The 89,239-nt window shown below is 31.2% G+C and carries 96 protein-coding genes, 1 pseudogene and 1 riboswitch (1 of these 98 only partly in view); of the genes and pseudogenes, 4 read left to right on the top strand and 93 right to left on the bottom strand.

Features of this window, described 5'->3' with window-relative positions:
* A pseudogene (locus BLV37_RS15140) lies at window positions 1-214 on the top strand (IS110 family transposase); the annotation flags it as partial.
* Window positions 215-388: 174 nt separating this feature from the next.
* Here the strand turns inward: BLV37_RS15140 and BLV37_RS00995 are convergent.
* From BLV37_RS00995 to BLV37_RS00920, 16 genes are all read right to left on the bottom strand, one after another.
* Window positions 389-1,096 (bottom strand): pseudouridine synthase, encoded by a 708-nt coding sequence (locus BLV37_RS00995; protein ID WP_091725994.1) that lies wholly within the window; start codon window positions 1,094-1,096, stop codon window positions 389-391.
* Between the two features lie 62 nt (window positions 1,097-1,158).
* Window positions 1,159-2,439 (bottom strand): FAD-dependent oxidoreductase, encoded by a 1,281-nt coding sequence (locus tag BLV37_RS00990; protein ID WP_091725991.1) that lies wholly within the window; start codon window positions 2,437-2,439, stop codon window positions 1,159-1,161.
* Complete coding sequence (locus BLV37_RS00985; RefSeq protein WP_091725989.1) at window positions 2,432-3,400, bottom strand: sulfide/dihydroorotate dehydrogenase-like FAD/NAD-binding protein; 969 nt, start codon at window positions 3,398-3,400, stop codon at window positions 2,432-2,434. Before BLV37_RS00985 ends, BLV37_RS00990 begins: the two co-directional genes overlap by 8 nt.
* 225 nt (window positions 3,401-3,625) lie before the next feature.
* Window positions 3,626-4,741 carry a D-alanyl-D-alanine carboxypeptidase family protein gene (locus BLV37_RS00980; RefSeq protein WP_208975163.1) on the bottom strand — a complete coding sequence of 372 codons (1,116 nt, stop codon included), beginning with the start codon at window positions 4,739-4,741 and terminating at the stop codon, window positions 3,626-3,628.
* A 63-nt stretch (window positions 4,742-4,804) separates the two neighbouring features.
* Window positions 4,805-5,245 (bottom strand): GerW family sporulation protein, encoded by a 441-nt coding sequence (gene ytfJ, locus BLV37_RS00975; protein WP_091725986.1) that lies wholly within the window; start codon window positions 5,243-5,245, stop codon window positions 4,805-4,807.
* Window positions 5,193-5,747 (bottom strand): DUF2953 domain-containing protein, encoded by a 555-nt coding sequence (locus BLV37_RS00970; RefSeq protein WP_143031463.1) that lies wholly within the window; start codon window positions 5,745-5,747, stop codon window positions 5,193-5,195. The genes ytfJ and BLV37_RS00970 overlap by 53 nt, the downstream gene beginning before the upstream one ends.
* A gap of 172 nt (window positions 5,748-5,919) precedes the next feature.
* The gene (gene scpB / locus BLV37_RS00965; protein WP_091725980.1) at window positions 5,920-6,468 is read right to left on the bottom strand and encodes an SMC-Scp complex subunit ScpB; all 549 of its coding nucleotides are present in this window, start codon (window positions 6,466-6,468) and stop codon (window positions 5,920-5,922) included.
* Between the two features lie 11 nt (window positions 6,469-6,479).
* Entirely contained in the window at window positions 6,480-7,229 is a 750-nt protein-coding gene (locus tag BLV37_RS00960) for a segregation and condensation protein A (RefSeq protein ID WP_091725978.1), read from the bottom strand.
* A gap of 176 nt (window positions 7,230-7,405) precedes the next feature.
* Window positions 7,406-8,584: a D-alanyl-D-alanine carboxypeptidase family protein gene (locus BLV37_RS00955; RefSeq protein WP_091725975.1), complete on the bottom strand. Its 1,179-nt coding sequence runs from the start codon at window positions 8,582-8,584 to the stop codon at window positions 7,406-7,408.
* 148 nt (window positions 8,585-8,732) lie between these two features.
* Window positions 8,733-10,058: a pyrimidine-nucleoside phosphorylase gene (locus BLV37_RS00950; protein WP_091725972.1), complete on the bottom strand. Its 1,326-nt coding sequence runs from the start codon at window positions 10,056-10,058 to the stop codon at window positions 8,733-8,735.
* Window positions 10,058-10,885: a purine-nucleoside phosphorylase gene (locus BLV37_RS00945; RefSeq protein WP_091725970.1), complete on the bottom strand. Its 828-nt coding sequence runs from the start codon at window positions 10,883-10,885 to the stop codon at window positions 10,058-10,060. Before BLV37_RS00945 ends, BLV37_RS00950 begins: the two co-directional genes overlap by 1 nt.
* Window positions 10,886-10,898: 13 nt before the next feature.
* Window positions 10,899-11,717 carry a purine-nucleoside phosphorylase gene (locus tag BLV37_RS00940; protein ID WP_091725967.1) on the bottom strand — a complete coding sequence of 273 codons (819 nt, stop codon included), beginning with the start codon at window positions 11,715-11,717 and terminating at the stop codon, window positions 10,899-10,901.
* Between the two features lie 12 nt (window positions 11,718-11,729).
* Window positions 11,730-12,902 (bottom strand): phosphopentomutase, encoded by a 1,173-nt coding sequence (locus tag BLV37_RS00935; protein ID WP_425287114.1) that lies wholly within the window; start codon window positions 12,900-12,902, stop codon window positions 11,730-11,732.
* Window positions 12,903-12,989: 87 nt separating this feature from the next.
* Window positions 12,990-13,877, bottom strand: coding sequence for a site-specific tyrosine recombinase XerD (gene xerD, locus BLV37_RS00930; RefSeq protein WP_091725962.1), 888 nt, complete (start codon window positions 13,875-13,877; stop codon window positions 12,990-12,992).
* Window positions 13,878-14,039: 162 nt separating this feature from the next.
* Window positions 14,040-14,669, bottom strand: coding sequence for a stage II sporulation protein M (spoIIM, locus tag BLV37_RS00925; RefSeq protein ID WP_176967812.1), 630 nt, complete (start codon window positions 14,667-14,669; stop codon window positions 14,040-14,042).
* 105 nt (window positions 14,670-14,774) lie between these two features.
* A complete protein-coding gene (locus BLV37_RS00920) occupies window positions 14,775-15,323 on the bottom strand; it encodes an NUDIX hydrolase (protein WP_091725956.1) in 549 nt (182 codons plus the stop codon).
* A gap of 76 nt (window positions 15,324-15,399) precedes the next feature.
* Between BLV37_RS00920 and BLV37_RS14910 the strand changes: the two genes are divergently transcribed.
* Window positions 15,400-15,540, top strand: a complete 141-nt coding sequence (locus BLV37_RS14910) for a hypothetical protein (RefSeq protein WP_176967811.1) — start codon at window positions 15,400-15,402, stop codon at window positions 15,538-15,540.
* Here BLV37_RS14910 and BLV37_RS00915 read toward each other — a convergent pair.
* The 49 genes from BLV37_RS00915 to BLV37_RS00680 all read right to left on the bottom strand — a co-directional run bounded on the left by BLV37_RS00915 (window position 15,515) and on the right by BLV37_RS00680 (window position 60,874).
* Window positions 15,515-16,513 (bottom strand): DUF3866 family protein, encoded by a 999-nt coding sequence (locus BLV37_RS00915; RefSeq protein WP_280140099.1) that lies wholly within the window; start codon window positions 16,511-16,513, stop codon window positions 15,515-15,517. The genes BLV37_RS14910 and BLV37_RS00915 overlap by 26 nt on opposite strands.
* A 99-nt stretch (window positions 16,514-16,612) precedes the next feature.
* On the bottom strand, window positions 16,613-17,425 hold the full coding sequence (locus BLV37_RS00910; RefSeq protein WP_208975162.1) for an MraY family glycosyltransferase: 813 nt from the start codon (window positions 17,423-17,425) through the stop codon (window positions 16,613-16,615).
* Between the two features lie 7 nt (window positions 17,426-17,432).
* The gene (locus BLV37_RS00905) at window positions 17,433-18,116 is read right to left on the bottom strand and encodes a glycosyltransferase family 2 protein (RefSeq protein ID WP_091725951.1); all 684 of its coding nucleotides are present in this window, start codon (window positions 18,114-18,116) and stop codon (window positions 17,433-17,435) included.
* A gap of 15 nt (window positions 18,117-18,131) precedes the next feature.
* Window positions 18,132-19,019 carry a copper transporter gene (locus BLV37_RS00900; protein ID WP_091725948.1) on the bottom strand — a complete coding sequence of 296 codons (888 nt, stop codon included), beginning with the start codon at window positions 19,017-19,019 and terminating at the stop codon, window positions 18,132-18,134.
* Between the two features lie 4 nt (window positions 19,020-19,023).
* Window positions 19,024-20,151: a putative cytokinetic ring protein SteA gene (steA, locus tag BLV37_RS00895; RefSeq protein WP_091725946.1), complete on the bottom strand. Its 1,128-nt coding sequence runs from the start codon at window positions 20,149-20,151 to the stop codon at window positions 19,024-19,026.
* A 209-nt stretch (window positions 20,152-20,360) separates the two neighbouring features.
* Entirely contained in the window at window positions 20,361-21,167 is an 807-nt protein-coding gene (spo0A, locus tag BLV37_RS00890; protein WP_091725942.1) for a sporulation transcription factor Spo0A, read from the bottom strand.
* Between the two features lie 181 nt (window positions 21,168-21,348).
* Complete coding sequence (gene spoIVB, locus BLV37_RS00885) at window positions 21,349-22,653, bottom strand: SpoIVB peptidase (RefSeq protein ID WP_208975167.1); 1,305 nt, start codon at window positions 22,651-22,653, stop codon at window positions 21,349-21,351.
* Window positions 22,654-22,879: 226 nt separating this feature from the next.
* Window positions 22,880-24,580, bottom strand: coding sequence for a DNA repair protein RecN (gene recN / locus BLV37_RS00880; protein ID WP_091725937.1), 1,701 nt, complete (start codon window positions 24,578-24,580; stop codon window positions 22,880-22,882).
* 14 nt (window positions 24,581-24,594) lie between these two features.
* A complete protein-coding gene (locus tag BLV37_RS00875; RefSeq protein ID WP_091725935.1) occupies window positions 24,595-25,047 on the bottom strand; it encodes an arginine repressor in 453 nt (150 codons plus the stop codon).
* Window positions 25,048-25,198: 151 nt separating this feature from the next.
* A complete protein-coding gene (locus BLV37_RS00870; protein ID WP_091725933.1) occupies window positions 25,199-26,005 on the bottom strand; it encodes a TlyA family RNA methyltransferase in 807 nt (268 codons plus the stop codon).
* A 16-nt stretch (window positions 26,006-26,021) separates the two neighbouring features.
* On the bottom strand, window positions 26,022-27,890 hold the full coding sequence (dxs, locus tag BLV37_RS00865; protein WP_208975161.1) for a 1-deoxy-D-xylulose-5-phosphate synthase: 1,869 nt from the start codon (window positions 27,888-27,890) through the stop codon (window positions 26,022-26,024).
* A 16-nt stretch (window positions 27,891-27,906) separates the two neighbouring features.
* Window positions 27,907-28,533, bottom strand: coding sequence for a CNNM domain-containing protein (locus BLV37_RS00860; RefSeq protein WP_244270428.1), 627 nt, complete (start codon window positions 28,531-28,533; stop codon window positions 27,907-27,909).
* Window positions 28,534-28,641: 108 nt separating this feature from the next.
* Window positions 28,642-28,776: a hypothetical protein gene (locus BLV37_RS15385; protein WP_280140097.1), complete on the bottom strand. Its 135-nt coding sequence runs from the start codon at window positions 28,774-28,776 to the stop codon at window positions 28,642-28,644.
* Between the two features lie 522 nt (window positions 28,777-29,298).
* Complete coding sequence (locus BLV37_RS00855; RefSeq protein WP_091725927.1) at window positions 29,299-30,192, bottom strand: polyprenyl synthetase family protein; 894 nt, start codon at window positions 30,190-30,192, stop codon at window positions 29,299-29,301.
* 9 nt (window positions 30,193-30,201) lie between these two features.
* Complete coding sequence (gene xseB, locus BLV37_RS00850) at window positions 30,202-30,441, bottom strand: exodeoxyribonuclease VII small subunit (protein WP_091725924.1); 240 nt, start codon at window positions 30,439-30,441, stop codon at window positions 30,202-30,204.
* A 20-nt stretch (window positions 30,442-30,461) separates the two neighbouring features.
* Entirely contained in the window at window positions 30,462-31,658 is a 1,197-nt protein-coding gene (gene xseA / locus BLV37_RS00845; protein ID WP_091725922.1) for an exodeoxyribonuclease VII large subunit, read from the bottom strand.
* An 84-nt stretch (window positions 31,659-31,742) separates the two neighbouring features.
* On the bottom strand, window positions 31,743-32,159 hold the full coding sequence (gene nusB / locus BLV37_RS00840) for a transcription antitermination factor NusB (protein ID WP_091725919.1): 417 nt from the start codon (window positions 32,157-32,159) through the stop codon (window positions 31,743-31,745).
* A 98-nt stretch (window positions 32,160-32,257) separates the two neighbouring features.
* A complete protein-coding gene (locus BLV37_RS00835) occupies window positions 32,258-32,641 on the bottom strand; it encodes an Asp23/Gls24 family envelope stress response protein (protein ID WP_091725916.1) in 384 nt (127 codons plus the stop codon).
* A gap of 74 nt (window positions 32,642-32,715) precedes the next feature.
* Window positions 32,716-33,378, bottom strand: coding sequence for a SpoIIIAH-like family protein (locus BLV37_RS00830; protein ID WP_091725914.1), 663 nt, complete (start codon window positions 33,376-33,378; stop codon window positions 32,716-32,718).
* Between the two features lie 10 nt (window positions 33,379-33,388).
* Window positions 33,389-33,976, bottom strand: a complete 588-nt coding sequence (locus BLV37_RS00825) for a stage III sporulation protein AG (RefSeq protein ID WP_208975160.1) — start codon at window positions 33,974-33,976, stop codon at window positions 33,389-33,391.
* Between the two features lie 25 nt (window positions 33,977-34,001).
* Window positions 34,002-34,622, bottom strand: coding sequence for a stage III sporulation protein AF (gene spoIIIAF, locus BLV37_RS00820; protein ID WP_091725910.1), 621 nt, complete (start codon window positions 34,620-34,622; stop codon window positions 34,002-34,004).
* An 8-nt stretch (window positions 34,623-34,630) separates the two neighbouring features.
* Window positions 34,631-35,815, bottom strand: a complete 1,185-nt coding sequence (gene spoIIIAE, locus BLV37_RS00815; RefSeq protein ID WP_091725907.1) for a stage III sporulation protein AE — start codon at window positions 35,813-35,815, stop codon at window positions 34,631-34,633.
* Between the two features lie 10 nt (window positions 35,816-35,825).
* Entirely contained in the window at window positions 35,826-36,212 is a 387-nt protein-coding gene (gene spoIIIAD / locus BLV37_RS00810) for a stage III sporulation protein AD (RefSeq protein ID WP_091725905.1), read from the bottom strand.
* A 13-nt stretch (window positions 36,213-36,225) separates the two neighbouring features.
* Complete coding sequence (spoIIIAC, locus tag BLV37_RS00805; protein WP_091725902.1) at window positions 36,226-36,423, bottom strand: stage III sporulation protein AC; 198 nt, start codon at window positions 36,421-36,423, stop codon at window positions 36,226-36,228.
* A 13-nt stretch (window positions 36,424-36,436) separates the two neighbouring features.
* The gene (gene spoIIIAB / locus BLV37_RS00800) at window positions 36,437-36,961 is read right to left on the bottom strand and encodes a stage III sporulation protein SpoIIIAB (protein ID WP_091725899.1); all 525 of its coding nucleotides are present in this window, start codon (window positions 36,959-36,961) and stop codon (window positions 36,437-36,439) included.
* Window positions 36,962-36,981: 20 nt separating this feature from the next.
* Window positions 36,982-37,995 carry a stage III sporulation protein AA gene (gene spoIIIAA, locus BLV37_RS00795; protein WP_244270427.1) on the bottom strand — a complete coding sequence of 338 codons (1,014 nt, stop codon included), beginning with the start codon at window positions 37,993-37,995 and terminating at the stop codon, window positions 36,982-36,984.
* Between the two features lie 100 nt (window positions 37,996-38,095).
* Window positions 38,096-38,515, bottom strand: a complete 420-nt coding sequence (locus BLV37_RS00790; protein WP_091725897.1) for a CD1247 N-terminal domain-containing protein — start codon at window positions 38,513-38,515, stop codon at window positions 38,096-38,098.
* Window positions 38,516-38,562: 47 nt separating this feature from the next.
* Window positions 38,563-39,120 carry an elongation factor P gene (gene efp / locus BLV37_RS00785; protein ID WP_091725894.1) on the bottom strand — a complete coding sequence of 186 codons (558 nt, stop codon included), beginning with the start codon at window positions 39,118-39,120 and terminating at the stop codon, window positions 38,563-38,565.
* A 237-nt stretch (window positions 39,121-39,357) separates the two neighbouring features.
* Window positions 39,358-39,630: a late competence development ComFB family protein gene (locus BLV37_RS00780; RefSeq protein WP_091725891.1), complete on the bottom strand. Its 273-nt coding sequence runs from the start codon at window positions 39,628-39,630 to the stop codon at window positions 39,358-39,360.
* 50 nt (window positions 39,631-39,680) lie between these two features.
* A complete protein-coding gene (locus tag BLV37_RS00775) occupies window positions 39,681-40,133 on the bottom strand; it encodes a pilus assembly FimT family protein (protein ID WP_176967810.1) in 453 nt (150 codons plus the stop codon).
* A 2-nt stretch (window positions 40,134-40,135) separates the two neighbouring features.
* Window positions 40,136-40,732 (bottom strand): PilW family protein, encoded by a 597-nt coding sequence (locus BLV37_RS00770; RefSeq protein WP_176967809.1) that lies wholly within the window; start codon window positions 40,730-40,732, stop codon window positions 40,136-40,138.
* On the bottom strand, window positions 40,714-41,304 hold the full coding sequence (locus BLV37_RS00765; RefSeq protein ID WP_091725883.1) for a hypothetical protein: 591 nt from the start codon (window positions 41,302-41,304) through the stop codon (window positions 40,714-40,716). Before BLV37_RS00765 ends, BLV37_RS00770 begins: the two co-directional genes overlap by 19 nt.
* A gap of 10 nt (window positions 41,305-41,314) precedes the next feature.
* Complete coding sequence (locus tag BLV37_RS00760; protein ID WP_091725880.1) at window positions 41,315-41,677, bottom strand: type IV pilus modification PilV family protein; 363 nt, start codon at window positions 41,675-41,677, stop codon at window positions 41,315-41,317.
* A gap of 212 nt (window positions 41,678-41,889) precedes the next feature.
* Entirely contained in the window at window positions 41,890-43,899 is a 2,010-nt protein-coding gene (locus BLV37_RS00755) for an S-layer homology domain-containing protein (RefSeq protein ID WP_176967808.1), read from the bottom strand.
* A 19-nt stretch (window positions 43,900-43,918) separates the two neighbouring features.
* A complete protein-coding gene (locus BLV37_RS00750; RefSeq protein WP_091725873.1) occupies window positions 43,919-45,307 on the bottom strand; it encodes a LysM peptidoglycan-binding domain-containing protein in 1,389 nt (462 codons plus the stop codon).
* Window positions 45,297-45,857: a PilN domain-containing protein gene (locus tag BLV37_RS00745; RefSeq protein WP_176967807.1), complete on the bottom strand. Its 561-nt coding sequence runs from the start codon at window positions 45,855-45,857 to the stop codon at window positions 45,297-45,299. Before BLV37_RS00745 ends, BLV37_RS00750 begins: the two co-directional genes overlap by 11 nt.
* Before the next feature lie 4 nt (window positions 45,858-45,861).
* Window positions 45,862-46,926: a pilus assembly protein PilM gene (pilM, locus tag BLV37_RS00740; RefSeq protein WP_176967806.1), complete on the bottom strand. Its 1,065-nt coding sequence runs from the start codon at window positions 46,924-46,926 to the stop codon at window positions 45,862-45,864.
* Between the two features lie 71 nt (window positions 46,927-46,997).
* Window positions 46,998-48,407 (bottom strand): prepilin-type N-terminal cleavage/methylation domain-containing protein, encoded by a 1,410-nt coding sequence (locus BLV37_RS00735; RefSeq protein ID WP_091725865.1) that lies wholly within the window; start codon window positions 48,405-48,407, stop codon window positions 46,998-47,000.
* A gap of 20 nt (window positions 48,408-48,427) precedes the next feature.
* Window positions 48,428-49,798, bottom strand: a complete 1,371-nt coding sequence (locus BLV37_RS00730; protein ID WP_176967805.1) for a vWA domain-containing protein — start codon at window positions 49,796-49,798, stop codon at window positions 48,428-48,430.
* Window positions 49,799-49,820: 22 nt separating this feature from the next.
* Window positions 49,821-50,276 (bottom strand): hypothetical protein, encoded by a 456-nt coding sequence (locus BLV37_RS00725; RefSeq protein ID WP_091725861.1) that lies wholly within the window; start codon window positions 50,274-50,276, stop codon window positions 49,821-49,823.
* A 42-nt stretch (window positions 50,277-50,318) separates the two neighbouring features.
* Window positions 50,319-51,080, bottom strand: coding sequence for a prepilin peptidase (locus BLV37_RS00720; protein WP_091725859.1), 762 nt, complete (start codon window positions 51,078-51,080; stop codon window positions 50,319-50,321).
* 150 nt (window positions 51,081-51,230) lie between these two features.
* On the bottom strand, window positions 51,231-51,638 hold the full coding sequence (locus tag BLV37_RS00715) for a type II secretion system protein (RefSeq protein WP_091725855.1): 408 nt from the start codon (window positions 51,636-51,638) through the stop codon (window positions 51,231-51,233).
* Window positions 51,639-51,778: 140 nt separating this feature from the next.
* A riboswitch (cyclic di-GMP riboswitch) is annotated at window positions 51,779-51,872 on the bottom strand.
* Window positions 51,873-51,950: 78 nt separating this feature from the next.
* Window positions 51,951-53,156, bottom strand: a complete 1,206-nt coding sequence (locus BLV37_RS00710; RefSeq protein ID WP_091725852.1) for a type II secretion system F family protein — start codon at window positions 53,154-53,156, stop codon at window positions 51,951-51,953.
* Window positions 53,157-53,171: 15 nt separating this feature from the next.
* Complete coding sequence (locus BLV37_RS00705) at window positions 53,172-54,224, bottom strand: type IV pilus twitching motility protein PilT (RefSeq protein WP_091725849.1); 1,053 nt, start codon at window positions 54,222-54,224, stop codon at window positions 53,172-53,174.
* 13 nt (window positions 54,225-54,237) lie between these two features.
* Window positions 54,238-55,929 (bottom strand): GspE/PulE family protein, encoded by a 1,692-nt coding sequence (locus tag BLV37_RS00700; protein ID WP_425287110.1) that lies wholly within the window; start codon window positions 55,927-55,929, stop codon window positions 54,238-54,240.
* 116 nt (window positions 55,930-56,045) lie between these two features.
* Window positions 56,046-56,912: a shikimate dehydrogenase gene (gene aroE / locus BLV37_RS00695; protein WP_091725843.1), complete on the bottom strand. Its 867-nt coding sequence runs from the start codon at window positions 56,910-56,912 to the stop codon at window positions 56,046-56,048.
* A 142-nt stretch (window positions 56,913-57,054) separates the two neighbouring features.
* Window positions 57,055-58,392 carry an ABC transporter permease gene (locus tag BLV37_RS00690; protein WP_091725840.1) on the bottom strand — a complete coding sequence of 446 codons (1,338 nt, stop codon included), beginning with the start codon at window positions 58,390-58,392 and terminating at the stop codon, window positions 57,055-57,057.
* Between the two features lie 14 nt (window positions 58,393-58,406).
* Window positions 58,407-60,104: an efflux RND transporter periplasmic adaptor subunit gene (locus BLV37_RS00685; RefSeq protein ID WP_091725837.1), complete on the bottom strand. Its 1,698-nt coding sequence runs from the start codon at window positions 60,102-60,104 to the stop codon at window positions 58,407-58,409.
* Window positions 60,105-60,136: 32 nt separating this feature from the next.
* Window positions 60,137-60,874 (bottom strand): ABC transporter ATP-binding protein, encoded by a 738-nt coding sequence (locus BLV37_RS00680; RefSeq protein WP_091725834.1) that lies wholly within the window; start codon window positions 60,872-60,874, stop codon window positions 60,137-60,139.
* A 449-nt stretch (window positions 60,875-61,323) separates the two neighbouring features.
* On the opposite strand from BLV37_RS00680, the gene BLV37_RS00675 reads away from it, so the two are divergent.
* The gene (locus BLV37_RS00675; protein ID WP_091725831.1) at window positions 61,324-61,899 is read left to right on the top strand and encodes a YhcN/YlaJ family sporulation lipoprotein; all 576 of its coding nucleotides are present in this window, start codon (window positions 61,324-61,326) and stop codon (window positions 61,897-61,899) included.
* A gap of 29 nt (window positions 61,900-61,928) precedes the next feature.
* Here BLV37_RS00675 and BLV37_RS00670 read toward each other — a convergent pair whose 3' ends face one another.
* Window positions 61,929-63,065 carry an aldo/keto reductase gene (locus tag BLV37_RS00670; protein ID WP_091725829.1) on the bottom strand — a complete coding sequence of 379 codons (1,137 nt, stop codon included), beginning with the start codon at window positions 63,063-63,065 and terminating at the stop codon, window positions 61,929-61,931.
* A 237-nt stretch (window positions 63,066-63,302) separates the two neighbouring features.
* Between BLV37_RS00670 and BLV37_RS00665 the strand changes: the two genes are divergently transcribed.
* Window positions 63,303-64,328, top strand: coding sequence for a branched-chain amino acid aminotransferase (locus BLV37_RS00665; RefSeq protein ID WP_091725827.1), 1,026 nt, complete (start codon window positions 63,303-63,305; stop codon window positions 64,326-64,328).
* A 44-nt stretch (window positions 64,329-64,372) separates the two neighbouring features.
* On the opposite strand, the gene BLV37_RS00660 is transcribed toward BLV37_RS00665, so the two are convergent.
* From BLV37_RS00660 to BLV37_RS00530, 27 genes are all read right to left on the bottom strand, one after another.
* Window positions 64,373-65,818 carry a TrkH family potassium uptake protein gene (locus BLV37_RS00660; RefSeq protein WP_091725825.1) on the bottom strand — a complete coding sequence of 482 codons (1,446 nt, stop codon included), beginning with the start codon at window positions 65,816-65,818 and terminating at the stop codon, window positions 64,373-64,375.
* Window positions 65,769-67,175, bottom strand: coding sequence for a Trk system potassium transporter TrkA (gene trkA / locus BLV37_RS00655; RefSeq protein WP_091725822.1), 1,407 nt, complete (start codon window positions 67,173-67,175; stop codon window positions 65,769-65,771). The genes BLV37_RS00660 and trkA overlap by 50 nt, the downstream gene beginning before the upstream one ends.
* 43 nt (window positions 67,176-67,218) lie before the next feature.
* On the bottom strand, window positions 67,219-68,280 hold the full coding sequence (locus tag BLV37_RS00650; RefSeq protein ID WP_091725819.1) for a 3'-5' exoribonuclease YhaM family protein: 1,062 nt from the start codon (window positions 68,278-68,280) through the stop codon (window positions 67,219-67,221).
* Between the two features lie 19 nt (window positions 68,281-68,299).
* A complete protein-coding gene (locus tag BLV37_RS00645; RefSeq protein WP_091725816.1) occupies window positions 68,300-68,668 on the bottom strand; it encodes a zinc ribbon domain-containing protein in 369 nt (122 codons plus the stop codon).
* A 123-nt stretch (window positions 68,669-68,791) separates the two neighbouring features.
* Window positions 68,792-69,433, bottom strand: a complete 642-nt coding sequence (gene uppS / locus BLV37_RS00640) for a polyprenyl diphosphate synthase (RefSeq protein ID WP_091725813.1) — start codon at window positions 69,431-69,433, stop codon at window positions 68,792-68,794.
* A 338-nt stretch (window positions 69,434-69,771) separates the two neighbouring features.
* On the bottom strand, window positions 69,772-71,187 hold the full coding sequence (locus tag BLV37_RS00635; protein WP_091725810.1) for an NAD(P)(+) transhydrogenase (Re/Si-specific) subunit beta: 1,416 nt from the start codon (window positions 71,185-71,187) through the stop codon (window positions 69,772-69,774).
* A 16-nt stretch (window positions 71,188-71,203) separates the two neighbouring features.
* Window positions 71,204-71,479, bottom strand: a complete 276-nt coding sequence (locus BLV37_RS00630; protein WP_091725808.1) for an NAD(P) transhydrogenase subunit alpha part 2 — start codon at window positions 71,477-71,479, stop codon at window positions 71,204-71,206.
* A gap of 17 nt (window positions 71,480-71,496) precedes the next feature.
* Window positions 71,497-72,678 carry an NAD(P) transhydrogenase subunit alpha gene (locus BLV37_RS00625; protein ID WP_091725805.1) on the bottom strand — a complete coding sequence of 394 codons (1,182 nt, stop codon included), beginning with the start codon at window positions 72,676-72,678 and terminating at the stop codon, window positions 71,497-71,499.
* A gap of 299 nt (window positions 72,679-72,977) precedes the next feature.
* A complete protein-coding gene (locus tag BLV37_RS00620) occupies window positions 72,978-74,084 on the bottom strand; it encodes a hypothetical protein (RefSeq protein ID WP_091725802.1) in 1,107 nt (368 codons plus the stop codon).
* 80 nt (window positions 74,085-74,164) lie between these two features.
* Complete coding sequence (locus BLV37_RS00615; protein WP_208975159.1) at window positions 74,165-74,365, bottom strand: hypothetical protein; 201 nt, start codon at window positions 74,363-74,365, stop codon at window positions 74,165-74,167.
* Window positions 74,366-74,391: 26 nt separating this feature from the next.
* Window positions 74,392-74,892: a DUF4431 domain-containing protein gene (locus BLV37_RS00610; protein WP_091725797.1), complete on the bottom strand. Its 501-nt coding sequence runs from the start codon at window positions 74,890-74,892 to the stop codon at window positions 74,392-74,394.
* A gap of 255 nt (window positions 74,893-75,147) precedes the next feature.
* Window positions 75,148-75,945, bottom strand: a complete 798-nt coding sequence (locus tag BLV37_RS00605; RefSeq protein WP_091725794.1) for an alpha/beta fold hydrolase — start codon at window positions 75,943-75,945, stop codon at window positions 75,148-75,150.
* Window positions 75,946-76,244: 299 nt separating this feature from the next.
* Window positions 76,245-76,826, bottom strand: coding sequence for a class I SAM-dependent methyltransferase (locus BLV37_RS00600; RefSeq protein ID WP_091725791.1), 582 nt, complete (start codon window positions 76,824-76,826; stop codon window positions 76,245-76,247).
* Window positions 76,827-77,218: 392 nt separating this feature from the next.
* Window positions 77,219-77,659 (bottom strand): GNAT family N-acetyltransferase, encoded by a 441-nt coding sequence (locus BLV37_RS00595; RefSeq protein ID WP_091725788.1) that lies wholly within the window; start codon window positions 77,657-77,659, stop codon window positions 77,219-77,221.
* Window positions 77,660-78,053: 394 nt separating this feature from the next.
* Complete coding sequence (gene sigK, locus BLV37_RS00590; RefSeq protein WP_091725785.1) at window positions 78,054-78,749, bottom strand: RNA polymerase sporulation sigma factor SigK; 696 nt, start codon at window positions 78,747-78,749, stop codon at window positions 78,054-78,056.
* 75 nt (window positions 78,750-78,824) lie between these two features.
* Window positions 78,825-80,465, bottom strand: coding sequence for a peptidoglycan D,D-transpeptidase FtsI family protein (locus BLV37_RS00585; RefSeq protein ID WP_091725783.1), 1,641 nt, complete (start codon window positions 80,463-80,465; stop codon window positions 78,825-78,827).
* Between the two features lie 62 nt (window positions 80,466-80,527).
* Window positions 80,528-81,148 (bottom strand): uridine kinase, encoded by a 621-nt coding sequence (gene udk, locus BLV37_RS00580; protein WP_176967814.1) that lies wholly within the window; start codon window positions 81,146-81,148, stop codon window positions 80,528-80,530.
* A 5-nt stretch (window positions 81,149-81,153) separates the two neighbouring features.
* Window positions 81,154-82,383, bottom strand: a complete 1,230-nt coding sequence (locus BLV37_RS00575; protein WP_091725778.1) for a peptidase U32 family protein — start codon at window positions 82,381-82,383, stop codon at window positions 81,154-81,156.
* Window positions 82,383-83,039, bottom strand: a complete 657-nt coding sequence (locus BLV37_RS00570; RefSeq protein ID WP_091725775.1) for an O-methyltransferase — start codon at window positions 83,037-83,039, stop codon at window positions 82,383-82,385. Before BLV37_RS00570 ends, BLV37_RS00575 begins: the two co-directional genes overlap by 1 nt.
* A 159-nt stretch (window positions 83,040-83,198) precedes the next feature.
* Window positions 83,199-84,272: an endolytic transglycosylase MltG gene (mltG, locus tag BLV37_RS00565; RefSeq protein ID WP_091725773.1), complete on the bottom strand. Its 1,074-nt coding sequence runs from the start codon at window positions 84,270-84,272 to the stop codon at window positions 83,199-83,201.
* A 190-nt stretch (window positions 84,273-84,462) separates the two neighbouring features.
* Complete coding sequence (locus BLV37_RS00560; protein WP_091725770.1) at window positions 84,463-84,948, bottom strand: QueT transporter family protein; 486 nt, start codon at window positions 84,946-84,948, stop codon at window positions 84,463-84,465.
* A 62-nt stretch (window positions 84,949-85,010) separates the two neighbouring features.
* Window positions 85,011-86,672, bottom strand: a complete 1,662-nt coding sequence (locus tag BLV37_RS00555; protein ID WP_091725767.1) for a ribonuclease J — start codon at window positions 86,670-86,672, stop codon at window positions 85,011-85,013.
* Window positions 86,673-86,879: 207 nt separating this feature from the next.
* Entirely contained in the window at window positions 86,880-87,314 is a 435-nt protein-coding gene (locus BLV37_RS00550) for a Fur family transcriptional regulator (protein ID WP_091725765.1), read from the bottom strand.
* Window positions 87,315-87,435: 121 nt separating this feature from the next.
* Entirely contained in the window at window positions 87,436-87,699 is a 264-nt protein-coding gene (locus BLV37_RS00545) for a DUF1292 domain-containing protein (RefSeq protein ID WP_091725761.1), read from the bottom strand.
* A gap of 4 nt (window positions 87,700-87,703) precedes the next feature.
* Window positions 87,704-88,123, bottom strand: a complete 420-nt coding sequence (gene ruvX / locus BLV37_RS00540) for a Holliday junction resolvase RuvX (protein ID WP_208975166.1) — start codon at window positions 88,121-88,123, stop codon at window positions 87,704-87,706.
* A gap of 16 nt (window positions 88,124-88,139) precedes the next feature.
* On the bottom strand, window positions 88,140-89,090 hold the full coding sequence (locus BLV37_RS00535) for an aldo/keto reductase (protein ID WP_091725755.1): 951 nt from the start codon (window positions 89,088-89,090) through the stop codon (window positions 88,140-88,142).
* Between the two features lie 12 nt (window positions 89,091-89,102).
* Window positions 89,103-89,239: the end of a hypothetical protein gene (locus BLV37_RS00530; protein ID WP_091725753.1), read on the bottom strand. Its footprint extends 2,014 nt past the window's final position; the window shows 137 of its 2,151 coding nt (coding positions 2,015-2,151); its start codon lies off the right edge, out of view — the gene reads right to left on this strand; the stop codon is at window positions 89,103-89,105.

Below are 89,239 nucleotides of genomic sequence, written 5' to 3'. Positions count from 1 at the left end.
TAGAATGTCAAAGAGAGGTTCAAAATTACTTCGTTATGCCTTAATTAACGCTGCTTGGAATGTTTCACTTAACAACAAAACATTCAATGATTACTTTATGCTTAAAAAGTCTCAAGGTAACAACCATTATGCAGCTCTTGGTCATGTTGCTCATAAGTTGGTACGTGTTATCTTCAAAATTCTTAAAGATAATGTCGCTTTTAATTTAGACTAAATCAAATTTATTTTAAAGCCTATATCTAATAGGTTTATTTAAGCGTGCCCTTTTTTGGATAATTATTTATTTACATATTTTCAAACATTTTTACTTGACATTTCATAGTTGGTCTCCTGTAAAAATCGTTAAAAAATAAGCTAAAAATCTAATCATTACAAATTAATGCAATGATTAGATTTTTTTCAGATATTCTATTTCCTCGTCACTCAAAAATCTCCAGCAACCTTTTTTTAATGTTCCAAGCTCTAATTCACCTATTGCTATTCTCTTTAGAGAAATGACAGGATGACCTATTGCTTCACACATTCTCCTTATCTGTCTGTTTCTTCCTTCATGAATTTGAATTCTCATCAAGCTCTTATCATTCACATAATTTAACGTTTCAATCTGAGCTTCAGAGGTGGTATAGCCATCAATTTTTATTCCATTTCTAAATTTATCAAGCTTCTCATCATCAGGCTTGCCTTTAATAGTTGCTATATAGGTTTTAACAACCTGATTCTTTGGATGAGTTAATCCATAAGCTAATTCTCCATCATTTGTAAGAATTAATAGACCTGATGAATCATAATCAAGTCTACCTACAGGATAAACTCTTTCCTTAACATTTTTCAACAAGTCTAATACAGTTTTTCTATCGTACTCATCTGAAACTGTAGTTACATATCCTTTAGGCTTATTCATAATTATATATACTTTTTTTTCTTTGTGCTTTATTCTTTTTCCATCTACAATAATAACATCTTTTAAAGGGTTTATCTTAAAACCTAGCTCTGTTACCGTTACTCCATTAACTTTTACTCTTCTGTTCAAAATAATTTCTTCTGATTTTCTTCTCGAAGCTATCCCACACTGTGCCATAAACTTTTGTAGTCTCATTTTTTCCCTTCTTTCGTATAATAGTTGTTAATTTAAAATAATTATATTGTATATTAGTAGTATTATACAAGTCTCTCATCATAAATATTCAGCAAATCCATCCTCTGTACTTTTCTTTTTATTTCTTCGCTGTTAGTCAAATATATACCCATTTTTTTCATTCTATCAAAAAATTCAGCTCCTGCAAATGTATATCTTTTCTTTAAACCTTCTTTAGTATTTATTTCTTCATTTGCATAAGCAATTATGTCACCAATTGCTAAATTTCTTGGTATTTCAAGCAGAGGAATTCCAAGAATTGACCTTACACTATTATGCCCAGCTAGACTACCTGTTGAAATGGCTTCTGTATGCCCAACAAACAAACCTGATTTTTCTCCTGCACAAAATAAATTTTCTACATCGTTAACTTTGAGGGTATTATTTCTTGGTGCAATAGATAGGTATCTAACTGAGTTGCCCTTTCCACCTGAATACGGATCTTCATATCTGGCATATTCAAGTCCTTTTATTTTTCTTAATAAGGCTAAAGGATAAAAAGGCGTCATGAGCTTTGCATGACCAGTATCTAACAAAATAATATTTTCTGCAAATTCCTTTAATGAATATTGCTGACAAACCTTTAAATCAAGTTTTTCTAATTTTATATCCTCTTTGGGAATTGGTAAAACAACTACTCCAGCTTTATTTAGAGTATCTCTTATTTCATCACTCAATGAATCCTTATTAAGCTTACACGATCCACTGAAAGCCCCATAAGATTCATCTCCTCTCATTCCCATTATATCCTCCACTCCAGCCCTCATGCTAATACTAATTCTAGGGCCAAAGGAAGGACATCTTAAGATGCACATAGCACAGCCATTACCATACTTCAAGCAATTACCCATAGGTCCTGTAGAGCCTGTTGTTTCTATAAAAACATCACCTTCCACCACACTATCATCTGCCATTAGTATTGCTTTTATCCTTTTACCTTCCATAATTACATCAACAGCTCTACTTTCAAGCATTATATTAATTCCTTTTTCAATTAATAGCTTTCTTACTTCAGGCTCAACCTTTGTAACATCATAAAGCCATGCATGTTTATGCCCAGGGAAGTCAATACCTTTATGTCTAGAAGCTTTGTCAGTTATCTCAAATAGTTCTCCTGCTCCCAAGTATATATTTTCCTCTGCAGCAGTATATCTTCCATTGTTTCTCATTATTCCTCCAACATTACCCAGCCCAATTAACATATCTGTTTTTTCAATCAGAACTACATCTGCCCCAGCTTTTCTTGCTGTTAAAGATGCAGCACATCCTGCCCATCCTCCACCAATTACTACTACCTTAGTCAATTAGTACCCTCCTTTCAATAATTTTTCTTGCATCTATTTGAGTTTTACAAGGTTTAACCCTGCCTTCATTCTTTAATCTTGTTGTACAACCACCACAAATCCCTTCTCCACAACATATCTCGGTGTTATTTGTAACTGCTAAATATGGTTTTATATCTAATTCATCTATTAATTTTATGATCTTCATATGAAGCAAATCAGAACCTGCGCTAAAAATCAGACTAATATTCTTGTTTGTTAATATGTGCTTTACCAAAACACTCCCCTTTTCACTCATCAAATCTTCTTCAAATATTTCTATGCTCATGCTTTTTATATAATCATTAATAAATATTTCCCCTACACTTCCTTTGTCAAGTATTAAGGTTACATGATTATTATTCTTTACTAATTTCTCTAATGAAAGTAAAGAAGGTGCTTGAGATATACCTCGAGCTAGAACTAAGCAATTTTCGCCTTTAACTTTTTTAATGTAGCTTAGTCCGAGTACGCCATTCCAATAAGGACCTTTTATTAAGACATTGTCCTTGATATTCTTTAATTGGTTAGTCTTAGTACCCACAGCCTTAAATACTATGGTTATTGTTCCATTTAATTCATCGGATTTCATTACTGACATTGGTGTATCAAAGTATTGTGGCAAATTATTATCTCTTATAAACACATATGAACCTGGCTCTTTAAGCTGTCTAGCAAGTGTTTTGGTTACTTTCAATTTTAGTAAAAAGCTATCCTGCCCAATTTTATCAAACTCTTCAATACCTCCATTATAATAATCCCTTTGTTTTTTTACTTTGTTTCTATTCATAGTAAGCTCTTGTAATATGCATGTTCCGGTCCAATTGCAATCACAAAATTCTTTACCTTGAAGTTGAGAACAAGTTATACAATTTTTTGTTTCAGCAAGATAGCAAGGGCAATACTCACTACCTGCGTCAATGCATTCTAGTCTTCTATGCATTATTCTTTACTCCCTCCCATTACGTTGGACTATAATAATAGCTTATTGAAATATCCATATTTGGTTACAAAAAAATAGCAGGGCTTTTGCCATGCTATTTTTTATAACGAATAGGAAAGTCCTATTTTTATACTTTTAATTTAAAGAACTTTCCGTAATGAATTTAAAGAAAAGCTTCCATAATTTAATTACGCCTCGATGGAAGCTTTTCTTATATAATTTCTGCTATTTAAAAATTTTATATAAAAAGTCTATTATACTTAGATTAACATTTTTATTTTTTATATCTACACTCGATTCAATTTCCTTAGTGTACAATAGTTTTCCTTCAAGAAATACTAGAATGTTACCTAGCTTTTTACATTTTTCTACGGGTGCTGGTATTGTATCGGGTAGATTAACTAGAATCTTTATTTTATCCTTTTCACCTTCTTTAAGTGGAATTATCAAATCACTATCGTATAAAGCATTATACTTTTCTTTATCTCCATTTATTATCTGTATTTCTTTTAAAAATTGTCCTTTGCTTAATAATAATGCTGGTTTAAAATTCTCAAATCCATAATTGAGCATCTCATAGCAGTCATTAAACCAGTTTCCATCATTTATTACTACAGAAATTAGCTGCATCTCATCTCTAGTTGCACTAGCAACTAAGCATCTACCTGAAGCTTTTGTGTACCCAATCTTTACTCCATCTCCTCCTTTGTATTCCCATAGGACATCATTTTTATTATAAAAGTATTGATTAATATCCCTATCTGCAACCCAAAGTTTTGTCTTTGATACTTCACGAAAAAAATCTTGTTTCATCCCTTCTCTAGTAATTATTGCTAAGTCATATGCTGTTGAATAATGGTCTTGATGATGCAAGCCATGAGGATTAACAAAGTTAGTATTATTAGCTCCAATCTCTTTAGCTCTTTTATTCATCAGCTTTACAAATTCATCTACTGAGCCAGAGATGTGTTCTGCAATGGCTACTGCTGCATCATTACCTGATCTAAGCATTAATCCATAAATCATATCTTTTAATAATACTTCTTCATTTTCCATAAGATAAATACTTGAACCTTCAATTCCTACTGAACTTTTTTTAACCTTTACCTTTGAATTTAAATCTCCATGCTCAATTGCTAATAGTGCAGTCATAATCTTAGTTGTACTTGCCATTGGTTTTTTAAGATTTGGATTCAAGGAATACATTACTCTTCCTGTTACAGAGTCAATTAGTATAGCACTATCTGCACTTGGAGATGGATATGTAAATCCAGTTGTTAGGATAAGCGCTACCATTATAAATAGTATCGAAGCTATTTTAAATCTTGAATATTTATCCAAAAATATCACTCCATAAATTGATAATTGTGTCTTTAACACAATAAAGAGCAGTCTTTTCTGCTCCTAATTGTTATCACAGCTATTTTCATTTTTCACATTAGATTCTTTACTCTTCAATTTGTTTTGAATCCCAGTTGCAATCTTAGGTATAGTATCTATAATGCTATTTAGCATATTAGCATTTTGATCAACTGGTAAAAGTTTCATACTACCATTTCCAACTACTATAAAAGCAACCGGCATTATTGATACTCCAGCACCAGTTCCACCACCAAAAGGTAAACTATTATCTGAAGCTGTCATACCTTCACCTTTATTCCCTTTGCTTTTTCCATTAAATTCTGTTCCACCAGATGCAAATCCAAAAGATACTTTTGAAATTGGAATTATTACTTGTCCGTCAGAGGATTCAACTGGTTCTCCAACTATTGTATTTACATCTACCATTTCTTTAATGCTTTCCATAGTTGTTTTCATTAATCCTTGAATTGGATGTTCTGTCATTAAATACACCACCTTTAATACATTCTTTTAAGCATTTAAAGCCTGCAATAATAATATGAGCAATTTTAAACTTAATTATACAAAAAATATCTATTTCTAATATGCTTTCATTAAATATAGGATTAATGTTTATGCTTATTTCATCTATATTATTATTTCTTATAAAAGGGATTAATAATATACTTACTAAAGTCCATGCTACTCCACAGGAAAATCCAGTTAATGCTACTTCGCCTAAGCCTATATTATACCACCACCTAAATGTAGTTATATGTGCTTTTTTAAGAATATATTTAGAAGTCTCAATAATAGCAGTGTCATATCTAACAATTTTGCCTAGTATTCCTTCAGAGTCTTGAATGTTAAAAATGTCTGTAATTTTACTCTTGCTTACTTCAGCCTTATTAGAGTTTTTTCCATATTTCAAAAGCAAATCCATGTATGGAATCTCATAGTTAAACTTTACTAATCCCATCAATAATTTAAATTGAATTCTAAACATATGATTTCCTTTTTTCTCTTTAAAGATTATATCTATACATAGATGGGAAAAAAGAATGGTCACTAAGAATAAGAGTAATATTAAAAGTATTTTATTCAACTATATCAACTCCAAATTTATAATGCTAATCAACATTTAATATGTTTTCCCCAAAAAAGAAAAATAACACAAATTATTTTGTGTTATCTAAATCTTCTATTTGTATAATATAATCCTCATCTAATGAAGGTAAATGTTCAAGTGATGATAATCCAAAGAATCTTAGAAATTCATCTGTAGTACCATAAATAATTGGTTTACCAGGCTTTTCTAATCTGCCTACTTCAACAACTAATTTTTTTTCCATTAAAGTGCTTAAGGCTCTATCGCATTTGACTCCCCTTATTATCTCTATTTCCGCCTTTGTTATTGGTTGTTTGTATGCAATAATAGATAAAGTTTCAAGAGCAGCATTCGATAATGTTTTGTTGATTCTAGGGGCACATAATTTTTTTATCCATTCAAAATGTTCAGCTCTTGTGCTTAACTGATAAGTGTTGTTAGTATTAATTATTTGAATACCCCTTCTATTAAAGTTAAAATCATCTATCATTTCATTTAGTATAATTTTTAGAGATTTTTTGTCCAACCCTAAAACTTCAGAAATATCCTCAATAGAAAGAGGATCTCCCCAAGTAAAAAGCAATGCTTCAATAATAGATTTGATTTCTTTCATATCCATAGAAGTCACCTCTAATTTTTTTCTTTAGATTCTTTAATCTTAATTAATATATCACTAAAATTATTCTCTTGAAAAACCTTTATAGCTTTAATTTTCATTAATTCTAGAATAGACAAAAACATTACAACTATTCTTGTCCTAGTCATGTTCTCAGAAAAAAGTTCGTTAAATTTAACCTCTTTCTTACTTTTAATAATAAGGATTAAGTCATTCATACATTCGTCTATAGTCAATTCTTCTCTTTCAATTTCGGTTAATTCGTTTTCACTTGAATCTTCTAAATATCTATTTATTATATTTGAATATGCTAATAATAGCTCCCTAAAATCAATTTCTTCTAATTCAAAGGAATCCTGTACCATAAATTCATCTAGCTCTTCTTTTTGTTTAAAAAATATTTTACTTTGAATATCGCCCTTTAACTTTAAATTTTCTGCTGCTAATTTATACTTTTTGTATTCCAAAAGCCTCATTACTAGTTCTTCTCTCGGATCTCCTTCTTCTATTTCTTCTTTTTCATTTTCAGCATTAGATACAGGTAAAAGCATTTTTGACTTTATCTCTAGTAATGTAGCAGCCATAACTAAAAACTCACTAGCCATATCTAAATCAACACTTTGAATATCTTTTATATATTCTATATATTGGTCAGCTATTTTAGCTATTGGAATGTCATATATATCCACTTTTTCTTTTTCTATTAAGTGCATAAGTAAATCTAAAGGTCCTTCAAAAGCTTCTAATACAACTTTGTACTCCATTGTTATCTCCTTTTTATTTAGCTATCATTTGCTTTAGCAATGATGAAATGTGGACAAACACTGCTAATAATCAATATATATAACAATATCAATATGTTGTCAATAGGTGTTCATTAGTGTTTTCAATTAGTTATATTAGCCTAAACCATAAAAGCAGGATATTATTAATCCTGCTTTTATGGTTTTCTATAGCCTAAAAAACTAGTAGTAACTTTTTTAAACATATCTAACAATGAAGCTTTTTCTATTTCTTTTTCAGATACTAATCCAACTCTTCCTATTTCCTGACCTTTATTCTTTAGAATAATTTCCCCAATCTTTTCTCCTTTTTTAATTGGTGCACTTATAGAATCTGGTAATATTATTTCTTTTTCAATATCTTTAGTCATGCCTTTTTTTAAAAGAACACTATATTCATTCTCTGCTACTATATTTAAAGTATGATTTTTACCTTTCAGTACGCTTATGTTTTTAATTATATCATTTTTTTTGCATATGGCAATCGAATCATAGTTAGCAAAGCCATAGTCTAATAATTGCTTCGACTCTGCAAACCTGCTATTTGATGTTGGTCCTCCTAATATTACACTAATTAATGTAAGGTTTCCTCTTCTAGCAGATGCGGAAAGACAGTGACCAGCGTCACTTATATGACCTGTTTTGATTCCAGTTATTCCTTGATAATCACGTATAAGCTTATTAGTGTTTACAAGAGTTTGAACTTTGTCTTTCTTTTTTCCAACATAAATATCAGTCATGTATACAGTCAGCCAATCATGGATTTTAGGATGTTTTAATAACTCCTTTGACATTATTCCAACATCATATGCAGTAGTAACATGCTCTCCATCAGGAAGTCCTGTAGTATTTTTAAATAATGTATTGTTCATTCCTAATTCCTTAGCTCTTTCATTCATTCTTTGAACAAAAACTTCTATACTACCAGAGATATGCTCAGCTAAAGCTACTGCAGCATCATTTGCTGATCTTATACATATAGCCTTCAATAAATCATCAACTTTTTGAGTCTCCCCCTCCTCCAAATATACTTGAGTTCCTCCCATCCTAGATGAGTTTGCACTTATATATACTTCATCCTCAAGACTAATCTTACCACTATCTAATTCCTCCATTGCAATTAAGAGAAGCATAATTTTAGTTATACTTGCAGGGGGTGTTTTTTCATGTATATTTTTCTCATAAATTATTTCTCCAGAGGAAGCATCCATAAGTAAAGCTGATTTTGCTTCTAATTTAAATGGTTCTTCACCAAACGAATTCGATGAAAACCCAAAAACAAATACTAACAAAAATATAGCACTAACTAATATTCTATTATTTATTAATTTGTACATTTTACCCCTCCCTTTGCAAAATATTTATTTTTATGTTATCCATCTAATAAATAACTTATTCAAATATAAAATTACAAAAAAAGGAGACTATTGGGTTACAGTCTCCTTGTTTACATAATATTTTGTTTGTAATCTTGCAGTACAATTTTTAAAATTTAATCGTTTCTTTATTGTCTACAATACCATAAATTAGTTTTTTATGTATAGGGTTTTTGTCTCCTATTTTAATAGCATTTCTAAGCATTATAGCCACATTTTCAGCTTTGCTTTTATCATTACAATGCAAATATGCTACTACATCTCCCTTTTCTACTCTATCATCAACTTTTTTATTTAAAATAATTCCAGCAGCTAAATCAATATCACTCTCTTTTGTTTCTCTGCCAGCTCCAAGGGCTAATGCACATTTTCCTACTTCTTCTGCATCAATTGATTTAATATATCCATCATTATGGCTTACTAACTCTATTATATGAGAAGCTTTAGGTAATAATTCAGTATTTTTAATATAATCAGTATCTCCACCCTGTGCCTCTACAAATTCTAAAAGCTTATTATATGCTTCTCCGTTGTTAATTACTTCAACCAACATTTTTCTGCCTTCTTCTATACTTGAAGCTTTTTTACCTAATAGCAATAGTCTAGCACCTAATGTTAAACATAGCTCTACAAAGTCTTCAGGACCATTCCCTTTTAATGTTTCTATAGCTTCTATCACTTCTAAGGAGTTACCTATTGCATATCCTAAAGGTTCATCCATATCAGATATTATTGCCACAGTATCCCTACCCACGCTATTGCCTATATCTACCATTTCCTTTGCTAAAACAAATGCACTTTCTAAATCCTTCATAAATGCTCCACTACCTACTTTAACATCTAAAACTATAGAGTTTGAGCCTGATGCTATTTTTTTGCTCATTACGCTACTTGCAATAAGAGAAATATTATCTACAGTAGCTGTCACGTCCCTTAAGGCATAAAGTTTTTTATCTGCAGGAGTAATATTAGCAGTTTGACTGCAAATACACAGCTTTACTCTATTTACTATTGAAATAAATTCTTCCTTAGAAAGCTCTGTTCTAAGTCCTTTTATAGCTTCAAGTTTATCTAATGTTCCGCCTGTATGTCCTAAACCTCTTCCTGACATTTTTGCAAAAGGTAATCCGCAGGCTGCAACCATTGGGCCTAAAGCCAATGTAGTCTTATCTCCTACTCCGCCAGTACTATGCTTGTCAACTTTTATTCCTTTAATAAGTGAAAGATCAACAGTTTCACCAGAATTTACTACTGCACTTGTTAAATCTACAGTTTCTCTTTTATTCATTTTTTTAAGATAAATTGCCATAAGTAATGCACTTGCTTGATAATCAGGGATTCTACCTTCTGTATATCCATTAATAAAAAAGTTTATCTCTTCTGTAGTTAGCTCTTTTCCATCTCTTTTTTTCTGGATAATATCGTACATTCTCATTACAACTTCACCTCATCAATTATACCTTTTATTAGTTTAATAAATTTAGGTCTAGTTTCGTTTGCCACCTTTACAACCTCTTCATGGCTTATGGAAACAATTTCATCTGCAATGGCCATATCAGTAACACATGATATCCCTAATACTCTTAAACCAGTATGTCTTGCAACTATTACTTCTGGAACAGTTGACATACCTATTGTATCTCCACCAATTCTTCTAAGCATTCTAAGCTCCGCTCTTGAAAAATAATATGGACCACTGATAGCAACATAAACTCCCTTTTTAGTCTCAATATTAAGCTTGTGTCCTACCTCTTCTGCTAGCTTAATTAAAACCTTATCATATGCAGATGACATATCTGGAAATCTAGGCCCTAATTCTTCATAATTATGTCCAATAAGTGGATTATCACCAGTAAAATTAATGTGATCTTCTATTATCATCAATGCTCCAGGATATAATTCTTTGTTCATTCCCCCACAAGCATTTGTTACTAGTAGTATTTCAACCCCAAGCGCTTTCATAACTCTCACAGGAAAAGTAACCTCTTGCATAGAATATCCCTCATAATAATGAAATCTTCCTTGCATTGCAATTACTTTTTTCCCTTGAAGTTCTCCTAATACTAATCTTCCTTCGTGCCCTTCCACAGTAGAAACTGGGAAATTAGGTATATCTTTATAGTCAAGTATTATAGGGCTTTCAATTTCGTTTGCTAACGTTCCTAAGCCTGATCCTAAAATAAGCCCTATTTGTGGAATAAAATCAATTTTATCTTTTATATAGGAACTAGTTTCATTTATAGTTTCTAATAAATTCTTCATAATATCTCCCCCACTATAATTCTTTTAATATTTCTTTAATTAAGAAAATAAAATCGTTTTTTACTCTTTCAGAGGTTTCTATCACCTCATTATGATTTAAAGGCTGATCCAATATTCCAGACGCCATATTAGTTATACATGATATTCCTAGAACATTCATATTACCATGAATCGCTGTGATTACCTCAGGAACTGTAGACATTCCGACTGCATCAGCACCTATAAATGATGCTAGCCTAACTTCAGCTGGGGTTTCATAGCATGGTCCCGGATTCCACATATATACTCCTTCTCTTATATGTAGCTTTAGGTTGCTTGCAGCTTTATTAGCTACTTCTATCATATGCTTGTTGTATGCATGAGACATGTCTGGAAATCTAGGTCCTAATTCATCATGATTCTCACCAATTAAAGGATTGTCAAAGGCAAAATTAATATGGTCAGTAATAATCATTAAATCACCAGGAGAAAATTCTTTATTTACTCCACCAGCAGCGTTAGTAACTATCATAGACTCAACTCCTAAAGCTTTCATAACTCTTACAGGAAAAGTTACCTGCTCTAATGAGTATCCTTCATAATAGTGAAATCTTCCTTGCATCGCAACTACAACCTTATTCTCTAGCTTTCCAATAACAAGTTGTCCTTTATGCCCTTGTACAGTTGACGATGGAAAATTTGGAATTTCATTATATTTAATAATTACTGCATCAGTTATTTCATCTGCTAAAGGTCCGAGACCAGATCCCAAAATAATTCCAATTTCAGGCTTTTCATTAAGCTTGCTTTTTATAAAATCAACAGTCTGGTTCAATTTATAGATTAAATTCACCACATCTCCCCCCTAGTTTTTTAATATTAAACTTGCAAAACTTTCCCCATTATTTAATCCTTCTAAGCCTAATAAATTCATAATTGTAGCTCCAATATCTGCAAAGGTTTTTCTTGTCCCTAGATTAACTCCATTTTTAATCATTTTACCATAAATAAGAATAGGCACATACTCTCTTGAGTGATCAGTGCTTGCTGTAGTAGGGTCACATCCATGATCAGCAGTAATCATTAAAACTTCATCATCGCTCAAATTTTCTATTATTTCAGGAAGTCTATTATCAAACTCTTCTAGTGCCCTAGCATATCCTTCCGCATCATTTCTATGGCCATATTTCATATCAAAATCCACTAAATTAGTAAATATTAGTCCTTTTTTATGCTCCTTCATGAACTCTATAGTTTTATCTATTCCATCCATATTATCAGATGTATGAATACTCCTAGTTATTCCTTGTCCACTGTAGATATCTTCTATTTTCCCAACAGCCATTACTTCCATACCAGCTTCCTTTATGAAATCAAGCATGGTTTTATCAACTGGTTTTAATGAGAAATCTTTTCTATTCGAAGTTCTACTAAATGCACCTGGTCTTCCTATAAAAGGCCTAGCAATTACTCTTCCTACAGCATATTTATCTTTTAAAATTCCCCTAGCTATTTCACATATTTCATATAGCCTATTTATTGGTATTATATCTTCATGAGCAGCTATTTGAAAAACGCTATCAGCTGAAGTATAGATTATAGGATAACCTGTTTTCATATGCTCTTCACCTAATTCATCTATAATAACAGTACCTGAAGCCACCTTATTTCCTAATGTTTTAGTTCCTATAAGCATTTCATATTTTAATATTAATTCTTCTGGGAATCCATCTGGAAATGTAGGGAAAGGCTCTTTTAGTATAATACCTCCTATCTCCCAATGGCCTGTAGTGGTATCTTTACCTGCTGAACTCTCGGCTAGTCTTCCGTAGCTACCTATTATATTGTTTATAGAATCTAAGCCTTCAACACCCTCTATGGCTCCAAGACCAAGATTATTTAAATTATTTAGCTTTACGCCCTTTGTTTTTTTTATTATATTGCCTAAAGTATTGCTTCCCTCATCACCATATTTATTAGCATCTGGCAGTTCACCTATTCCAACGCTATCTAGTACAATTAAAGTTACATTATTTATCATAATATTTTCCTCCTCTCTTTCTTTTATTATACCCAAAGTTTAAATTTTTTTATATAAAAAATCAAACCCACCAACAAGGTGGGACTATGCTCTAGGATGTGCTTTTTTATATACTTCCTTAATCTTATTCTTAGTAATTAGGGTGTAAATTTGTGTAGTAGATATATCAGCATGTCCTAACATCTCCTGTACAGATTTTAAATCTGCTCCATTTTGTAGTAGATGTGCAGCAAATGAGTGCCTTAATGTATGTGGTGTAATATTTTTGTTTATTTTTGCTTGCTTTGTATATCCCCTCACAATTTTCCAAAATCCTTGTCTTGTAAGTCTTTTACCATGATAATTCACAAATAAAGATTTTTCTTCATTATCTTTTACAAGCTTACCTCTATGCTCCTTAATATATAAAGTCAAAATATCTACAGCCATTTTACCGATAGGAATAACCCTTTCATTTGATGTATCTTTGGAACTTAATATGTAATCCATGCTCAAATTTACATCATCTAGGTCTAATGATATTAACTCTGAGGCTCTAATTCCTGAAGCATATAATAGTTCAAGCATGGCCTTATCCCTAACTCCCTTTGTACATTTAATATCAGGTTGTTCAAGTAATATTTCAACTTCATCAGATGTTAATATACTTGGTAGCTTCTTTTCTTGTTTAGGAGATTGAAGGTTTATAGTAGGATCTTTTTTTATTATGCCTTCGTTTAAAACAAACTGATAGAAAGACCTTAAAGATGCAATATTTCGAGATACAGTAGAAACAGACTTACCTGTTTTTTGTAAATATATAAGGTATGTAAGTATTAAAGTTTTGTTTGCATCTGTAATACTCGATAATCCATTTTCCTTTGAGTACTTGTCAAACTGCTTTAAATCCCTAATATAAGATTCAATCGTATTATTTGATAGTTCTCTTTCTCTCTCAAGATAGCTATTAAACTTCATTATGTATAAGTCCATAGTATTTCCCCTTTATAATCTTAAGTATAGATATAATTCAACATATGTTTGTAAAATCCTTCATAATATTATTTTTTTTGCATCATCATAAATATATTTACTATTTTAATGAAATAATTATTCTACACAAGAAATCTCTTTTTATTTCATAACTTAATTTATTTATAGAACATAACCTAGTAATAGCTGCATAAAGGTTGGAGTTATATAAGCCTCAACCAAGCTCCCTATAAAGAGAAATAAAGAAAGAATAGAAGCATGAATTGAATACCTAGTTAGTTCAGAAAGAAAACTTGAATTTTTACCTATTCTCCGTTTACTAGTAATAATCTTTATAGCAAAATTAATAGACAATACAGATAATGCTATCATTCCAGGTATTACAAAAATATTTTGTGGTAGTATTGTTAATAAAGAAAATACAAAGCCTTTAAAGCCCAGTTCATTTATTAAAAAACCTACTGTGAATCCCACAATAAATCCTCTTAAAGCTATAATAACAAAAACTATAGGCGCCCCTATTACTGTTAGCCCTAATATCCAAACTAATATTATAGTTTGAATATTATTTAAAATTGATTGCTTTAATAAAATTAAACTATCTATTTTTTCTTGATTTAACACTTTGAAAAAAGAGTCTAAAAAACTGATAAGGCTTTGACTTTGATCCTTGCTTAAAACACTTATTGTTATAGCCCCTGCTGAAATACCAATCATTAGGGCTAGTACCAATAAAAAATATAGTATGAAGTTTTCTTTTACATCTTTGTAGATTATACCTTTTATTTTCAAAATACATATCCCCCTCATACAAGCTTATACAGATTAATATGCCTTTAGGGGAGATAATATTACATAACTATTTTTTTACATACTAGTAACATGTTTTATATAGTATTATTCTTTTTCATTAAATTTCAGCTTCTCATATGCCATTAAAATACCTATTATTGTTTTACCATCTTTTATTTCACCATTTTTTATCATCTCTAAAGCTTCATTTATGTTTATTCTTACAACATCTATGTATTCATCGTCTTCTGGAGTTGCTTCCCCATATATAATTCCTGTTGCAAGAAACAAATGCATTACTTCATTTGTAAAACCTGGTGATGTATAGTATTTAAATAAATACTCCATGTTTTCTGCACTATAGCCTGTCTCTTCTTTGAGTTCTCTGAGTGCACAATCTAAAGGCTCTTCATTAATCTCTAGTTTCCCTGCAGGTATTTCTAAGATTACTGATTCTGTAGCTTTACGGAATTGTTTTACAAAAATAATATCTCCATTATCAGTGATAGGTACTATTGCAACCGCCCCAGAAAGCTCTACGATTTCTCTTTTTGAATATTTCTTGTCGGGTAGTTCTACTGTATCTACCTTGACAGTTAGGATTTTACCTTCATATATTTTTTCGCTTTTCATTGTTTTTTCTTCATAAATCATATTGAGACCCTCCTTTATGGAATAAAAGTTTATAATATTCATATATTAAACTATATCAGATAAGGAGATGATATAGTTGATTAAAATAACCTTAAAAGATAAACTATTCTTTATCGGTAAGGCAGAAGAAGTTATTGAAGCCATTGATGATTTGCTAGTTTATTACGGAGAAAATGCAACATTAAAAGAAATCATTGATCATTCTCTAAAAACTTAATGCCTGCTTTAGCTACTGCACCCATAGTTAAAAAAAACGCTTCATCATCATGATAGCTTCTCCCCATTGTTTTTACATTAAGAGAGAAATAATTTAATGCATTTAAAACTTCACTGCCATTTTCATATATTATATTATGTTTTTTGTTAATATTGCTTTTTTCTAGCTGCAAACTAATTAATTTTTCATATTCCTTTTTTAAGATAGGAAATACTACATTAGTTCTAGTGCAAGCTATATTTTCTAAAATTGTAAGGGTATGATGGCTTATTCCCTTATGCCTATCTCTTGTATCGCTAAAGCTTATTCTAGGTATAGCAATGGATATACCTCCTAATTTATTTACAGCATCTATTATGCTGGCTTGCTCTATCCCACTAAAACCATATTGCGTGCCAGTTCCCACAATTCCTGGTCCCATAGTAATTATTGTAATATCGCTTTTAGCTACTAATTTTGCCGCTATTATGCCCGTATATATATTGACACATTCAATATCCCCGCCAAAGGCATGGCCTACAGTAATGGTAGTATCTAATAATTTTAGCTCCTTTAATTTTTTTACAGTTTGGCTGAAAGATAAAGGTAATGCGCCGGCATCTGTCATTATGTAAGTAATTTTTAAATTAGGTTCAATATACTTTAAAGACGCTATTATAGGAGCTAGCATGCTATGTAATGTTCCAACTATATATAGTGAGCTTTCTAAACTTTTAAAGCTTTTAAACGCCTCATGATATGGGCTCTCTTGTTCTTCAGCAGATAAAACCTTTAATTGGAAAGGCGTGTACCTAAGCTTCATAATATGGCCTGGATCATTTGGCATATTTTTTATTATATTGCTGCTATTATATATTACAAAGTGATATCCCCCAGTGCCAAGTTTTAGTTCTAAGGCTGTAGTATTTAATACTACTTTATCTCCAATATTAGCAGAGCCTGTAATATTATTATAGTTAACAGCTTTAGAAATCTCATCTTCTAATTTTACTCTAATCCAAGTAATATCTTCATATGATTGAAGTATTTCTGTTATAATTCCTTCTTTATATGATAACAGCTTAGTTACCCCCTATTTTCTTCCTAATTTATCAATATAACATAATACTTTATTATTATCAATAATATCTGTAAAGGAATAAAATTCTGAAATTATATGTATCATGATTAGGAAGGTTAAATATAATATTCTTGCTTCTAGAACCTGTGTTATTGTGCAAAATATTCCAAGGGTTATGCCAAGTATATTGGAGCCAACATCTCCCATCATAACTTTGGCTTTTAAGTCTTTAGGCAAGTATACTAAAATAATTCCAAGCAAAGATATTATTATATAATTATATCCTCCTGCTCTTGATGTAAATAAAAGAATTAAGGAAAGCAATACAAATACCTTACCTGCTCTTCCAGGCCTTAAATCAAAAATGTTAATTAAATTAGTAAATAACCCTATTATCGCAGTGTTAATAATTATTTGAACTAATCCTGTAGATATAAGAATAGAAATTAAAACACCAGATATGCCTCCTGCAATTAGCTTCAATCCTCCTGTAGTAAGCTTACGTTTCAAAAGTGATGATAAATGTCCCTTAAAGCCTTTTATTTTTTTTTCACCAATAATATCGTCTAATAAACCTACTATTCCAATGGAGAGTATTGAAATAATATATGCTAATGTAAAAACATCCATTGATTCCATATAAAATGAAACTATATAAATAGTAAATGTTTGAATAAATACAAAAACTAGACCCATCCCTATAGGAATTTGTTCTTTATTATAATTTAATTCGGTACAATTGTTATTTAGAAGCATATCATAGAACATAGGCATAACGATATAGGTCAAAACAGAACTGGATACAAATGATAATATACTTAACAACTACTTTTCACCTTCTAAATAATAATATTATTAAAGTAATTAATACATCTAAAAATTGTCTTCCTCTATGAATAAATCCTTTTAAGTTTCTTCCAGTTTCTCTATGTGTCATATCTACATCGACTTCCTTAATGGTAAAGCCTTTTCTTAATGCTTCAATTGTCATAGCTACTTCAATACCAAACCTACTAGGTATATAATCAATACTATCTATTACATTGCTTTTATAAACCCTTTGTCCTGACAATGTAGAAGTTATTTTTTTTCCAGTATAATAATAGACTCCTTTATTAGCTAGATTTTTTACTAGACCAAATCCGCCTTTTATTTTTGGGCTTTTAAATCTTGCGATTATGACATCAGCTTCACCATTTAAAGCTGGTATTAAAAGCTTAATTATCTCATGGCTAGTATTTCCTAAATCTCCATCTATCAATACTAAATAATCAAATCTTACCTTTTCAATTGCAGTATTAATTGCGTAACCTTTACCTCTATTTTTTTCTAATTCGATAGAAGTGACATCAAGCTTACTTATTTTTTCTCGTGTTTTATCTGTGGAACCATCATTTACAACTACGATCTCATCTATTAGCTTTATGTCTTTTATTTTTTTTACAGTATCTATAATAGAATTTTCTTCATTATAGACGGGTATTACTGCTACAATCCTAGGTTTAAAATTATGCATATACATCGCTCCTAGTTAATAAAAATTGTCTTTTGATAATTCTGGAACTAAGCTTTCTGCACTAGGTTTTACTCCATAATTGCCTGGTCTTCCATCAATGGCAAAAACAAATGCTACTTTCCCCAAAATACTATCTATATTATCTACTGATGAAATCCTATTATCTTTGTATTTCTCAATATATGAGATTTCAACTTCCTCTTTTTCTATCCCAATAATAGGCACTTCATTTTTTTTACAAATATCTATAATCCTCTTATCTATAGTTTCAAATCTTGAATAGTCCTTTCCTTTTCTTCCTCCAGCTATTACCATGTAATCTACTGGTGCAGCATAATTTGAAGTATAATCCACCAGGCCTTCTGCTGCAAGTATTTCTATTAAACCATTGTCTTCTCCCTTTATAATACCTTCAGTAATAAAGTCAATAACTTGCTTTACAATATCCTTTTCTGTCTTTTCAACACCTTTTGATTCTTTAAATATTCTATCTAGTACATCTAAATCAAGGCTAAAATTGTCCTTAATAGTAGTTATAGAAACTACTTCTGCTCCCGCTAACTCTATTGTCTGAACAATATTATTGTATATATAATCATCGCTTGTTTCAATAACAGCTATCTTTATGCCACTAAGCCTATCCTTGATTAGCTCCCCGTAAACAGCTCTATTAAATTCCACTAATTGTTCCTTTTCTTTTGTCACTCTTATTATTTCCTTCTTTACTGTTTCTGTTTCTTCTCTTAAATAATTAAAACTGTTTTCTAATTGTGAAACTATATCTTCTTTTTGTGACATCATTATATCTTGAGCATCAAACATAAAGCCTATATAAATACCTATGGCAAGTGCTAAGAATATGGAAACTACAGTTACTACATAGTATTTAATGTTACCCAACATTTATTTACCTCCTAAAGCCAAATAGTATGCGAAGTCTAATCTGAATAAGCTTAATTAACTCTTTCATTGGTGGAAACATAAGGGTTAAAACTATTATAGGAATAAGTGCTGCTATTCCTAATCCTACAACATATTTTGGTTTAAGACTACTTCTATAAAGCATATTAACCCCTTTTGCATCTACTAGCTTAGAGCCTACTTTGAGTCGAACTAAAAATGTGCTAGACATGCCACTTCTACCTTTTTCTAAAAAATCTATCATATTACTATGAGTTCCAACAGCTACTATTAAATCCACATTATTGTAGTAGGCTAATAAAAAAGCAATATCTTCACTTGTTCCTGCTGATGGAAAAATCTTCGCATCTAAGCCTAGAGCATTTACTCTTTGGAGTCCTGGTGCTCTCCCATCTGTATATGCGTGAACAATTATCTCTTTAGATAATCTTAAACACTTATCACTAACACTATCCATATCTCCAATTAATATGTCTGGAGTAAGACCAAATTCTAATAGTGCATCTCCACCCCCATCAACTCCTATCAGGACAGGTTTAACTTCACTTATATAGTTTTGAATAGCTAATAAATCTTTTTTATAATCTTTACCTCTTACAACAACTAAAACATGCCTTCCATTAATCTTTGTTTTAACTTTAGGGATATTACCCTTTTCAAGAACTAATTCTTTCTCTTTTTTTGCATACTCCAAAGTGTTTTCAATGAACTTATCTAATTCTTTTTCTATGTTGCTATATCCAATACTTAATAGCTCTTTTATTTTATTACTGTCTAATTCTTCAAAATTTCCAATAACCTTATCCTTATAAAGAATAAGGTTATTATTTATTTCAAGCTCTTCTCCTTCACATACGACATCAAATATCTCTTTGTTTTTGCTCTCCAATAATATTATTCCTGCATCTACTAATATTGAAGGTCCTTTATTAGGATATTTCCCACTAATTGATTTGTTTAAATTTAATACGCATTTTACCTTAGATTCAACTAGTGAGATGGCAGCTATTTCATCAATATCTTTATGATCAATAATTGCTATGTCTCCCGCTCTTAATCTTTTTACTAAGTTTTTAGTTTTTCTATCTTTTTTTAAATTTCCTTTAATATACATTGATATCCTCCAAGATATGAAGAAATCATTTTAAAATGCCTTATATTTATTTTATCCAACTTTACTATATGAATACTACTTGATAATATTTTATATTTAATGTTATCATTTATGATAACATCTGTTATGATATCTTAGGAATATAAAAATCTCTTTCTGTTTTATTACAAAAAGAGATTTTTTATTTCTTTTATTGGAAGAATTCTACTTTATGATATCTTTTGCTCAAGTCTTAATTTATCAGCTACCATTGCAATAAACTCCGAATTAGTAGGTTTTCCTTTGTCTGTGTTCACTGTATATCCAAATAGATTATTTATCGTATCTACTTTCCCTCTGCTCCATGCAACTTCTATTGCGTGTCTGATAGCTCTTTCAACTCTGCTTGGTGTTGTGTTGAACTGCTTAGCTATATTAGGATATAATTCCTTGGTAACTGCACTTAATAGTTCAATATTATCCACCACCATACTTATTGCTTCTCTTAAATATAAATATCCTTTTATATGTGCAGGAACTCCTATTTCGTGTATTATATTAGTTATTTTAGCTTCAAGACTTTTATTTGTGTTTGGTGTGTTAATAAGCCCGGTAGGAATTTCAATCTGCTTTCTTCTTTCAATAATAGCTGGCGTATTACCCGTAACTTGCCTTATTCTCTTCATAAAAATTTCAAAATTAAAAGGCTTTACAACATAATAATCAGCACCTAAATTAATAGCTCTTTGTGTAATTTTATCTTGTCCAACGGCTGATAGTATAATTACCTTAGGAAACTTTTCTAATTCTGTGGAGTGTAGCTTTTCTAGTACCCCCAATCCATCTAGATGAGGCATGATTATATCTAACACTAATACATCTGGCTTTTTTTGGTTTATTAATTCTAAAGCCTCTACTCCATCCTTTGCAATTCCAACTACCTCTACATCATCCTGTGTTGAAAAATATTCTTCTAAAATGCTACAAAAATCCTTGTTGTCATCAGCAATTAAAATACTAATCTTTTCATTTTTCATTTCGTTATACCCCCCGTAAACGATTTATCTATCTATAAAATTATAGATAATAAATTATTCGACAAAAGTAATAATTTTCCTTCTCACTTTTCATTTTTTTATTTTTTTTTCAAATATATGTTTTTTTTATCATAAATAAAAGAGATATGGAATAATTCCTTATCTCTTGTTATTTAATCTATTATTTAGTTTTTGCAAAATCAGCATTATTGTTTGTAATTATTCCTGCTTCTTTTAACATCCATTCAATATAGATTCCATAGCCTTTTGTTGGATCATTAACAAAAACATGTGTAACTGCTCCAACAATCTTTCCGTTTTGTAATATAGGACTTCCACTCATTCCTTGAACAATTCCACCAGTTTTTTCGATTAATCTATCGTCTGTTATTTTAATGATCATACTCTTTGATTGTGGAACATTCTGTCTCTCTAATTTAATTATTTCAACCTCGTATTTATCTACCCTATCTCCTTCAACATTTGCAAGTATATGAGCTTTGCCAATCCTTACTTCGCTTTGAGTTCCTATGGGTAACGGGGTTTTTTGATTCGTTAAATTTTCATCATGAATTGTGCCATATATTCCAAAGTTGGTATTATTTTCGATTTTTCCTAAAACATCTTTTGTTTCAAAAAATATACCTCTTAGCTCACCTGGACTACCTTTTTTGCCATGTTCTATTGAAGATACTTTAGCCCTCATTATTTCTCCGTTTTCTACCTTCATTAAGGTTCCTGTGTCAATATCTGTTATAGCATGACCGAGAGCACCAAATTTCATAGAATTTGGCTCGAGAAAAGTTAATGTTCCTATTCCAGCAGTCTTATCTCTAACCCATATTCCTAATCTATAGCTATTGTCTTGCTTACTTTTTACTGGAATAACTTCTGTATGATATACTATATTGTTTCTTTCAATTTGAATACTAATTTTTTTGTCTTTGATACTATTTAAAATATGGATTACATGATCAGCATTTTCAACTTTAATTCCATCTATCATAGTAATAGAATCGCCAACTCTGATGCCAGCATTTTTGGCAGGATTATATATTTTGCCATCTATGCCTGATATCTCAGATGTAGCTACTACTAATACTCCTTTAGTGTTTAGTTTAACTCCTATAGCTTCTCCGCCAGGTATTATATGAACATTTTCAACTACATTTACCCTTACATGTTTTATAGGAAAAATACCTAATAATTTTAGTTTTATGTCTGCTATTCCATTATTAGTTGATTCTAGCTTATAGGAGTTTCTCAATGCAATATTTGATTTTTCTTTATTATTATCAATTTTTACTATATTGATAGAGTCTTCCATTAATTCTAAAGAAAATGGGAAGAAAAAACTTAAATCTTTACTATCACCTTTCATTATATCTATTTGAGAAGGAAACCTAACAATATTTAATATTTGAATTGAATATACTATTAAGGTTAGGAGCAAAGCAAAAAATATAAACTTTCTATATCTAGACATATTACGCAAAAAATCACTCTCCTATTAACCTATGTCTTTAGCTTCACCTCCAAAAAACACTAGTCTTCATTAATTTTGAAGACTAAAATGAAATTATAGATTCTTTAAGATTAATGTAGCCTTTTTACGTAATATTTATGCGGTACAATTATTTATTAAACTGTTAAGTAAAATCACAATTTCCGTATTATAGATTACTGAACAAAAAAGCACCTAATTAATAAAATTAGATGCTTCCTTTTATTTTTTTTGACATTTCGATCATCTCTTTAGCATGTTTTTTGGTAGTTTCTGTAAGGTTGACTCCTCCTAACAATCTAGAAAGCTCTTCAATTCTTTCATTATAGTCAAGCTTGTTAATATGTGTGATAGCTTTATTTTTTTCAATTTTTTTGTCAATTAGATAATGACTGTCCGCAAGAGCAGCAATCTGCGGTAAATGAGTTATACATATAATTTGATGTGTATTTGAAATTTTAGCTATTTTTTCTCCTACTATTTGGGCTGTTCTACCACTTATTCCAGAATCAATTTCATCAAATATTAATGTGGGGATTTCATCTCTCTCAGCTAAAATACTCTTAAAGCCAAGCATAATCCTTGACATTTCACCACCAGAAACTATTTTAGATAAAGGCTTTAATGGTTCATTTGGATTTGTAGATATCATAAACTCAATTCTATCAATACCATTTGGTGTAAATTGCTCAAGCTTTTCGAGCTTAACCTTAAATTTAACTTTAGGCATATTTAATTCGCTAAGCTCTTTTATTATTGCTGATTCAAACTTACTAGATATGCTTGTCCTTTCTAAGGTTAGCTCTTCGCATAAAGTATTTAAATAATTTTCATGTTTCTGTATCTTATTTGTTATTTCTCTTATTTCTTCTTCACAGTTCAATAATTCTTCTAATTCATTACTGATTTCATCACGATATTTCAAAACCTTATCTATTGTATTACCGTACTTTCGTTTAATTTTATTTATTAAGTCTAGTCTATCTTCAATGATTTTAATTTTTTCTGGATTGTACTCTACTGTTTCGTTATAATGCCTTATATCTCTAGTTACATCTTGAAGTTGATAAATAACCGATTCAATTGTATTAGAAAAATTAGAAATATCAGTACTAATTTTAGATAATCTATTTAAGCTTACATAAATATTGTTTAGCTGATCTAAAATAGGTTTGTTCCCATGATAATCCGAATCTAATATTGTAATAGATTCAGTTAAGGACTTTACAATGTTTTCAGCATTTGATAAGATGTTATATTCTGATAATAATAGTTCATCCTCTCCATCTTTAAGACTAGCATCATCAATTTCTTCTATTTGAAATTTTAATAAATCTATTTTTCTTTCTTTCTCCATTTCGTTTTGGCATAAAGACTTTAGTTTGCTTTTTAAGGAACGTATTATTTCATATTCACTTTTAACTTTTCCTTTAATATTAATAATTTTTTCATCACCTAATGAATCAATGAAATCACAATGCTTATCACTTTTTAAAAGAGATTGATGATCATGTTGTCCGTGTATGTCTATTAACTTACTAGTTATGTTGTTTAACATGCTTAAGGTGACAGTCCTTCCATTTACCCTAGAGGTGCTTCTTCCAGTATCAAATATTTCTCTTGTAAGAAGTAAAGTGTTATCAGCTTCTTTTTGTATACCGTATACATCTAGTATCTCATATATATAGTGTGGAGTTTCTAAACAAAACAAGGCTTCAATTGATGCTTTTTCACATCCAGTAGGCACAAAATCTTTGTCCGCTCTTCCACCTAATACTAAAGATATAGCATCTATAACTATAGATTTTCCTGCACCCGTCTCTCCAGTTAATACATTTAAACCTTTTGTGAAATCAACTCTCAAGTTATCAATAATTGCAAAATTTTCAATATTGATTTCGAGGAGCATATTCTAACCTCCTATTAATTAAGCAATTTTTGAAATGTTTCTCGTATATCATTAATTTTATTAATATCACTTACTGCAATGAATATAGTATCATCACCAGCAATAGTTCCTGCTATTTCGTCTAAACCTAAAGAATCTACAGCAGAACCACATATTTGAGCAGCTCCTGGTAAAGTTTTTATAACTAGTAAATGTCCTGCAATATTTATAGATACTATAGAATTCTTAAATATTTTAATTAATCTGTCTGTTGTACTCTCTACATTTTGTCCCATTGCTGCATATTTGTATTTACCACTTTTAGCAAGCACCTTAATAAGTCTTAATTCTCTAATGTCTCTTGATACAGTAGCTTGAGTAACATCAATGCCTAGTTTTTTTAAATAATCAGCTAATTCTTCTTGAGTTTCTATTTCATTGTTTTCAATTAATTCCAGTATCTTAGATTGCCTAGCATATTTTTTCAAATAATCTGCCCCCTTTTTCTATGGTGTTGAAAAACCTAATATAAAAGGTGTTATAGCTATTATATCAAATGAAAAATCAAAAAAATAGACAAAAATACTCTTAAATCCAATAAATGGGTTGTCATAAAAATCAAATATATTGTATATGTATTTATAGTTCCTCATGAGATTCATTTACTACGATTTCAGTATGCTTATCAATATCAAAAATATCCCTGTTATCTTTAACAAGGTGTGCTAAATACTCCCTATTGCCTTCTGCCCCCTTAACAGGAGAATATGTTAAAGCAGTAAAATTCAGATCTATTGAGCGACAAAAATTATATATGTCTTTAATAACCTCTTTATGTATATTAATATCCTTCACTACTCCCCTTTTACCAACCTTTTCTCTACCAGCTTCGAATTGTGGTTTAATTAAGGCTATAATATCTACATTATCTGTAGTAAGCTCCTTAATCTTTGGCAAAACAAGCTTCAAGGATATAAATGATACATCTATACTTACAAAGTCAGCTAATTCTCCAATGTCCTCATTTATTACATGTCTAATATTTGTTCTATCCATTACAATTACCCGTTCATCCTTTTGAAGCTCCCATGCTAATTGTCCATATCCAACATCAATAGCATATACTCTCTTTGCACCATTTTTGAGCATACAATCTGTAAATCCTCCAGTTGAAGCACCTATATCTAGTGCAATTCTACCATTAATATCTAAGGAAAACTTGTCTATAGCTTTTTCAAGCTTCAAGCCTCCTCTACTAACATAAGGAATAGGATTTCCTTTCACAATAATATTACTATTTACGGGTACCTTAGTTCCAGATTTATCTACTCTTTCATCATCAATATATACTAAGCCAGCTAAAATATATTTCTTTGCTTTTTCTCTACTATCTACCATATTATTATTAACAAGTAAAATATCTATTCTTTCTTTTTCAATTTTCATTTAATCGCTCCTGAACCTATTTGATTTTCTCTGATATTCTATTTAATATTCCCTCTACATCCATATTGTATTGTTTAAATAATAAATTAACTTTTCCATGCTCAATAAATATGTCTGGTAAAGCAATATTCAATATTTCTCCCCTATAGTTGCTTTGTACTAATATATCATTTATTAAACTTCCAAAGCCTCCAGTTTTTACATTGTCCTCTAGGGTAACAATTAGAGAGTGTTCATTAGAAACCTTTTTAATCAAATCTTCATCTAAAGGTTTTACAAATCTACCATTAATTAATGTAACACTTCTTCCTTGTCTTTTTAGCTCTTCTGTAACCTTGTAAGCTTTTTCAACCATTCCACCAATGGCAATTATAGCTATATCTTTGCCTTTTACTAGCACTTCTGATTTCCCAAGTTCTATATCTGTTCTATTATTTTCTTCAATATAATCATAGCAGTTTCCTCTTGGATACCTTATAGCTAATGGTCCATTATAGTCTTTACTAAACTCTAACATTTGTATAAACTCCGATTTATCTCTTGGAGCCATTATTGTAATATTCGGTATGTGAGATAAATAAGATAAATCAAATACTCCATGGTGAGTTTCTCCATCATCTCCTACTAATCCAGCTCTATCTATGGCAAAAACAACAGGAAGATTTTGGATGCATACATCATGAAGAACTTGATCGTATCCCCTTTGTAAAAATGTTGAATATACTACAAAATAGGGTTTTAGATTATTAGATGCCAATCCAGCTGCTAAAGTTACACCATGTTGTTCTGCAATCCCAACATCAAAAAATCTATCTTTGTGTATTTCTTTATACTTACTCAAGCCAGTACCTTCAGGCATTGCAGCAGTAATAGCTACTATTCTATTATCCTTATTTGCCATGTTAATTAATGTGTCTCCTAGTATATCGGAATAAGAAGGTTCAATAGATATGTTAATAGGCTTACCTGTGTCAATATTGAAAGGAGACGAACCATGAAATTTATCAGGATGCTCCTCTGCTGGTTTATATCCCTTTCCTTTCTTAGTAATAACATGAACTAAAACTGGACCTTTAACTTTTTTTGCCCTTTCTAATTCGCGAATCATATCATTAATGTTATGTCCATCTATAGGTCCTAAATACTTAAATCCAAGTTCTTCAAAAAACATACCGGGAACAAGAAAATATTTAATGCTATCCTTTGCCCTTTCTGCAGTTTTAAAAACTTGTTTCCCAATACCAGGTATGCTGTTAAGTATCGCTTCAACATCTTCTTTTACTTTAAAATATGTGGGAGCAGTTCTTATTCTATTTAAGTATTGAGATAGACCACCAACATTCTGAGAAATAGACATTTCATTGTCATTTAATACTACTATTAAATCAGTCCCTGTATCTCCAGCATGATTTAAAGCTTCAAAAGCCATACCTGCAGTCATAGCACCATCGCCTATTACACTGATTACATTATGCTTTTCGCCTATAATATCTCTTGACAAAGCATATCCTAAAGCAGCAGAAATTGATGTAGAGCTATGCCCTGTTTCAAATATATCATATTTGCTTTCCTTTCTCTTAGGAAAGCCACTAATCCCCTTATGCGTTCTTATAGTATGAAAGCTCTCTTTTCTTCCAGTCAATATCTTGTGTACATAAGACTGATGCCCAACATCCCAAATTATTTTATCCAAATCACCATTAAAAACCTTATGCAGAGCAATTGTTAATTCAACTACACCAAGATTTGAAGCTAAATGTCCTCCATTTTTAGATACTACTTCTATAATCAATTCTCTAATATTTTCAGCAAGAGTATTTAGTTCTTCCATATTCATAGCCTTCAAGTCTTTAAGATCGCTATATCTCGAAAGAATATTCTCCAATGTATTCAACCTACTTTCATTTGTTTTTATTGTTTTTTTGCTCAGGTAATATATTTATTCTAAGTTTTATATCTAATATCATTACAAATTTTGCAGTAAAAAATATAATATTATCGGATTTTTTAAGTGCTATTTCCTTACCAATAGCTTTACCTCCAACTGTAAGAGACGCTATAAGTCCACTCATTATTACACTTAATATAGCCCCCTTAGTAAGTCCATATTCACTCACTAATTTCATAACAATTATTGTTCCTGCAGCACCACTAACTATTCCACTTATATCTCCAATTACGTCATTACAAAAGTTAGAAACTCGTCCTGCGTTTTTTACAAGTTTTACAGCATATTTAGCCTCTTTGATTTTGTTAGCTGCCATAGAATGAAAGGTTTTTTCATCAGAAGCTGTTACTGCAATTCCAATTATATCAAAAAATACTCCAAATATGATAACAAATATTAGGCAAATGAATGCAAAAAAAATATTAAAGTTTCTCAATATTACCTCAGATATTAAGCTTACACCTATTGCTAAGACGAAAGTCCATAGTGTAATAATAAGTACCCATTTTCTATTGCTTTTTTTCACTTTATTATTATTTGTTCTTTTATTCTTATTTAATTTCATATTTTTGTGAGACAAAGCCTAACCTCCAATTTCTACAATAAATATGTATAGAAATAATGCTGATAGCCATAAGCTATCAGCATTTGAGTGGTAGTATATTAAGTAAATTTTACGGCTTAAGGTCTAGCAGGATTTCCCAGATGAAAACTGTCCGTCGCCAGTCCAGCGGTTTCCCTTTAATCTCATCTCTATATCGTCGCCAAAAATAGGGCTAGATTGCCACTTAGTCCGCACTGTAATCCTAAATATACTTCTCATCCATGAGAACAGTCTAGGAGATTTCCTCTACAGCCATACTAATTTCTAGCCTCTTTTGCAAAATAGGTTTCGATGACAAAGCCTTTCTTCCATGGGCCCATGGATTCTAAAGCCACAACCATGTTCCGCCTATTTCACTCAAGGCAGGCTACGCTGCAAGTAGCTTGCACCACAATGCAGGTTTATCCCGTTAATAGTTTGTACGAGTCTCCACGAGAGTAGGGTCAACGCCTGCATGCCATTGCAGATCGCCCCATCCCCCTTACTCCCAGAAACGACTCCCAACTGGGCGTCAGCAGCCGAAACCAGGAACTTCATCGATGTGCCCTTTGACGGATTTTTAGCCCCGCCTTCAAAATTAGTTGTACTGACTAGAATACTGCACCACTCTCAGACTTAAATTATTATAACATAGCCCATATTTTATTTCAAATAATTTGAAAATCGAGTTTTTATCATATTTCACAGAAATACAACAATATTGTTTGCATATTAACTCTATATATTGTTTGCTTAACTTATCTAGCTTTCTCTATGGACTAGATAGCTAGCAAGCTCCTTGAAGAATCTTACTCTTTCTTTGTCAAAAATGGATAATGATTCTATAGCTTCATTATATAGGCTTTGAATTTTAATAATTGCATTATCCATTCCAAATAAACTTAAGTAGGTTAGCTTGTGGTTAATCTCATCGCTTCCAGTGTTTTTCCCTAAAAGACTTTTATCTCCTACTTTATCTAAAATATCATCTCTGATTTGATAGCACAAGCCTATTGACCGTCCATATTCTCTAAGATGCTCTATCTGTTCTTCATTAGCTCCAGCAACCATAGCACCTGAAACTATGGAAGCCTCTATCAATGCAGATGTTTTATTATTGTGTATAAACATTAGCCTTTCTTCATTAAAGGATTTTTCATTAGTTTTGATATCTACTGTCTGTCCTCCTATCATGCCAAATACACCTGCAGCTTTACCTACCTCTTTTATTGCTAGTATATATTTCACATAATCACGAGAGTTCAAAGGAATAGTGTTTAGCATGGTTTCATATGCAAGATTCAACAGTCCATCTCCAGCTAATATAGCAATGTCCTCACCAAAAACCTTGTGGTTTGTTGGCTTCCCTCTCCTAAAGTCGTCATTATCCATTGCTGGCAAGTCATCGTGTATTAATGAATATGTATGTATCATTTCAATTCCTAGTGCTATTTGCATAGCATCCTCATAGCTGCCAGAAATTAATTCACTTGTTTTTAATGTTAGAACAGGTCTTAGTCTTTTGCCTCCAGCAAATATGCTATAGCACATGGCTTCAAAAATATGTTTCTGCGGAAAATCTTCCTTAGGCATAACCTTCTCAAGCTCTAGGTCAACTATTCTTTTGTACTTACTTAATTCATCTAAAATATTCATAAGTTCCTCCTATGAATTCACATTGAAATCCATTTCTTCAATATTATCATTGCCATTATCTAAAATAATTTTAACTTCTCCCTCTATATTATTTAAAATATCATAGCAATGCTTATATAATTCCACACCTTTTTTAAACTCAGTTAATGATTCCTCTAAGCTCAGTTCTCCATTTTCAAGCAAGGATACAATGCTTTCTAATTCTAATATAGCTTCTTCATAGGAAAGTTTTTGTTTTTTCTTAGCCATGCTAACACCAACCCTCTTATTTATTTTCTTATAACCTTTATTTCAACTTCACCGTCATGAAAAATTAAGCTTAATATATCTCCAGTTGAGATTTCTTCAACTGATTTTATTATTTTTCCAGTTACATCAGTTGCTAGAGAATATCCCCTGCTTAAAATTGCCAAAGGACTAAGTGCATCTAGCTTAGTACTTAGAAAATCAATTTTTTTTCTCTCTCTATCTTTTCTTCCATCAAATATTCTTATAAGGTCTTTTAATGTATTATCTAATCCTTGCTTGCTATCATTTAATATCTTAATTGGATTATTCATCATGAATTTACCATTTACATTTTTAAGTTTGCTTTTATTTGTATCTATGTAGATACCATATTGCTTAATCAAGCTATTAAGAATAGAGCTTAACCTAAAATTCAATTCCTCAATTTGAGGTACTGCAATTTCTCCAGCAACAGAAGGTGTTGGAGCTCTCATATCTGCAACGAAATCTGCAATTGTAAAATCAGTTTCATGTCCAACAGCTGAAATTATTGGAATGTTTGATTTATATATTTCTCTAGCAACACTCTCATGGTTAAAAGCCCATAGTTCCTCAATACTGCCTCCACCTCTACCTACTATTATTGTGTCTATATCCTCTCTAGTATTAAAATATTTTATTGCTTCACAAATATCCTTAGGAGCTTTCTCACCTTGAACTAATACTGGATATATAATTATACTAACTGAAGGCATTCTTCTATTGATTACTGATATTATATCTCTAATTGCAGCTCCCTTAGGTGAAGTAACAACACCAACTTTATTGGGCAAAAATGATAGAGGTTTTTTATTTTCACTTTGAAACAATCCTTCTATTTGAAGCTTTTTCTTAAGCTTTTCAAAAGCTTCAAATAATTCTCCTACACCTTTTTTCTCTATATTCCTTACATATATTTGATATACACCATCTCTTTCATATACAGATATATATCCACGAATAGTAACATGCATACCATCTTCTATAATTAAGGGCAGTTTATTATTCATATCATTAAAATAAACACACTTTATTTTGCTCTTATCATCTTTAAGAGTAAAATAAGTATTCCCATTATTGTACTCCTTGAAGTTAGATATTTCTCCTTCTACAGCTATATTATATAATATAGGGTCGCTAGATAGTATTCTCTTAATATATTGATTTATTTCACTCACCTTAAAAGGCTTTAGTTCCATTTTAAATCCTCCAGATTTCATATATAACAAAAGCCTGTCCTTGTGATGCTTTTACAACAGGCAATGTAGGATATATTACTAGATTTATAACTTATTTATATGCTCCATATCTCTTACAAATGAACCTAATAAGCCATTAATAAATTTACTCGATTCATTTGTGCTATACTTTTTGCTTATATTAATGGCCTCATTTATGGAAACCTCAACTGGTATATCTTTTCTATGGAGTATTTCATTTATTGCTATTCGCAATATGGATAAATCCACCTTTGGTATTCTATTTAATTTCCAGCCCTGAGCATATTTTTCAATATTTTCATCTATAATCTTAATATTTTCATTCAACTGATTTACGGTTTGCAATATGTACTCCTTCTCGTCATCTTCAAAGCTATTGTTTTCAAAAAAAATATTTAAAGCATCAGAAGAAAAATCATTATTTAACTCCATCTGAAACAATATCTTCATTGCAGATTCTCTTGCCAGACTTCTTCCCATAGTTGACCTCCTAGTTACTTTTGTATTTAATTATTACTTTTAGTCAAATTAACCCTCTGATTGTTCAGAGGGTTTTTCTTAATTATTAACTATAAAGATTATTCTTCCTTCTGTTCCTTTTCAATATTCACGCCTTGGATATTAATGTTTACCTCAACTACATTTAATCCAGTCATAGTTTCAATAGCACTCTTAACGCTCTCTTGTATATTCCAAGCTACCTCAGGTATTTTTGCTCCATACTCTACTATTATATATAAACTAACGATAGCTTCTTTATTTTCTACTTCAACTTTAACTCCTTTAGAGAAGTTCTTTCTTCCTAATATTTCAGATAGCCCACCAGCTATTCCACCACTCATGCCTGCTACTCCTTTAACTTCTGTAGCTGCTAAGCTAGCTATGATGCCTACTACTTCATCGGATATCTTTATTTGTCCATAGTCAGCTATTTCATCAATATTTCCTTTGTTGTTTGACAAGCATTTCACCCCCTGCTATACTTTAGACTTCACATAGTTATTATACCAAAACATAATAAGATTTACAAACACTACTAAAACTTTTTCATAATTTTAATATTGGAGGCATCTATACTAGTTTCATTTCTCACTATCTCAAATATTTTAGCTACATCTTGTTCAGTTAATTCATTAATTGAAACAACTACTCTTACACTATCATCGCTTAAAAACACAAGCACATCTTCATATCCCTTTGCCTTTATTAGCCCTTCTAGACTAAGTTCTAGTTCTGCAACTTGTCCTATTGATATTATTTCATTTTGTGCTTTAGTCCTTACTTCATCATTAGTGTTCTCATTATTTATTATTTCATACAATCTATCAATTAAAGTAGCTCTTAACTTATCCCTTGAAAGTCGATATTCAGTAAAGTAATTACGATTTTTTGTGCTTACTTCCTCAGCTATTACATCTTCAATATCGTGGTCTGTTTGCTTCTTTAAGTTGTCTATTGTATTATCTCTACTATCTACAATATCAATCGAGTCACTGTTGTCAGTATTTTCATTAGATGTTTCTTTTAAATCTTCATTTACAGTTTTACTAAGCTCCATAATTTCCTCTTCTTCATACTGCCTATAATCATTTGAAGATGGTAACAATGATTTTTTGGTCAGCTCATGATTTAAATATCCAACTACTAATAATAGACATATAAGAGAAATAATCGTAATTGTTTTTTTCTTAATATACATATAACCCCTCCTAATTGCTAGAATATATCTCTACTCTATTTCCCGAAACACCTAGTACTGTCTTTACTGCTGAATATAACTTTTCTTTTATCTCTAAATCCTCAGCGCCTTCAGCAACAACGATAACACCCCTAATTTTAGGCTTTGTTTCTTTTATTACCATTAATGAGCTATTGCTATTTCCTAATATAATTTGCTTTGTAGAATCTTCCCTTGTTATCTCTCTAATACCTCCCTGTGCATCTTTTTCATCTGTTTTTTCAACTATTTGAGTAGTGTTAAATGCTGGCACTTTTTCAGAGGTTTCCTCAAAGGTTATCATAACGTCAACCTGTCCTACGCCCTTTATCTTTTCCAAAATTTGCTCAAGTTTTGCTTCTAAAATACTAGCCTCATCTTCTATTTGATTAAATTCGTTTTGAACTTTTGATTCATATCCCCTTTCATTTAAAAGTAATTTATCTGGTTCCTGTTTATCTGATAATATAAAATTAGATAATAACAAAATAACCGCTCCTGCAAGAATCAAAATTATCAAATTCCATGTAGTCTTTTTTTGATTTTTAACACTAAATAGTTCTTTTAATTTTTCCAGCATTTTTTTCATCTCCCTTATTTGGACATTAAGTTTTTAATATCACAACTACTTTTTCTTTAGGTAATTTATAATGGGATGAAATAGAATTAATCATTTTTTCAAATCCTGGCGAACTAGTTTTATTGATAACTATTGAATTTTTTCTATCCTTATTTACTACTATCTCTTCTATTTCATTGATTTTTATAGACATATTTTTAGGCTCTTCACCTGTAATCTGCTCTAGATATACTTCTATTCCAGTAATTTCTCCAAAGTTATCGAGTTTAGAATTCTCCTCAATCGAAATATTTACTTCAACAATTTTATAACCTTCATCTAACTCTATAAAATCTGTAATTTCTCTTTTTAGCTTATTTTTATACATTTCAACAATATTCTGATTCTGTGCTTCAACATACTTTAAATCCTTATCACTATACATATTATTTTGTTTGCTAATATTTAAGAAAACTTCCCTTTCTATATCTATATCATTAGCCATAAATTTTATGATTGGATTTATCAAAACTATTATTATTAATAGACCAAGAACCATATTAACATATCTTTTCATACTACTTTTAGGAAGCATAATTTCTATAAAAGCAACAAAAAAAATGATTACCACTATGTTTATAACCCAGTTTTTTAAGATTTCAATCATATTTCCTCCTACCTTAGCATTGCAGTTGCATTTCCAGCTCCAATAATAATAGTCACTGCAATGAAAAACATAACTCCTACTGATGTAACAATCGCAAGTAACATTACTAAGGATTTACTTATTTCGCTTAAGCAATCAACTATTCTACTATTTGTCATAGGCTCTATTAATGCCCCTGCAATTTTATATATCAATATTAACGAAAGTATTTTTATAATAGGTATAATACAAATTAGAAATAAAGAGATCATGCCAATAGCACCAACTGCATTCTTTAGCACTACAGAACAACCTACTACAGTTTCCATAATATCCGAAAGGAATTTACCAACTATTGGTACAAACTTATCTACCGCAAATTTAGCTGTTCTTATAGTTACTCCATCTACTTTTGAAGCTGTTGCTCCTTGTATTGAAATAATACCTATAAAAATGGTTAAGGATATTCCCATTATTCCTACAGAGATTTGTCTAATAAGGCTTGATATCTTAGTTATCTGAATTCTCGAAGAAATTTTGCATATAATTCCAATAATAGTAGAATATAAAACAAGGGGCAGTATACCATCTCTTATTAGCGTACTTATAATGCTTAATGTTCCTAATATTATAGGTTTAAATAAAGAAGAGGATGTAATCCCACCTACTGCTACAAGCAATACTAATAGTATTGGTAAAAGAGTCTGCATTAAAATAACCATATTGTTAATTGCATTCCAAGTTATCTGCATTGCTATTACAAAGCTTTTAATTGATAATGATATAAGAATTATGTAGCAAACATAAAATGCAATCTCTCCAACTGTATCTTTCTCAAAGGCACTTTGTAGATTAGTTAGTACAGAGCATATAATGCTAAGAATCAATAGCTTGGCCAGTAGTTCAGAATTGGCAACAACTTCTCTAAATATTAGCTTGAAGATACCAGTAATAATTTTCTCTTCATCAAAGACCTTTTCTCCCTTTATAAGAGAAGTTATCACTTTACTAAAATCTATTTTAAAAAACATCTCCTCTGTATTGCTGCTAATATCATTTACTAGGTTTTCAAGCTGATCCACATTTAAGCTTTCTAATTGTTTTTGAATTAATCCTTCTAAACTTAAACTATTATCATCTTCTGTAATTGCCTTATTTGGTAAAAGTAATACCATTAATATTAACAAGACTAAGCTTACTATTTTTTTTTTCATAATGTTCACCTTAAGGTATTATTTTAATTATTAAATCTAATAAAGAAGTTAATATTGGTACTGCTAATACCATTATCAATATTTTGCCAGCAAGTTCAATCTTTGAGGCAATTGCATTTTCACCTGCATCTCTTGAAATTTGAGCTCCGAATTCAGCTATATATGCAATACCAATTACTTTTAATACGGTTGAAAAATATAATAAATCCATGTCTATTCTTTTTGCAAGGTTGTTTAACACATCTATTACATAGGTCAGCTTACTCATTAGGAAAATAAATATCATTAGTCCTGTTGCTATACTTATCTGAAGAGAAAATTCAGGCTTTTGCTGTTTTAATATTACGGACAAAATTGTAGCTATTATGCCTATACCTACAATTTGAATTATTTCCATAAAATCACCTTCATCAATATAGTTGGAAAATAGTCTTAACGCTATCAAAAAGCTTGCTTATAAGATTTATAACCATTGTAAATACTATTACTACTCCAGCTAATGTAACTATATATGCATACTCTTCTTTTCCTGCTTTCTCAAGAACAGTATGAAGTATGCCTACTACTATTCCAATTCCTGCAATTTTAAATATTAAATCTACATTCATAAAAATCTCCTTTCTAATATAGAGCTAATACTATGCCAAAGCCTACTAAAACTCCTAAGCTCTTGTACATTTTACTGTTCTTCTTTTTCTCTTCTTCTGCTTCTTTTTGTTGATTCTGAAGCTGTAATAATGCTATCTTAAAATACTTTTCTTGGTCCAATCTATTAGATATACCTAAGCTTCGACCAAAGGAAAGAATTATTTCAATATCTTCATCTTTAAAGCATAGCTTATTTTTTAATTCTGTACTTATGGCTACAAAGCCCTCATACACACTTGCATTTTTATTGTAGATTAAATATTTTCCTATTTCATTAAATACATAAGAAACTTTTTTGTTTCCTTTATTGAATACCTCTTTCAATGCCTCCGGCAAAGGATTAGCAGCATACATTATCTCTGTTTGAAGAATTTGGAGACATTGCTGCATATTAATAAGGCCTACTACTCTTTCTGTATAGACTCTGCTATAATTAAAACCTAAAATAGAAGAAGAAAAAATTATCATAAGACACCCTATAATTTTTACAAAAGACATTTTATCTCCCCTTTGTCATGTTATCTTAGAATTGATTTGAAGCTCTGCCCTTCTAATACATCTTTTATATTTCCTACACCATTTGCATTATCAATAATTATTAATCGTTCAAAAACCTTCTCCTTTATTACATCTCTTAGTTTAGGTTTGGTTAATATATCCTCAATCCCGTCTCCATGTACTGTTGATATAATCTTGACACCAGCCTTAATAGCTTCATGTATAGCCTTTATATCCTTTTCATCACCTATTTCGTCTGTTGCTATTACATTTGGAGACATTGATCTTAAAAGTAATAATATACCTTCATGTTTTTGACAACTATCTATAATATCTGTCCTAAAACCAATATCGTTTTGAGGATAACCCATATAAGTACCAGCTAGCTCAGATCTTTCATCTACTACTCCCACCTTGATTCCATAGAAATTATAAGCCTCCATTCCATTGCTAATATTTCTTATAATATCCCGTAGTAAAGTGGTTTTGCCACACTGAGGTGGTGATACTAGTAGCGTATTGAAAATAGAGTTTGGTTTCTTAATTATATGTTGAATTATTTTATTAGATACACCTATTATTTCTTTTGCTATTCTAATATTTAAAGATGATATATCCTTTATTGTTTCTAAGCCTCCATTTCCATAGATTACCTTGCCAGTTATACCAATTCTATGACCTCCCTTTACTGTTACAAAACCGTTTTTTAGTTCTTCTTCTATTGAATAAATAGAATAATTGCTTATAAGCTGAAAGGTTTTTAAGATATGCTTATGGGAAACATGAATACATTCTATTGGTTTAGATAATAGGCTACAGTTTGGGGATACAAAATAGTCTCTAGCTCCAAGGCTTATCATGAGTGGTTTCCCATTCCTTAATCGTATTTCCTCTACTTTTTCCGCATCAGCATGTGGAAGCTTAGACAGGACATCCCATAACTCAGAGTCTAAATAATTTATTATTTCATAATAAGCATTTGCTTTACTATAGGTTGTTGATTTTATGAAATTCTTGTTAATTTGCATCGACATAACCTGTCCCCCTTTTATATATAATTATGACAGGCTTTATATAATATGCTAAAAACAAAAAATAAAAAAACCTGATGCTAAAACATCAGGTTTTATAATACTAATGACAATTACAATCGTCGTCACATTCACAAGATATTAATCTTAGACAATTTGGACACTCTACCTTACCGTCTTCTGGAATTAAGTCAGTGTCTAAATATACTACTTCTTCACAAAAAGGACATTCTACTTCAACATAATCAAAATCCTCATCATCGTATTCATCATCATACTCATCAGATTCATCATCAAACTCACCATAGAACTCTTCTTCTAAATCTGCTAAATCTTCATCAATAAAATCAACATATTCATTTAATTCTTCTTGTTCCTCATTTAAATCAGAAATCGCATCAGCAAAGTCTTCTAAAGCATCGATAATATGTACTAATAGTTTGCCTTCTTTACTCTCTTCTTCAATTTCAAGTCCTTCTGATAAACCTCTAAGGTATGCTATTCTTTCATATAGATAATCCATAACAAATCAACCTCCCTTTTTCAATTTTATTTTATCAATATTGTTGCCTAAACTCTTGACAAATACTCGTCTGTTCTTGTATCTATTTTTATTTTATCACCAATGTTTATAAACAATGGTACTAAAATTGTTGCACCAGTTTCTACTGTTGCTGGCTTTGTAGCTCCTGTAGCAGTATCTCCTTTTACTCCTGGTTCAGTATGAGTAACTAATAGTTCAACAAAGTTTGGTGCCTGAACATCAAAAGCCTTTCCTTTATAGAATCTTACTAATGTAGTATCATTTTCTTTTATATATTTTACTGCATCTTCAACCTGGTCATAATTAAAAGGAACCTGCTCATAAGATTCTGTATCCATGAAATAATATAATTCGCCATCATTATAAAGATATTGCATTTCTTTAGTTTCAATATGAGCCTTTGGGAACTTATCACTAGGGTTAAATGTAGTTTCTTTTTGAGCACCTGTAATAATATTCTTAATCTTTGTCCTTACAAAAGCTGCACCCTTGCCAGGCTTAACATGTTGAAAATCAACTATTTGATAAATATCTCCTTCCATTTCAAAGGTAATACCTTTTTTAAAATCACTTGCTGAAATCATATTCAAACCTCCTAAATCAAGTAAATAGTAATTGTTGTCTTAATAATTTTTTAAAGTCTAATACAGCTATCTAATCTTATTATTAACTAGATGCTCATCTTTATAACTATTTTATATAGACTTAATAAATAGTTTTTATTTATAATAATGGGCTCAACTATACTTATTATTATAATAACATAATTCTAATAGTTTGAATAGAAAAAACTAATCATTTATTTAATAGTTTAATTACTTTTAACAATCATGTCTTGGTTTTTTGGAAACCACTTCAATTGCTTTAGTTATTTCTCTAATAATATCTACTCCATATTGAGATTCCATTTCCTTAACCTTAGTAAACAACTTACCCTTTTCAGTTACAGTATATCTGGGCGGCAAATTATTCAATGCAAGTGCAATTATATCAAGCCTACATTTTTCACATTTACAAACCTCATTGTCAAATTTCTTTAATACTTCATCTACATATCTATAAACTACCTCTTCCATGTAATTATATAGCTCCATAAATATCTCCCCTTCATGTATAATTATTATTTTAAGTATTATGTCTAGTTTTACTTATGTCCTTTAAATATCTCATTTTTAAGCAATACTCTTCCTGTATCAGGTACTACAGTTATTTCAGTATATATATTTAATTTATTATCGAATATTTTTATAGTACCTCCTGCCGAAGGTGAGCCTGTATATCTAAATCCTATTTGTCCTCCTGTGAAGTTGTGGCTCATTCTAAGGTTTTTTTCCAATTTTACAACTTTCAATTCTTTTGAATTTTCAACTATTCTATACTGATATGGCTCTAGTATAATCTTATAGGATTTACCTTCTACCATATTCATATATCTAGCATTTCTTATATCATCTCTTAGGATTCTGCTAGAGGTCATCAAGTGATAGTCACTTCTTTTGACCCTAGGAAAAATTAATGATAAAGAAATAGCCAAGATTGATATAACTAAAAGCAGCTCTATTAATGTCATGCCATAGCTATATTTTCCTCTACTCACCTTTAATACCTCCTTTGAGAATTTCGGAAGCATAGCTGGGTCGTAAAGCTCTTCTTTTGCTCATCAATATTAAAATATAAAATTATAGTGATACCTTTTGCCTCAGTATATTTACTGTTCAAGGGAATAGGCTCTATTTGAATCTTCTCAATGTAATTGCCTACTTCAACAGTTGCAGCGCCAGACAGTCCCTTGCCATATTTTAAATTATACGTATTAGCATTTAAATCTTTGCTTAAATAAAATATATATCCTTGATCTTTTGCACTAGGAGAATTTTTAAAAATAATCTTCTTCACGTTAAGCTTTTCATTAGTATCATGTTTAAGTTCATTATCCATATTTTCTAAATATACTATCTTATCAGATTCTAAAATCTTTTCTTCTAAAAAGCCAATAATAAACTGACCTTGCTGCTGTAGTTCAATATCCTTATCAGTCTTATGAAACATTCTTATATTTGTAATTAACAAAGATAAAACAATAGATATCACTATACCAGCTAAGGATAGTGTAATTAATATTTCAATTAATGTAAATCCGTTATTTAACCTTATAGAATTAGGTCTCATATCTGAATCTACCTTTCTACTTTCCAATGAACAATTTTTATTATATGCTCATAACTAGCATTATTGTATAAGTTACTATGAAAATTCTGTGGAACATCAACTGTACATTTCATGACTATTATTCTTTTTATTTTATCCTTAGCATATATTGATTGTATTTCTATTAGGAAGCCATTATTATATTCGTTCATTATTGCATTAACTTCAGGGTAGCCATCTTTGTAAATCTCATATGATTTATTGTCATTTAGAGCATTAATCAAGCCCTTATTTGACGTATTTTCTTTACATTCACCTTTGATATAATTCTTAAATTCATTGCTATAAATACTATTTAAATCCTGGGTTTCTCCAACAGTGGCTTTTTCTTCAGCATAATTAAGGGCATCATTAATGAACTCTTTAATTATAATATAAGCTTCATCTATGCCCGCTTCCGCAAGATAAAAAGCCCTCTTAACATCACTGTTTAATTTTTTCATTTTATAGTTTGTTGTAGCTAAGTATAATACAGCAGTTCCAATCAATATGATAACAGAAGTCGTAATTAGTAAAATAACCAGAGTTGAGCCTTTAGAATTGCTTTTAGACTTTTTCACAGTACCACCTCTACTGTGTGATTATTTTATAACCTTCTAGTCTCTCTAAAATGCTATCCTCAGCTAAAACCTCAATATTTATCTTATAGATACTCTCCCTATACCTACTCACTTTACTAATACTAACAATAACTTTAAAGCTATCGATTGTTTCAACCGTTTCTCCAATATTTATAGAATCAGAAGCTTTTATGTTTTCCATATAACTTTGAGCTATTAGTGTAGCTTTATATTGTTGCTCTGATTTTCTATTTATTACAGCTGTATTGATTAATAAGCCTGTAACCCATATTACTATCACACCAAACATAGCTAAAGTAAATAATAACTCAATTAATGTAAGTCCATTATTTGTTTTTAGCTTATTAAGCATAGCAACTCACCTTGAATTTATAATTAAAAACATGGGTTCCATTCTATACATTTTTTTCTAATATAACCATTAAATATATTCACTAAATTTCATGAAAATCCTCTAATTTTTTTATAAATACTTTTAAATTATTATCCTATATTTAAATATCAAACAAAAATTGACACTTCTAGCTACTAGAAGTGCCTTTTAATTAAGCTCATAGAATCATATTACTTATCTTTTAATAAATACAAAGTGTATATTACTTCTGCCCGAGTTATACTATTATCCATTGAGTCAAAGCTCTTGCTCCTAGTATCTTTGTTAAGCATCATTGAATGTGAAATGCTACTCCAGTTAATCCTATTGTCTCCATGTATTTTTCTAATGATGTTTTCCATTTCCCTATAAGAAACTGCCCCATATAAACTAAATTTATTATCTGGACGTATATCCATGTATCCATGCTTTAAAGCATATGCCACTAAACTTTTATATCCATCTAGGCTTTCAAAGTCCTCTAATTTCTCTAGTTCCTTTATTTTTTCTTCTAGTCCATAGAAATTCCACTTATATACTGCGTTTAAAATCACTAATAATTGTCCCCTAGATATATATGTGTTAGGTCTAAATGTATTATCCTCATAAAGACCTACTAAGCCTCTTCTAACATAAGCGCTTATTTCATCCTTAGCCCAGTGTCCTCTTATATCTTTAATCGTTTTAAACTCATTATCTATAAACACAGCATATATGCCACTGCTTATATTTAATGAACTAGGTCTTATAAGAGTAATTATTTTGTTTTCAGATATTTTGCTCGGAAGATAAATCCAATTATTATTTTCATATTTGTAAATTCCACCACTTTGAGAACCATAATACTCAAAGCTTAACTCTATTTGTTTTAGGTTATCAAACTGATATGAAGGATTACTGACATTAACCGTGTATATGTCTGAAGCTTTTATCCATTTGTTGTTTAAAGGAAAATATACGCTTGAAAACCCATCTAAAGACAAAGCAACATCATTGTAATATGTACCTTTAGGCACATTAACTGAAATTCTTTTATCTGGAGTTGAAATTTCTCCACCACTAATAGGAATTATCTTGGTTTCTATCTTATTTACAGAGTTGCTATAATTATGTTCTTGAAATGCAATTATATATCCTTCGGTAAGACCTTCATTAAAACCACTAATAAATCCTTCTCTATATTTTTCAGTTTCCAAGTAAAGATTAAATTCATTGATAATTTCCTGATCATAGGGCTTATGCCTTAGTATATTATTGGACTGCTTAAGAAACAAATCCATTTGAGCATAGCCTTGTCCCTTCTTAAGTCCAATTTCTATTCCATGTTTATAGCCATTTTCATAGGTAATATCATTAACTTTTGAGCTTGAACTTCTATAGGATTCATTATATTTTTCTTCAAAATAATAATTAAATGAGGATACAAATCCATCTAAATATTCCTTCGAGTCATTATTTAAAGAAAAATCGCTAATGATTCTAGTTCTCGAGGGTAAATTTCTTTTCCAGTCATTGTTTTTCCCTGAAAAAAAGTCCTTTTTCCCATATATGTCTCCAAGTAAGCTGCCAAAATGTTCTCCATCTTTACTGCCTTGTTCAAAGGAAGCTTCAAAGGGTTCAAATTTGGCTTTTCTATAGCCTTCTTCATATCCCTCTTTAAAGCTATCACCAAAAGCGTCTAAAAAAGTAGTTCTATATTCATTAGTCTCCTTCTTTAAATCAAAAATATCTACTATGCTTGAATTTGAAGGTATTGCACTAGACCATCTATTTGATTTTCCACCATAATAGTCTCTTTGCCCATATGCTTCTCCCATGGCAAAACCAAGGCTCTGAGCATATGTTTCACTATTTTTATTATCTTCATCATCCTTATCAGATGTCTTGTAAGTTCTATTATAGCCGTCCTTAAATCCATCTTTATATCCATCTAAGAAAGAGCTTTTATATCTACTGCTTTCATCATTTAATTTATACATTTTGGTAATTTCTTCATTGGTAGGAATAGATCTTGAATAGTTTTTACTTCTATTTTTTGCCATATCCTCTTCCGCTTTTTCTATACCACTTAGCCAGCCTTCAGAATAACCGTCCTTGTAGCCTTCGTCTGTTGATGCTGAATAAGACGTGTTATTAGGAAAAAAGGTAATTAAAATAAAAAATATGAGTAAAACGTAAAAGCTTTTAGAGTATTTTTTCAAATTCATCACCCCTCAGACATTATTTTGGTATAACTAATATTTGACCTGCTTCAAGAATACTGTTCTTGTTAAGTCCATTTTGTTTCAGAATAGCATTATATCTAGATTTAGAACCATAAAATTTCTCACTTATGGATTCAAAGGTGTCCCCATACTCAACTACATAAAACAAATATGAGTTTTTTATACCTTCTGCTTCCCTTTCATTTGCTGGATAGAAGGCCTCAATATTATCAAAAAGCATTACTCCGTAATCATCTTTATTGCTACTTAATTCCAAATAGACTCTGTCTAGTTTCAGTGGATAAAGTTTAATGTCCTGAGGTGGTGATGCTTCTATATACTCCCATCCCATCCAATTAACCCCCCTGGAAAGCTCTAAATCAATTTTATTCCCTTCTTGATCTTGAAATCTAAATCCTAAAATTACTGGGGAATATCCATATGAATGTGCCCATATACCAATAGAGGATGGAGGATATTTTAATATAATTTCCTTGTCATCTAATAATATATAAGCCCTTTCTTCCTTGTTTTCTGTAGATATAAAATATTCTATACGAAGACTATATTTCCCCTGCTTTGAGCTAGTAAATCTTGAGACTTTTCCTGTAACACTATCACTAGATGGCATAAAGAATATTTCTTCTCCTTCAAAATCCTCTAGTACAGTTGTTTTTTCTGTAGCCATGTATATATTAGTGCCTGAACCAATATATGTGTCTTCTGTTTCTTCGGTATAACCTTCAAAAGGCTTAAAAGGATTTTCTTTTATAACGCTTCTAACTTCAGGCTTATATGCATTCTCTACATATTCATCCATTAGCTTATCATAGCTGTAAATGCTTAAGTCCATTTGGCCTGTTAAATTACCATCTACCATTTTTGATAAGGATAAGTTGCTAGTTAAAAGCTTTTTAGGACTTTTCCCAAGCTGTGATAAAAATTTACTCAAGTCTTCATAGGTTCCTTCAAATGGTATAGATACACCCAAATATTTAGTATTTACTTCTCCTAATGATGTATAATCTGGACCAAAAAATTGCATGCTTTTTATATCTAAAGCTCCATCATCAATTATCCCATTTAATAATTCTAGTATTTTGGGTTGCTCTATATCAGAAAAATACTTATTTGTAATATGATTAACATCGTGATTTAGTTTAGACCACTGTTCATTAATATGCTTTTCTTTTCCAAGGATTGAGTTGACTTTCATTATATCCTCTTCGTGGCTAACCCTCTCTTGCTTCAGCTCATCTAATTTAGCGCTTTGAGCAGTTAAAACAAATTTATTAAACAGCCAGAAAAATACTACTACTATTAATAAAATAATTAGAAATTTTTCTTTTCTACTTAAATTTATACTGTTTTTAGTAAAGCTTTTAGTTGTCATTTTAGTTGCCATAGACCTCTCCCTCCCTAAGCTTTACATTTAATGTGAACTGAAAATAATTATCCTGCTGAAAAATAGAAGGAATAAATACTTCTTCAAAGCTTTCTATTTCTCCTAATTCATGTTCAAAATCGGATATAGATTTTTTGTTTTTTGATATCCCATCAATTGTTATCGTATTAGTATTTAAATCTATTGAGTTTAAAAAAATAGTCTCAGGTACTCTTTCAGTTATTGAGTCTAGTAAGTATTCATTAATTAAATCATTAGAATTTATATAATCATCCATAGACTTTAAATGCTTAAATTTCTCTGTTAATTCTTCAATCTTAGCTTCCTTTTCTAATATCTCAATTATTTTAGGATTTGATTTGCTTATTTCTAATTGCTGTTTTAAAATAGCAACCTCTTTAGATATTTTTTTAATTTTCATCATGTTAAAAAGGCCATAAAACATAATCCCAATAATAACTAAACCCATTATTCCATAGAATAAATAGTCTTTATTAAACTTTCTTTCTCTTTTTAAATTATAGGATTGAAAAAAATTTAAATCATTCATAGGTTTACACCTCTTCATCTCTTAAGATTGAACTTATAGAATTTATGTATTTATTGAGATTAGTTTGAATATTAACTTTATCAATACTTTCTAGAACTATAGTATTTATACGAAAGTAGTTTGAAAACAGCTTGTCTATACCCTTCATGTTTGATAGTCCACCATATAATATAATTATATTCACTTCATTGCCTAATTCCTTAGAAGTATAAAATTTAATAACCTTCTCTATTTTATCTATAATACTCTCTATAGTAGTCTTGGTTACATTTACTAGTCGGTTATAGTCTGAATAGCTACCATCTAATACGCTGATATCCATTATTTCCTCTTTTTTTTCTAATAGTTCTTCTTTTCTAAATTGGAATAGGTTTAAGATATTATTGTCTAAATCTTCTCCACCAATTTCAATTACCCTACTAGTTTGAAGTACACCTTCTTCTATTATTGAAACATTGGTTCCGCTATGTCCTAAGTCTATTGCAGCAATTGTTTTATTAGGAATAGGGTCAGAATCATTAACTATACTAGAATACTTTAAGATTTTACTAATAGAATTTGATTGATAATCCATAACTAAAGGCTTTAGGTTAAGGTTATTCAATAAAAAATAATGCTTTTCTACTATATCCTTTGGTATAGCCACAACAAGAACTATAACTTTTTCTGTACCTGCATCAAAAGTTTTTCCTATTATCCTATGCTGTACAGTATATCTGCTAATATCCATTGGTAAATACTCTTCTAGCTGATACTTTAACATGCCTTCTATCTCTTTTGAACTTAAAACTGGAAAAAGTATTTCTCTCGTAATAATAGCAGTACTTTTTATTGTCAAATATGCTTCCTTTGATGATATATTATTGTCCTTTAGACCTTGCTTTATTTTTTCTATTAAAAGACTTTCATTTTTAATATAGCCATTGTTATAAGAGCCTTCAGGAGTAAGAATAGAAAAAGTTTTAATTACTTGTATATTATTATTGTTTTTCTTTGCTTCTATTACCTTTGTTTCATAGGAGCCTATATCTATGGAGACTATGCTTTTACTTAAAAATGGTAGCTTCAAAATCTTCACTCCCTTTTATTAGTTTGTTTATAGGTTAGTCAATATAGCTAATAGCTATAAACCTCCTCCCATCAATTATTGTTATTCAACCCTAAATTATGCTTAATGCTTAAATATGTCTCAACTTGTTTTCTTTCTTCTTCGCTTAGGGCGTTTTTAAAAATTAATATTTCTGAAATTTGAACATATGATGAGTCTCCACCTATGATTATAGGCTCATTATTTATACTATTAGTGTAATTTTTATTTTGAATTAGAAAATCACTTCCATCTATGCCTAATAGGGTGTTATTAGGAGAAAAAGATGCCATTATTATATGTTTATCTTCACCATAATTTTCGCTTACTAGCGTATTAGATTTTTTTCTATAACGCCAACCCCAATCCCAATATTGCTCTAAACCCATATACTCAAACTCCACATTTTCTGAATTTAATCTTAGCTGCCACCCTTGTTCGTTTGAATTATTATACTTAGAAATAATGTTTTGGATTCTATTTATTCCACTCTCTGTATTCTTAACTACTGTAAATATGGTCAAATTCTCTGAATCCAAGGAATTATTTTCTTGTATTTTTAATGCTGAACCATTCATGTATAAAACACCATCAATAATATTTGGTGTTTTATTTGGTTTATCTGGTTTTGCTAAATCATGTGTACCTGATAAATCTGTCCAGCTTTGAAAATCTCCATTATTTGAATCTATATAAGATGAATCAAGATGTAATGAAAGTCCATCTATGAATGGAAGTCCTATAACATATAGAGGGTTACTATTTACTTCTACTCCATATTTCCCTATTTTAGATATGGGGGTTACTGTATATATTATATGTCTACCAAGATATTTTTCTAAATTAGTTAGTTTCTTAGTGCTTTCTCCGTTTATTAATTCATAATTATTTGGAAATACAGGATATTTATTGCCTGCATCAATTTCTGGATAGGCTTCTGGTATTATTGGATAAAATCCTTCTTCTGAAACATACCATTTTTGTATAACATTTAATAGATACTGTCTTGTATCTCCTGTAATTTCATAGCTTCCTTCTAAATAAATATCCTTATCGGCACCATAAATGTATTTTATTTCTTTATTGTTTTTCATTCCCTTTAAGTTTACCTTATCTGCCACTGGAACTTTAGGCTCAGGTGGTCTTATGTCCCCAACAAAAGCATTTATTTTACCATGATTACTTATATCCATTGATACCTTGTAGCCTTTTACATCTTTTCCAAAAACCTTTATGCTGTTTTCTTCTATTTGGGGATATGCATTAATATCTTCTTTTTTCCTTGCCTTCTCCATTAATAATTCAATCTCTTTCTGAGCTTCAAAGGAGTCAATTGTAAATTTCTTTGTACCTGTTAACATATTGTATCCTGAGCTTATGGAAGGTAAGAAAGCTATGACTATAACCCCTATTATCATAATAGCTAAAATAACTTCAATTAATGTCATTCCTTTATTATTCATATAACCCCTCCTTTCAAGCTTTACTGAGGTCCTGATATATGCCACAAATCCCTTAAAATGTCCTGTCTTATTTCTTCAAATATATTAGCCAGCTCTTCTTCGTCTCCAGCCTTGTATGCCTTTACTGCACCACATGCTGCTGCTATATCATTTACACTATCTAATTCAGAGCTTATTGATGAAAATCCAACTACATATACCTTTATATTATCATCCTTAATCATCTTGCCAATCTTTTTAACATATTCAGTTCCTTTAGTATCAAGGGTGCTTCCATTGCCTACTACTTGTCCATTTAAATCTCTAGGATCAGTTCTGTCAAGGTATCCTTCTTTAATATTGCCATCTGTTGTTAAATAACTTCTATTGGTATTGCTAATAACACTGGCAAAAGTAGTAACACCATCAACTAAAATAACCATATAGTTTAATTTATCTATATCTTTCTTATGAGGATCATTATTGAATTCATTAATTTTATAATATGCCCTTCTCATTCCGTCCCCAGTATTTGTTCCGCCATTGGGATATAAAAAATCTGTAGTTTTATTCTCTCCTGTTACCTTACTTTGAAGCTCAGACTTTTTTTCATAGACATTAAAAAAGTCTCTTGAATTATCATATGGAACTGGGAAGTTAGCACTTGTAGAAAAAGGTATTAAGCTTAAGTAAATATTTTGCATTTCACTAAAGTTTTCTATTAATCTATTTGCTTCTTTTCTTAATAATGTAGTTCTTTTATTATCAGCATTATACGTTGTGTTTCCTTTTAAATCCTTATCCATACTGCCTGATTTATCTAATACCATTGCTATAGCAGCCTCTGCTGCTAGTGGTCTATCATCATCCCTAAAAGCTAATACGGTAGATAAACTAGTTTTAGTTCCCCTATCTATTACCTGTAATGCGTTTAATGCTTCTACCTCAGAATCAATAGTTATTTTCTTATTATCTCCCTCAATAAATCCTTCAAGAGTAAATTTTAATAGTTTGTCAATATAATAAGGATTTTCTTTTTTAAAATTTAAATTATAGGATAGTTTCTCTTGGGCTGAAACTATTACATTTGTTTTATGACTTTTAGTATTTGGATCATATATATATTCAACAATCTCTTTATTGTCTTCACTTAAAGCCAGATAATTCCATCCTTCCGTAAGCTTGTCCTCATTTAGTTCAGGTAATGTAAATACAGCTGTAGAATATCTTAGATAGTTATTTATCTTTGCAGAAGCTATCCTCATTTCTGACTGGATTTGGTATTCTTCTGCACTCATTTTATGAGCTTTGTTACCAAAATTAAATAAGGTAAATCCAATTCCAATGATTATCCCGATTAAGCCTAAAACTATTGTTAATTCTATTAATGTAAACCCTTTGCTTCTTTTCATTCCAATCAGCCTTCTCATAAATTTATTTTTCCCATTTTCTAATTGATTTGTTGTCAGCTAGAAATGACATTGACATTGATGTACTAATCCCTGATTGATTTAATATCCCTGTAGATTTAATACTTATCCATAAATTATCCTTTTCTTCATAGCCACTAATGAGGATATTTATTTTCCCTTCTCCAAAGATAATACTGTTCTCTTCTTTTATATAGCTAGAATTATTATTATATTCATCTATAAAATCATTTAAAAGCTCATCGCCATTAGCTATTAATGCAGCATATCCCATCTCAATACCTGAATATGCTAAATAATATGCTTCTATCATGTGCTCTTGATGTCTAGCCTGTCTTAAGTTAGTATTCATCAAAAATAATATTGAAGCTGATAATATTATAATAACTAAAAAAGCTACAATTACTACTATTAATGCTGCTCCATCATTAGATTTTATTAACTTGTTTAAATTTTTCATATTATCATACATCCAATACAATAAATTTTTGTTTCTGCATCATCAAATTAAAAATACTTCTATATACCAGCTAATCAACTGTTCACCAAGAAAAACTATAGTAAAAAAACTCAATATAATGAAGGGTCCAAAGGGTATCGGGTCCTTTTTCCCTTTTATTTTCAAAATTAATAATACTATTGATATAATTGCGCCTAGTATAAAGGATAGGAATATAGTAAGAAAGATGTTCTTGATACCTATAATAAACCCTAGAGAGCCTATTAATTTCACATCTCCTCCTCCCATTCCGCCTTTAGAAATTATTATAATTACGATAAATAATAGGGAGCTTAATAATAGTCCCCCAATGCTATTTAATAAATCTAATGATTCTCCGTATTTAAAATAGGATATAAGCTTATATATGGCTGCAGTTCCTAGTATTAAAGCAATTAGAATATCAGGAATAATCATATGCTGTAAATCTATATTAGCTATTATAATGAGTATAGAAAAAAATATTGAATAAAAGAAAAACTCTAATGTAAATCCAAACTTAATATAAATAATTAAATAAATAATTGCATTTAACAGCTCTATAGCTGGATATTGAGGGGAGATTTTCTCCCCACAATATCTGCATTTGCCTTTTTGTATTAAAAAACTAAGTATGGGTATAAGATCTACCCATTTTAATGAAGTGCTACACTTAGGACAATGAGATGGTGGGTAGGCTATAGACTCTTCTCTAGGTATTCTATATATGCATACGTTTAGAAATGAGCCTATTATAGCTCCAAATATGAATATTAGTATGTACATGGTAGCCTCCTTATGATTATACTGTTGTTCTGAGTATCAGTTTAGGATGAGGAAAAGTGAGTCATTCCTATATTGTGATATTTAAAACTATGTTTTGGGACGTGGTTTCTGTCACCTTGTCCTAGTCCCCCGCATTCTCTTAGTCTCTATTTAATCTCCAGCAGGAGTCGGATAAACCCATTCAATTTTATTATTAGTGTCTGGATCCCATGTTGAAGTTAATGTCTTTTTATCTGAGTCAATTGCATGAGCAAGCGTTGATCCATCTTTTTGTTTTGTCTCTTTAACTTTTTCAATATCATCAAAATAATCTTTTAGAGCATCTAAATTACTTGGAAAACTATCCACATCACTAGAATTTGCTTGCCACATTTGTATAGCACTTATTAATTGTCTATGTTCTGCTTCAACCTTTGCTTTTTTAGCACCATCGCTAAACCCACCTAACCTAGGCACCGCAATAGCCGCCAAAATACCTAATATAGCAATTACCACTACTAACTCAACTAATGTGAAGCCTTTTTTACTCTTTAATTGTTTTAAAATAAATTCGAACATTTTTGTTCCCCCTTGTTTAATATTTTTAAATATTTATATAAATACACTAATTTCTACTTTCCTAAACCACCACCTTTCAAAATATTTTATTAATATTTCTTTATTAGATAAAAAAAGCTGCACAAATAATATTTAATTATTTATGCAGCTGAACGATCATGGCTACCCCACAGGGTGTAGCTTTAGACTCTAGCTTTGCGTCGCTACTTTTCAGTAGTTTTGCCCTTATTTAAATAATACCTACATAATAATATTTAAGTTCCTAAGGCTTGTCAATGCAAAATTTGCTTTTATCTTAGGCTTTTATTGTCATTAGATCTGTACTGTGTTGACCATATCAAACATAGGCAACGCCATGGCAATAACTATAAACCCTACTACTACAGCCATGAAAACTATGAGCAATGGCTCCATCATTGCTGCCATCTTCTGAAGTGATGTCTCTACCTCTTCATCATAAAAATCTGCACTCTTGTTTAATATATCATCTAATGAACCTGATTCTTCGCCTATTTTTATCATTGAATCTACCATTGGTGGAAATATATTAATATCCTTTATGGCTCTTGATAATGGAATTCCTTTTCTAACTTCCTCTTTAGAATATTCAAGTCTATTGCCTACTAGCTTATTGTCTACTATTTTTGCCACTACCTCCATGGCTTGGAGTAAAGGAATACCGCTAGATAATAAGGTAGATAGTGTTCTAGTAAATCTTGATGTTATTATCATTGTATTTGCTCTTTTAATGATGGGTATGCGTAGCTTTAAACCATCTAAGAACAGTCTTCCAGAATCCATTTTTCTAAAATAGTTTAAGCCAAAAACCATAGCTAATACTACTATAAGATGTATGTACCAATGGTTTTGAAGAGAGTCACTTACATTTAAGAGTAGCTTTGTTGGACCTGGTAGCTCTACCCCGCTGCTTTCAAACATACCTACAAAGGTAGGCATAACTGCCACAAGCAAAAATATTACTACTGCTATAGATGCTATACCTAAAGCTATGGGATAAACCATGGCTACTTTTATTTTATTTTCAATTTTATTTTCCTTTTCATAATGGTTAGACATTCTTTCCATTATGGTGTCTAAGTTACCACTAACTTCTCCAGCTTCTACCATGTTAATCAATAGGCTCGGAAACACATTAGGGTGCTTTTTCATAGCTTCTGATAAGGTTAAGCCCTTTTGTACATCCCCATACACTATTCCTGATACCTTTTTTAGAAGCTTATTTTCAGTCTGTTTTTCTAATATATCTAAGCTTTTAACTATGCTAACCCCAGCATTAAGCATAGTGTAAAATTGTCTACAGAATACTGCTATGTCTTTTTTCTTAACCCTTGGTGTAAGTACTGAAGGACTGGAGCTGCTATCTTTATTTAACTCTATAGATATAGGAATATAATCGTTGCTTTTAAGCATAGCCAAAACTTCATGCTCACCATTTGCATCATGTATGCCTTCTACAACTTGTCCATTTTCTGTAGCCGCTTTATATTTGTATTGCATGTTTTCACCACCTGATTATAATATATATCTACTAATCATTTCAGGGTTTACGGATTGATTTAGAGCTGTTTCTCCACTAATCAAGCCTTTTTTGTATAAACCTAACAATGAATTATCCATTGTCTGCATTCCAAACTTGGCCCCTGTTTGAATAGCAGTATCTATTTGATGTGATTTTTCTTCCCTTATAAGATTTCTAATGGCAGGTGTAGCTATCATAACTTCAAAGGCTCCTACTCTGCCCTTACCATCTGATTTAAGTAAAAGCTGCTGTGATATAATACCTTGCACTACAGATGAAAACTGCACTCTTATTTGCTGCTGCTGATGAGGTGGAAATACGTCTATTATTCTGTCTATGGTCTTAGCAGCACCTATGGTGTGTAAGGTAGATAATACTAGATGCCCTGTTTCTGCAGCAGTTAGGGCTATGCTAATGGTTTCTAGATCTCTCATCTCTCCAACAAGGATAACATCTGGGTCCTGCCTTAAAGCTGCTCTCAACCCGTTTCCAAAATTTAAGGAATCTGTACCTATTTCTCTTTGATTTACTACACTTTTATTGTGCTTATGCAAATATTCAATTGGATCTTCTAATGTCAGTATATGGCAGTTTCTTTCACTGTTTATAAGATTTATCATTGAAGCCAATGTAGTTGATTTACCACTGCCTGTTGGTCCAGTTACTAGTATAAGGCCTCTATTTAATCTAGACAAATCTCTAACTACATCCGGTAATCCTAGCTCCTCTATTGTAGGTACTTCAAGAGGTATGATTCTTATGGCTAAGCAATAGCTTCCTCTTTGTTTGAAAATGTTTATCCTAAATCTTCCAATGCCAGGACTTGAGAATGAAGTGTCTAGCTCACCTTTATCAATTAATTCATTTATTTGCCGTTCATTTAATAATTTTCTTACTATTTCTTCTGTCTCCTGTGGCTTTAAAATGCTTTCTCCTACCTTTATTAGATTTCCGTTGATTCTATAAATAATAGGTAAGCCCACTGTAATATGTATATCTGAAGCCTTTTTTTCTGTGCCATCGTTAATCAGCTCTAAAAATTCCACTTTGTTTTTCCTCCTAATCTAAGGTATATCCTATTCTAAAGACCTCCTCTAATGAAGTAGTACCTTTAGTTGCCAGGTTTAATGCAGATTCATTTAAAGTCGTCATTCCGCTCTTAATAGCCATGTCTTTGATTTCATCTGTAGTACCTCTGCTATCTATAAGCTTTCTAATATCCTGGTCTATGTACATTATCTCGTGAACTGGAATCCTCCCCCTATATCCTTTAAAGCATTTGTTGCATCCTAAAGGCTTGTAGAGAGTAAAATCCTGGGCCTCGTCTAATCCAAAAATAGATTTCTCTCTAGAATTAGGCTTGTAAGGAATTTTGCAATCAGGACATAATTTTTTAACTAATCTTTGAGAGATTATACCAATAACTGAAGTAGAAACTAAATATGGCTCTATTCCCATATCAATAAGTCTAACTACAGTAGAAGCTGTGTCATTTGTATGAAGAGTAGATAAAACTAAATGTCCTGTTATAGATGCTCTTACGGCAATCTCAGCAGTCTCTGAGTCTCTTATTTCTCCAACCATGATGATATCAGGATCTTGTCTTAGTATAGATCTAAGCCCATTTGCAAAGGTTAATCCTGCTTTATTATTGACTTGAACTTGATTAATACCATTTAGCTTGTACTCTACAGGGTCCTCAACAGTGATAATATTTTTCTCTTCTCTATTTAAATCCTTTAGTATTGTATATAAGGTAGTAGTTTTACCACTTCCAGTAGGCCCTGTTACTAAAATAATCCCATAAGGCTGTTTTAGTATTTTATTAAAGATTTTAAGATCATAGTCTGAAAAACCTAAATCTTCCTTTGTAAAATTGAAACCTTCTCTGTCTAAAAGCCTTATTACTATTTTTTCTCCATAAACAGTAGGTAGCGTAGATATTCTCATATCTATATCTCTACCTTCTATTTCAGTTTCTATTCTACCATCCTGGGGTATCCTTCTCTCTGCTATGTCCATTCTTCCCATAATTTTTATTCTAGTAACTATAGCCATAAGACTCTTATTAGATAGATTCATAATTTCTTGTAAATCTCCATCTACCCTATATCTAATTCTTATGTTTTTTTCAGAAGGCTCTATATGTATATCACTTGCTTTCATCTTAATAGCTTGACTAATGATTGAATTTACTAGTTTTACTACTGGTGCACTATTAACCTCGGTTAAATCTTCTTCATCAAAATCTTCTATACTACTAGGTGTATATGTTTCTTCAAACTCCTCTAAAGCTTTTTTAGTGCTTTCTTGACTATAAAACTTGTTTATTGCTTTTAGTATTACTGTTTTCGATGAAATAACTATTTTAATATCCATGCCTGTAAGTAGCTTTATATCATCAATTGCGAATATATTAAGGGGGTCATTCATTGCAACTACAAGCTTCCCATCACTTTTACCAATAGGAATCAAATCATATCTTCTGGCAATATTTTCAGGTATTAATGCAGTTGCATTAGGATCTATTTTATATTTTCCTAAATCTATAGCTGGCGTTCCTAATTGTTTTTCTAATACTTCTAAAATATCATCTTCCCTTAGAAAACCCATGTCTATAAGAACTTCACCTAGACGTTTTGTCTTTATTATTTTCTGCTGTTCTAGTGCTTCTTTAAGCTGAATTTCATTGATTTTTCCAGCATCTAATAATAAATCTCCCAATCTTAAGCTTTTTCTCAAATTATTCACCTTCTGTCTTTAGGCCTTAAGACCTAATCTGTAAATTTAATTATGTATTCTACATAAAAAAGTATTTTCCTCTTTAGTTCTACAAAAAATATTCAGTGTTAATAATACGTATTTGGCTAAATTTCCAGTTGAATTTTTTTAGTTATTTTTTTAACTAACAATTCTGAATCTACTCTATGTTCAAATAAGTTACTATTCCATATAATCTGAGAATAAATAGCTTGATTAATAAGCATGTCTATTCCGTTAATAATATTATACCCCTGCTTTTTTGCCTCTAACAATAGTCTCGTCATTTCAGGCTTATAAATTATGTCATAAAAAATAGTTTGTTTAGAAAATAAACTAGGTGAAATAGGTATATTATCAACATGTGGATACATGCCTATAGAAGTAGTATTAATTAATAAGTCTGTATTTTTAAACAGGTCATTGTCCTGTACACTGTCATAGCATTTTACTTTGAGCTGAGGAAATTTATTTTGAACGGAGGACTTTAAGTCATATGCATTTTCAATAGTTCTATTTATTATTAGCAGCTCATTTATGCCTTTATAAGCCAATGAAACAGCTATTGAACGAGCAGCACCTCCAGCACCAATCATAACTACTTTGTTGCCTTCTATACTATATCCTTTATTATTCATTGATTCAATAAATCCATCTCCATCCGTATTAAAGCCCTTTAGCTTACCACCTATATTTAATACTGTGTTTACAGCACCAACTATTTTAGCTTTTTCATCTATTTCATCGAGATATTTAATTATATTTATCTTATGAGGAATAGTAACATTGAAGCCTTTTATTCCTAATGCTTTAATCCCATGTACTGCTTTTTCTAAATCTTCTACTCTAAGTGCTAAATACTTAGCGTTTATATCTAACTCTTTAAAAATAGTATTATGTATTAATGGGGACAGACTCTTTGAAATAGGGTTTCCTATTAAGCAATAAAGACTTGTATCAGCATTTATACTCATCCTTCATCTCCTCGTATTTAAAAATTTTTTATGAATTTATTAATGTATTTATTATATAATATATCAGACTAAAGTACTATAAACAATATATTGAAAAGCATAAAAAAAGTTGGAGAAAAATGACACTCCAACTTTTTTGCTTTTATTGTCTTTTTAATGCTTCTACTGGTGGCAATGAGGATGCTGAAATAGCAGGATATACTCCAAAAAGCAACCCTGAACATAGTGCAACTATAGTAGCTATTTCTATGGCTTGGAAGTTTATGGCCGTACTAAAGCCATAGTTTTCAAATAGATTGAGTCCCCATACACCTAATGCTGTACCTGCTATTGCACCTATGGCACTAAGGTATAGTGCCTCTAGTATAAATTGCAACAGTAGGTCTGATTGTTTTGCTCCAATTGCTCTTCTAAGCCCAATTTCCTCTGTTCTTTCAGTAACAGCAACTAGCATTATATTCATAATACCTAATCCACCTACTAGCAAGGATACTGCAGCTATACCACCTAAAAGTAATGTCATAACTCTATTTGCATTATCTGCTTCTTCAACTAGCTGATTTAGGCTGGTTATGGTTATTAAATCCTCGCCGCTACTAGGTATCTCCGGTTGAGAAGGTTCGTCATAGTAATAATCATCATAATAAAATCCTCCACCATAAAATACTGCTCCTCCACCATCTATGGTTTCTTCTCCTCCATTAGAGCCACCTGCTGGAGCTGTTTGATCTAAGCCTAGCCTTCTTTTAAATATCCTGCCTAGCTGAACTACTACTAAATCTGCCTCTTCTTTTGAAGCAGCTTTCCCCCATATTTGATCTACTTTTCTTTTATCTGCAATTTTCAGTGCAGTAGTATAAGGGATAATTACTTTATCGTCTATTCCTTCTGCATTACCGGATCCTTTTTGTTCAAGGACTCCTACAATCCTATAGGTTTGGCCTTCTAATGTAAAAGTCTGTCCTACAGGATTTCTTCCTTTCATTAGACCTACTCCCATATTATATCCAAGCACTGCTACTGGAGAGCGTTGTTTTACATGTAGACTAGTAAAGAAATTCCCAGAAAGCAGTTCATTGTCCCTTATTTTATGGAAATCACTATTTACTCCTACAACATCTACAGATCCTCTTGCTCTGCGCCATTTCATAACAGCCTTAGTATTTACTACAGGTGTTGCCATATCAAGACCTTGAACTCTTTCAACTAATTCCTCTGCTAATTCAGGCTCAAATTCAATTGATGAATGTTGTGCTTTAATTTGAATTACATTAGAGCCTAAGCTTTCAAATTGCTCTACTACGGATTGTCTAGCACCTTCTCCTATACCCATAAGACTAACCACTGAAGCAACTCCTATGGCTACTCCTAGAATAGTCAAAAAAGATCTCAAAGGGTTAGAAAGTATTCCATGGGCAGCCATTTTAGCTGTAAACCATATTCTAATAAAGAAGGAAAATATGCCTCTTTTTTCTTTCATTGCTATATCCTCCTTTAATTATTATTGCCATCTATATTGTCACCATTGTTACCATCATTGTTCTCTCCTCCACCTGATGGAAGTATTGGGTCATTTGATTTAATATGCTGACTTGGCAATAAGTCTGCTGTGCTTCCAGTTATAACCTTATCTCCTTCTTTTAAGCCTTCAACAACTTCTGCATATTTATCATTCATAAGTCCTAGCTTTATAGCTTCAACTCTTGGTATTCCGTCATCACCTAATATTTCAACCTTTGAAACTCCATCTTCTTCAAATATTGCTTCTAATGGCACAATTAAAACTCCTTGTGCACTTCCAGCATCTACATATGCTCTTGCCTGCATTCCCGGTCTTAATTGTGGGCCACCTATTACCTCTATCTCAACCTGGAATCTAGTTAAACCATTTCTGTCTTTTCCCATTGTTGAAATTCTCACTACTTTACCCTGGAACTTTTCCCCTGGTAATGCATCTACAGTTATAGTAACTGGAGCCTCTTGCTTTACCTGCAGTACGTCTATATCATCTATTTCAGCCCAAATTCTCATGTCTGAAGTATTATATACATCTCCAAGCCATTCTCCACCTCTTACAGTTTCCCCTTGCTGTCTCCAAATACCTCCAACTATACCATCCATAGGAGATCTAATTTCAAGCTGATCTAATTTTGAATAATAGTCTCTCATTTCATTATTTAGTTCCCTAATCTTTTCTACCTTTTCTTGAATCATATCTCTTACATCTGCTCCAGCCATAGTTACAATAACATCGCCTTTTTTTACTTCTTGCATCCCTTTTACATGAACTTGAGTGGCTACAGCTTCTACTGGTGCTACAAGCTTTTCTTCATTAACAAAGCCCTCTACTATTCCTGGATACATAAAATAGTGTATAGAAGGAACAGATTGATTGTCTCCACGTGATAATCCCACTTTTACTTCCATATTTGCTTGAATTAAGCCTGGGTTATTAGCTTCAATTGTAGCCATATATACAAAATTTGTACCAAATTTTCCTTCTTCTGAATTATCTGGTACTGCACTTGAATTCAATTCTGTAATAGTGCCCTCTATAGCTCCATCAAAATAAGGAAAAGATAAAGCAACAGTTTGCCCCTCAGAAACCATACCAAATTCTGATGGAGTAAGCTTAGCAGATACTTTAAACTTAGAATTATCAACTATGCTTGCTACTATATACCCTTGAGAAATCTTTTTTCCTTCTTTTGCATCTAGGTTCATAATTCTACCAGAGATTGGTGCAGTTATTTTTAAACCTTGGGAAGGATTTATGTAATCTACCTCACTAATTGGAAGCCCAGTTAGCTGAGATAATTGTTTTTTCTGAGAATCAATTTGCTCTCTTATATCATCTAGTTTATTATGTATTTCATTTGCTAGAAGTCTTACTACTACTTGGCCTTGAGTTATTTCATCACCTTCGTCTACTAAAAATTCTTCAATAACATATTGAACTGTTTGCCCTGAATACATATCGCCAGGTACTCTTATACCTCCAGATCTAGATGCATTTAATTGTCCTGATATTTCTACACCTGCTGAAATATCACTTTTTTTCGTTTCAAAAGTTGAGTAAATTGGTCCCTGTGCTTCTTCTGATTTTTCTGGCATAAGCTGCTTAAACGCATAATATCCTCCACCAGCTACTATAGCAATTACTATCAAAATCATTAATAATCTTTTTGTCAACTCCAACACCTCCAAAATCAAATATATAAATTTTATTCTATAGCCTTTAATGATTCATTTAATACTTCTATTTTTTCTATCTTACCATCAAAAAGTCTAAAAATTTTATGTCCATATTGGGCAATTGTCTCTTCGTGAGTAACTTGCACTATTGTAATACCCATTTCTTGATTTAATTTTTGAAATACGGACATAATATTAACGCTAGACTTTGAATCTAAAGCACCTGTAGGCTCATCAGCAAGTAATACTGAAGGTTTTCCTACAATTGCACGAGCTATGGCAACTCTTTGTTGCTGTCCTCCTGATAATTGAGTAGGAAGGTGATGCATTCTATCTCCTAGATCTAAAGATTCTAAGGCTTCAATTGCTCTTTTTTTTCTTTCTTTCCCTAATATACCTCTATATATCAAAGGTAGCTCGACATTTTCTAATGCAGTTAAGCCTGGCAGTAAGTGGAATGATTGAAATACAAAGCCAATGAATTGGTTTCTTATGTCTGATAGTTGCCAATCGCTTACCTTTTCAACATTATTATCGCCTAACTTATATGTACCTGTGGTAGGCTGGTCCAGGCAACCAATTACATTTAATAATGTAGACTTTCCTGAACCTGAGGGACCCATTATTGAAACAAACTCTCCATTTTCAATAGATAAATCAACGCCATTTAAGGCATTGACCTGTATTTGTCCAATTTTATAACATTTAGTAATGTTTTTTAGCTCAATTAATGCCAATTCTTTCTCACCCCTTTTAAAAATTGTCATTTATTAGACGAAGTAAACTAATAAAAAGTTCCAAAAAAAATATTATGTTTATCATATAACATAATATTTAGCTTTTTAAAAAACTAAATTATGCCAAAATATATTTCTCTTATAAAAGTATAAAATATATTATTTTACTTTCATAGCAATTTATCTTCAATCTAATCAATAAATAATCCTTTCGACGAATTTGCTCATATTCCTTTATAAAAAATAAATCTTAATAAATTTGTAATTTTTTCATCCTAGTTTTAATGAATTTTAAACTTATTGTTCATAGTATGCCAAATAACTAATTAATATTAGTGTTTGTGTTTAACCAATAATTGTTCTTATTATCTAATATAATACACATCTTGATAACTATGCTTTATCCTACATATTTATCTATGCCTTTTGAATAATAAAAATAATTTAAAGTAGCAAAATATATGTAGGAGGTGATAATTTTGAAAAATGGATTTAAGCTTATTTCGCTTGTTGCTATATTGGTGTTAGTATTAAGTATTGGAATGGTAGGGTGTACTATAAGGAGATCTGAAAAACCTAATACTCCTTACAATAATAGCCTAAACAACCCGATACAAAGAAGCACCGATTTTAGTGGCAATACAACTAACCAAGATAATCTAAATCCTAATAGAAATCTAAATGACAATATGATTGATAGAAACATTAATTATACTGAACAAGCTGTAGCAGACAAAGCTGCAAGAATTGCTGACAAAGTTGATGACTTAAAAGAAATAAACAGAGCAACTGTTGTTATCTCTGGAAACACTTGTTTAGTTGGTGTTAATATGGATGACAATATTGAAGGTAGTATGACTACAAACTTAAAAAATAGAATAGAGAAAATTGTTAAAGATACTGACAAGAATATTACAAATGTATCTGTTACTGCAAATGCTGACCTCTTTAAGAGAATTGAAAATATGGGTAGAGATATAAGAGCTGGGAAACCATTGTCAGGATTTGCTAATGAAGTTGAAGAAATCATCAGAAGAATCACCCCTATAAAATAAATATCCGGATTTTACCGGATATTTACAGGTTATTTTCTTAACACCAAATCAGCTTCTTTTAAATGATGTATTATCTCTATATTTTGCGGGCATATACTCTCACATTGACCACATTCTATGCACTTTGTTGAGTCAGTGCCCGCATTTATCATGTTTTCATAAGCTTTTTTGCCCCATGTTACCATATCATAAACAAAATAATTGTTATAAATCTCAAATATGTTTGGAATAGCAATATTATTTGGGCAAGGCACACAGTATCTACATGAAGTACACCCAACCTTATTGCGGCTATTGTATATATCTTTAATATCATTAATCAGCTTTATTTCATTAGGTTTAAGAGAATTTGGTAATGCAGTTGAAGCAGTTTTTATATTTTCCTCTACTTGTTCCATAGTGCTCATACCACTAAGTAGCAAAGCTACCTCAGGTTGATTCCAAACCCATCTTAGCGCAAGCTCTGCAGGAGTCATTTTTACTCTGGATTTTTCCCATAATTCCTTAAAATCTCCTTCAGGTTCTTTAGCTAATTTACCACCCTTTATAGGCTCCATAATAATTATTGCTAATTCTTTTTCAGCAGCATACCTTAAGCCTTCTAAGCCAGCCTGATAATTTTCGTCCATATAATTTAACTGTATCTGACAGAATGTCCAGTCATATGAATTGACAATTTCTTTAAATGTATCTATATCATCATGAAATGAAAATCCTGCATATTTAATTCTTCCATCCCATAAGGCTCTATCTAAAAAATCCAAAACTCCTAAGTCTTTAGCATTTGTCCATGATTTTTTACTTAGCGAATGCAATAAATAAAAATCTACATATTCAGTTTCTAGTTTTTCAAGCTGCTCATTTAAATACTTATCAAAATCTTCATAAGTTCTACAAAGCCATACAGGAAGCTTTGTTGCAAGCTTTACTTTTTCACGATAACCGTCTTTTAAAGCTTTAGCTACTAGTGGTTCACTATTTCCTTGATGATATGGATATGCTGTGTCTACATAATTAACCCCATTATCTATAGCATATCTTAACATCCTTATGGCTTCCACTTCATCTATTTTCCCATTATCATTATCTAGTACCGGAAACCTCATGCAGCCAAAGCCTAGATTTGATACTTGAAAATCTAATTTGCCAAACTTTCTATACAGCATATGTCATCCCCCAATACATTTATTTTATTCCTTTAGTATATAATAACATAAAAACAAGCTCTTGGGAAAAATTATAGATAAAATAAGTTTCTGTTTTAAGCTCAAATATATCGTTGAATCTTATATGAGTATTTTTATGTGCTAATCTTCCTTTATATATGTTCACTAAATGCAATTAATAATATATAATAAAAACATGAATAATTTTTAGACAAATCTAAGGGAGGAGATTAATTTATGAAGAAAGATGTAAACATTGATTGGTCACAGCTAGGGTTTGGATATATTAAAACTGATCTTAGGTACATATCAATATGGAAAGATGGCAAATGGGATGAAGGAAAACTAGTTGAAGACAACAATATTACCATAAGTGAAGCTTCAACAGCACTTCATTATGGACAACAGTGCTTTGAAGGAATGAAAGCTTATAGAACTAAAAATGGTGATATTCAGTTGTTTAGACCAGATCAAAATGCTAAAAGGTTGAATAATAGCTGTAAGCGTATTCTTATGCCTGAGATCCCAGAGGAGAAATTCATCCATGCATGCAAACAAGTAATTAAGGCTAATGAGGCATATGTACCACCTTATGGTACTGGTGCCACTCTTTATCTTAGACCATTTGTTATAGGTATTGGAGATAATCTTGGTGTTAGACCTGCTCCTGAATATATGTTCTGCGTATTTTGTTCTCCTGTTGGTCCATATTTTAAAGGTGGAATGTCTCCTGTAAACTTTGTTATTACTCAGTATGATAGGGCTGCTCCTTATGGTACTGGTGCTGCAAAGGTAGGAGGTAACTATGCAGGTAGTTTATTACCGAATTCTATAGCTAAATCTAAAGGTTTTGCTGACTGTATTTACTTAGATCCTGCAACTCATACTAAAATTGAAGAGGTTGGAGCAGCTAATTTTTTTGGTATAACTCATGATGATAAATTTGTCACTCCAATATCACCTTCTATACTTCCTAGTATTACAAAGTATTCATTAATGCATATTGCTAAGCATTATTTGGGCTTAGAGGTTGAAGAAAGAGATGTATTTATTGACAAATTAGATGAATTTAAAGAAGCAGGTGCTTGTGGAACTGCAGCGGTTATTTCTCCTATTGGTGGAATAGAATACAATAATAAGCTTCATGTATTTTATAGTGAAACTGAGGTTGGACCTATAACTCAAAAATTATATGATACTCTCTGCGGTATTCAATTTGGAGATATAGAAGGACCTGAAGGTTGGATTGTAAAAGTAGATTAGAATATAAAACTCTCATGTTCATTAAGTAACATGAGAGTTTTTGATTAGTTATTTTTCCAAAACTCAGGAACAAAGAAAAGAAAAACCGCAAACAATTCTAGCCTTCCAAAAAGCATTAGTAGAGAAAACACAATCTTACTTAATGGGCTAAAAAAGCTAAAGTTCTGTGTAGGTCCTACCATTGAGAAACCTGGTCCTATATTCCCAAGAGTTGCAGCAACTGCACTTGTTGAGCTTATAAAATCAATGCCTTCTAAAGATATTAGAAGGGTCCCTACAGCGAAAATTACCATATAAAGAAAGAAGAAGCTGGTAATACTCACAACTACATCTGAGGAAACAATTTTGCCATTTAGTTTTATAGGAATAAACGCTCTTGGATGTAGCAGCTTAGAAATCTCTCTTTTAACAAGCTTACCCATAATTAATAATCTTACTACTTTAATTCCCCCACCTGTTGAACCAGCGCTTCCACCTACAAACATTAAAAAGAATAATATACTCTTACTAAAACCAGTCCATTTATCAAAATCAACTGTACTGTACCCAGTAGTTGTTATTATTGATGATACTTGAAATAGGGCGTGTTTAAATGTTTCAAAAATAGAACTATATGCTTTCCCATACAAATTTAGAGTTATCAATAAAGTGCTTACTGCTATTATACTTAAATAAAGCTTAAGCTCTGAATTTTGGATTGCACTTTTCCATCTACCTTTGTATATTTCATAATAAAGCGGAAAATTTACTCCTGAAATTATCATAAATATAGAAATCACATAAGTAATATAACTACTATTATAAGCACCTATACTACTATTTTTAGAGGAAAAGCCCCCTGTGCCTACAGTTCCAAAAGTATGGATAAGCGACTCAAAAAATGACATGCCTCCAAAACATAGTAAAATAGTCTGTAATATAGTTAGTCCAATATACAAGGTATATAATATTTTTGCAGTATCCTTCATTCTTGGGACTAGCTTATCTGCTATTGGCCCCGGGCTTTCTAATTTAAATATTTGGTATCCACCTACTCCAATAGCCGGTAAAATTGCTATTGTTAAGACAAGAATCCCCATACCTCCAATCCAATGCATAAAAGATCTCCAAAAAATTATTCCTTTTGGTAATACTTCAATATTATTGATTAGTGTAGCACCTGTTGTAGTAAGGCCAGAAACAGTCTCAAAAAAAGCATCTACTAGAGATGGTATGCTTCTGGAAAAAACAAAAGGTAATGAACCAAAAAAAGAAACAAAAATCCAGCCCAATGTAACTATTAACAATGCATCTCGAGCCTTTACTCTTTTGTGTTTTATTGAGACTTTAGTTGTAGGAAAACCAACAATTATTAGCAAAACTATTGTATATATAAAGGCTTTTAAGTCATTGCCTCCAGTAAAAAAGGATATTGCTAAGGGAGGTAAAAGGGCTATGGCCTCAAATAGAAGTAGACTTCCTAATACCTTTATAATGATTGCGTAGTTCATTTAATAGTCCCCCTTTTGGCTTGTAAAAAAGTTTTTCTAGGGCTGTAACTTCAGATTTTAAACAGAAAACTATAAGCCTGTCTCCAGAACTAATAATTGAGTTCCCATTTGGTATAATTACTTTTCCTTTGTGAACTATGGAACCAATAATTATTCCTTTAGGTAAATTTAGCTCTGATAATGGTTTTCCAATAATTTTAGAATTTTCCTTGGCAATAAGCTCTAAGACTTCTGCCTGACCTCCTAATAATAAGAATAGAGATACAACTCTACCACCTTGTATAAATCTCATAATTTCTCCAGCAGTTATCATAACTGGGTTTACAGCATTATTGACTCCTAGCTGTTCTATTATAGGGATATAATTAGTTCTACTTACTTTGGCTATTACTTTCCCTACACCATATTTTCTAGCTAGTAATGTCATTAAAAGATTTTCTTCATCGTAGCCTGTCAACGAAACTAAGGCATCAACCTCACTTATGTTTTCTTCTGTCAGGAGGTATGGATCTGTTGCATCGCCGTAAATGATTAAAGCACCTGGTAATTCCTGAGCCAGGTATTCACATCTTTCTTTATCTCTTTCAATTATTTTTACAGATATACCATGTCGGATTAACATTTTAGCTAAATAATAAGTAGCTTTTCCTCCTCCTAGTATCATTGCATTTTTTACTAAAATATTTTTTTCAACATTGTAACTATTACTTGCTAAGCTGCCGATGGCTTCTTTCTCACCTATTAAATAAAGAGTATCATTTTCTTCAAGCATAGTATCTCCATTAGGAATAATAATTTCTCCATCCCTAAGAATAGCAGCTATTAATACAGATTTAGGTATGTTAATATCTTTGATTTTGTTGCCCTTCATACCTTCTGAATCATGCACCCTAATATTAATTATACTAACTTTACCTTTTGCAAAGTCTTCCATATTAAGTGCTTGTCCTTTAAATAAATGAGCTGCTATTTCTTTAGCCATTTCAAGTTCAGGATTCGCCACATAGTCAATATTCATATGTTTTTTCAACTCATCTATCTGCCCTGAATACTCTGGATTCCTAACTCTAGCTACAACACGTTTGCATCCAAGTTTTTTTGCTAAAGAACAAATCAGCATATTTGTATCGTCGTTGTTTGTAGTAGCGATTAATAAATCTGCATTTTTCACATTAAACTCTTCTAAAACTGGTATTTGTGCACCATTTGCTTTATACGTGAGAATGTCAAATTGATTATTTGCTCTTTCAAGTTTACTTTCATTAGTATCTATCATTACAACATTATTATCCTTTTGAGAAAGAAATTCTGCTAATAAATATCCTAGCTTCCCAGCACCTACAATTATTATATGCATCTAATATCTCCCTTCCAAACAATGCTTCCTATCTGTCTTATCCCTATTCTTCTATCTCTAAAAGAAGACTAGAATCAAAGATTTCCTCTTTATCTATTGAATATAGCTTTTTCATGTTATCCCTTAAATCCTCTTCTGAGACTATATTAATATTATGTAAGCTCGATTTAAATAGCTTTCTATTATTCAATATCCAAATTTTATCTGTGAACTCATTTGTTTCAACTGCTAATAATGCTTTTTCCATATCATACATTCTTGCATCTATTATATCAATATAATGTAGTAGCTCTGCCTCAGGAATCATTGGTCTTTTAGGACTACCAAACTCAGGCTCATAATGATGCGATAATATCATATGTTGAAGCAGTATTGAAGTTTCCCTATCTACTCCCAGCTTCATTGCAACACTATCAACCATTTTTATGCCTTGTATAATATGCCCTAGTAGTTGACCTTCAACAGTATATTCCGAAACTATACCTAGATTATTTGCGTCCATCTCATCAATTTTAGCAATATCATGTAATATAATACCAGCAAAAAGCAGATCACTGTTTAAATTAGTATATACTTCTGTAAGCTTTTCTGCAGTCATAAGCATTCTCATTATGTGATAAAGAAGTCCTGAGCGTATAGCATGATGATTTTGCTTAGCTGCAGGATAATATAATAATTTATCTTTATATTCTTCTATAATATATAGAACTATTTTTTCAATATCTTTATTCTCTATTTTATTAATGTATTTTAGCATTTGGTTGTACATAAAATCTGGCTCATACGGTGCAGTCTGTACATAATCTTCAATATTTACCCTATCTTCATCTGTAGACAATCTAATTAGCATAATACGTAATTGTTTTTTTCCTTGCCATTCGTCTACAATACCTCTAATCTTAACAATATCATTTTTAGAATATTTAGCTATATCTTCTTCTTTACAATCCCAAAGCTTCGCATTTATATCTCCTGTATTGTCACTTAAACTCATGTCAAGATAGCTGCTACCATTAGATGTGGTCTTAGCCTCTATTTCTTTAATTAAATAAAAGCCTTCTATTTTTTGGTCTATATTAAAATCTGAAATTTTCATAAAACTCATTTTTATCCCTCCTAGATATTTACTCTAGTTTCCTTCCACAATAGGGACAAAATAAAAAATTGTCCTCTGACTCTTTATGGCACCATGGACAAAGCCTTTTGATATTATGACTTTTTAACTCCTTTAAATCCCAATAAGTCACTTCTTCTCCACGCTCTACTCCTTTTCCTTTTTCCTTTGATATCTGGTAGATAGCATTGCAATTATCACATAAAATATAATAACTTTCATTCCACTTTAAAATAGGAATGAAAAAAAAGTGAAAATATGTATATGTTTTTATTAATTGTCCATTGTGCTCATCTTTGCATGACTTACAGTATAAATTAGATAAATCTTTTATTTTCTTTTCTTTTGTTTCAATTCCAAATATGCCTATAAAAAACATTTTATCACCTTAGTAAAAGTTTGTATATAATATAGTCTATATTGAAAGTATTATTATTACAAGTCTATATTTATTCCTAGTTTAAAGACACTTTTATAGTATTTAATTATTGATTATCATTTATTATCCACCTAAAGTAATATCTTGTTCATTGTACCATTTTAAAGCCTGAAAAAAATGGTCTGTTTTGAAATCTGGCCAATAATCATCTATTACATAGAAATCAGCATATATTGATTGAACTGGAAGAAAACCACTTAATCGTCTCCTTCCTCCCCAGCGTATTATTAAATCTACTCTAGATACATCATTTGATTTAATGTTATTATGTATGTTTCTCTTAGATTTATCTGCTAATTTTAAATTGTTTAAATCCCATTCCCAGCCATAATTTACTAAAAAATTAACTTTCATGCTCCCGTTACCAAAGGTTTTTCTGTTTGTATATGGCAGTAGTTCCTTTGGAAACATAGATGAATTAGTATTTCCCACTACTAGCAAGGAAGCATCTTCTTTAGATAGCATATTTACTGCATCTATACATGCATGAGTGAAGGCTTTTCTTTGTTCAGATGGTCTTTTTGTGTTATCAGTAGTAAATCCATAATAAGTAATCTCTTTAACACCAATTCCTTGACAAAGTTTAAATAAAACCAATCCTGGATTTAAGCCTTCTGTGTATCCTTTTTCTTTTGTCATTCCTTTTGAAACCGCCCACCTTCTATTCCCATCAGGAATAATTCCTATATGACTTGGTATTCTCATATAATCACCTCAAGTTTAATTGTCTATTTTATAATGGATAGGAAAGTTCTGTTATTCATTGAGCTTTCCGTATATGGATTTGAAAAAAGCTACCTTCTTAATGCACCATAAAAGCTTTTTTACTATATATTATAAAATAATACTTATTTATATTATTTACATATTTTTAACTTTAATCCTTGTTTTAAAATCTCTTTAGATAATTCTTGTATAATATAAAATCCATATATGTATAGTTAATATAACATATATAATATCAAGAAAATAAATAAACACAATAGGTACATCCGCTTACAACTTATTGGATATCTCCTATTGTGTTTGTTTTTGTATTGCTACTATTTAGAAATCTTAATGTTTAGCTCATTAACAGTCTCCGAAGCATTACCCATTATCATATAAACATGCTCCATTTTATAAAGTGAGTTTTCCACTCCTGAATACCCCGGCTTATTATCAAGATTAAATACTATTACATGTTTTGCTTCCTCTGCCTTTAGCACTGGCATACCATAGATTGGTGTACCCTCTGCTGTATTAGCTGCAGGATTGACTACGTCAGAAGCGCCTATTACTATTGCTATGTCTGTTTCTTTAAATTCATCATTTACATCATCCATTTCCTTTAGCTTGTCATAGGGAATGTCTACTTCTGCTAAAAGAACATTCATATGCCCTGGCATTCGACCTGCTACTGGATGAATTGCAAAGCTCACTTCTTTGCCCTTTGATTCTAATAAATCATAAAGGGTTTTAACTTGATTCTGTGCCTGTGCTACTGCCATTCCATAGCCTGGTATTATGATTACTTTTTGAGATTCTTCTATTATATCTTCTACTGTTCTCTCTCTTGGTGCTTCTTTAGCATTTATTTCTTCAACTACTTTCTCTTCAGTCTCGTCATAAGCTTTTTCTGTTTTGTCTACGGAAACAGTTTTTTTACTTCTTGAAGAACCATTCAACACATCAATAAGAGAACGATTCATAGCCCTACACATGATTTGCGTAAGTATTATACCTGAGGCTCCTACAATAGCTCCTACTGAAACTAATAGTGGATCCCCTATGGTAAGTCCTGATATTGAGGCTGCCAGTCCAGAAAAAGAGTTTAAAAGAGAAATAGTGATAGGCATATCACCGCCACCAACTCTTAGTGCAAATATAACTCCATAAACTAAAGAAATTAATAGACTAACAGAAGCAATAATTAAAACTAGAGAGTCTGTTAGAATAGCTCCAATAATAGTTAAAGCTCCAAGTACAACTATAATTAGGGTTGATATCATTCCCCCGCCTGGAATCGAAACAGGTTTTTGTGAAATCTTTCTATCTAGCTTTCCAGCAGCTATGAGGCTACCACTTAAGGTTACTCCTCCAATAGCTAATGCTAGTAAGCCTGCAAATCTATTAAAAACTGGCATAGCACTATATTTTTCAGAGATTTCCACTAAGGCTACAAAGGCTGAGGCTCCACCGCCAAGGCCATTTAACAATGCTACCATCTGCGGCATCTGAATCATCTTTACATTTTTAGCTAATAAACCCCCTATAATACCTCCCAATACCATACCGCCCCATAATAATGGTATAGTAAGTATTCCATTATAGTACATTACAGCTATTATAGCTATTAACATAGCGGATGCACTAATTGTATTTCCTTTTCTTGCAGTCTTAGGGGAGCTCATTAATCTTATCCCCCATAAAATCAATATTGATAACACAATAGAAACAACTTGATAGATCCCCTTCATATGCAGCTACACCCCATTATTTTTTATTAAACATTTTTAGCATTCTATCTGTAACAACAAAGCCTCCTAAAAGGTTAATAGTTGCAAAAACTATGGCCATAAATCCCATTATTTTGCTCCCTTTAGATACAGCAACTGCAGTAGAAACTAAAGACCCTAATATTGTCACTCCAGAAATAGCATTTGTACCGGACATTAGTGGAGTATGAAGTAATGTAGGGATTTCCTTTATAATTTTATAGCCTAGATATGATGCTATTATAAAAATCAGTATCAATGCCCATGAATCCATTTATCTTCACCCCTTAATTATAAACCCATAGCCTCTCTTGCGCCTGAGTGTAATAGTTCGCCATCCATGGTTACTAAAGTTGAAGCAATAATTTCATCTTCTCTATCTACTATGAATTGGCCATCTTTAACAAAAGCAGCAACTAGATTATAAATATTTTTTGAAAACATCCAAGTTGAGCTTGATGCCACCATACCTGGAATATTATTAGTTCCATCAACTGTTACTCCGTGATGTTCTGCAATGACTCCGCTTTCTGAAAGCTCACAGTTACCGCCTTGATCTATGGATACATCCATGATTACAGATCCTGGTCTCATGGCTTTTACCATTTCTTCTGTAATAAGAATTGGTGCAAGTTTTCCTGGAACTAACGCTGTAGCTATAACTATATCAGCATCTACAATAAGATCTCTAATGGCCTCACGTTCTTTTATAATCCACTCTTGAGGTAAGCTCTTTGCATATCCACCTTCTCCAATAGCAACTTCAGCTGGCACCCCTGTATCAAATACTTTACCTCCTAAGCTTTTGGCGTGTTCTAATGCCTCTGGTCTTATATCGATTGCAGTTACCACTGCTCCAAGTCTTTTAGCTGTAGATAAAGCCTGCAGTCCAGCTACTCCTGTACCAATTACCACAACTTTAGCTGGTTGTATCATTCCTACTGCTGTTCCTGTCATCGGAACAAATTTTGATAGTTTATTAGCAGCCAAAAGAACACTTTTATATCCAGCTACCGTACTCATAGAAGTTAGAGCATCCATATTTTGAGCCCTGGATATTCTTGGAATCCCATCTAGAGTAAGACTTGTTGCCCCACTTTTGGCTAAGGATTTTATCATTTCATGGTTTTTAGGTGCAGCAGGATGTAAGAATGTTATAAGTATTTGTCCGTTTCTAAGCATATCTACTTCATGCTTTCCTAGATTTGAATTAAATATTGGCTCTTTAACTTTTAATATTATGTCTGCTTGATTAAATATCTCCTGTACATCGTCATAAATTTTAGCACCAGCTTTTTCATAATCCACATCTTCCATAAGCGAGTTTAAACCAGCACCTTTTTCTACAAGTACAACAGCTCCGTTCTCTACCATTTTCTCCACTGTTTCTGGTGTAGCAGATACTCTTTTTTCACCTTTCATGATTTCTTTTGGAATACCGATAGTTAAGCCTTTAAATTGTGCATTTCCCATATATTACCCTCCTGACATAATGTATTATAGATTAAAACTATAGCCTTTAATATTCCCAGAAAACAACAAACACATTGCTGTTTTCTGGGAATATATACTTAGATATGCAAACGTTATCAACTGAATTATACACCATTTTTCCTTGGGATTACAAGTGTTTTAAAATTTTCTTAACAATATGTAACTAATTTGCATTTTCCTTATATATTTGCTTTTTCAAAAAGAAATACCATAAATCTATTTCTCAACGTTACAATATTTGTGGCGTCCCTGCGCAAATACTTTGTGATACATTATTATTACCACTCAATTCTCTTTACATCAAAAAAATGATCTCCAACTAATGCTTTAACTGGTCCTTTGATTATCTGTTCACATTCCCCTATCTTTACCCTTAAAAAGTTTTTATGTATGATTTCTTGATTCCGTTTCACAATATTCATAGGATCAAAACCTGTTACTTGAAAGCCCTCCTCCAAACTATTTAACTTGGATCTTCTTTCAAATTCATCAAATACTGTATCTATTTGCTCTTTCCAGTTAATAACACACTGCTCAATTGCTGCTAAATCTTCATGTTTATAATCAATATTTACCTCTTTTATCTCTAATTCACTTTTAATAAAATCACTTAAAAATAATTCACTATTAGCAAACTTATCCTTCCAGTTTGGTATGTATTCGTCTGCAATTAAACCCAATAACAGGCCTTGATTATATGTACTTTGTCTTATTTTTAGATTTTTTTCATTTATTTCTGTAAATCCTTTTATATATTCTTCTAAAATTGATTTACGATTGTTTGGAATTAATTGAGTACGTGCTTTATACTCTACATATACTGCTGTTCCCTCAATGCTTTCTATGGCTTTTTCATATTCTATAATACTTCCTAAAAGCTTTTCTCTTTTATTTCTAATATTAAAGTATAAAGTTAGTAATTTCATCCTTTTTTCTTTATCATTTTCAATACTTGCCCCTAAAAGATACCGTCTTTCTAGCATTCGTAGATTAACATTCTCAATTGTAATTGGATAATCAATACCTAATAATTCATTAGGAAACCTTTTTTCACCACTTGCAAGCTGAAAACAATGAAACATTTCATGGATGATAAGTGATGCTAGTTTTGCATTATCAGTATCTTTGGTGATAGTATCTTCGTTCCAAATTGCTACATAATTATTGTTGATTGAAATAGCTGTATTCCCTATAAATCTTGCATCTACATTTCCCACAAAACATGAATCTTTTTTTATTAAGTTGAGATCTATTCCTACGTCATCACTAATATAGAAATTTTTATCATTATATATTGCATACTTTGTTTTTGTAAACTTGTCCCACAATTGATTATAATCAATCGAGTTTAAAAATTTTTCTAATTCTTTCATTTTCCATATCATTTGAATCCCTCTCTTATATTTAATGTTTAGTAATGTTCCATATTTGCGACGTACCTGAATCAGTAAGAGTTGGAAAATAATTATTTGTCTTTTCCTAATCGAGCTTTCTGAATCTCATATGCAATATATACTAGCACTTCCATTACCAGAGTTTGCTGATTTAGAACTTCATAATCACTCTCTTCTACGAACCCCTCTAGTTTCTTACTTAATATACATTCTCGGTAATTTTTTATCAAATCATTTCCCCATGAAGGAATAGGCTTTAATGTTGACCTCATCATTTTCTAGCTTCTATTACTAGTTATTAATCTAGAATTTTATCTACGACTATCAATACTTCAGTATAATGATAACCTGTGAAAGCAGAGAATAGAGTTCCTTGGATTTTAATACGCTTATTTTTATATTGCTTTGCCATATCCACATAGGGAGCCCCTTTCAGTACTAGTTGAATTTCTGAAACATCAGATATACTTGAATTAAATACATCAGTATCTTCTGCAATAACTTTTATTGGATCATCTAGCTGTAAAATAAATGGATACCTTTTTTCATCGTTATCAGGGTCTTCCCCATATCCCGGAGGTCCATAATGCAACCTTGTAATTAGTGTGCCTTCAACTATTGAAACTTTTGGCTCAAAATAATATTCTTTTACAACTTCTGAGTCTGTTACTCCTTCAAAATCTGACCCAACTTTTTCATTTGATTCATTAAATTTTATTTTATCTTCTTGATTAACATTACATGAACATAATACAAAAGAAATTATGACCAATATAAGAAAATTTCTTAATTTTCTCATGATGTAAACTTCACACCCCTTTTAAGTATAAATAACGCCTAGTGAACAACATAAATCTACAAGTATGCTCAATATATAGTCTTCACAAAACTCCTCCCAGGTTGCAATGGGATAGGCTTTTCTAATCAATATATGGTTCCATAAATACTGCCCACTTCTTGTTTCAAGTCCACATTTATTATATTGTATTTTAGATATTATCTAATTCGTTCTCTTTGGATTAATTTAATTATTAGATAAAAGTACAGATTGTACTCATAATTTACTTAAAAATTTTTCTGTAACTTTGTTAAATTCTACATGATTATCTACATTTGAATTATGAGCAGCGTTTGTAATGATTTCTAAATGATATCCCTCATGTTTTGACCATTTGAAATTATATTTTTTTACATATCCTGTATTATCACTATCACCTACCACTAAAAGAACTGGAAAATCGAATTTAATCGTTTCTTTCCTCTTAAGAAATCCTCCATATCCCATATTTATAATAAATATAATTTCTTTTTTACTCAATTTAGAAACCGCATTATATAAATTTTCATAAGCATACTCCGTTTTTGTCGCTCCTTTAGCAATGCTCTTAACTAGCAAACTGTATGGAAGCCATGAGGACATAATACCAACCTTAGTTAGAATATATCTCTCCCATTTTGAATAGTAGTAATGTCCAAAAGGGTTAGTATCTACAGCCACGAAAGCCTTTACCTTTTCTGGATACTGTATAGCAAACTCTTGACATACATATCCACCCATGGATTGACCTACTAAAATCACTTTATCTACTTTCTCTACATCCAGAATATTTTTTAGTTCATAGGCTACATTATAATAGGAAAAATTATCATATGGACGTGACTCGCCATGCAGAGGCATATCCCAAGTAATTATTTTATATTTTTCTCCAAAATAACCCACCTGCATATCAAACATAGTATGGTCAGCAGTCATTCCATGAGTAAAAATAATGCAACTCGCATCTTCATTTTTATTTCCACCAATCCAATAATAAATTATCCCATGTTCAGATTTTATACTTTTTTTCTCCATAAAATTTCACCCCTAAAAGAGTATCTTAACCATATTTAATACACATGTTTATTTAAGTATTTCATAAATAATTTCCAAGTAATTATCTATCTTTTCAACATCTTTTTTTCAAACAAGACCCTAAAAACAGTCCGTTATCATCCTAGTGGAGCTTTGCTCCCGTGAAGGGATATGGTTCACATCACCCTAAGATTGTACCCTAGTACACCTTTACACAAATAAATTATTATAGGATGTTATTACTCTTTTTACCTTCTCCATAAACCTGCACATAATAGAAATATTATGCAATAATAGCACTATTTCTTTTTATTTTTTTTCGGTTTAATGTTAGCATAAGAAGTGTCCTTTTTCATTGCCATAAAAACATAATATCCATCTATTTCCCAAATCCTTACTCCTCCAAATATTGATATTAATTTGTTTTTATACCAATCTTTCCTTTTAGTAACCATATACATCTTTCCACCAGTGGATAATCTATTAAATCCTTTTTCAATAAATTCTTTTGGAACAGAAAAATCAGTGTGGTATGGGGGATTAGAAAGAATTACAGTAAAGTCTTTTTCATCAATATTTTTAAACCCGTCACTTTGATATAACCTAATTCCTTGAACATCGTTTAGAACAATATTTTCTCTTGCTAACTCTATTGCTTTACTATCTATGTCTGTCATAACTACATTTGTTGAACCTGTTATTTTTGAAGAGAATATTCCCACAATACCATAACCACAACCTAAATCTAAAACCTTATCATTACCATCAAATTCAACAACTGATAACATTGCTAGGGTACCTTTGTCAGCATTTTTAGGAGAAAAGACTTCATTTGATGTTTTAAATTTCATGTTAATATCCCTTATGTTTATATTTAGCATAGTTACACTCCTTTAAATGTATCCTCAAATTGCAATTATTCCATTGTTTCCCACAAACATAATATAAATATCTTCTCAAATATATTATCTATCTTCTTAACGCATTTTTTCAAACAAGCTCACCAAAGAACAGCCCCGTTATCATCATGTCGCTTAACGTTCCCGTATTTGCGACGTCCCTAAGCTGGGCCCGAGAAATAGACCCCATAGTGGAGATTTGCTCCCAGTGAAGGGATGTGGTGCACATCGCCCTAGGCTTGTACCCCGTGCACCCTTGCGCAAATATTTTGTTATAGGATGCGACACCCCCCTAGCTGCAGAATAAAATAAATGCTCACTTTCTGAAACAGACCTTAAAACAATAACATAACAATCTGTAAAGTTAAAAATATCTAACTCTCAAATATAAAATGCGTTTCCGTTTCGTCTAATATTTTAAACCCTAATCTTAAGTACAACGATTTTGCCCCTTCATTGATCTTAAAGCACCCAATTTTAACTTTCTTCCCTTTTTCTTTCCCGTCCTTTAAAATATCTTTTATTACCTCACTACCAATTCCCTTACCTTGGAATTCAGGTAAAATCTCTAGTTCAGTAATATGAATTATTTTATCTTCCTCAGCTACTTCAAGTACTCCAATATTAATATCATTAACTAAAATAATGTTATTCCTGCTGGGTATAAAGTTCTCCGAAAAATCTTTTTTCTGATATTCTTCATCCCAACCCCATATTTTTTCAATATGACTTCTTAATGTTCTCTTTTTTACTCCATATATAAAGTCATAATCTTCTAGTGTTGCCTTCTTCAACAAATAATTTTTTCTATCCATATCTTCACCCCAAAAAATTCTCGCAAAGAACGACCCCGATATTGTCGTGTCCTATAACTATTATATTTCCGACATATACATGTCGGTAATCCTATCAAATCGTTATGCTTTGCGACACATTGCCGATAATTCATCCAAAACAGTAAGTTTTGTGACACTAAGCTTAATGCATTATATTAGTAAATGTTCTGTGTAAAAGCGAATATATTTTTAAAAAGAAATTTTTTAACTTATGAAGTACTTAATTTACTTCTATATAGTCCTATCTTTTCCTTCTTTTTCTGTTTTTTTAAATTTTATTATTAAAAACTATTATAGGCACCGATATTGTTCATATTATTTCATATTCTGATTTATAACATATTATATAAAAAAACAGGTGAGTATCACCTGTTTACATCAACGCTTTATTCAATTTCTTTATGGCCCTCTTCTCAATCCTAGACACATATGACCTAGATATACCTAGCATCTTAGCTATCTCTCTTTGAGTTTTGCATCCTCCGTTTATTAGTCCATATCTTAGTTCTATTATGATCTTTTCTCTATCCTTAAGCACCTTATTCATCTTGCAATATAATCTTTTAACCTGCATTTTTAAATCTACTTCCTCTAGTATTTCATCTGATTCGCTTCCTAAGATGTCAATTAATGTTAGTTCATTGCCTTCTTTGTCTACACCTATTGGATCCTGTAGGGAAATTTCAGATTTTATTTTTTTACATGCACGGATAGTCATTAATATTTCATTATCTATACATCTGGCAGCATAAGTAGCTAGCCTAGTGCCTTTGCTTCTATCAAAAGTAGTTATTGCTTTTATAAGTCCTATTGTACCAATGGATATTAAATCATCTATTTCTCTTCCTGTATTATGATATTTTTTTACTATATGAGCAACTAATCTTAAGTTTCTCTCAACTAGAATATTTTTAGCATCCTCATCTCCTTGTTCATACAGTATTAAATAATTTTCTTCTTCTTCTTGGGATAAGGGCTTTGGAAATGAGCTACTATTTGAAACATAACCCACTAATGGCAAAATCGGCTTGACAAAACATCCAAGGATTGCTAATACTGCCGTCAGCATTGAAGCAAACACCTCCATAATAATGTGCATTATATTTAATTATATGAAGATGTTTTAATTTGTGTGCAAGTACACTTATATATTAGAAATACTTTTAACTATTTTTTCAAATATTGGCACAGCTATTTTGCTGCCTGAACCTCCCTCTTCTATAAACACCGTTATTACATATTTGGGATTATCTGTTGGAAAATATCCTGAAAACCATGCATGAGTTTTCTCTTTTATATTTTCTGCAGAGCCTGTTTTACCTGCTGCTCCCCCTATGCCTGATACATTCATATTTTTTGCAGTTCCGCTGTTTACAACTCCTTCTAAACATTTCTTTATATCTTTACACAAAGCTTTTGAAAATACTCGTTCTTCCTCTATTCTATTTACCTTTTTAACTAATCTTCCTTCCTCAGTTACTATACTGTCTACTATACTTATACTCTTTCTAAGTCCATCATTAGCAATAATCATCATCATATTAGAAACCTGTATTGGAGTGACTTCTATACTTGATTGACCAATTGATATATTTCCTATAGCAGGTCCTAACAACTCATTATGGGCAGGAAGGTTGCCTTCAGCTTCAATTAATATGTTTTGAACCTTACTTCCAAATCCTAATCTCTTAGCAGTTTGAATTATCTCTTTAGAACCAATTAGTTTACCAATCTGAATAAAAGCAGAGTTGCATGATTGACAAAAGGCATCATATGCAGTTATTTCTCCATGACCATCACTATTATTACATTTAATCTGAAAATTACTCAAATCTTCATACCCCTTACAAAAAAAAACATCATCTAAACCAATTAAACCCTTTTCCAGAGCTGATATTAGAACTACAGTTTTAAAAATTGAACCTGGAGGATAAGACACCTCTAATGCTTTATTGTAAAAATCCATCTCACTACTTCCAAAGTTCGTCTCTACATCATTTTGATTTATATTAGGCCTACTTGCTATGGCTAATATATCTCCTGTTGCCACTTCTACAATTATAATGGCCCCTTTTACATTTTTTTCATCCATAGCTTTTTCAACTATATTTTGCATGTTTATGTCTACAGTTAATTTTACACTATTTGTATTAGTTTTTTTTTCACTAATAACTAGAGTGTCATTTAAACCTGGAATTATTCTCTGTTTACCATCTACTGTAACGGATTTGATTCCATATTTTTCATTCATTTTTAAAATATCATTATATTCTTTCTCTATACCATATTCGCCAGTATTTTCACTTTTTTTTAAATATCCTATTACATGTGAGAGTATGTTTTTATTATCGTATCTTAATATCTTGTCTTCAATAATAACTCCCTTAATATATACATCATCAGATATAGGCTCTTTTAAAGGAATCTCTATGATTTTATTATTTGACCTACTTATTATCTCTATTTCTTCGTCCGAAAGGTATAATTTATCCTTTAAAAGCTCTAATGATTGGCTATCATTTAGAATTACATCCTTAAATATGAAAAGAGTTTTTTGAGTTAAGCTGTTAGTAAGTTGAACATTATTTCTATCAAAAATATTACCTCTTGCTGGTGCTACTCTTATTTCTCTTGCATGCTGCTTATCTGCCACATTCCTATAGCTAGCCCCCTTTACTATTTGTATCCAAAATAGTCTTGATATGAGCAAAGAAAATAGAATAACAAACAATGTGACAATCTTTTTAGTTCTCATATATATTTGCTTTTTTTTCATTTTATCCATAATAAAACCTCCATATAAGTCTATGGAATAATTATTCCCAACTTGCTATGGAGGTATAATGTCTATTTTGAAATAATAGATTTTACTTTAGTAACCATTAAATCAATAGCTACCTTGTTGTATCCACCTTCTGGAATGATAATATCTGCATATCTTTTACTTGGCTCTACAAACTGCATATGAGCTGGTCTTACAGTAGTCATATACTGTTCTATGACCGAATCTAAGGTTCTTCCTCTTTCTTTAATATCCCTAGTTATTCTTCTTATAATTCTTACGTCTGAGTCAGTATCAACAAATATTTTAATATCCAACAACTCTCTAATTCTTTTATCATCTAAAATTAGAATGCCTTCTAAAATTATAATATCTTTAGGATATACTTTTACTGCTTCCTTCTTTCTTGTATGTTCTTCAAAGTTATATATAGGTTTATCAATAGGTTTTCCATCCATTAACATTTTCAGATGCTCTATGAGAAGGTCATTATCAAAGGCAAAAGGATGATCATAATTGGTTTTAACTCTTTCTTCAAAAGACAAATTGCTTTGGTCTTTATAGTACGAATCTTGCTCAATGATGACAATATTTTTTTCTGGTAATGACCCGAAAATTTCCATTGCAACAGTGCTTTTCCCCGAACCAGTACCCCCTGTAATTCCAATTAGAATCGGTCTGTTCACAGCTATCATTCCTTTCTAGGTTTTCTTATAATATCCCAGGCTTCAACAGGCTTATCCATTTTTATTTTAATAATCTGTTGAGCATGGGGAGCAACATCAATTTCGCTATCTTCACTGTTCCACATTTTTTCAACTATCTGATTAAAATAATCTTTGTTAGGGCCAAATACTTCAACTTCATCCCCTACAAAGATTCTGTTTCTTTGTTCAACGGTTGCTACTCCAGTATCTTTGTCATAATCTAGTACTAAACCTACAAAATCATAATCTCTAATGTATGAACTACTAGTATAAAGCTGCTCATCTCCTGAAGGCTTGCTAAAATAAAATCCTGTAGTATGATCTCTATGACTAGCCTTTTTTATTTCTTCTAACCATTTTTCATCATAGCTGTAATTTGCTTTATCTGCTAAATATGCATCTATTGCCATTCTATAGGATCTAACTATAGTTGCAACATAATATGGGCTTTTCATTCTCCCCTCAATTTTAAAGCTCTTTACACCAGCATCTATTAGTTCAGGCATATGCTCTATCATGCATAAGTCCTTTGAATTGAAAATGTAAGTGCCTTTTTCATCTTCATAGATTGGATAGTATTCATTTGGTCTTTTTTCTTCTACTAAATGATATTTCCATCTACAGGATTGAGCACACTCACCTCTATTAGCATCTCTATTAGCCATATAATTACTTAACAGACATCTTCCTGAATAAGAGATACACATGGCACCATGTATAAAAGCTTCTATTTCTAACTCCTCTGAGGATTTTTCTATAATTTCCTTAATCTCATCGATGGATAATTCCCTAGCTAAAACTATCCTTTTTACTCCTTGCTTATGCCAAAAGTTTGCAGATAAATAATTAGTAGTATTGGCTTGAGTACTTAGATGTATTTCCATATTGGGGGTTACTTCTTTTACAACTGATATTACTCCAGGATCAGAGATAATAACTGCATCTACTCCTATTTCCTCCAATGTTTTTACATACTCAGGTAGTCCCTCTAAATCTTCATTATGTGGGATTATATTTAAGGTCACATATACTTTTTTACCTCTTGCATGGGCAAATGCAAGTCCTTCCTTAAGTTGTTCAATCGAAAAGTTTTTTGCAGAAGCTCTTAAACCAAAGGCTTCTCCACCAAGGTACACAGCATCAGCACCATAAATAATAGCCATTTTCAGCTTTTCCAAGTCTCCAGCTGGTGCTAATAATTCTAGTTTTCTCATTATTCTTTGCCTCCTTTCTTGTAGGTTATGGCAACACCATCTCCTATAGGTATAACACTAGTTTCTAAATCCTTATGATTACTAATATAATCTAAATATCCTCTCATTCTCTTTACTATAGTTTTCTTTCTCCTTACAACAAACTCATCGCAAGCAACCATGCCCTTATATAATACATTATCAGAGACAATTATTCCACCTTTGACTAAGTTTCTTATACAATGTGGAAAAAATTCCATATAATGACCTTTAGCAGCATCTATGAATATTAAATCAAATTCATCATTAATATTTGGAAGTACTTCCTCTGCTTCTCCCTTAATTATCTCTATCATGCTTGAATATCCATTATCATGTATGTTCTTTTTTGCAATCTGAATCATATCATCTCTTTTTTCAATGGTTATTATCTTCCCATCCTTATCCATAGCATTTGCCATTACTAAGGCAGAATATCCTATAGCAGTTCCTATCTCTAGTATCCTTTTTGGCTTAGAGATTTTAATCAAAACTCTTATAAGTTGAGCCACTTCTGGATGAATTATAGGAACATGATTATTTTCTGCATACTTTTCTATATCCATTAGAAAACTTTCTTTTAATGGAATTATATTTCTTATATATTCTTCTACACCTTTTTCATTTATATTGCTCAACGAACTCTCTCCTTGCTATAAAAACTCATAAATAATACGTGGGTAAAATCTCCACGTATTACCTTCTTTTTAAAGTATTCTATCCAAGAATAATAATTAAAATACTATTCATATTTACATGTATAACCTCATTATGAATATATTCTCTTATGGATTGATCTAGTTCCTTTTTCGTATCCTATTTATTGCTCTTAAGTGTTCTTCATAAGTTACGCTAAAGGTATGAGTACCAGCTTCATCTTCGTTGAAGACAAAATACTTATATTCCACTTCAGCAGGATTAACGGCAGCTTCAATAGACCTTATTCCAGGAGAAGCAATCGGTCCTGGAGGTAATCCTAAATTCATATAGGTATTATACGGAGAATCAATTGAAGTGTCTTGATTTGTTAATACTGGCTTTCTTTCTCCTAATATATATTGTACTGTTGCACAAGACTGCAGCATCATGCCTGATTTTAATCTATTATGAAAAACGCCTGATATTATTTCTCTTTCACTATCGGCTTTGCCTTCTCTTTCAATAATAGATGCCAATGTAACAACTTGATTTAAATCTAAATTTAATTCCTGAGCCTTGCTTTTAATTTCATCAGAATATAGATTATTAAATCTACTAAGCATTTTCCTTATAACATCTTTTTCACTTGCGTCTGTATATACTTCATAAGTATCAGGATACAAATACCCTTCAAGAGACAATCCCTCTGGTACATCCTTCAAAAATTCAAACTCATCTTCAAAGTTTGAAGCTTTTGAAGTTAACTCAAGAAAAATATCTTTATTGACTATTTTCATTTCATTTAATCTTTCTGCAATTTGCTCTAATTCAAACCCCTCTGGTATAGTAAAAGTAACGGATTCCTTTCCTATTCCTCCTGCTACTAATTTTCTCATTATTTCCTCCGGTGTCATCCCATTGTTTAACAGATAATTCCCTGCTTTAAAATTTCCATCCATCTTTTCATACTTTGCAAAAATCCTAAATACTAGTTCGTTTTTAATCAGGTTATTATCTTTTAAAATTTTTGCGATATTACTTGTAGATGTACCCTTCGGAATTGATATTTGAGTTTCTTCAATGTTATCTATAGCAATCGGTGTTAATTGGTTGTCCACATATTTTTTAAAGCCTATAGATGCACCAGCAATTATCATTAATAATATTATAAATACATATAGTCCAACTGGCTTTTTTCTTTTTTTCTTGTTTTTTTCAAAAGCTTGGGTCATAATACTCCCCCTTTACTTAATTGTTTCTTAAATTATACAATAATTAATGTTCTAAATACAAGAAATATAAACAAAAATCTACAATTAAGCAAAATACATTAGTATGTTTACATAATATGATTATGGTTATTTACATTGCTTTAGCTTTAAACCAGAGTAAACAATAATTCTTCTATCGTTATTGAATATGTTATTTATAGCCATGTCTTTTGATTCTATCATATGCATAAAGCACTATGTTTCCAAATATACCAACAGCTATTAATTCTCCTATTCCTATTCCTGCAACAACTGTCCAATAATTCAGTTCAGGGAAAAAGGAAGACACCCATATTGCAACTATTAGACCATTAAGAATTACTGGCGGAAGTATAGCTAAAAATTTATTTGGCATTTTACTAGTTAAATATGCTGAAACTAAAGTAATTAAGCTTCCCCCTATTATATCAATAAGACCGAATCCTGATGCAAATGTAAGTATTAAATTGGCAATTAAGCACCCAACAAAAACACCTGGTATAGCCGCTGCTTCTACTAAAGGAAGTAGAACTAAAGCTTCTGCTATCCTCACTTGAATAGGTCCAAATGCTAATTGTCCTAATGGTATTTCTAGTACTACTAGAATAACATATAATGCCGCTATCATTCCTGCTTTTGACAAATATTTAGTGTTCATTTTCCCCTCCTGAATTTCATAACAAACTAATCAAAGAGAAGTCGTAGTAAGCACTACGACTATTATACCTCCATGATAATTGGAAGAATCATTGGATTTCTTTTTATTTTTTCATATAAGAAATTCCTCAATGCATCTCTTATACTAGATTTTAATGTAGCCCAGTCTGTTATTTTATTCTTCTCACATTCCATTAGCACTTCTCTTACTAACTTTCTAGCTTCTTCCATCAAATCTTCAGATTCTCTAACATATACAAATCCTCTTGAAACTATATCTGGTCCTGATATTACACTTCCATCCTGCTTGCTTATTGTAACTACTATGACTATTAATCCGTCCTCTGAAAGATGCTTTCTATCTCTAAGCACTATATTACCTACATCTCCAATTCCTAGTCCATCAACTAATATGTTTCCTGCAGGGACACTACCTACAATAGCTCCACTATTCTTAGTAAATTCAATTATCGAACCATTTTCTGTAATGAAAATATTTTCTTTTGGCATTCCTAGCTCACTAGCTAACTTAGCATGTTGTTTTAAATGCCTATATTCGCCATGTACAGGAATGAAATATTTAGGTTTAACTAAGCTATGCATTAGTTTTAATTCTTCTTGACAAGCATGACCTGAAACATGGACATCGGCTAATGCTTCATATATAACGTCAACACCTTTTTTGAACAATTGATTAATTACTTTTGCTACTGTTTTTTCATTGCCAGGAATAGGAGTTGCAGAAATAATAACTAGATCCCCTGGTATTAACTCCATTTTTCTATGATCTGATGAAGCCATTCTTGCTAGTGCAGACATAGGTTCACCTTGGCTACCAGTAGTAATAACTACTATTTTATTATCAGGGTATTTATGCATATCATTTATATCAATTAATGTCCCTTCTGGTATATTTAAATATCCTAGTTCTGAAGCAACCTTAACTACATTAACCATGCTTCTCCCTGAAACAGCGACCTTTCTATCAAAAAGTATGGCAGAATTAACTATCTGCTGGACTCTATGAATGTTTGAAGCAAAAGTAGCTACAATAATTCTTTGTTTTGCTGTTAAAAAGATGTCATTAAAGGTATCACCGACAGTACTTTCAGACATTGTATATCCTGGTCTTTCAACATTAGTGCTATCAGCAAGTAGTACTAGAACTCCTTTTTGCCCTAGCTCAGCAAGCTTATGAAAGTCCATAACCTCTCCATTAATAGGTGTATAATCAATTTTAAAATCACCAGTATGAACTACAGTTCCAGCAGGTGTATGAATGGCTAAAGCTACTGAGTCAGGAATACTATGACTAGTTCTTATAAACTCAATATTAAACACTCCAAGATTAATACTTTGAGATGGTTTAACTACATTTAGATTTGCATTATTAATATTATGTTCTTTAAACTTGTTTTCAACTAATCCTAGTGTAAGCCTAGTTCCATACACAGGTACGTTTATTTTTTTCAATACATAAGGTAATGCACCAATATGATCTTCATGCCCATGAGTTAATATAATACCCTTTACCTTTTCTCTGTTTTTTAATAAATAAGTAATGTCTGGAATAACAACATCTATCCCTAACATTTCATCTTCTGGGAAAATCAAACCACAGTCTATCACAATGATTTCATTTCCGTATTCTATAGCTGTAATATTTTTTCCTATTTCGTACAGCCCACCTAATGGTATTATTTTTAATTTTGACGATTTCACTATAACACTCTCCTTAAATTCCTATATAAATAATGATTTCACGCACATAAAACATATTTATATATATTTACATTTTAAAATATTCGTTTTATATCTACTCTATATTTTATCCATAAAAACAGATAAAATTTCTATACAACAAAATCCTATATTAGCTTTTTTTACATAAATAAATACAACACAAAAAAATAAATCCCTAAGCGGGATTCACTATCTACAATCTTTACAATAACCAAAAAACTTTACATTGTGATCCATTATTTTAAAATTCTTTTGTTTTTCGATTTCAGATTCAAGATTATCAAGCAAGTCCAATTCTACCTCTATGACTTTATTGCAATTTAAGCAAACAAGATGATGATGTCTATGATCATTAGAAGTTGAACTTAGTTCATATCTACCGCACCCATCGTTAAAATTAAGTTTGTATATAATATTTAGTTGCTCAAATAACTGCAATGTTCTATAAATAGTGGCAAGACCTATTTCCGGATATTTATCTCTTACACTATCATAAATCTCTTCAGGACTCAAATGTTTACCTTGATTCTCTAAAATAACATCTAAAATTACTCTTCTTTGCGTTGTAAGCTTATATCCGTTTTCTTTTAATTTAATCTTTAAATCATCGAAGAAATTATCCATTACCCCACCTGCTCTATAGCTTTCTATAGTATAGTCTATTATTTTAACAAAAAAAAGTCAACAAATATGTAATAGTTAAAAATTATACTATACATTTTCTATTCATATTTAATAATATTTGCTACAATATTTCATCTACAATTGCTTCATATGCAGCCACTACATTCTCAAATTCTTCTTCATCTTCAATATTAATTAAAACAAGCTGACCATCTTCTTCATATTCAATTCTAAGTATATAGGCACCTTCTTCTTCATCTTCTTCTGACAAAGGAAACAATACTGCATACTCAAAATCTTCAACCTCAAATGTTGCCATTAATTCAAAATCCTGTTCTTTACCATTTTCATCAATTAATGAAATAATATTATCATCCTTAGACATTTTGTCACTCTCCTCTATTCTTTTTTTCTAAATAAGAGCCTAAAATATATGTTGCAGCTACCTTATCTATTACATCTTTTCTTTTTTTTCTACTTACATCTGCATCTATTAACATTCTCTCTGCAGATACTGTTGTAAGTCTTTCATCTTGAAGTATTACTTCTAGATCAAATTCTTTTTTAAATTTATCAACAAAATTTAGTACCTTTTCACCCTGCGGTCCTATTGTATTGTTCATATTCTTGGGAAGCCCCACCACTACCTCTTTTATATCATATTGTTCAATTATTGTTCTAAGCTGAGATAAATCACTCTTAATACCCTTTCGTCTTATTGTAGTAACCCCCTGGGCAGTAAATCCTAGAGGATCACTTATTGCTACTCCAATGGTTTTATCTCCAACATCTAAGCCCATTATTCTAATCATATATTCCTCCAAATTATATTACTTTTATACAGAACTCTGGGCATTTTGGCGCACAATAGCCACAAAGTACACAGCTTTCCATAATCGGGACTGCTTTATTATCTATAAGTTTAATTCCTCCATTTTTACATGTTTCCACACAAGAGCCGCATCCTATACACCAATCAGAAATATGAAGCCTTCGTTCTTTTTTATCAATCTTTAGTTTAATATCCTTTGGGATATAACCATTATTAACTAAGCTTATGTTGGCATCCACTTCGTCTTTGCTTTGCATCCCCATAGCAAATGAATGTAAATATGGTATACCCTTTACAAATCTAATTGAATCTTCTACATCTTTAATTAAATGTCCTCCACCTAAGGGCTTCATTCCATATATGCCTTTTCCACTATTATAAGCGGCTTTTAAAGCAATTAGCATATCATCTACGCTTCCGTCCTGAATACCTATGCCAAGTTTATTTATTATAGGATGAATTACTTCTATTTCACTATATTGAGTTGCAGCTACAACTCCTTCTATTCTATGAGTAGATATACCAATAGCTCTGATAATTCCCTTTTCCTTTGCTTTTAAAAAATATTCTATAGCTTCATAGTGTCCTCTAATAGTGTGTTTGCTTTCTTGCTCATGTAGAAGAAAAATATCTATATAGTCAGTATTTAGTTCCCTTAATGCTTTCATTAAACTTTTTTCAGCAGTTTCCTTTGAATAAGAATAAGATTTTGTTGCTATAACTATATCTTTTCTATTTACTGTTTTCAGTGCTTCTCTAATATGTAAATAATTTTCATATATTTCTGCTGTGTCTATAAAGTTAATTCCATTATTAAAAGCGTGACTGATTATCTGTCCCCCATGATAAATATCAAGATTTGCTTGTAATGGGCCAATTGTTAAGGACCCAAAACACAGCTCTGATATCTTTATCCCCGTATTACCTAATATTCTACTTTCCATGTTCCCACATCCTTAAGCAGCCATCATATTGTCTAGTAATAAATACATTAAGGTCCCAATTATATATGTATTTGAAATAGCTCCCAATAAAACTCCTGAATCATTTAATAATAGTCCTATAGTGCTTCCTAAAATAGCACTAAATAGAC

The organism is Proteiniborus ethanoligenes, assembly GCF_900107485.1.
Lineage (GTDB): Bacteria > Bacillota > Clostridia > Tissierellales > Proteiniboraceae > Proteiniborus > Proteiniborus ethanoligenes.
This window is presented reverse-complemented; position numbering and strand designations above follow the sequence as displayed.

Bases quoted from the DNA above. Each gene is read 5' to 3' on its own strand.
- BLV37_RS15385 (WP_280140097.1), bottom strand. From the start codon at position 28,776: ATGAGAAGTATATTTAGGATTACAGTGCGGACTAAGTGGCAATCTAGC.
- BLV37_RS00595 (WP_091725788.1), bottom strand. From the start codon at position 77,659: ATGGATAGAAAAAATTATTTGTTGAAGAAGGCAACACTAGAAGATTAT.
- BLV37_RS00985 (WP_091725989.1), bottom strand. From the start codon at position 3,400: ATGCATAGAAGACTAGAATGCATTGACGCAGGTAGTGAGTATTGCCCT.
- BLV37_RS00760 (WP_091725880.1), bottom strand. From the start codon at position 41,677: ATGCTTAATAAGCTAAAAACAAATAATGGACTTACATTAATTGAGTTA.
- BLV37_RS00575 (WP_091725778.1), bottom strand. From the start codon at position 82,383: ATGAGAAAACTAGAATTATTAGCACCAGCTGGAGACTTGGAAAAGCTG.
- spoIIIAE (WP_091725907.1), bottom strand. From the start codon at position 35,815: ATGAAAAAAAAAATAGTAAGCTTAGTCTTGTTAATATTAATGGTATTA.
- spo0A (WP_091725942.1), bottom strand. From the start codon at position 21,167: ATGAAAAATGAAAAGATTAGTATTTTAATTGCTGATGACAACAAGGAT.
- sigK (WP_091725785.1), bottom strand. From the start codon at position 78,749: ATGCTGACGGCAGTATTAGCAATCCTTGGATGTTTTGTCAAGCCGATT.
- BLV37_RS00960 (WP_091725978.1), bottom strand. From the start codon at position 7,229: ATGGAGTACAAAGTTGTATTAGAAGCTTTTGAAGGACCTTTAGATTTA.
- BLV37_RS00710 (WP_091725852.1), bottom strand. From the start codon at position 53,156: ATGCAATACAAATATAAAGCGGCTACAGAAAATGGACAAGTTGTAGAA.
- BLV37_RS00995 (WP_091725994.1), bottom strand. From the start codon at position 1,096: ATGAGACTACAAAAGTTTATGGCACAGTGTGGGATAGCTTCGAGAAGA.
- spoIIIAA (WP_244270427.1), bottom strand. From the start codon at position 37,995: ATGTCGATGCAAATTAACAAGAATTTCATAAAATCAACAACCTATAGT.
- spoIVB (WP_208975167.1), bottom strand. From the start codon at position 22,653: ATGTCTAGATATAGAAAGTTTATATTTTTTGCTTTGCTCCTAACCTTA.
- BLV37_RS00645 (WP_091725816.1), bottom strand. From the start codon at position 68,668: ATGTTTTTTATAGGCATATTTGGAATTGAAACAAAAGAAAAGAAAATA.
- spoIIIAF (WP_091725910.1), bottom strand. From the start codon at position 34,622: ATGATTGAAATCTTAAAAAACTGGGTTATAAACATAGTGGTAATCATT.
- BLV37_RS00790 (WP_091725897.1), bottom strand. From the start codon at position 38,515: ATGGATTATCTATATGAAAGAATAGCATACCTTAGAGGTTTATCAGAA.
- BLV37_RS00720 (WP_091725859.1), bottom strand. From the start codon at position 51,080: ATGTACATACTAATATTCATATTTGGAGCTATAATAGGCTCATTTCTA.
- BLV37_RS00550 (WP_091725765.1), bottom strand. From the start codon at position 87,314: ATGGATAATTTCTTCGATGATTTAAAGATTAAATTAAAAGAAAACGGA.
- spoIIIAB (WP_091725899.1), bottom strand. From the start codon at position 36,961: ATGTCTTTTGTAAAAATTATAGGGTGTCTTATGATAATTTTTTCTTCT.
- BLV37_RS00670 (WP_091725829.1), bottom strand. From the start codon at position 63,065: ATGCTGTATAGAAAGTTTGGCAAATTAGATTTTCAAGTATCAAATCTA.
- xseB (WP_091725924.1), bottom strand. From the start codon at position 30,441: ATGGCTAAGAAAAAACAAAAACTTTCCTATGAAGAAGCTATATTAGAA.
- BLV37_RS00610 (WP_091725797.1), bottom strand. From the start codon at position 74,892: ATGAGAAAATTAAGAAATTTTCTTATATTGGTCATAATTTCTTTTGTA.
- trkA (WP_091725822.1), bottom strand. From the start codon at position 67,175: ATGCATATAATAATTGTAGGTGCTGGGAAGCTAGGATATTTATTAGCA.
- BLV37_RS00605 (WP_091725794.1), bottom strand. From the start codon at position 75,945: ATGGAGAAAAAAAGTATAAAATCTGAACATGGGATAATTTATTATTGG.
- BLV37_RS00560 (WP_091725770.1), bottom strand. From the start codon at position 84,948: ATGAACACTAAATATTTGTCAAAAGCAGGAATGATAGCGGCATTATAT.
- BLV37_RS00900 (WP_091725948.1), bottom strand. From the start codon at position 19,019: ATGTTGGGTAACATTAAATACTATGTAGTAACTGTAGTTTCCATATTC.
- efp (WP_091725894.1), bottom strand. From the start codon at position 39,120: ATGATTTCAGCAAGTGATTTTAAAAAAGGTATTACCTTTGAAATGGAA.
- BLV37_RS00855 (WP_091725927.1), bottom strand. From the start codon at position 30,192: ATGAATATTTTAGATGAATTAAGTAAGTACAAAAGAATAGTTGACCTA.
- uppS (WP_091725813.1), bottom strand. From the start codon at position 69,433: ATGAGAATACCAAGTCATATAGGAATTATTCCTGATGGGAATAGAAGG.
- BLV37_RS00745 (WP_176967807.1), bottom strand. From the start codon at position 45,857: ATGAATGATTTAAATTTTTTTCAATCCTATAATTTAAAAAGAGAAAGA.
- nusB (WP_091725919.1), bottom strand. From the start codon at position 32,159: ATGGGAAGAAGTCTGGCAAGAGAATCTGCAATGAAGATATTGTTTCAG.
- steA (WP_091725946.1), bottom strand. From the start codon at position 20,151: ATGTATATTAAAGGAAATTTAAAAAAAGATAGAAAAACTAAAAACTTA.
- aroE (WP_091725843.1), bottom strand. From the start codon at position 56,912: ATGAGTATAAATGCTGATACAAGTCTTTATTGCTTAATAGGAAACCCT.
- scpB (WP_091725980.1), bottom strand. From the start codon at position 6,468: ATGGATATGAAAGAAATCAAATCTATTATTGAAGCATTGCTTTTTACT.
- BLV37_RS00920 (WP_091725956.1), bottom strand. From the start codon at position 15,323: ATGATTTATGAAGAAAAAACAATGAAAAGCGAAAAAATATATGAAGGT.
- BLV37_RS00630 (WP_091725808.1), bottom strand. From the start codon at position 71,479: ATGGATTCATGGGCATTGATACTGATTTTTATAATAGCATCATATCTA.
- BLV37_RS00600 (WP_091725791.1), bottom strand. From the start codon at position 76,826: ATGCTAAATATAAACATAAGGGATATTAACATGAAATTTAAAACATCA.
- BLV37_RS00650 (WP_091725819.1), bottom strand. From the start codon at position 68,280: ATGAGTTTTATGAAAATTTCAGATTTTAATATAGACCAAAAAATAGAA.
- BLV37_RS00535 (WP_091725755.1), bottom strand. From the start codon at position 89,090: ATGGAAAGTAGAATATTAGGTAATACGGGGATAAAGATATCAGAGCTG.
- BLV37_RS00950 (WP_091725972.1), bottom strand. From the start codon at position 10,058: ATGAGAATGTACGATATTATCCAGAAAAAAAGAGATGGAAAAGAGCTA.
- BLV37_RS00825 (WP_208975160.1), bottom strand. From the start codon at position 33,976: ATGCTGGAAAAATTAAAAGAACTATTTAGTGTTAAAAATCAAAAAAAG.
- BLV37_RS00970 (WP_143031463.1), bottom strand. From the start codon at position 5,747: ATGTTTAGAATTCAATTTAAATTATTGATGGGATTAGTAAAGTTTAAC.
- BLV37_RS00750 (WP_091725873.1), bottom strand. From the start codon at position 45,307: ATGGCAACTAAAATGACAACTAAAAGCTTTACTAAAAACAGTATAAAT.
- BLV37_RS00585 (WP_091725783.1), bottom strand. From the start codon at position 80,465: ATGGATAAAATGAAAAAAAAGCAAATATATATGAGAACTAAAAAGATT.
- mltG (WP_091725773.1), bottom strand. From the start codon at position 84,272: ATGACCCAAGCTTTTGAAAAAAACAAGAAAAAAAGAAAAAAGCCAGTT.
- BLV37_RS00870 (WP_091725933.1), bottom strand. From the start codon at position 26,005: ATGAAAATTGAAAAAGAAAGAATAGATATTTTACTTGTTAATAATAAT.
- spoIIIAD (WP_091725905.1), bottom strand. From the start codon at position 36,212: ATGGAAATAATTCAAATTGTAGGTATAGGCATAATAGCTACAATTTTG.
- BLV37_RS00635 (WP_091725810.1), bottom strand. From the start codon at position 71,187: ATGAAGGGGATCTATCAAGTTGTTTCTATTGTGTTATCAATATTGATT.
- BLV37_RS00545 (WP_091725761.1), bottom strand. From the start codon at position 87,699: ATGTCTAAGGATGATAATATTATTTCATTAATTGATGAAAATGGTAAA.
- BLV37_RS00780 (WP_091725891.1), bottom strand. From the start codon at position 39,630: ATGGAGCTATATAATTACATGGAAGAGGTAGTTTATAGATATGTAGAT.
- BLV37_RS00680 (WP_091725834.1), bottom strand. From the start codon at position 60,874: ATGACAATTTTTAAAAGGGGTGAGAAAGAATTGGCATTAATTGAGCTA.
- BLV37_RS00615 (WP_208975159.1), bottom strand. From the start codon at position 74,365: ATGAGGTCAACATTAAAGCCTATTCCTTCATGGGGAAATGATTTGATA.
- BLV37_RS00715 (WP_091725855.1), bottom strand. From the start codon at position 51,638: ATGTTCGAATTTATTTTAAAACAATTAAAGAGTAAAAAAGGCTTCACA.
- BLV37_RS00690 (WP_091725840.1), bottom strand. From the start codon at position 58,392: ATGAAAGAAAAAAGAGGCATATTTTCCTTCTTTATTAGAATATGGTTT.
- BLV37_RS00735 (WP_091725865.1), bottom strand. From the start codon at position 48,407: ATGAATAATAAAGGAATGACATTAATTGAAGTTATTTTAGCTATTATG.
- BLV37_RS00955 (WP_091725975.1), bottom strand. From the start codon at position 8,584: ATGTACAAATTAATAAATAATAGAATATTAGTTAGTGCTATATTTTTG.
- BLV37_RS00620 (WP_091725802.1), bottom strand. From the start codon at position 74,084: ATGATATGGAAAATGAAAGAATTAGAAAAATTTTTAAACTCGATTGAT.
- ytfJ (WP_091725986.1), bottom strand. From the start codon at position 5,245: ATGACAGAACATCCAATTCAAGGATTAATGAAAACAACTATGGAAAGC.
- recN (WP_091725937.1), bottom strand. From the start codon at position 24,580: ATGCTCCTCGAAATCAATATTGAAAATTTTGCAATTATTGATAACTTG.
- BLV37_RS00905 (WP_091725951.1), bottom strand. From the start codon at position 18,116: ATGCATAATTTTAAACCTAGGATTGTAGCAGTAATACCCGTCTATAAT.
- BLV37_RS00945 (WP_091725970.1), bottom strand. From the start codon at position 10,885: ATGAAGAATTTATTAGAAACTATAAATGAAACTAGTTCCTATATAAAA.
- spoIIIAC (WP_091725902.1), bottom strand. From the start codon at position 36,423: ATGAATGTAGATTTAATATTTAAAATTGCAGGAATTGGAATAGTAGTA.
- BLV37_RS00730 (WP_176967805.1), bottom strand. From the start codon at position 49,798: ATGAAAAGAAGCAAAGGGTTTACATTAATAGAATTAACAATAGTTTTA.
- BLV37_RS00830 (WP_091725914.1), bottom strand. From the start codon at position 33,378: ATGTATATTAAGAAAAAAACAATTACGATTATTTCTCTTATATGTCTA.
- BLV37_RS00725 (WP_091725861.1), bottom strand. From the start codon at position 50,276: ATGAAAAATTTAAACAAGTTAATAAAATCTAATGATGGAGCAGCATTA.
- BLV37_RS00660 (WP_091725825.1), bottom strand. From the start codon at position 65,818: ATGAACTACGCAATCATTATAAAGGTATTAGGAAGTCTACTTCTATTT.
- xseA (WP_091725922.1), bottom strand. From the start codon at position 31,658: ATGGAACTAAAGCCTTTTAAGGTGAGTGAAATAAATCAATATATTAAG.
- BLV37_RS00665 (WP_091725827.1), top strand. From the start codon at position 63,303: ATGAAGAAAGATGTAAACATTGATTGGTCACAGCTAGGGTTTGGATAT.
- xerD (WP_091725962.1), bottom strand. From the start codon at position 13,877: ATGGACTTATACATAATGAAGTTTAATAGCTATCTTGAGAGAGAAAGA.
- BLV37_RS00625 (WP_091725805.1), bottom strand. From the start codon at position 72,678: ATGGGAAATGCACAATTTAAAGGCTTAACTATCGGTATTCCAAAAGAA.